Annotated in this window: 111 protein-coding genes, 3 tRNA genes and 2 riboswitches (2 of these 116 cut by a window edge); of the genes, 44 read left to right on the forward strand and 70 right to left on the reverse strand. The window is 56.4% G+C overall.

Annotated elements, in window-relative coordinates:
- The 4 genes in view from AC2FLA_RS05915 to AC2FLA_RS05930 are tightly spaced (each overlapping or abutting the next) and all read left to right on the forward strand, a layout consistent with a single transcriptional unit that may run on beyond the window.
- Positions 1–471, forward strand: partial view of a hypothetical protein gene (locus tag AC2FLA_RS05915; protein WP_496721235.1) — the 3' portion only. Its footprint begins 75 nt before the window's first position; only the last 471 of its 546 coding nucleotides appear in the window; the start codon falls outside the window, past its left edge; the stop codon is at positions 469–471.
- Positions 471–1694 carry an MFS transporter gene (locus AC2FLA_RS05920; protein WP_496721237.1) on the forward strand — a complete coding sequence of 408 codons (1224 nt, stop codon included), beginning with the start codon at positions 471–473 and terminating at the stop codon, positions 1692–1694. The genes AC2FLA_RS05915 and AC2FLA_RS05920 overlap by 1 nt, the downstream gene beginning before the upstream one ends.
- Positions 1691–2308 carry a DUF3833 domain-containing protein gene (locus AC2FLA_RS05925; protein ID WP_496721239.1) on the forward strand — a complete coding sequence of 206 codons (618 nt, stop codon included), beginning with the start codon at positions 1691–1693 and terminating at the stop codon, positions 2306–2308. Before AC2FLA_RS05920 ends, AC2FLA_RS05925 begins: the two co-directional genes overlap by 4 nt.
- Complete coding sequence (locus tag AC2FLA_RS05930) at positions 2305–2847, forward strand: DUF3833 family protein (protein WP_496721241.1); 543 nt, start codon at positions 2305–2307, stop codon at positions 2845–2847. The genes AC2FLA_RS05925 and AC2FLA_RS05930 overlap by 4 nt, the downstream gene beginning before the upstream one ends.
- A 61-nt stretch (positions 2848–2908) precedes the next feature.
- Here the strand turns inward: AC2FLA_RS05930 and AC2FLA_RS05935 are convergent, their stop codons facing one another.
- The 8 genes from AC2FLA_RS05935 to AC2FLA_RS05970 all read right to left on the reverse strand — a co-directional run bounded on the left by AC2FLA_RS05935 (position 2909) and on the right by AC2FLA_RS05970 (position 10889).
- The gene (locus tag AC2FLA_RS05935; RefSeq protein WP_496721243.1) at positions 2909–3934 is read right to left on the reverse strand and encodes a porin; all 1026 of its coding nucleotides are present in this window, start codon (positions 3932–3934) and stop codon (positions 2909–2911) included.
- 379 nt (positions 3935–4313) lie between these two features.
- Positions 4314–5450, reverse strand: a complete 1137-nt coding sequence (locus tag AC2FLA_RS05940) for an energy transducer TonB family protein (RefSeq protein ID WP_496721245.1) — start codon at positions 5448–5450, stop codon at positions 4314–4316.
- Entirely contained in the window at positions 5447–5827 is a 381-nt protein-coding gene (locus tag AC2FLA_RS05945; protein WP_496721247.1) for an ExbD/TolR family protein, read from the reverse strand. The genes AC2FLA_RS05940 and AC2FLA_RS05945 overlap by 4 nt, the downstream gene beginning before the upstream one ends.
- A complete protein-coding gene (locus AC2FLA_RS05950; protein ID WP_496721249.1) occupies positions 5824–6156 on the reverse strand; it encodes an ExbD/TolR family protein in 333 nt (110 codons plus the stop codon). The genes AC2FLA_RS05945 and AC2FLA_RS05950 overlap by 4 nt, the downstream gene beginning before the upstream one ends.
- A gap of 25 nt (positions 6157–6181) precedes the next feature.
- Complete coding sequence (locus AC2FLA_RS05955) at positions 6182–6847, reverse strand: MotA/TolQ/ExbB proton channel family protein (protein WP_496721250.1); 666 nt, start codon at positions 6845–6847, stop codon at positions 6182–6184.
- Positions 6844–7278: a hypothetical protein gene (locus AC2FLA_RS05960; protein ID WP_496721252.1), complete on the reverse strand. Its 435-nt coding sequence runs from the start codon at positions 7276–7278 to the stop codon at positions 6844–6846. Before AC2FLA_RS05960 ends, AC2FLA_RS05955 begins: the two co-directional genes overlap by 4 nt.
- Before the next feature lie 128 nt (positions 7279–7406).
- Positions 7407–7568, reverse strand: a complete 162-nt coding sequence (locus AC2FLA_RS05965; protein WP_496721253.1) for a hypothetical protein — start codon at positions 7566–7568, stop codon at positions 7407–7409.
- A gap of 444 nt (positions 7569–8012) precedes the next feature.
- The gene (locus tag AC2FLA_RS05970; protein WP_496721254.1) at positions 8013–10889 is read right to left on the reverse strand and encodes a class I SAM-dependent methyltransferase; all 2877 of its coding nucleotides are present in this window, start codon (positions 10887–10889) and stop codon (positions 8013–8015) included.
- On the opposite strand from AC2FLA_RS05970, the gene AC2FLA_RS05975 reads away from it, so the two are divergent.
- Positions 10872–11417 (forward strand): hypothetical protein, encoded by a 546-nt coding sequence (locus tag AC2FLA_RS05975; RefSeq protein WP_496721255.1) that lies wholly within the window; start codon positions 10872–10874, stop codon positions 11415–11417. The two genes, AC2FLA_RS05970 and AC2FLA_RS05975, sit on opposite strands and share 18 nt — an antisense overlap.
- Before the next feature lie 104 nt (positions 11418–11521).
- Here AC2FLA_RS05975 and AC2FLA_RS05980 read toward each other — a convergent pair whose 3' ends face one another.
- A complete protein-coding gene (locus tag AC2FLA_RS05980; protein WP_496721256.1) occupies positions 11522–12064 on the reverse strand; it encodes a CmcI family methyltransferase in 543 nt (180 codons plus the stop codon).
- A gap of 697 nt (positions 12065–12761) precedes the next feature.
- Between AC2FLA_RS05980 and AC2FLA_RS05985 the strand changes: the two genes are divergently transcribed.
- Entirely contained in the window at positions 12762–13415 is a 654-nt protein-coding gene (locus tag AC2FLA_RS05985) for a class I SAM-dependent methyltransferase (protein ID WP_496721257.1), read from the forward strand.
- 319 nt (positions 13416–13734) lie between these two features.
- Here AC2FLA_RS05985 and AC2FLA_RS05990 read toward each other — a convergent pair whose 3' ends face one another.
- Both AC2FLA_RS05990 and AC2FLA_RS05995 read right to left on the reverse strand, forming a co-directional pair.
- Positions 13735–18273, reverse strand: a complete 4539-nt coding sequence (locus AC2FLA_RS05990; RefSeq protein WP_496721258.1) for a glycosyltransferase — start codon at positions 18271–18273, stop codon at positions 13735–13737.
- 365 nt (positions 18274–18638) lie between these two features.
- Positions 18639–20438, reverse strand: a complete 1800-nt coding sequence (locus tag AC2FLA_RS05995) for an ABC transporter ATP-binding protein (protein ID WP_496721259.1) — start codon at positions 20436–20438, stop codon at positions 18639–18641.
- Between the two features lie 585 nt (positions 20439–21023).
- Here AC2FLA_RS05995 and AC2FLA_RS06000 point away from each other — a divergent pair.
- From AC2FLA_RS06000 to glf, 3 genes are read left to right on the forward strand one after another with little or no spacing between them, the layout of a single operon-like run.
- Positions 21024–21824 (forward strand): glycosyltransferase family 25 protein, encoded by an 801-nt coding sequence (locus tag AC2FLA_RS06000; RefSeq protein ID WP_496721260.1) that lies wholly within the window; start codon positions 21024–21026, stop codon positions 21822–21824.
- On the forward strand, positions 21821–22711 hold the full coding sequence (locus tag AC2FLA_RS06005; RefSeq protein ID WP_496721261.1) for a hypothetical protein: 891 nt from the start codon (positions 21821–21823) through the stop codon (positions 22709–22711). The genes AC2FLA_RS06000 and AC2FLA_RS06005 overlap by 4 nt, the downstream gene beginning before the upstream one ends.
- Before the next feature lies 1 nt (position 22712).
- Positions 22713–23861, forward strand: coding sequence for a UDP-galactopyranose mutase (gene glf / locus AC2FLA_RS06010; protein WP_496721262.1), 1149 nt, complete (start codon positions 22713–22715; stop codon positions 23859–23861).
- 134 nt (positions 23862–23995) lie between these two features.
- On the opposite strand, the gene rfbA is transcribed toward glf, so the two are convergent.
- Genes rfbA through rfbC form a run of 4 tightly spaced genes read right to left on the reverse strand, consistent with a single transcriptional unit; the run spans position 23996 to position 27350 of the window.
- Positions 23996–24865: a glucose-1-phosphate thymidylyltransferase RfbA gene (gene rfbA / locus AC2FLA_RS06015; protein ID WP_496721263.1), complete on the reverse strand. Its 870-nt coding sequence runs from the start codon at positions 24863–24865 to the stop codon at positions 23996–23998.
- Between the two features lie 3 nt (positions 24866–24868).
- The gene (gene rfbD, locus AC2FLA_RS06020) at positions 24869–25747 is read right to left on the reverse strand and encodes a dTDP-4-dehydrorhamnose reductase (RefSeq protein ID WP_496721264.1); all 879 of its coding nucleotides are present in this window, start codon (positions 25745–25747) and stop codon (positions 24869–24871) included.
- Positions 25744–26784, reverse strand: coding sequence for a dTDP-glucose 4,6-dehydratase (gene rfbB, locus AC2FLA_RS06025; protein WP_496721265.1), 1041 nt, complete (start codon positions 26782–26784; stop codon positions 25744–25746). The genes rfbD and rfbB overlap by 4 nt, the downstream gene beginning before the upstream one ends.
- Positions 26781–27350, reverse strand: a complete 570-nt coding sequence (rfbC, locus tag AC2FLA_RS06030) for a dTDP-4-dehydrorhamnose 3,5-epimerase (protein WP_496721266.1) — start codon at positions 27348–27350, stop codon at positions 26781–26783. Before rfbC ends, rfbB begins: the two co-directional genes overlap by 4 nt.
- A gap of 448 nt (positions 27351–27798) precedes the next feature.
- Between rfbC and AC2FLA_RS06035 the strand changes: the two genes are divergently transcribed.
- A complete protein-coding gene (locus AC2FLA_RS06035; protein WP_496721267.1) occupies positions 27799–29601 on the forward strand; it encodes a hypothetical protein in 1803 nt (600 codons plus the stop codon).
- 99 nt (positions 29602–29700) lie between these two features.
- A complete protein-coding gene (locus tag AC2FLA_RS06040; protein ID WP_496721268.1) occupies positions 29701–30372 on the forward strand; it encodes a hypothetical protein in 672 nt (223 codons plus the stop codon).
- A 41-nt stretch (positions 30373–30413) separates the two neighbouring features.
- Here AC2FLA_RS06040 and AC2FLA_RS06045 read toward each other — a convergent pair whose 3' ends face one another.
- From AC2FLA_RS06045 to AC2FLA_RS06065, 5 genes are all read right to left on the reverse strand, one after another.
- The gene (locus AC2FLA_RS06045; RefSeq protein ID WP_496721269.1) at positions 30414–32453 is read right to left on the reverse strand and encodes an HAD-IA family hydrolase; all 2040 of its coding nucleotides are present in this window, start codon (positions 32451–32453) and stop codon (positions 30414–30416) included.
- A 246-nt stretch (positions 32454–32699) separates the two neighbouring features.
- Entirely contained in the window at positions 32700–33722 is a 1023-nt protein-coding gene (gene arsB / locus AC2FLA_RS06050) for an ACR3 family arsenite efflux transporter (RefSeq protein ID WP_496721270.1), read from the reverse strand.
- Complete coding sequence (gene arsJ / locus AC2FLA_RS06055) at positions 33719–34984, reverse strand: organoarsenical effux MFS transporter ArsJ (protein ID WP_496721271.1); 1266 nt, start codon at positions 34982–34984, stop codon at positions 33719–33721. Before arsJ ends, arsB begins: the two co-directional genes overlap by 4 nt.
- Complete coding sequence (locus tag AC2FLA_RS06060; protein WP_496721272.1) at positions 34981–35979, reverse strand: ArsJ-associated glyceraldehyde-3-phosphate dehydrogenase; 999 nt, start codon at positions 35977–35979, stop codon at positions 34981–34983. The genes arsJ and AC2FLA_RS06060 overlap by 4 nt, the downstream gene beginning before the upstream one ends.
- A complete protein-coding gene (locus AC2FLA_RS06065) occupies positions 35976–36809 on the reverse strand; it encodes an arsenate reductase/protein-tyrosine-phosphatase family protein (RefSeq protein WP_496721273.1) in 834 nt (277 codons plus the stop codon). Before AC2FLA_RS06065 ends, AC2FLA_RS06060 begins: the two co-directional genes overlap by 4 nt.
- A 223-nt stretch (positions 36810–37032) precedes the next feature.
- Here AC2FLA_RS06065 and AC2FLA_RS06070 point away from each other — a divergent pair.
- Positions 37033–37108: transfer RNA gene (locus AC2FLA_RS06070), tRNA-Thr, on the forward strand.
- 358 nt (positions 37109–37466) lie between these two features.
- Entirely contained in the window at positions 37467–37952 is a 486-nt protein-coding gene (bfr, locus tag AC2FLA_RS06075; protein ID WP_496721274.1) for a bacterioferritin, read from the forward strand.
- A 78-nt stretch (positions 37953–38030) separates the two neighbouring features.
- On the opposite strand, the gene AC2FLA_RS06080 is transcribed toward bfr, so the two are convergent.
- The 7 genes from AC2FLA_RS06080 to AC2FLA_RS06110 form a co-directional block, all read right to left on the reverse strand.
- The gene (locus AC2FLA_RS06080; RefSeq protein WP_496721275.1) at positions 38031–38465 is read right to left on the reverse strand and encodes a hypothetical protein; all 435 of its coding nucleotides are present in this window, start codon (positions 38463–38465) and stop codon (positions 38031–38033) included.
- A 213-nt stretch (positions 38466–38678) separates the two neighbouring features.
- A complete protein-coding gene (gene dxs / locus AC2FLA_RS06085; RefSeq protein ID WP_496721276.1) occupies positions 38679–40607 on the reverse strand; it encodes a 1-deoxy-D-xylulose-5-phosphate synthase in 1929 nt (642 codons plus the stop codon).
- A 14-nt stretch (positions 40608–40621) separates the two neighbouring features.
- Positions 40622–41488, reverse strand: a complete 867-nt coding sequence (locus tag AC2FLA_RS06090; protein ID WP_496721277.1) for a polyprenyl synthetase family protein — start codon at positions 41486–41488, stop codon at positions 40622–40624.
- Positions 41489–41731 (reverse strand): exodeoxyribonuclease VII small subunit, encoded by a 243-nt coding sequence (locus AC2FLA_RS06095; RefSeq protein WP_058272726.1) that lies wholly within the window; start codon positions 41729–41731, stop codon positions 41489–41491.
- On the reverse strand, positions 41728–42654 hold the full coding sequence (locus tag AC2FLA_RS06100; protein ID WP_496721278.1) for a histone deacetylase family protein: 927 nt from the start codon (positions 42652–42654) through the stop codon (positions 41728–41730). The genes AC2FLA_RS06095 and AC2FLA_RS06100 overlap by 4 nt, the downstream gene beginning before the upstream one ends.
- Before the next feature lie 69 nt (positions 42655–42723).
- Positions 42724–43425: a response regulator gene (locus AC2FLA_RS06105; RefSeq protein WP_058272724.1), complete on the reverse strand. Its 702-nt coding sequence runs from the start codon at positions 43423–43425 to the stop codon at positions 42724–42726.
- Positions 43422–43934, reverse strand: coding sequence for a MarR family winged helix-turn-helix transcriptional regulator (locus tag AC2FLA_RS06110; RefSeq protein WP_113791046.1), 513 nt, complete (start codon positions 43932–43934; stop codon positions 43422–43424). Before AC2FLA_RS06110 ends, AC2FLA_RS06105 begins: the two co-directional genes overlap by 4 nt.
- Positions 43935–44092: 158 nt before the next feature.
- On the opposite strand from AC2FLA_RS06110, the gene AC2FLA_RS06115 reads away from it, so the two are divergent.
- The 4 genes from AC2FLA_RS06115 to AC2FLA_RS06130 all read left to right on the forward strand — a co-directional run bounded on the left by AC2FLA_RS06115 (position 44093) and on the right by AC2FLA_RS06130 (position 47084).
- On the forward strand, positions 44093–44959 hold the full coding sequence (locus AC2FLA_RS06115) for a branched-chain amino acid aminotransferase (protein ID WP_113791045.1): 867 nt from the start codon (positions 44093–44095) through the stop codon (positions 44957–44959).
- Positions 44960–45087: 128 nt separating this feature from the next.
- Positions 45088–46038, forward strand: a complete 951-nt coding sequence (locus tag AC2FLA_RS06120; RefSeq protein ID WP_496721383.1) for an AraC family transcriptional regulator — start codon at positions 45088–45090, stop codon at positions 46036–46038.
- Positions 46039–46147: 109 nt separating this feature from the next.
- Positions 46148–46513 carry an SPW repeat domain-containing protein gene (locus AC2FLA_RS06125; RefSeq protein WP_496721279.1) on the forward strand — a complete coding sequence of 122 codons (366 nt, stop codon included), beginning with the start codon at positions 46148–46150 and terminating at the stop codon, positions 46511–46513.
- Between the two features lie 373 nt (positions 46514–46886).
- Positions 46887–47084, forward strand: coding sequence for a hypothetical protein (locus AC2FLA_RS06130; RefSeq protein WP_496721280.1), 198 nt, complete (start codon positions 46887–46889; stop codon positions 47082–47084).
- A 34-nt stretch (positions 47085–47118) separates the two neighbouring features.
- Here AC2FLA_RS06130 and cobO read toward each other — a convergent pair whose 3' ends face one another.
- The 5 genes from cobO to AC2FLA_RS06155 form a co-directional block, all read right to left on the reverse strand.
- Positions 47119–47718, reverse strand: a complete 600-nt coding sequence (cobO, locus tag AC2FLA_RS06135) for a cob(I)yrinic acid a,c-diamide adenosyltransferase (RefSeq protein ID WP_496721281.1) — start codon at positions 47716–47718, stop codon at positions 47119–47121.
- A 57-nt stretch (positions 47719–47775) separates the two neighbouring features.
- Positions 47776–48711 (reverse strand): DMT family transporter, encoded by a 936-nt coding sequence (locus tag AC2FLA_RS06140; protein WP_496721282.1) that lies wholly within the window; start codon positions 48709–48711, stop codon positions 47776–47778.
- A gap of 44 nt (positions 48712–48755) precedes the next feature.
- Complete coding sequence (locus AC2FLA_RS06145; protein WP_496721283.1) at positions 48756–49418, reverse strand: HD domain-containing protein; 663 nt, start codon at positions 49416–49418, stop codon at positions 48756–48758.
- Entirely contained in the window at positions 49402–50502 is a 1101-nt protein-coding gene (gene aroC / locus AC2FLA_RS06150) for a chorismate synthase (protein WP_496721284.1), read from the reverse strand. Before aroC ends, AC2FLA_RS06145 begins: the two co-directional genes overlap by 17 nt.
- A gap of 94 nt (positions 50503–50596) precedes the next feature.
- The gene (locus AC2FLA_RS06155) at positions 50597–51037 is read right to left on the reverse strand and encodes a 6,7-dimethyl-8-ribityllumazine synthase (RefSeq protein ID WP_058272775.1); all 441 of its coding nucleotides are present in this window, start codon (positions 51035–51037) and stop codon (positions 50597–50599) included.
- 72 nt (positions 51038–51109) lie between these two features.
- Positions 51110–51257, reverse strand: a riboswitch (FMN riboswitch).
- Positions 51258–51310: 53 nt separating this feature from the next.
- Here AC2FLA_RS06155 and AC2FLA_RS06160 point away from each other — a divergent pair.
- Both AC2FLA_RS06160 and AC2FLA_RS06165 read left to right on the forward strand, forming a co-directional pair.
- On the forward strand, positions 51311–51922 hold the full coding sequence (locus tag AC2FLA_RS06160) for an FMN-binding negative transcriptional regulator (protein ID WP_496721285.1): 612 nt from the start codon (positions 51311–51313) through the stop codon (positions 51920–51922).
- 74 nt (positions 51923–51996) lie between these two features.
- Positions 51997–52605, forward strand: a complete 609-nt coding sequence (locus AC2FLA_RS06165) for a glutathione S-transferase (RefSeq protein WP_496721286.1) — start codon at positions 51997–51999, stop codon at positions 52603–52605.
- 52 nt (positions 52606–52657) lie between these two features.
- Here the strand turns inward: AC2FLA_RS06165 and AC2FLA_RS06170 are convergent, their stop codons facing one another.
- Positions 52658–53101 carry a c-type cytochrome gene (locus tag AC2FLA_RS06170; RefSeq protein ID WP_496721287.1) on the reverse strand — a complete coding sequence of 148 codons (444 nt, stop codon included), beginning with the start codon at positions 53099–53101 and terminating at the stop codon, positions 52658–52660.
- 488 nt (positions 53102–53589) lie between these two features.
- Between AC2FLA_RS06170 and petA the strand changes: the two genes are divergently transcribed.
- The 3 genes from petA to AC2FLA_RS06185 are packed head-to-tail and all read left to right on the forward strand — an operon-like array spanning position 53590 to position 56324.
- Positions 53590–54174, forward strand: coding sequence for a ubiquinol-cytochrome c reductase iron-sulfur subunit (gene petA / locus AC2FLA_RS06175; protein ID WP_058272711.1), 585 nt, complete (start codon positions 53590–53592; stop codon positions 54172–54174).
- A gap of 15 nt (positions 54175–54189) precedes the next feature.
- Positions 54190–55521 carry a cytochrome b gene (gene petB / locus AC2FLA_RS06180; RefSeq protein ID WP_108860628.1) on the forward strand — a complete coding sequence of 444 codons (1332 nt, stop codon included), beginning with the start codon at positions 54190–54192 and terminating at the stop codon, positions 55519–55521.
- Positions 55522–55538: 17 nt separating this feature from the next.
- A complete protein-coding gene (locus AC2FLA_RS06185) occupies positions 55539–56324 on the forward strand; it encodes a cytochrome c1 (protein ID WP_472722602.1) in 786 nt (261 codons plus the stop codon).
- Between the two features lie 139 nt (positions 56325–56463).
- Here the strand turns inward: AC2FLA_RS06185 and mtaB are convergent, their stop codons facing one another.
- Both mtaB and dapF read right to left on the reverse strand, forming a co-directional pair.
- On the reverse strand, positions 56464–57720 hold the full coding sequence (mtaB, locus tag AC2FLA_RS06190; protein ID WP_496721288.1) for a tRNA (N(6)-L-threonylcarbamoyladenosine(37)-C(2))-methylthiotransferase MtaB: 1257 nt from the start codon (positions 57718–57720) through the stop codon (positions 56464–56466).
- Positions 57717–58559 carry a diaminopimelate epimerase gene (gene dapF / locus AC2FLA_RS06195; protein ID WP_496721384.1) on the reverse strand — a complete coding sequence of 281 codons (843 nt, stop codon included), beginning with the start codon at positions 58557–58559 and terminating at the stop codon, positions 57717–57719. Before dapF ends, mtaB begins: the two co-directional genes overlap by 4 nt.
- Positions 58560–58770: 211 nt before the next feature.
- Between dapF and AC2FLA_RS06200 the strand changes: the two genes are divergently transcribed.
- Together AC2FLA_RS06200 and AC2FLA_RS06205 are read left to right on the forward strand one after the other, a co-directional pair.
- Positions 58771–58846: transfer RNA gene (locus AC2FLA_RS06200), tRNA-Lys, on the forward strand.
- 319 nt (positions 58847–59165) lie between these two features.
- Positions 59166–59327 (forward strand): hypothetical protein, encoded by a 162-nt coding sequence (locus tag AC2FLA_RS06205; protein WP_496721289.1) that lies wholly within the window; start codon positions 59166–59168, stop codon positions 59325–59327.
- A gap of 84 nt (positions 59328–59411) precedes the next feature.
- Here AC2FLA_RS06205 and AC2FLA_RS06210 read toward each other — a convergent pair whose 3' ends face one another.
- Positions 59412–59579 (reverse strand): hypothetical protein, encoded by a 168-nt coding sequence (locus tag AC2FLA_RS06210; RefSeq protein WP_496721290.1) that lies wholly within the window; start codon positions 59577–59579, stop codon positions 59412–59414.
- A 157-nt stretch (positions 59580–59736) separates the two neighbouring features.
- Positions 59737–59813, reverse strand: a tRNA-Arg gene (locus tag AC2FLA_RS06215).
- A gap of 114 nt (positions 59814–59927) precedes the next feature.
- Here AC2FLA_RS06215 and AC2FLA_RS06220 point away from each other — a divergent pair.
- On the forward strand, positions 59928–60953 hold the full coding sequence (locus tag AC2FLA_RS06220) for a LacI family DNA-binding transcriptional regulator (protein WP_496721291.1): 1026 nt from the start codon (positions 59928–59930) through the stop codon (positions 60951–60953).
- 4 nt (positions 60954–60957) lie between these two features.
- The gene (locus AC2FLA_RS06225) at positions 60958–62172 is read left to right on the forward strand and encodes a winged helix-turn-helix domain-containing protein (protein WP_496721292.1); all 1215 of its coding nucleotides are present in this window, start codon (positions 60958–60960) and stop codon (positions 62170–62172) included.
- A 9-nt stretch (positions 62173–62181) separates the two neighbouring features.
- On the opposite strand, the gene AC2FLA_RS06230 is transcribed toward AC2FLA_RS06225, so the two are convergent.
- Entirely contained in the window at positions 62182–62871 is a 690-nt protein-coding gene (locus AC2FLA_RS06230) for a fumarylacetoacetate hydrolase family protein (RefSeq protein WP_496721293.1), read from the reverse strand.
- Positions 62872–63359: 488 nt separating this feature from the next.
- Positions 63360–63794, reverse strand: coding sequence for a homoprotocatechuate degradation operon regulator HpaR (gene hpaR, locus AC2FLA_RS06235; RefSeq protein WP_496721294.1), 435 nt, complete (start codon positions 63792–63794; stop codon positions 63360–63362).
- Positions 63795–64034: 240 nt separating this feature from the next.
- Between hpaR and AC2FLA_RS06240 the strand changes: the two genes are divergently transcribed.
- Entirely contained in the window at positions 64035–65447 is a 1413-nt protein-coding gene (locus AC2FLA_RS06240) for a pyridoxal phosphate-dependent decarboxylase family protein (RefSeq protein WP_496721295.1), read from the forward strand.
- A gap of 15 nt (positions 65448–65462) precedes the next feature.
- Positions 65463–66233 carry an HpcH/HpaI aldolase family protein gene (locus AC2FLA_RS06245; RefSeq protein WP_496721296.1) on the forward strand — a complete coding sequence of 257 codons (771 nt, stop codon included), beginning with the start codon at positions 65463–65465 and terminating at the stop codon, positions 66231–66233.
- 4 nt (positions 66234–66237) lie between these two features.
- On the opposite strand, the gene AC2FLA_RS06250 is transcribed toward AC2FLA_RS06245, so the two are convergent.
- Positions 66238–67380, reverse strand: a complete 1143-nt coding sequence (locus AC2FLA_RS06250) for a DUF3095 domain-containing protein (protein WP_496721297.1) — start codon at positions 67378–67380, stop codon at positions 66238–66240.
- A gap of 139 nt (positions 67381–67519) precedes the next feature.
- On the opposite strand from AC2FLA_RS06250, the gene AC2FLA_RS06255 reads away from it, so the two are divergent.
- The 3 genes from AC2FLA_RS06255 (at position 67520) to AC2FLA_RS06265 (ending at position 70884) form a co-directional block, all read left to right on the forward strand.
- A complete protein-coding gene (locus tag AC2FLA_RS06255) occupies positions 67520–68692 on the forward strand; it encodes an MFS transporter (protein WP_496721298.1) in 1173 nt (390 codons plus the stop codon).
- Positions 68693–68715: 23 nt separating this feature from the next.
- Entirely contained in the window at positions 68716–69750 is a 1035-nt protein-coding gene (locus AC2FLA_RS06260) for a glycosyltransferase family 4 protein (protein ID WP_496721299.1), read from the forward strand.
- A 111-nt stretch (positions 69751–69861) separates the two neighbouring features.
- Positions 69862–70884, forward strand: coding sequence for an aspartate-semialdehyde dehydrogenase (locus tag AC2FLA_RS06265; RefSeq protein ID WP_058275078.1), 1023 nt, complete (start codon positions 69862–69864; stop codon positions 70882–70884).
- Positions 70885–71031: 147 nt separating this feature from the next.
- Here AC2FLA_RS06265 and AC2FLA_RS06270 read toward each other — a convergent pair whose 3' ends face one another.
- From AC2FLA_RS06270 to AC2FLA_RS06280, 3 genes are all read right to left on the reverse strand, one after another.
- A complete protein-coding gene (locus tag AC2FLA_RS06270; protein ID WP_496721385.1) occupies positions 71032–72177 on the reverse strand; it encodes a M24 family metallopeptidase in 1146 nt (381 codons plus the stop codon).
- A gap of 60 nt (positions 72178–72237) precedes the next feature.
- Positions 72238–72774, reverse strand: a complete 537-nt coding sequence (locus AC2FLA_RS06275; protein ID WP_496721300.1) for an SRPBCC family protein — start codon at positions 72772–72774, stop codon at positions 72238–72240.
- Between the two features lie 104 nt (positions 72775–72878).
- Positions 72879–73529, reverse strand: a complete 651-nt coding sequence (locus AC2FLA_RS06280) for a carbonic anhydrase (RefSeq protein WP_113791237.1) — start codon at positions 73527–73529, stop codon at positions 72879–72881.
- Positions 73530–73682: 153 nt separating this feature from the next.
- Here AC2FLA_RS06280 and AC2FLA_RS06285 point away from each other — a divergent pair, with 153 nt between their 5' ends.
- The 3 genes from AC2FLA_RS06285 (at position 73683) to AC2FLA_RS06295 (ending at position 76243) form a co-directional block, all read left to right on the forward strand.
- Positions 73683–74063 (forward strand): hypothetical protein, encoded by a 381-nt coding sequence (locus tag AC2FLA_RS06285; RefSeq protein ID WP_496721301.1) that lies wholly within the window; start codon positions 73683–73685, stop codon positions 74061–74063.
- Between the two features lie 63 nt (positions 74064–74126).
- Positions 74127–75509: a leucyl aminopeptidase family protein gene (locus AC2FLA_RS06290; RefSeq protein WP_496721302.1), complete on the forward strand. Its 1383-nt coding sequence runs from the start codon at positions 74127–74129 to the stop codon at positions 75507–75509.
- Positions 75506–76243 (forward strand): C40 family peptidase, encoded by a 738-nt coding sequence (locus AC2FLA_RS06295; protein ID WP_496721303.1) that lies wholly within the window; start codon positions 75506–75508, stop codon positions 76241–76243. Before AC2FLA_RS06290 ends, AC2FLA_RS06295 begins: the two co-directional genes overlap by 4 nt.
- Here the strand turns inward: AC2FLA_RS06295 and AC2FLA_RS06300 are convergent.
- From AC2FLA_RS06300 to AC2FLA_RS06345, 10 genes are all read right to left on the reverse strand, one after another.
- Positions 76240–76590 carry a DUF2794 domain-containing protein gene (locus AC2FLA_RS06300; RefSeq protein ID WP_058275250.1) on the reverse strand — a complete coding sequence of 117 codons (351 nt, stop codon included), beginning with the start codon at positions 76588–76590 and terminating at the stop codon, positions 76240–76242. The two genes, AC2FLA_RS06295 and AC2FLA_RS06300, sit on opposite strands and share 4 nt — an antisense overlap.
- 76 nt (positions 76591–76666) lie before the next feature.
- Complete coding sequence (locus AC2FLA_RS06305; RefSeq protein ID WP_496721304.1) at positions 76667–78331, reverse strand: ABC transporter permease; 1665 nt, start codon at positions 78329–78331, stop codon at positions 76667–76669.
- A gap of 119 nt (positions 78332–78450) precedes the next feature.
- Positions 78451–79668, reverse strand: a complete 1218-nt coding sequence (locus AC2FLA_RS06310) for a phenylacetate--CoA ligase family protein (RefSeq protein WP_496721386.1) — start codon at positions 79666–79668, stop codon at positions 78451–78453.
- A 19-nt stretch (positions 79669–79687) separates the two neighbouring features.
- Positions 79688–80521 carry an ABC transporter ATP-binding protein gene (locus AC2FLA_RS06315; protein WP_496721305.1) on the reverse strand — a complete coding sequence of 278 codons (834 nt, stop codon included), beginning with the start codon at positions 80519–80521 and terminating at the stop codon, positions 79688–79690.
- A gap of 72 nt (positions 80522–80593) precedes the next feature.
- On the reverse strand, positions 80594–81874 hold the full coding sequence (locus tag AC2FLA_RS06320; protein ID WP_496721306.1) for an ABC transporter substrate-binding protein: 1281 nt from the start codon (positions 81872–81874) through the stop codon (positions 80594–80596).
- Positions 81875–81949: 75 nt separating this feature from the next.
- Positions 81950–83026 (reverse strand): branched-chain amino acid ABC transporter permease, encoded by a 1077-nt coding sequence (locus AC2FLA_RS06325; protein WP_170411018.1) that lies wholly within the window; start codon positions 83024–83026, stop codon positions 81950–81952.
- Between the two features lie 3 nt (positions 83027–83029).
- Positions 83030–83287 (reverse strand): hypothetical protein, encoded by a 258-nt coding sequence (locus AC2FLA_RS06330; protein WP_058279215.1) that lies wholly within the window; start codon positions 83285–83287, stop codon positions 83030–83032.
- Between the two features lie 4 nt (positions 83288–83291).
- A complete protein-coding gene (locus tag AC2FLA_RS06335; protein WP_496721307.1) occupies positions 83292–84278 on the reverse strand; it encodes a branched-chain amino acid ABC transporter permease in 987 nt (328 codons plus the stop codon).
- Positions 84279–84307: 29 nt separating this feature from the next.
- A complete protein-coding gene (locus tag AC2FLA_RS06340; protein ID WP_058275088.1) occupies positions 84308–85126 on the reverse strand; it encodes an ABC transporter ATP-binding protein in 819 nt (272 codons plus the stop codon).
- Positions 85127–85204: 78 nt separating this feature from the next.
- On the reverse strand, positions 85205–87148 hold the full coding sequence (locus AC2FLA_RS06345) for an AMP-binding protein (RefSeq protein ID WP_496721387.1): 1944 nt from the start codon (positions 87146–87148) through the stop codon (positions 85205–85207).
- Positions 87149–87546: 398 nt separating this feature from the next.
- Between AC2FLA_RS06345 and AC2FLA_RS06350 the strand changes: the two genes are divergently transcribed.
- Entirely contained in the window at positions 87547–87993 is a 447-nt protein-coding gene (locus AC2FLA_RS06350; protein WP_496721308.1) for a hypothetical protein, read from the forward strand.
- A 72-nt stretch (positions 87994–88065) separates the two neighbouring features.
- Here AC2FLA_RS06350 and mutT read toward each other — a convergent pair whose 3' ends face one another.
- The 3 genes from mutT to AC2FLA_RS06365 are packed head-to-tail and all read right to left on the reverse strand — an operon-like array spanning position 88066 to position 90541.
- On the reverse strand, positions 88066–88464 hold the full coding sequence (mutT, locus tag AC2FLA_RS06355) for an 8-oxo-dGTP diphosphatase MutT (protein ID WP_496721309.1): 399 nt from the start codon (positions 88462–88464) through the stop codon (positions 88066–88068).
- Positions 88461–89687: a bifunctional glutamate N-acetyltransferase/amino-acid acetyltransferase ArgJ gene (gene argJ / locus AC2FLA_RS06360; RefSeq protein ID WP_496721310.1), complete on the reverse strand. Its 1227-nt coding sequence runs from the start codon at positions 89685–89687 to the stop codon at positions 88461–88463. Before argJ ends, mutT begins: the two co-directional genes overlap by 4 nt.
- Before the next feature lie 5 nt (positions 89688–89692).
- Positions 89693–90541, reverse strand: a complete 849-nt coding sequence (locus AC2FLA_RS06365) for a peptidylprolyl isomerase (protein WP_496721311.1) — start codon at positions 90539–90541, stop codon at positions 89693–89695.
- A gap of 176 nt (positions 90542–90717) precedes the next feature.
- Here AC2FLA_RS06365 and secA point away from each other — a divergent pair, with 176 nt between their 5' ends.
- The 3 genes from secA to AC2FLA_RS06380 all read left to right on the forward strand — a co-directional run bounded on the left by secA (position 90718) and on the right by AC2FLA_RS06380 (position 96043).
- Positions 90718–93435, forward strand: coding sequence for a preprotein translocase subunit SecA (gene secA, locus AC2FLA_RS06370; protein WP_496721312.1), 2718 nt, complete (start codon positions 90718–90720; stop codon positions 93433–93435).
- Positions 93436–93535: 100 nt separating this feature from the next.
- Positions 93536–94462, forward strand: coding sequence for a hypothetical protein (locus tag AC2FLA_RS06375; protein WP_496721313.1), 927 nt, complete (start codon positions 93536–93538; stop codon positions 94460–94462).
- Positions 94463–94486: 24 nt separating this feature from the next.
- Positions 94487–96043 (forward strand): phosphate ABC transporter substrate-binding/OmpA family protein, encoded by a 1557-nt coding sequence (locus AC2FLA_RS06380; RefSeq protein WP_496721314.1) that lies wholly within the window; start codon positions 94487–94489, stop codon positions 96041–96043.
- A 3-nt stretch (positions 96044–96046) separates the two neighbouring features.
- Here the strand turns inward: AC2FLA_RS06380 and radC are convergent, their stop codons facing one another.
- The 13 genes from radC to dnaK all read right to left on the reverse strand — a co-directional run bounded on the left by radC (position 96047) and on the right by dnaK (position 107616).
- Positions 96047–96802 (reverse strand): RadC family protein, encoded by a 756-nt coding sequence (gene radC, locus AC2FLA_RS06385; protein ID WP_282170623.1) that lies wholly within the window; start codon positions 96800–96802, stop codon positions 96047–96049.
- A gap of 35 nt (positions 96803–96837) precedes the next feature.
- A complete protein-coding gene (locus AC2FLA_RS06390; RefSeq protein WP_496721315.1) occupies positions 96838–97572 on the reverse strand; it encodes an ABC transporter permease in 735 nt (244 codons plus the stop codon).
- Positions 97569–98297, reverse strand: coding sequence for an ABC transporter ATP-binding protein (locus AC2FLA_RS06395; protein ID WP_496721316.1), 729 nt, complete (start codon positions 98295–98297; stop codon positions 97569–97571). The genes AC2FLA_RS06390 and AC2FLA_RS06395 overlap by 4 nt, the downstream gene beginning before the upstream one ends.
- A complete protein-coding gene (gene tenA / locus AC2FLA_RS06400) occupies positions 98294–98968 on the reverse strand; it encodes a thiaminase II (RefSeq protein ID WP_496721317.1) in 675 nt (224 codons plus the stop codon). The genes AC2FLA_RS06395 and tenA overlap by 4 nt, the downstream gene beginning before the upstream one ends.
- On the reverse strand, positions 98965–99900 hold the full coding sequence (locus AC2FLA_RS06405; protein ID WP_282153603.1) for an ABC transporter substrate-binding protein: 936 nt from the start codon (positions 99898–99900) through the stop codon (positions 98965–98967). The genes tenA and AC2FLA_RS06405 overlap by 4 nt, the downstream gene beginning before the upstream one ends.
- Before the next feature lie 20 nt (positions 99901–99920).
- Complete coding sequence (locus tag AC2FLA_RS06410) at positions 99921–100883, reverse strand: HesA/MoeB/ThiF family protein (protein WP_496721318.1); 963 nt, start codon at positions 100881–100883, stop codon at positions 99921–99923.
- On the reverse strand, positions 100880–101476 hold the full coding sequence (locus AC2FLA_RS06415; RefSeq protein WP_496721319.1) for a thiamine phosphate synthase: 597 nt from the start codon (positions 101474–101476) through the stop codon (positions 100880–100882). The genes AC2FLA_RS06410 and AC2FLA_RS06415 overlap by 4 nt, the downstream gene beginning before the upstream one ends.
- Positions 101473–102237, reverse strand: coding sequence for a thiazole synthase (locus AC2FLA_RS06420; protein WP_496721320.1), 765 nt, complete (start codon positions 102235–102237; stop codon positions 101473–101475). The genes AC2FLA_RS06415 and AC2FLA_RS06420 overlap by 4 nt, the downstream gene beginning before the upstream one ends.
- A gap of 3 nt (positions 102238–102240) precedes the next feature.
- Positions 102241–102435, reverse strand: coding sequence for a sulfur carrier protein ThiS (thiS, locus tag AC2FLA_RS06425; RefSeq protein WP_496721321.1), 195 nt, complete (start codon positions 102433–102435; stop codon positions 102241–102243).
- Positions 102419–103396 carry an FAD-dependent oxidoreductase gene (locus tag AC2FLA_RS06430; RefSeq protein ID WP_496721322.1) on the reverse strand — a complete coding sequence of 326 codons (978 nt, stop codon included), beginning with the start codon at positions 103394–103396 and terminating at the stop codon, positions 102419–102421. Before AC2FLA_RS06430 ends, thiS begins: the two co-directional genes overlap by 17 nt.
- Positions 103393–104196 carry a bifunctional hydroxymethylpyrimidine kinase/phosphomethylpyrimidine kinase gene (gene thiD, locus AC2FLA_RS06435; RefSeq protein WP_472722529.1) on the reverse strand — a complete coding sequence of 268 codons (804 nt, stop codon included), beginning with the start codon at positions 104194–104196 and terminating at the stop codon, positions 103393–103395. Before thiD ends, AC2FLA_RS06430 begins: the two co-directional genes overlap by 4 nt.
- 45 nt (positions 104197–104241) lie before the next feature.
- A riboswitch (TPP riboswitch) is annotated at positions 104242–104347 on the reverse strand.
- 129 nt (positions 104348–104476) lie between these two features.
- Positions 104477–105631 carry a molecular chaperone DnaJ gene (gene dnaJ / locus AC2FLA_RS06440; RefSeq protein ID WP_282119766.1) on the reverse strand — a complete coding sequence of 385 codons (1155 nt, stop codon included), beginning with the start codon at positions 105629–105631 and terminating at the stop codon, positions 104477–104479.
- A gap of 74 nt (positions 105632–105705) precedes the next feature.
- On the reverse strand, positions 105706–107616 hold the full coding sequence (dnaK, locus tag AC2FLA_RS06445) for a molecular chaperone DnaK (protein ID WP_058275103.1): 1911 nt from the start codon (positions 107614–107616) through the stop codon (positions 105706–105708).
- A gap of 212 nt (positions 107617–107828) precedes the next feature.
- Between dnaK and AC2FLA_RS06450 the strand changes: the two genes are divergently transcribed.
- Entirely contained in the window at positions 107829–108431 is a 603-nt protein-coding gene (locus AC2FLA_RS06450; RefSeq protein ID WP_496721323.1) for an alpha-ketoglutarate-dependent dioxygenase AlkB family protein, read from the forward strand.
- Here AC2FLA_RS06450 and AC2FLA_RS06455 read toward each other — a convergent pair.
- A complete protein-coding gene (locus AC2FLA_RS06455) occupies positions 108428–109249 on the reverse strand; it encodes an ABC transporter permease (protein ID WP_496721324.1) in 822 nt (273 codons plus the stop codon). The two genes, AC2FLA_RS06450 and AC2FLA_RS06455, sit on opposite strands and share 4 nt — an antisense overlap.
- Positions 109250–109372: 123 nt before the next feature.
- Between AC2FLA_RS06455 and cysQ the strand changes: the two genes are divergently transcribed.
- From cysQ to AC2FLA_RS06480, 5 genes are all read left to right on the forward strand, one after another.
- Entirely contained in the window at positions 109373–110170 is a 798-nt protein-coding gene (cysQ, locus tag AC2FLA_RS06460) for a 3'(2'),5'-bisphosphate nucleotidase CysQ (RefSeq protein WP_496721325.1), read from the forward strand.
- Positions 110170–110970: a 3-deoxy-manno-octulosonate cytidylyltransferase gene (locus AC2FLA_RS06465; protein ID WP_496721326.1), complete on the forward strand. Its 801-nt coding sequence runs from the start codon at positions 110170–110172 to the stop codon at positions 110968–110970. Before cysQ ends, AC2FLA_RS06465 begins: the two co-directional genes overlap by 1 nt.
- Before the next feature lie 68 nt (positions 110971–111038).
- The gene (gene galE, locus AC2FLA_RS06470; protein ID WP_496721327.1) at positions 111039–112022 is read left to right on the forward strand and encodes a UDP-glucose 4-epimerase GalE; all 984 of its coding nucleotides are present in this window, start codon (positions 111039–111041) and stop codon (positions 112020–112022) included.
- Positions 112023–112029: 7 nt separating this feature from the next.
- Positions 112030–113070: a glycosyltransferase family 2 protein gene (locus AC2FLA_RS06475; RefSeq protein WP_496721328.1), complete on the forward strand. Its 1041-nt coding sequence runs from the start codon at positions 112030–112032 to the stop codon at positions 113068–113070.
- A gap of 165 nt (positions 113071–113235) precedes the next feature.
- Positions 113236–113328, forward strand: partial view of a glycosyltransferase family 2 protein gene (locus AC2FLA_RS06480; protein WP_496721329.1) — the beginning only. The gene runs 894 nt beyond the window's last position; only the first 93 of its 987 coding nucleotides appear in the window; the start codon lies at positions 113236–113238; its stop codon lies off the right edge, out of view.

The following is a 113328-nucleotide window of genomic DNA, read 5'->3' on the forward strand; positions in this document are numbered from 1 at the left end:
CTGACCTTGCTGGCCCCAGTGGGGCTGGAAGCGTCAACCGTGTCGAACGAATTGCCGAACGCCGAACTGCGCGGGTCCGCCACGTTCCGTTACCTTGGCCTGCCGATCTATGACGCAAAGCTGTTCACGCCAGGCGGTGCCCCGTTCAGTTGGAGCGATGATTTCGGATTGCAGCTGACCTACCGCAAGAACCTCAAGCAGAAGACTCTGGTCGAATCCACGCTGGATGAGATGACACGGCAAGGAAACAGCGGGCCGACACAAGCCCAGCTCGAGCAGTGCTTTCAGGCTGTCAGCAAAGGCGACAGCTATCTGGCCATCTCGGAAGGGCCGAACAAGGTTGGTTTCTGGCGGAACGGGCGCAAAACCTGCACCCTGTCCGGGCCAGGCGTCAAAAAGACATTCATGACGATCTTTCTGGGAGACAATACCAGATCCGCAAGCTTTACGCGGCAATTGAAGGGCCAGTGATGCTGTATCCCCGGGTCAGCCTCTATGCGCTGATGCTCGCAGCGGCGGGTATTCCCCTCTATATCCACCTGCCGCGTTTTGCTGCGGTTAACCTTGGGATTAGCCTTGGGGTGATTGGAACGGTACTGCTGTTGATCCGACTTGTGGATCTTGTGCAAGACCCGCTGATAGGCTGGGCGATTGACCGATGGCCGAAGAGTCAGTTGGCGTTCGCCGCCATGGCCGCTGTTGGGCTGGCGGTCGGCTTTCCGCTTCTCTTTGCCTTGCCACAGGGCGCAAGCGTGACATCGCTGATCCTGATCCTGATCCTGCTGTTCTCGGCCTACAGCCTCGGGACCATCCTGCTTTACGGGCGCAGCGCAACCCTGGCCAAAACACCAGACGCAAAAGAGCTGATGACACTGGCAGCCTTCCGTGAAGGTGGACAATTGGCGGGGGTTGTCATTGCCGCGAGCGCGCCTGCACTGTTCGTCGCTTTAGGGGCCGGCGCGCAGGGATATCCCGCCTTTGGGCTGTTTCTGGGCGTCCTGTCGATCGTAACCATCGCGCTGACATTTCCAATGTGGCGGCGCACGCCGATTACTGGCGAGGGCCTGTCTTTCGCAGGGCTGGGTCAGGCCGGGGCATTGCGACTATTGGCGCTGGCGTTGGTAAACAGTTTGCCGGTAGCCATCACCTCAACCCTGTTTCTGTTCTTCGTCGAAGACAGGCTGCAATTGCCGGGCAAGGCGGGTCCCTTGTTGATCCTGTTTTTCCTCAGCGCGGGGGCCAGCGTTCCGCTTTGGGCCAAGCTCAGCAATCGCATTGGTCCAAAACAGACCCTAATCATTGCTATGCCGCTGTCTATTGCCAGCTTCATAGGTGCTGCGATGTTGCCGGCGGGTGAGCTTTTGGGCTTTGCTCTGATCTGCCTTGCCTCGGGTGCGGCACTTGGGGCCGATATGGTGGTCCTGCCGGCCATGTTCTCGGTCGTTTTGACCCGCGCCGGCCTGAACGCCTCAGCCGCGTTCGGCATCTGGTCCTTTGCGGGCAAGCTGAGCCTCGCGCTTGCCGCTTTCTTTACATTGCCCCTGCTGGAACGCAGCGGCTTTTCACCTGGCCAATCAAATTCCGCCCAAGCCCTGGAAACACTCAATCTGGCTTATGCGGTACTACCCTGCATCCTGAAACTTGGCGCGTTTGGCATGGTCCTGACGTTGCCCACGGAGGTCTCAGCCAAATGAAAACGCTTGTTGTTTTACTGTTCGCCGCTCTCGCTTTGTTTATTGCCAAGAACCGGTTCCTGAGCTTCCGGTCGCAAACACCGGCCGACTACAACGGCACTGGGCCTGCATTCAAAATGAAAGAGGTACTGAACGGAGAGATCCTGTCCGAGGGGCTGATCTATGGGCCGAACGGCAAGATGTCGAACAGCTTTGTCGCCCGTATGGTTGGGAACTGGGATGGCAACACCGGCACGTTGTCCGAGCATTTCACCTATTCCAATGGCAAACAGATGACACGTAAATGGTATCTGACGCTGGGCACCGGCAATACGTTCATCGCCACGGCGGATGACATCGTCGGTGAAGGTCATGGAACAATTTCAGGATCAACTGTCAAACTTACCTACCGCATTATTCTTCCTGAGGATGCCGGAGGGCACACTTTGGACGTCACCGACTGGATGTACCTGACCGAAAACGGTGTAATCATGAACCGGTCCGAGATGCGCAAGTTCGGCATCAAGGTCGCAGAGCTGATTGCCACGATGCGCCCCGCGCCCGAGGTTAAATCCGCACATGTCCCCAGTTCAAACGGCTATGATGCGGACGCAGAACAAAGGCCGCTGCAATGATCTCGCGTCGGGTCCTTGTTGCGGGCCTGGCAGTCGCCGGACTGGCCGTTCTGACTGCCTGTTCAGCCAAACCGCGCACTCCCAAGACCTTTCTATCTGATCGGCAATTGAACCTTGAAGAGTTTTTTGAGGGCAAGACCGTCGCCTATGGCCAATTTCAAGATGTTCTGGGCAATATCCCGCGCCGCTTTACGGTGGATATCGACGGAACGTGGGATGGTGAAATCCTGACCCTGGTTGAGGATTTCGTCTATGATGACGGCGCCACCGAGCAGCGTGTCTGGACGCTGACCAAAACGGGCGCGGACACCTGGACTGGCACCGCCCCCGGCGTTCTGGGCACCGCTACCGGGGTCGAACGCGGCGACACGTTCAACTGGACATACAAGATCGACCTGCCGGTCAAAGAGGGCACCATGCGGGTCAACTTTGACGACTGGATGTGGATGCTGGACGATGACCGTCTGCTGAACCGAGCCTATGTCTCGCGATATGGCGTCCGGCTGGGCGAGGTTATCCTGTTCTTTGAGAAGAAATAAGCTAGCAAAAGAAAAGGGCAGGTCCGGAGATCTGCCCTTAAACTTTGTAGTTCAGCTCAACTTAGAAGTTGAACTGAGCACCGAAGTCAGCGCGGATGCGCCCGTCTTCGTCACCCGTTTTGATTTCGCCGATACCACCACGCAGCGATGCACCGCCGCCCAGGTCGTAGATGGCGCCAATACCGATATTACGGGTATCGTTGTCAGCGGAACCGTCACCGTAAGCAAACTGCAGGGTGGTTGCAGCGCCGAGGTCGTATGCCAGCGACAGACCGTATGCGGTGCCGTTCTCGGCGTCATCAACAACGTCATCGTCCGCAACAAACAGAGTACCCGAGAAGTCACCGAATTCTGCGCCCAGGGTCAGAACGGTCAGCGACTGCTTTTCGCTCGCGCTATTCACGTTCGCCTTGGTCTGACCATAGGCCAGTGCAGCGGTGATGTTGTTGAAGGTGTAAGTTGCGCTGATGTCCCAGCGGTCTGCGTCCTGCGCAACACCGTCAAAAGCAATCGTTGCCTGGTCATATGACGCGCCGAATGCGAAATCGCCAACTGCGTACTGGAAGAACACAGCATTCGCGCCTGAACCGGTCGAGGTGTACTCCAGGAAGCTGTAGTTCACGCCCGAATACTGACCCAGAAACTCTTCCAGGCCCGGTTCGTTACCGAAGTAGTTTGCCAGGTTGTCAAAGGAACCTGCAACGTTGCCCGCGTCAACACGCAGACCACCGTAGATGACCGAGAAGCGTGCGCCGTTCAGGCCCGCGCTGTTCTGTTCGCCGTTGCCGGAATCATCATCAGCCTGCAGACGCACACGTGCCTGGAACTCAACGCCGCCATCGGTTTCTGCGGTGCCGTCGATGTTCAGGCGGAAACGCGAGACCAGGATGGTGTTGTCGGTGTCGACGTTCGCGGTGCCATCAGCGACGATGTCGCCGTTTGCGTCCGTGGTAAAGTTGTTAACAGTGCCGGTGCGATCTTCTTGGTAGCCAATACCAAAACGACCGTAGCCGCTGAATTTAACGTCGGCCGCTGCAACGCTTGCAGTTGCAATCAGAGCCGTCGATGCAATGAGAAGATTTTTCATGGTAAACCCACAAGTTTTGAGAGGAGTGCAGTCGCTATAGCGACTGCTGGCCTACTCGGACAAATTCCGAGCGTGCGCAATGGTTTCGCTGCATTTCATTCTGGGCAAGGTTGGTATTTGTTGCATCTTTGCAAATGCAGAATACCGCACGAAACCCAATTTCCTGAGTATTTACGTATGTTTCGCGATCAGCAGTGTTTCGTTACAAAAAGTTGATCAAAGAAATGCGACGATGCCCCTTTAAATGCCAAAAAACGTACATGTATGCAATTGAGACTTCCCGGGGTCTGACCCCACCTTCCGAAAATGGGCAGATTCGGGCAAAATCCCGCTCAAAACGGGTTCTGTGATGGGTAAATCGGATGATGAAACCCACCAATCAATTGCTGGTGTAGAAGAAAGACAGCTTGCGGCTGACCCCACCTGGCGGCAGCGGAAAGGGCGAAGCCGCCTGTACTTGCGCCCTTGCGGCCCGGTCAACATCGGACGACCCTGAACTGTCGATGACATCGACCCAGGCCAGCGTGCCATCGGGATTGATTTCGAAAAACACCTTGGCGAATCCCCGGGCAGCAACAAATACCGGGGGTGCGCGGTTCAGGTGGACCAAGACCTCACCCGCATAATTGGTAGTGTCCGAATTGCCGGGGCCACGCCCGCCCGAACGGCTGCCACTACTGCCAGACGTGAAGGCATCCAACCCTTCCCGCCGATAGGCGTAAAGGGGCGATTCAACCACCTCTGACGGAAACTGCAACTCGCTGAAGTCGCGCGCGCCGTTCAGGGTGCCCCGCCGTTCCGGCGTTGGTTGCCGGTCGGGGCGCTGCGGCCGGATCGAAGACGCCACGGCCAGTTCCGTCACGTCTTCATTTGCTTCCCGGTCGGTTGGATCAACCGGATTATCCGGCTCAATCGCCTCGGACTCCAATGGGACAACAGGGATCGCGGCCTCGGGCGACGGGGTGACCGGCAGCGTCGCCAGCTCTTGCGGTTGGGGCGTTACGGGCTGGACTTCGGTCGCGACCTCTGGCTCGACCGCGACTGCCTCGGGGATTCCTTCGGGCACATCGGTTGCTGTTTCCGCCTCAACCGGCGGGGTTTCGTTGACATCTTCGCTGGCGGCGGCATCGCTTTCGGATGTGTTTTCGGTCTCTGCCACATCAGGCTCAACCGGTTCCGTGGCAGTCGGCTGAACCACTTCGGCTTCGCCGATATCAGGCGCGTAAACCTCTTGCGGGTTTTCAGACGCCACAAGTGCCTCACTGACCGGGATTTCCGGTTCCTCAGGCAGCCTTTCAACCGGTGGCTCTGGTGCCTCGGCCGGTTCGGGTTCAATCGGTTCGGCGACAACCTCGGCAAGATCCTCGAATGTCGTGCTTAGCTCAATTGCTTCAGGTGCTTGGCCGCCTGGCGCGTCTTCTGCAAGCCGCTGCCCGGTCACACTTAACCCCATCACGTGCAAAAACAGCGACACCAGAATGGCTGCCGCCGCAATCATAACCGACCGGCGGATCATTCCAGCGCCTTCTCGGTCACAACAAAGACGGAAGACGCGCCCAGACGGCGTAGCGCGCCGGTCACCTCGATCAGACGCGGGCCCGGTGCGTTTCGGTCGGGGACGATGCGCACGGCCTCCTCGGCCCCTTGGCCACGCATATGCGTTTCGGGGTCGGTTGGAATTCCACGATAGCTCAGCGTGCCGTCGGCGTGCAGGAGCAGCGCATCGGGAGGCTCGCGCCCTTCAAGGTCTGCCGTATTCACCAGCTCGAGATCCGGATCAAGCGGCGGAGCCAGCGTGCCGGTGAGCAGGAAAAAGATCAGCATCAGGAAAACGACGTTGATCAGGGCAATCGTCGAGTCGCGTCTGCGTTTGGGGCGCCTGTACTTGATCATTCCAGCACCAGAACGCTTAACCCGTCACGCCCGCGCAGCCGGACCAGAACGTCGATGACGCGCTGCGCCGTTGTATCCGGGTCCAAACTGACCAGAACCTGCCCGGCCTCCAATTGCGTTTCCAGATCAATGAGAGAGACCGTTTGCCCGTTCAGCACCAGCCGCTCTGACCCCAACTGCAGGAACAACCGCTCGGTCGTTGTCGCCGAAGTCGCGCTGCCGCCCACCGCGTTGCTCAGCTCGATCTCGCCATATTTGGAAAAGGTCGAGGTCAACATGAAGAACAGCAACAGCAGGAAAATCACGTCGATGAGCGGAGTCATCGACATGGGACGCCGTACGAAGGGTGCGGTGTTACGCATGTCCGGGGGCGGTCGCCACAGCCCGCACATCGTCGGCCTGTGGAACGGCCTGCCCCGGCACCAGAATTGTGCGCAGCGCCTTGTCCGCAAAGACCCGTTCGAGCGCCGTGCGACTTTCGAACCAGGACAATAGCATCGAGGTCGGCATCGCCACGGCAAGCCCCACAGCCGTTGTCAGCAGGGCAACCCAGATACCTCCGGCAAGCAGGGATGGGTCGACAGACGACCCGGCGGATTGCAGGCTGCGAAACGCCTCAATCATCCCCAGGACCGTGCCAAACAGACCCAGCAGCGGCGCAAGCTGCGCCACGGTGTCCAGCAATCGGAAGCCGCGTTCAAGCCCGGCAAGCGCCAAACCGGCCTCGGCATCCAGCCGTTGGTCCAGACCCGGCGTATCTGAGGCATTCATCGCGACCCGTACCAGGGGGGCAAGGTAGCTGCGGCTTTTGTCCAGACGGGCGTGGGCGGTTTGCGGATCGCCTGCATCCCAGGCAGCCAACGCCTCGGACAACACCCGGTGACGCCCGACCCCGGATGCTGCGAATTGCCAGAGTTTGTAAAGTGTGACCGCAACGGTCACCACCGACATCGCGATCAGGATCGCAACAACTGGCCCGCCCAGATCAAGGATTTCGCGCAATGCATCAAAGGGGCTCATCCAATCAACTCCACATCTGTTCGGCTTTGCAGTTTCAGCCCGTCTTCACATATCGAACTGTCCGCCCCGGCCACCTTGCATGTGTTTGTGCCGTTGATCAGGGCTTTTCCGACCGAGCTGCAGGCCATGCCCGGCAAATCGAATTGGCGCACACGTGGTCGTTCCGTAGGTAAGTCGCGGAAGTTGAATAGAGAAAGTCTGACCACGCTGCCGAAGGCATCAAAGATCACTGTCTCAAAACTGGCTTCGTCAATGGCTGTCCCAGTTTGGTTTTCCACGACAAAGGTCAGTCGGCAGGCGTTTTCGACATCCTGAACCGTATTCAGCTCAATTTGCAGACCTTCCGAAGCGGCCACCTCGGACTGCGCTATCGCAACTGCAGGCAATGCACATACACAAAATGCGGCAAGTGCCGGACGGAGAAAGAACATTGGCGCGCTCCCGATTGTTCAAGGCAGACATCAAGGGCCGGCGACGCTCCGCTGGCGTTCAGCTACACATAGTCAATGCAAGGGGTTGGCGAAAGGGGGACTCTTTGGGTTTGTGATTAGGGATCACATCAGCGTTCCCGCGCGGTCGCAAGCGCGCAGGCGATCTGCCACTCAAGGGCGATTGATTTCATACCGTGTTCGGCTGAAATCACAATGCTTCGGCTTTCAGAAATCTGTGTATAAACAGGCCAGTCTTCCTGGTTCGTCGGGTAGATCGAACTGCCGACCATTCTGAGTTCCCACTCATGCACCGATCCGCTAGTTTCACCAAAACTGATCTGACCGGGAAAATACGGATAACGCTACGCGACCCATTGTCGACAAGGCTAGGAAGATTGTGCCTGTCTAGTTTGACGCCGCTTCTTTGATAGAGTTTATTGCAACAAAGAAGACTGACCATGGCCATGAAACGGAAGGGCAAGCAAGCCACATCGGGTTTGAATGTAATTCCACCAAAAAAGATATCGATTTATTACGACGAAAATTTGGAAATTTTGATGCAAGCTAATGATAGATTGAAATTCACCCCAATCTACCCTGGTCGCCAATTTATCCATCAAGTGAATCTAAGCATAGCACCTTCATAAATCATAATGGAGCTATTGTTCATGCCCCATCGACGCGGCACCGGTCCACCACAAACCGAATTTGCCAAATCGTCAAATCACAGGGCCTTAACCCCACGCTTCCGACAGTATCGCGCGGAATTCCTGTGCAATCCACTCTGCGGACGAGCGGCGGCGAACTGACTCCATTATTTCCATGGCATACTTCCACGAAGCAGACCCAAAATCGTCGTTTAGGTCGAAAAGGAAACGCTCAATCTCGTCCAGCTCGCTGCTGGGTACATAATACGGATAATCGTCGCCCAGATAAAACTGGTTGTCGCCGACGTTGCGCTCGCAAAGGATGACGGCACCGCATTTTGCGGCAACAAACCCTTTCGTGAACGGCTTGAAGCCATCGATTTTGCGAACGTTTCGGACCGCAAAGTGAGCGTTGTAGTTGGCCAATTTGGTTAACCAGCTGTCTTCCAGTTTGTTTGTCGTTATCTGGTTATAGTCAACGAGGTGCCCGAGGGTTTCGCTACCAACCGTATTTACCAGCTCGCCGAAACACCCAATCCTCAACTTGTCTTCCGGTGCTGCGGCGACGTCAATTCTGGGATCTGCATGGTGTGTCAACAGGTAGCTGGGCGTCGAAGGAGAGGTGCCTCTGATGTTCTCAAGACCCTTAAGCGATGCCGCGATGATCATATCATAATGCGATGCTTTCTCAGGCGATGCCACAGCGTCTACAGGGTCAGCTGCAATCGCCACGTTTCGCATTCTAAGATCGTGTATCCGGCTGTCACTGATCCGGTCCATAAGGTGCTTTCCAACCACGACAAAACTATCCTCCACTGAGGCAAGGTTGGTCGTGCATGAAACGTCAACCGTATCCTGCAACTGTTCTTTCAGCAGCGCTGCCAACTGATTGGATCGCATAAATGTAGACCCAAATGAGCGGCTTTCTTCATCAAACAGAAATGCCACCTTTGGCCGCTGCTTCGGTTTCGTCAGCTTTCTTTGAACGCGCGGTTGGTGCGGCACTTGGGAAAACAACACGTTATTGTGGGAGTCTCCCAGAGAATTGGGCAGGGCAAGCGGCTTCGGCCCTTTTTTGTGTACCAAGTGATAAAAACTGATCTGGTCGCGGCAAGACTGCGTGGATACTTCCTGCCACCAAGCTTCCATCAAGTCTTTGATTTCGGAGCTATGGTGCTTGCGCCAGATAAAGGAGCATTCGTAAAGGCCGGCATTGCGTGGAAAACCCTCCGCTTCATACTTTGCCATTTGGCGGCTGATAGTTTCTGGATCATCTTTTTTCATCAGGATGATCGCTTCGGCCTCATCGACGATATCATCCCGGTTTGGATTCCTCCACATGACAAAGTCATGCGCCTGCAGCCATCTGGCTACAAAAGTGTCCAAGCGCCCCTTGAAGAGGGTGTTCGCATCCACAAACAATGAGTATTCCCGATCGGGAAAAACCTTGTGTGGCATTAGCTTGAAATACTTAGCCGCAAGGTTGGAGCTTGTGTGCGACGGCTCTCGGCGTTCTATAGTCCACCCAGGCGCAGAGATATCTTGGTCGGTGAAGCAAATAAAGTCTATGCCGTCGAGTTCCGTGCACACAGGCGGTAGTTGGTCGTAGTTCCCAAACAAGGAAGTGTAAACAACCAACCCTTCCGGGGCCTTAGGGCTCCTGACGAAATTCGACGGCTGAACTACTGGTCCATTTCGGGATTTACTGCCAGAGTTGGCCAAAAAGCTGGGAAGCATCGAAGATGCTTCGCTATGGCCTGCAGTTTCGATCTCGTTGCTCAGTTTGGCAAATTTATCCAGAGTGCGAGCAAAGCCAACGCGACGCTCGGTCAAAATTGCATCCAATGCGGCGGAATAGGCAGCCGAAATTTTTAGCCGTCTCTCTGGCCGAACAAATGCATTCCGGTTGTGAACGACGTGAGTTTCAAGCGCGGCAAGTTCGCCATTCAAACTGCGTTTCGGATCTCGTTTCGCCATGCTATTCCAAATACGCTGACGTGTTTTGGCGTGTAACGGCAATCGGCTTTTGGTCAACCTCTTGAGAACACTATAGCGTAGGCGGTCTTTCAACAGTTTCGAAGGGCGCGATCGTGCGGAAGCGAGATTTTCCCGGAGTTCGCGGCTTCCGGTGGCCAGACGAGCCATAACATCCCAAGCTGCCTCCAAGTCTTTAGTATATTCGTTGCTTACCGTATTGGTTTGTTTTGCAAACTCCGTCTGGAGTTCTTTGATGGCTTTTGAACTGGCAGCAAATTGGCTTTCCAGCTTTTCTAGCTTACTTCTCCATGAAAGATCGTTGCTCTGAGCGTAGAACAGGGCGTAGATGGCATCACGTCCAACCTCAGAAGACGCTAACTGCCTGAGCTTGGCAATTTCCGGTGTTGCATCGCCGCCAAAAAACAAAACTCCAAGCCCGTGTTGGAACGGAAAATTTATTGTCTCGTATTGGCTCTCGAGCTCAGCCCAATACTCGATTACTCCGAAGTCGTCACGTCGAACTTCCGTGTCGTGAAACAAGACAATCGCATTCTTAGACAGCTTCGGAATCCAGCTTTCAAAATCCTCCTTAACATCTGAGTAGCGATGCCGGCCATCGACATGTAAAAGATCGACAGTTCCATCTTGGATATCATCTAGCGCTTCGACGAAGGTCTTTCTAAGCAGCGTGCTAAAGTCGTGATATTTCGCGTTCTCCACCTCAACCGCTTCAAATACTTCGTCACCGTAAAATCCTGCGTGTTCGTCGCCCTGCCAGGTGTCGATTGCAAAGCAGCGTGTCGGCAGGTCATTTTCTTTCACAGCCTGGCAGAACGAAAAATAGGAAAACCCATGATGGGAGCCAAGTTCGACAATCGTCGACGGGCGCATAGCCTTGACCAACCAAGAGGCGAAGTGCCCGTGACGGAGCCAGGCTGTAATTGGAACATACGAAGGCATTGACGCTGCTTGACCAAGAAATTTCATAAGATTTCTACTGACTTTCGCTTTGTTCATGACAATTTACGACGCCTCGTTATTCTAGCTGTGGAGCAAAAACAACTGTGTCATCCGAAATTCCACAGCCTGTTCTTCGCGGATACAGGTTTTGCCTTATTTGCAGAGTCCAACCGTATGCGTTCAGTGGCGTTCAATGCGGTTTCAATACGGGGATCCCAAGTTTCCGCTGCGATTAGATTTTCAAGGTGGATTTCTGCCTCGAATATCAAATTGATTAATGATATCGGGTGGATGAATAGGATGCTCTGTTCGATCTCTATATTTCTGCAACGGTTTTGCGGACCAAACGCCATTGAATTTCCCTGTCAAAATATGTCCGCCATTCATCCTCCTCAGGAAACATGCCTGGCCAGTTCGACGGGCGAACCGGATCGCCAGCTTGGCGGGAATCCGTCTGCAAGTTCGCGTTCTGGAAAATCAGAAAACGGGCCGCCCGATTCTGATCCGGCGGGAAGTTCGACACGGATGCGCTGGTTTCCGCAGCCCATCAACTGATGCACTATTGATGCCGGTGCAGAAACACAAAGGGCGGCGGCGAACCGATCAGATTCGAAGCAAGCCCGTAAAGCTCGAGCCTGTACAGGCCAGGCGCGGCTGGATCACTCGATGCCGTTCATCGGGCCAGTAATCGGGGCTTGACGGTGGCCCTGAGGTCTCCGCTCGAAGGCGACAACGCTGTCATAGCAGGCAATGTAGTCCGTCGATCGGGTGAATTCAGTCTGCGGAAGCGCACCACGCGTATGGACTGCATTTATTTCGTCAAGTTTTGATTTGACGAATTCCATAAAGCTGCCTTCTACGCACAAGCCGCCTTGATACTCGGGCCAGTAGCATGTGTGTGTATCTTCTACGATATAACAACCATTTTTGGTCAGACGATGATAAAGCAGTTCAAACGACGCGATCATGTGCGGCATCTTGTGGCTCCCATCGTCGAGAACAACGTCAATTTCAGGGTACTTGTTCAGGATCTCTTCAATAAGTTCGGGATCGTCCTGACTACCAATGAAAATTTCGATGTCCGTATCTTCGTGCTCTTTGCATTCCGGGTTGATGTCGATTCCAATAATCTTGCACCCTGGCCCAAGATATTCCTTCCACATCTGTAAGGACCCGCCTCCAAAGACACCAATTTCCAGCATGACAGGCGACTTGTTTCTGAAACGCTCCAAGTGGCGCTCGTAAATGTCGAAATAGTGGACCCATTTGTGTAGGCGTTTATTGGCGTTGTTCAAAAAGTACCGGTGAAGAGAACCTGTGGACATTTCTTCGTGCTCCGCTTTGCATCTTCTGACAGCGACTAAGCCAGTTTCCGGCGGCTATCAACAAGCTGGGCCGAAATTTTGGATAGTGCAAATGAGAGCGACCTTGCTTAGACCGTTGTCACCAGATTTTGTGCTGATCGTCTGGGATTGCGAATCTCTGAACGAAGCAAGACCATGGTTTGCGTTGGTTTCGAGAATTTGGGCTGCTGAAAGTCTGGGACCGCCAAGTCGTTCCAGCCCCATACCTGCTTGACCTTCCGGTGATTTTCATCCATGTGCCAATTATGTGCGACACTGTTCGAAAGTTCACAACTAGACCAAGGTAGATGTGGCTCTCCCGCCTTGTTGTTTGGCGTTTGCGAGCGGGTCCGCCAATTTATCTTGAACTTGATCGCGAAGGTGTTCACCCTTCGGGCAAAGAAAAGTATGAACGCGAAAAATTAATTTGGGGAATAAGCATCCAATGAAGTGCAACTGTTGCGGTTCGGAAGACTGGAGAGACATGGGGTCCAGAAAAGGGGTCCGGTGTGGGCAGTGTAATTCACTGGAGCGAACACGGTTCGTTAAACTCCTTATGGACAAATACGAACTTCCTCGCCCCGGTATGCGCGTGTTGCATTTGGCACCGGAAAAATCGCTTGCTGATATACTGGGTCGCGAAAACGTCGATTACGATCCCGTTGACATCGAACCCAAGAATTTTCCCTTCTGTTCTGTGCGAAAATTCGACCTGTGCGAGGATGCCGCAGACCTCCCGTCGAACCATTACGATTTGATTATTCATTCACATGTGATGGAGCACATACCGTGTAATGTTACGGCGGTCCTTTTTCATCTTCACCGAGCCCTAAAGCCTGATGGAGTACATTTCGTGTGCGTGCCGTTCATGGGCGGGACATCTGCCGAAGACCTAGGTGAAATCAGCAAAGAGGATGCCATTGCCTGGTTTGGGCAAAATGATCACGTACGGCGGTTTGGATCGGCTGATGTTCACCGGAATTTGGGCATGATCTTTAAAATTCCGTCAACCTACTCGATGCTCAATTATGCTACGGTCGGGGAACTGGACCAAGCCAACATACCGGAAAGAGAGCGCAACGGGTTCACCGGCTCATCAGTATTCCCACTGAAGAAAGACGATCTTCTACTACAGGCGTCTAAGCCGCAGAAACAACTGCAATCGCAAGATAACCCAAAACTTCTCTCAAAGATTTTTGGCCGGGCATAGCGTCAGTTGCTCCTGGTTACCTGGAATCCGCTCTAAGATTATTCCCGCTTGGATTGTGACTGAAGCGAAGCTCCGATTTGACATGATTATCGGAGTCAGTTCAGATAGTTTTGAAATATGCGTTATCAAAAGCGCGTTCATATGTGCATAAGGCGTTGCGCCGTCGCTAAAATGGCGCAATTTTTCTTTGGCCTTATTCGTGCTCCAATGTCTTGGTGTTCAAAACATAGGCAAACGTATGGCTGTATTTCGAAGAACTGTCCCGTAAGCGAGTTACGTCGAATTTTTGCGCAGCCTAAGTCAATCTTGTGCAATACTTCTAAGTTTCAAACAGAGCACTTCGCTGTTTATCATATAGCCGTTCAACACTGCGTTCATTGTAGCAATAGTTCAGTGCGGAATCCCGTATAGATTCGAGTTTTGCTCGATCTTCAAAAAGGTCACTTAGCGCGTTGACCCAACCTGACTGTGTGTTTTTGACTAGAACTCCGCATCCATGAGCTTCGATCGTCGAGCGATAAGACACGACATTCGATACCACCGGCGCAATCCCTAGCGCACCGTAGTCCAGCAATTTCAGATCGGACTTTGCGGAATTGAACGCGCTGTCTTCCAGCGGAGCCAACCCAATGGCGAATTGTCCCTGCTCTCGCAGCCAGCGAACAAAACGCGGGTAAGAACCCTGTGACGAATCCGGCGATACAACATTCAGCCAAGGACGCTGGGGGGCGTTGGAGGTCACTCCAATCAACGTGAGAGAAAAATCGTAGCGCGAAGCCAACGAATCTAACGCGCCAAAAATCAGCGCAAAATCGGACTCGTGCGTACGTGTCCCCGCATAGACAAGTCTCAACGGTCCCGTTCCCAACGCAAAGTTGCTCCGATAGTTTCGCCAGAGCCTTGGGTCGATGCAGTTTTCCAATACGGTAGGATTGAACTCTTCGTAACGCTGCCTCAAAATAACCGTCGAAACCCAAACCTGCTCAGCGGCGTTCATCACCGTTTCAAAGGCCGCTACCTTTGGCTGGTAGAACTCAAATTCTGGGTGGCGTTCGTCGATCAATCGAAAATCATCATCGTTGTCCATTATCAGCCGCGTGCCCGACGATTTGCACGAACGGATAAAGTCGTCGGCCTGCTGCTCAGTGTCGAACGCGGTACGTTGAACGATGGCAACATCGCCAGCCGCTTCCGCCTCACGTGCAGGGATGAGGTCGAATTCAACCTCTTCAAAAGCGCTTTCGCTCGTCAACGGGCAATACAGCCGGATAAAGGCACTGCTTTGAGGATAGGCGCCGTCCTGCCGGATAATACCGCTTACCTTGAGCATACGCTTTCGCAGAACAGCCGGCGCTGGATTGCGCACATAAGAATGTTGCCGCAAAGTGGACACATCACCAAGAATGACTTGGGCACGCTTGTCGAAACTGTAATCGTTCCTAACCAGTTCCGAAAGTTCATTAGTATTCGTCGCCGGTTTAGAAACTGCTTCTTTAAGGTCTTCGGGGCCTGTGACCTGCCGAATGCCAGACCCCAGCGTATAGGATACCGCAGGAATTTCGTCCGAGATCAGCTGCCCGCCGCAAGCCAAAACATCAAAGATACGGTTGGAAATAAAACCGAATTCCCGCATGGATTGCCAATGATCGTTCAAGACCACCGCGGCGCCTTTGTAGAATGACGGCAGTTCCGCGTTGCTTATGTTTTCGCCCTTGATCATGTCGGCTGGTAGGAATTGATCCCAAAGCGTCCCGTAAACACTGACATCGATGCCTGCTTCTACCGCCCAACGCACGATCGGTCTGTATTCGTTGCGCGAGTTTCCAACGAACAGGACATTGGAACCATTGGTTGCAGCTTTGACCGAATCGCTGAACCGATCTGTATCCGTTGCCTGAAGTAATGGTTTGACAGTTGTCCGAACAATGGGTCGCAGGAAGTTCGCGTAACTAAGAGATGCCACATAAACGAGATCGTATTGTTCCATCTCTTCGAACGAGACCTGATCAGGATGGCTTATTACCCAAAGGACATTCAACTGGTCAGGGGACGGCTCAAATCGGCTTAACCCTCGAATGCAAAGGTTTACGTCATCGCCTGTGCGCTTGTTTCCCCACTCCTCTAGGAAGTCGATCGAAACTTCGCTGCCAAGTTGACGACAGGATTTTGCTAGTGCCTCGGCGTAGTGGTAATCTCCCCATTGTTGTTTTTTTTGCTCTGGTGCGGGAATCTTGATCGAGATCTGTGCAGCTTTGCTGTGCTCTTCGATAGGCAGAAACATCCCCATGCCCTCGGCGATACGGTCTAGTGTTTCGTGCATAGGCTCTAAGCTACCAGCGGTGACATTCGCAATTTTGACCCGGCGGTTGTCGGAATCCACCAAGCCAACTTTTGACGCCGGACCAGACATAAACGACAAGCCGATTGCCCTTTCCAGCGCCAGCTCTACTTGACCGTTATTTGCGGCGTGATCGTGGAATACAGGTGTTTCGAACAGGTACCCCGAAATCTCGGCCAGAAGGCTCGGTCGAACCCAGAACATGGACCCAGCAAAAAACCCCCAAGGCTGCGAGACGTTATCGGAAATCTTCAGGCCCCCGATCAGTTCCTGCAACAACCTTGTCGTTTGACCCATAGTTGCGGTTTCCCACATCTTGTAGGTTTCCTTGGGTCCCACCGCTTGAACCGACGGGTCATCGAAGGATGACAGGATTGAACGTACCAGTTCCTCAGAAGCAAGTATGCCATCCCTCATGGTATCCCGCCAGGCGCTGCCCCAGGGATCTACGTCGCGCTTGGTGTGAAGCTTGCAAACCAGATCGTAGTTGAGCAGTGTTGGAATTATGTCCAGGAACGGGCCGATATCTTGGCCAACTTCCGGATAGTATTGGATAACTGAGTCTGGATGCTGGGATTTGATCCGAGCAATTCCCTGACTGCCTTCCTGCAGTGATGTGGTCACGATCAGATCGAATGGTTCCGGGATATTCAACAGCTGACCCAAAAATTCATCAATGTACTCCGGGTCGTGCACGTGAAACACGACCGCGATACGCCCTTGCTTGTCGCTCTCAGTATTTCTACGAACTTCATACAAACGCTGAATCGCTGAGCGCTGAATACCACGGGCCAGGTTTTCGTAATCCGTGTTGTGCGCATACTCACTTTTTGAAATTCTATCCGTGCGTGAGTCGTTGCTGTAGTCCACTCCTATGTACGGGGCACCAAGTATCGGCGTTTTCGAGGCCACCCTAAGAATGAAATCCCAATCGACCAACCTGCGAATGGACTCATCATATCTAAGCTTCGCATACATACGGTGCATGCAAAACGCGTTTTGGTCGATATAGTTACCCTTGATGCACGTCGTCAGGCTAAAGTTCTGGTATAGGTAACGAACCGGGGATTCTTCCCCTTCGTGCAGTGAGATGCCGCAATATGCCGATTTCAGATCATGCTTGCGCAGAAAGCGCAGCATGGTCTCCAAGTATTCCGAACGCCAGACGTTGTCCGAGTCGAGAAAGAACACCCAATCGTTTCGAACGTGTTCAAGCCCTGTATTCCGTGCTGCTGAAACACCACCGCGTACAAGCTTTTTGACATAACGAATTCTGCTGTCGTTTATAGACTCAACGATTTCTGACGTATTGTCATCGCCGCCGTCGTCAACAATGATCAGTTCCCAATTCGCATGACTTTGGTCCAGCACAGAATTGATCGCAGTGGTTATCAGTTTGGCGCGGTTATATGTCGGCATTATCACGGAAACGGTCATCTCGGCGACCGAAGGTACTGTTTCCCGCAATCTGTTCAGGAATTTCGCTTCTTCCTCAAAATCCCAGTTTTCGTGAATAGTCTTTTTGATTCTACGGCAGTGATGAGATTGACTTACTTCGATCTCGATCCGTCTTGGATCACGTTTTCGAGCAGAGTTTAAAAATCTGTCGCGGCGACGCTGCGAAAAAATCACATCCTTTTTCGACAACGAATACAGCAAACGTGATACCACTTTTCGCTTGAACTGTTTCAACGGATTTTTTCGTGCGTCTATCAATCCTTGATGCAGAGCATCTCGATTATTTTGAAGGTGATTGTGAGAAACCTGCAATGAATGGTTCTGTCTGCGCAACATGCGGTTTTCCGTGTCACGCGAGGCCATCTCTTCGTCTAGACGGGTAAGTTTCTCACTTGCTTCATCAAGTTTTCGGTCCGCAGTCATGAGGCTGTCGATCGAGGCAAACAGCGATAATATTGAATCGTTTTTCGCTTCATTTATTGCGGTTTCACGAAGATCGGTCAGTCCTTCTGCGGCTTCAGTGCCCCAAAAAAGGACGCCCAAGCCGCCACCATGTGTGAAGTTCAATGAAGCCCGACCATCGCTGATTTCGGGCCAGAAACGATTGCTTCCAGCGTCCAGACCGGGATCTTCTGTTCCGTGAATCAGGATCATTGCAGACGACGAAAGCTTCGGAGCCCAAACTTCAAGACTGTGCCTGATAACTTCGTACGAGTGTCGCCCGCCAAAATGAAGCAAATCCACACTGCCATCTTCAAAATCTTCTAGCGCGCCTTCAATGGTCTTGCCCAGTAAACGGCTGAAGGAGGCGTATTTTTGATTTTCCTCGAAAATCTTACCAGCGTCCTCGCCCCATGTGTTGATGGCAAAGCACTCCGTGGCAAGGTTCGATTCACGGGCCGCCTCGCAAATTGCGAAGTAAAAATAACCGGAATTTCCAAGCTCGACGATGCGCTTTGGCTTCATCGCCCGGGTAAGCCACATTAAAAATGGGCCGTGTTCACACCCAGAAGCTTCGGGAACGGAACTCGGAAAAGTGATTTTATGATTGAGAAAATTCAAGACGCCTCGTCCGGCTTAGTTTGTTATTTTTGGCTTGCTTAAGTACGACGACCTGCATCTATGCATTTCAGTTTGAATTCCAGCTATTCGTGCGTTGCTTACTATTCGAACGTCAAGCATTGGTGCGCCTACCTTTGCCGCATTTAAAGCCCATTGCAGTTGGATGACCAGTTTAAATCGTAACCAAGTTCGAAAAAAAACGGAGGCAATGTGTTGCCTGCTGGCGGGCGTTGGCAGAACTGTTGCTGAGTGGCTTGGAGCAACTGATCGGGCCGTGTTGCGGGGATTAGATTCAATCTATCAGCCGGCAGGCAGACGAAAACAACTACTCTCTCATGTCTCAAGTTGCCCGTGTGTTTCCCTTCCTACTGAGACTGGTCTGCGATTTCAGCCACGGCCTTCGGTTCGCTTTTCCTGAATTGCTGATCGAAAAGGTTGCGGAAATTTCCGTTCATTTTCATCAGTTCCTCCAGGTTGCCTTGTTCCACTATGGCACCGTCCTGAACAACCATGATTTTGTCTGCCTCAAGAATGGTCGAAAGGCGATGCGCAATAACGATCACCGTCATATTCTGGGTCAGAGCATCCAACCCTTTCTGCACCAAAAATTCGGACTCTGAATCCAACGCACTTGTGGCTTCGTCCAGAAGCAAAATCTCAGCGTTGCGCAAAATGGCGCGAGCGATGGCAATGCGTTGCTTTTGACCGCCGGATAGGAAGGTTCCATTCTCACCGACAGGTGTGTCATAGCCGTTAGACAATTCGCAGATGAAGTCGTGTGCGTGCGCAGCCTTTGCTGCTTCGATAACTTCTTCGTCTGTCGCGTCAGGCGCCGAACATCGCAGGTTTTCCATTACGGACGCAGAGAACAGGAAAGTGTCCTGCCCTACATACGATATCTTTTGCCTCAGCGACGAGTAACGGGCGTCCTGGATATTCTGGCCGTCAATTTCGACACTACCTTCATCGGGGTCGTAAAACCGCATGATCAGACCGAATATCGTTGATTTTCCGCCCCCTGACTGACCGACCAACGCGGTGGTCTTCTGGGCTTTGAAAGTTACATTCATGTCTTCGATGACAGGCATTGATCCGTGATAACCGAAGGTGACGTTGCGCAGAGCGATTTCTCCCGGACCTTCAAGCAGGTCGCGCGCTTCGGGGCTTTCCGGCATGGTGTCTTGCTGATCCAGCAAGCCAAACAACATGCCAACGCCGACCATGGCAGTCTCGATCTGAACACGCATTCTCGACAGACGTTTTGCAGGTTCATAGGCCATAAGCAGTGCGGTGATAAAGGACATCAGCTGGCCCGCAGTGGGTTGTTCACTACCCGCAATACCCATAGTGCTGATGATCAGGACACCGGCAACGGCCAAGCCGGCTAGAAATTCCATCAATGGGCTGGCGATAGATTGAAGGCGCGCAATATCGTTCGCACGATCTTCGACTTTCCGGATAGCCGTGTCCATACGGGTGATCATCCGATCTTCCAGTGAAAACACTTTGATCACCCTGATCCCCGCCGATGTTTCCTGCAGGACGCGAATGATTTCAGCCAAAGATTTGAATTCGGCCTGCATAATCGCACGCACGCTTTTCAAGAGTTGCCGGACACCGAACAGAGCCACGGGACCGACGATGAAGAACATGATCGAAAGTACGGGTTGTTGATACACCATGACGATCACAAGGCCCACCAGTGTCAACGCGTCACGAACGAAACCGGTGACAAGAACATCGATGAGCCGACGCGCGGCCTGCGCACCATTCGTTGTACGCATGAGCAGATCTGAGGATTCGTTTTCGGCGAAGAATGATACGCCGTGCCGAAGCAGCTTGCGATAAACGCGGTCTTGTTGCATCGCGACGATCCGGTTGCCCGCACGCGCAAGGTAGATGGACTGCACATAGGAGGCCACCGCTTTCGTCAGAAACAAGAGAACGACACCCAAGGCGATCATAGCTGCCCAATCGCGCATCTCAGGACTGGTCATCGCATCAACGATGTATTCCATCATGAATGCCGAGCCAGCGGTGGTTGCTGCAACGGCGATCATTGCAACGATGGCAACGGCATAAAGGGGACCTTGGGCAAAAAAACTCTCGCCAATGAGGCGGCCCATATAGCCTGATCGCCATTCGGTCCAGGCACGCTTAATCATTGCTTTCTCCAGATCGTGAAATCATGCGCTCGCTCAGATAACCTATAATCGTTCTCGCCTAAAGGGCAGATCAAATGGCGCGACAGAGTTGCCCTATCAAACGGTTGCGCAGGGGCTCGGTCAAGTAAGGGTTGGCGTTGCGATATGCAAGGTTTTGATGTTCCCTTTTGACAAGGTGACGCAATGTATTATGAGCTTTCTCGCACCGACCACTAAGTGGCGTTTTCAGGTCAAAGCCCGAAGTTGCCAGCACAACTTTATAGCGTCTTGTATATACCTCTTGCCACTAGAGATTCCTGAACTCCAACGAATAGATTGAGGTGCCGGCAAATTCTCGCGTTACCTCGAGTGATTAGGTCAAACGATTTTCTTTTTGGTTTCATTGTGATATGTATATGCTTGAAAAAATGGAAGCTCTGATATTGCGGGGCAGACTACTGTAGCGTGAAAGTAACGATTGAAATTCGGCGGCTCTTTGCCGCACGAAGTCCTTGACGTGCAGGGGGAAAAGAATAGACCTTTTACCCTTGTGCTGGGTCAATACGGCCCATAGTAACGCGATGCTAAAGTATTGGTAATGGAAAAGTGTCGATTAAGGCCGTCATTCTGAGTTTGCCGAAAGACGTTGATCGGCGACGTTTCTGCGAAAGCGAATTTGCCCGCTTTGGCTTGAATCATGAATTTTGCGACGCCATTGCCGGAGATCAGCTAGACAACTCCGAGTTGCATCATCTGTATGACGCAGACATGAACCGGATTAAATTCAAGCGCCCGCTCAGCCGCAACGAGGTCGCCTGCACCCTTGGACATCGTCAGATATGGCAGGAAATTGCTGACTCTTCCGACTGCGTCAGCCTTGTTTTGGAAGATGACGCAACGTTCGTGCAGGATCCCAGACCGTTTTTTAATGAATTGGCTGCATGTGGCGAATGTTTCGAAGACGTCATGATCAAGATCGACGGCGTGTCGGGAAATAACGGGCAGGTTATTAAATCCGTTGCAGATCAGGATCTTGTCTTGTCGGACCGTCTGCCACCCAGAACCACGGGCTATATCATCGGCCGACGTGCTGCCGCTCGGCTTTTGGCGATTGAGGCCCCGATTGCGCGCCCCATCGACATCGACCTGAAGTTCTATTGGGAACACAACGTGCCCATCCTCACACTTGCCGAGCAGATGGTCGCAGAGCGCAAAGAGATAGACAGCACGATTGACCACTGCCGCAGTAAAATGAAACCCGGCTCGCCCATGGCCAGATTCGTTCGAAACCTAATGTACCAGACAAAGTACACGTACGGACGGTTGAGCCATCCGTTGAACCCAGACATGATCGAGGGGCTCGGCCCCCTGATGCAGGCCGGTAATCGGGTTCGGAACCGCGCATGAAAAATAGCCTTGTGGTTGTCCGTGCGGGCAACAATTCATTGCACCATCGGTGGCAAGAAATCCCCTATGAAGATCGTACCTACGATCTTCTGATCAGCTATTTCTCGGACGAGGCCTTTGCGGCATTCAAACCTGAACCCGGTGTCGAGGCTGTGCTGGTAAAAGGTGGTAAATGGGACGGGTTGTTCAAGACCCTCGCCGACCGTGACCTTGATAAGTATGACTACTATTGGCTGCCAGATGACGATCTGGACATCAGCGCTACGGATGTAAACGCGCTGTTTGATGCTATGCAGGTTCACGGATTGCGTATTGCACAACCGTCGCTGACCCCCGAAAGCTATTTCTCGCATTTTGTGTTCAGCCAATGCCCGGGCTTCGTGCTGCGGTACACAAACTATATTGAGATCATGGCCCCGTGCCTGCACAAGGATATCCTGCAGAAAGCACTGCCGCTGTTTCAGGGCACCATGAGCGGCTATGGTCTGGACTACATCTGGTGCCGATGGGCCGAGGCTGGCGCGTTTCGAACCGCCATTCTGGACGAGATCGCGATGCACCACACGCGGCCGATCGGAAAAAACCTGAAAGCTGCGATGGCCGAGTCGAATAACCTCAGCTCTGAAGAAGAAGAGGCCGTTTTAAAGCAGATGTTTGATCTGTCGCGGCGTACCGTTCCGGTCGTCTTTGCCGCGATCCTGCAAGGTGGCCAACCCATTTCGGGTCGTTTGCAGTTGGGATGGCACATGTGCCGGGCATGGATGTCGGTTCTGCCGAAGTTCCGCAGCGCCAGCGAGGCGCGGTCGGGTATTTTCAAGATTGCCCGCCGTCAGCTGATCAAACCCCTCGACATGACGACAATTTCGATGAAACAGGAAAGCCCCTGATATGCAGTTTTTGATGGTTGGGGCCGGATTGTCTGGGGCTGTGATCGGTCGGGAACTTGCGGAACAAGGGCATGATGTCACCGTGGTGGACAGCCGTGACCATATTGGTGGAAACTGCCACACAGAACGGGATGCCGATACCGACGTGATGGTCCATGTGTACGGGCCACATATCTTCCATACGGATGACGAAGAGGTTTGGCAGTATGTGAACCAATACGCCAACTTCTTGCCTTATAAGAACCGGGTCAAAACCACCTCGCGCGGGCAGGTCTATTCGCTGCCGGTGAACTTGCATACAATCAACCAGTTCTTTGGCAAGACCATGCACCCGGACGAAGCCCGCGCGTTTATCACCGAAGAACAGGCTGATACATCCATCACCGACCCGCAGAGTTTCGAGGAACAGGCGATGCGGTTCGTCGGTCGTGATCTGTATGAGGCGTTTTTCAAGGGCTACACGATCAAACAGTGGGGATGTCACCCATCCGAGCTGCCGGCGTCGATCCTGAAACGCTTGCCGGTGCGGTTCAACTACGACGACAATTACTTTTTCCATAAATTCCAGGGCATGCCCGAGAACGGGTATACCGACATGATTGGTGGCATCCTTGATCACCCTGGTATCACTGTTAAGCTGAATACCACTTTCGATCGCAACATGGCGGATGGCTTCGATCACGTGTTCTATTCTGGCCCGCTGGATGGCTATTTCGACTATGAGCTTGGCCGCCTGGGTTATCGCACCCTTGATTTCGAACGGTTCACCTATGACGGTGACTATCAAGGTTGCGCGGTGATGAACTATGGCGAGGAAGAGGTGCCCTTTACCCGGATTACCGAGCACAAACACTTTGCCCCTTGGGAAACACACGGCGGCTCGGTCTGTTATCGCGAGTTTTCCCGCGCGGCGGGTCCGGATGACATTCCCTATTACCCGATCCGTCAGGTAAGGGAAAAAGCGCTGCTGAGTGAGTATGTTGCGCTGGCCGAAGACACCCAAAACGTCACGTTCGTTGGCCGTCTGGGCACCTATCGGTATCTGGATATGGATGTCACGATCCGCGAAGCCCTTGACACTGCGCGCGCTTCTTCAGCCGCGATCGCGGCGAAACAAATCCTGAAACCGTTTTACGTTGCGCCAGTTTAGGCGCACGCTGGACCGTTTCGGTCCAGCTCTTACCCGATTATTTTTTAGCTGATCGGATGGATCCGTCTGTGTTCCGGAACAAGCTTGGATCAAAACCTTACTGGATTTTCAGGCGCGCTTTTGTGGTGTTAGCCTTAATCGCTCAGCAGCGAATGAAGGTAGGCGCCATAGGTTGATTTTGTGAATAATTTTGCGCGCTCTTCAAGAGCGGCATCATCGATCCACCCATTGCTCCAGGCGATCTCGTCTAGGCTACCGGTCTGCATTCCCTGACGTTCTGTCAGCGTTCGCACGAAACTTCCCGCCTCCAACAAAGTGCCGTGCGTCCCTGTATCCAGCCAGGCGAATCCCCGACCCATAGTTTGAACATCAAGCAGGTTTTCGTCCAAGTACATTTGCAAAAGCGATGTAATCTCAAGCTCGCCGCGTTCAGACGGTTGGATTTCTTTAGCCCGCGCAGGTGCATCACCATCAAGAAAGTAAAGGCCGGTGACCGCGTAGTTTGACGGCGGGTTTTGTGGTTTTTCAATAATCTGGCGAACCTTTTGGTCCTCAAAAGCAACAACGCCATACCGCTCTGGGTCGGCGACGCGATATGCAAAAACTGTACCGCCATGCTTGTTGGCATCTGCCTGGGCCAGCAGGCTTGGAAGACCGTGGCCGAAGAAGATATTGTCACCCAAGATCAATGCCGAAGGAGCGCCGGCGAGGAAATCTTCCGCCAGTGTATAAGCTTGCGCCAACCCGTCAGGAGAGTCTTGTACGATCCACGTCAGTGACAGCCCATATTGACTGCCATCACCAAACAGGCGAATGAACTGTTCCTGGTCCTGTGGTGTTGTGATGATCGCAACTTCGCGGATCTGCGCCAACATCAATACACTGAGCGGGTAGAAAATCATTGGCTTATCGTAAACCGGTAGCAGCTGTTTGGACACGGCCATCGTAATCGGGTAAAGCCGCGTTCCCGAACCTCCGGCAAGAATAATTCCCTTACGTTTCATGCGCTAACCTTTCGAAGACGGGTTTTTGACCTGATCTGACTGCGCCAGCACGTCCGCAAGGCTTGCTTTCCAGTCAGGGCGTGAAAGCCCATAGGCCTTTTCCAGCCGCGAGCAATCCAGCCGCGAGTTTAGAGGGCGCGCAGCGGGGGTCGGGTACGCGCTGGTCGGGATATTCTCAACTGAGGTCGCAAGCCCCGCCTGCTGAAAAATCTCACGCGCGAAATCTGCCCAGCTGGTATCCGGCGCGCCGGTATAGTGGAACAGGCCGCCATCGACCTTTGATCCCTTCGTGGCCATGGTCAATAGTGTGGCGGCGATATCCGCTGCGGACGTGGGACCGCCAATCTGATCTGCCACAATGCCCAATTGATCACGGCTTTCAGCCAGTCTCAGCATCGTCTTCACAAAATTGCTTCCGTGCGCCGAGAAAACCCAACTCGTACGTAGGATTCCATGCCACCCACCGGCCGCAGTCACCTGTCTTTCGCCGTCCAGCTTAGTGCTTCCATATACGCCAAGCGGACCTGTCTGATCTTCTGTCGATCTCGGGGTGTCACCAAACCCGTCAAAGACATAGTCGGTTGAGATGTGGAGAAATGGAATACCGCGCACTGCCGCCGCGCGCGCCATTGCTCCTGGTGCGTCGGCGTTTACCAGTTGGGCAATATCGCGTTCATTCTCCGCCTTATCGACAGCAGTATAGGCTGCGGCGTTAATCACAACATCCGCATCCGTATCGCGTATACGTTCGGCGCACATTGCCGGATTGGTCAGATCGGCTTCCGATCGCCCCAGCGCTTCCACCACAATACCACGTCCGGGCGCTTGCCTTTGCAGTTCCGTGGCGACCTGCCCATTGCGGCCAAAGACAAGAACTTTCATTTGGCCACACCAAGTCGTTCGCCGACACCGTCGCGGGCAAAAAGCGCGTTCAGCCACGCTTCGTTGTCCAGGTACCACTGAACCGTCTGCTCCAACCCGGTCTCTGGCGTATAAGCCGGATGCCAACCAAGGTCTTCGACGATCCGCGTCGGGTCAATTGCATAGCGACGGTCGTGACCGGGGCGATCCGTGACGAAAGTTATTTGTTCAGCATAGGGTGTTCTGGCCGGACGAAGTCGATCTAGGATGCCGCACAGCATTTTGACCAACTCAAGATTTGTCATCTCATTTTCGCCGCCGATGTTGTAACTTGAGCCGGATGAGGCTTTTTCGAGCACCAGCAACAGTGCTTCTGCGTGATCTTCAACATGCAGCCAGTCGCGAATATTATCGCCCTGCCCATATATCGGAATCGGCTGCCCCGAAAGCGCTTTTAGGATCACGACCGGGATCAGTTTCTCAGGAAACTGGAACGGGCCGTAGTTGTTTGAACAATTTGTCAGAACAATCGGAAGCCCATAAGTCTCGTGCCACGCGCGGACAAGGTGATCCGAACTCGCCTTCGATGCCGAATAGGGTGAGTTTGGCTGATACGGGCTGTCTTCGGTGAAAAACCCGGTTTCTCCCAGAGACCCAAAGACTTCATCGGTCGAAATATGGTGAAAGCGAAAGTCAGTTGGCTTGCCAGTTTCGGTCCAATAGGCACGCGCGGCTTCCAACAAAACATAAGTGCCTGTCACATTGGTATCGATAAATGCGGCAGGGCCATCGATTGACCGGTCAACATGGCTTTCGGCCGCAAGGTGCATGATCGCATCGGGCTGATGAGTCCTAAAAACGGCCGTCATCGCCTCAGCATCGCGAATGTCGGCGTGTTCAAAGGCATAGCCCGGCGTTTCCGCGACCATTGCGACGTTGTCGAGGCAGGCCGCATAGGTCAGAGCATCCACATTGACAACCGAGTGGCCCAGAGCAATTGCTCGGCGAACAACGGCGGACCCAATGAAACCGGCGCCTCCGGTTACAAGAAGTTTCATTTGGCATCCTCAAAAGTGAAGGGAGATTCTTGGCCCGATAACGGCATCGCCACGGCATCCTTTTCCGATAGCTTTACCTCGGTCGGTTTCAGAGGCCATTCGATGCTGATGTCAGGGTCGTCCCAGCGTATGGCACCTTCGGTTTCGGGGGCGTAAGTATCAGAGCATTTGTATACGATTTCGGTGTCAGGCTCTAACGTCATGAACCCATGGGCGAAACCTGCAGGAACCAGCAGCATGCGCCCATTTTCAAAGCTCAGCTCTTCGCCTACCCACTGACCAAAGGTCGGAGATCCCGAGCGAATGTCGACGGCGACATCGAACAGCCTTCCCCGTCCGCAACGCACCAGCTTGGCCTGCGCCTTCGGCGGTGCCTGGAAGTGCAGGCCACGGATTGTTCCGACGTCACTGGACAAGGAGTGATTGTCTTGGACAAAATTCGTCTCGATCCCGGCGGTTGAAAACTGAACGCTATTGTATGTTTCTTCAAAAAAGCCGCGGTGATCGCCAAACCGCCTTGGCGTAATCAGCATAACCTCTGGTATGGCGAGGGATTTGAATTCCATAGTAAACAGTACCTATCAGTGCCAGATTACTGCGTAAGCAGAGTCCAGAATGGGCTAACGCAAACGCCAGCATTCGACAACATCCAAATTCCGTGATCGCGGATCAGGATTGTGCCACGTTCGCCATCGCAAGGGCACCACATCATACGGCAAAACTGAGACCTTGCGAAGGTTCTACCGGCAGTGTTCAGAGCAGGAAGCTTGTTAGTACGTTTTTTTTTGCCGGGCACGATTTGGTTTCTCCACAGCGATGGCTAATGCAAACCTTTTCAAACGGTTGATCGCAGGTTATCTTGATCGCCTGACGCAGTTTCATGTGGCCTTGGCCAAGCTCGCTTCGGACTATCAGGTGCATACGGCAGTACTTTCGGATAGATCGCTAGTAGGCACCCATGAGCCTTGGTATTAAGGGCGTCGAATTTGACATTCACCTCATGCTGGAGGGTACATGCCTTCGCTGGAACGAAACAAGGCCGAGGTCGTTCGAAGGACAGGGCGCGCGTTTTCGACAATATCGAATCTAATTGATAGTCATGATGTCATCTCGTTCGATGTGTTCGGCACGCTGCTGGCGCGCTATGTTCCAAGTCCACGCGATGTTTTTCGGTACATGGGTCAATCGCTAGAAATCGACGACTTTTGTGCCGCCAGATTGAAAGCAGAACAGCTTGCGCGGCGTCGGTTCGGAACGGAAAACAGTCCTGAAATCAGCCTGGACGAAATTTATGAGGTTCTTTCGGTCCTCCTGCCGGGCCACGGCGTCAAACCGGATGACGAACGGGTGTATGAGAAGGGCCTCGCCTATGCAGATCAAGCCTTTAAAATGGTTGCAGAAACCGCCCGGCGAAAAGGTAAGCGGGTAATCGGCATCAGCGACACCTATCTGAACAAGTCAGAAGTTTCGGGGCAGCTTGAAGCAAGCAGGATTGTACTGGATGAGGTGTACACTTCTTGCGAAAGCCGCCGAGATGGGCTTGGAAAATTTAACGGGCGCTTGTTTTCCCGCGTGGTCGATAAGGAAGGGGTCGCGCCGCAACGCATTCTTCATTTTGGCGAAAGCATGATCACGGATGTAGCAAACGCGCTGGCCCGCGGCATTACGGCAATTCACGTCCAGCCACATCTTGAGTGCCTGGAACAGGATGAAGCCCCCTTCATTGATCGGGGCAGCGAAGACGGTTCATTTACTGCAGATTTGATTTTGGGTCAGATCGCAGCCCGCCTACCGCATGTAGACCCGGAAGAATCCGACCTTTACGGTTTTGGTTTCAACATGTGCGGGCCCTTGCTGTTTGGGTTTTGTGACTACATCGCAGAGCGTTCAAAGCGAGATGAAGTTGATCATCTTCTTTTGCCGGCTGACCAAAGTCTCATCATCGAGCACGCGCTGAACATATTGCAACTATCTGTCCCGGGTTGCTCGATTGTCGACGTGAAATACGTTCTTTCCGGTGGTCTTCCGGAATCTCCCAAAGCCGAAGGCGAGCTTCTGAAGCGCAAACTTGAGAAACTTATCAGACAAAGCGCACAAAATGTCGCCATCGTTGATATTGGCTGCAACCTTCCACCTGTCGGCGCGCTTGACGCAGTGGGCCGGTCGCGCTTGCATTGGTACTGCTTGGGACTGCAAAAAGACTCAGGCGACAGGGAAGGACTTTCAGCCTATTTGTTTGACGGTTTGAACGCAGCGGATTTCGATGTGGCGGCGACGAACGGCGTCGAGCTTTTCAAGTTACTGTTTTCGAATCCGGATACGGAACCCAAATCCTCAGGTGACAAGAACGGCGCGACCATCCGGATTAGAAGCCTCGCTGTGCAAGATATCCATCGAGGGGCTCTGGATTTTCTTCGTAAGATTGCCCCCCTGAAAGACGCGTTGGATCGCCGGGAACTGACAGACTACAATCGACTTTGCTTTTTGCGCCTGATTTCGAACCCAACAGAACTGGAATACTGCGCGCTCGCAGACGTGCCGTATTTCTTGTATCAAGACCAAGATAGCTGGACATTCATCGGTTCTGTCTGGAAGTTCAGGCCTGTGCCGTCTCGGCCTTTGCCGACCGTGCAAAATCTGGCGAACGAGCGGCAGTTGGAAAACTATGATCTATTGCTTCCGACTGCCATTAAGGAGTTGTCCGTGCGCGATGACATTGGGCAAATGAACTGGCGGCGAATTATGTATCGTCACCCTCTGAAAATATCTTACTGGAATTCGATTCGGCGCTATTTGCGGCGCTCCGGGAACAACTGAGGCCAGATCATGAACACCGGAGTTAAAGACCCACTAAGGATTTTTGTTCCGTTTGTGAGCGAGACGATGGCCACGGATCTGTTCACCAGAAACCCGAACTTGTCGGGTCAGGATATTCACCTAATCGATAATCGCGATAGGTCCGCAGGTTTGCCGGAGCTTTATAATGAAATCATAGAAAAACACCTTGATGAAGACGCATGGCTGTTCTTTGTCCACGAGGATTTTGAAGTTCAGGGGGATTTGTTTGATACAAAAAACTTGGCGATCGAGGCGGTGTACGGCACTTTCGGTGTAAAGATGGAAGGGCATGCCCCGATCGGATTCGGTCAACATAAATGCAGCGAGAAAGATGGCTCATCAGTGCTGCAGGTTGGCTTACCGGTGACTTCGCCGATGTGGGTCGAAACGTTGGATTGCGTGGCGATCCTGCTTCATACCCGGCTTTTGAGAGATCGCCCAGGATTGCGATTTGATGAGGCCCTGACGTTCGACCTGTATGCCGAAGACCTCTGCATCAATGCGCAGGAGAATTTCGGCATCCCGGTTCTGGTCGTTCCGCTTGAGTTTCAACATTACTCAAAAGGATATGTCACCGAGCGCTATTGGCGCGGTATCCGGCATCTGGGCGAAAAATACCCAAATGTTGCTTTGCCGGGAAGCTGCTCTTTTATTGGGGGAAAGGCCGCTGATCTTGAAGCCAACTTTACCTATGATATCCCAGCCAATACCAAAAAGCGGCGTGATCTCAGGAACAAATCCGCGTCCTGATCGCTCGGCTGCTGCAAACTCGGTGCGCCGCGGCTGGGCTGCTATAACTTTATCTTCTTTCGTTTGCGTAGCACAAACTTTAACCAAGCGTAGGAGACCGGGTTTAGTTGAGCGCCGTACGCGGCCCGCCAACGGCTGCTCTTTGCATTACGATAATGTGTATTGAGCTCCCCAATTCGCGTCAAACTTTCGCCCGTGGTGTCGCCGACACCTGCAAAAACCCTGACGTTCTTGAACCGCAGAGCGTCCCGACGATGCGGCTTGCTCAGGAATTGCCGCATGTCCTCCTCATCCTTTGGGTCGGCGTACTTGGCCAAAATGTCTACTGATATCGCTTGCAAAACAGATTCGATCGCTTGCAGGGCCGCATCCTGAATTATCTTCGCCCGCCGAAGGTTGGCCGCCTCCAACTCGCTGACTTCCGCGATGTCCCACGACATGTCACCAGCATCATCTTCGAGAATTCGCAGCACACTCCCATGGTCTGCCGAGCAGAGAAATTCGACAATATCCCGAAAGTCATTGACCCACGGCTGCATGACCACAGGCATTCCATTTGAAATGGTGTAGCTCTCATATTCCAAGCCGCTACGTCTGAGGATCGAAGTTGCTTGCCAACCTGTTCCGAAATACAGGCCCAACACATCCGCTTCGGGGTCCACGATCTCACAAATGGATCGCTGCAGGCTTCCGCGCCAACCTACGTCAAAAACCGCAGTTGTCGTGCCTGCAGGGAAGGCCGTGCGATAGTACTTTGTCAGCACGGCCCGCTCATGTTCGAAGGATCGGAAAAAGGTGTCAGGGTTGTCCTTCAGAAGGCCCAGGATCTTTTTTCTTGTTTTGCGCTCAAGCGGTTCGGTACCTTTGACACCATGGTCGTCGAACAACTTCTTCAGTTTTGGCCCGCCGGAGATCTTGGACAAAAAGTCGTCCAGCGTTTCGGAGCCCTCAAGCGTGGCGTGGAGCATTCCACCAATGGTCTCGGGTTCCAGAACCGTAAACGGCAAAGTGAGCAACCGCCGGGATGCGCCTACATACTGGGTGTCAAACCCTTCAGGCCACAACAGCTCGAATGCCGCTTTGGGAAACATGCCATCACGCGCAAGAAATGCGATGCGCGAAATGTTTCTGCTTTCCATCTCCTGCTTCATCCAGATCATCAGGGACGTGATCAATGGCGCGACCAGCACTGCGCCGAAGGCTTCGAAATATTGGTCTTCGGATAATGTGCGAAAGTCCAGTTTCTCAGAGTCGTAGTGATGCGTTTCCAGGAAATTCGCGGCAAAAATCTGCGATATCGGACGTTTTCCAGCCAATAGATTAGAATGGCGCTTTGGCTTTGGAGATCTTGCAGGCACGTCCTTACTGGCCAAAACAACGTGAGAGCGCATACCGGCGTTGATGGCCATTTTGCCATCTGCATGTCGATTGTCGCCAATGTGAAGAATTTGGTCATTCGGCACACCAAAGTGCGCGGCTACGTCGTCGAATAGACTACCTGTATGTTTGGTTTTTCCTTGCTCGTTTGAGACGAAAACGCGTTCCCAGCCCGTTATGCCTTTCGCCTGCAGAACTTTCTCGAGATAGTCCTGCGGCAGGTACATATCCGATGTGATGACGAGACGCTTTTTAGTTTTCTGTAAATGTGCAACCAGTTGACGGCCAAAACTGGTTGCGTGAAGCAAGTCCATTTCAGTTTCAAGTTCAAGCTGTTTGATTTGCTCAGCTTGTTGCTGACTGCAGTTCGTCAACTGTTCAAAACAAAGGTAAATCTCGTCCAGCGAGACATCTTCCAAATCTCGCTTTTCGGCATCTTCGCGCGCCAACAGTTCAGCAGCTTCGCGGTAGTCCTTGAAATACTCGGTTACTTGTTTTGTTTGCTCCCGCGTGGACATGAAATCAAAGACGTCGATGGGAGATTTGCAATGGCGAAACAGCAACGTATCAAAAACATCCACTGACAGGAAATCGTGCGTTTCGATCTGCTCAAAAACCTTACCGCTGGGCGAGACGACGTTTTTTTTGTCAACTTCGCTTGTAGATGGCAATGATGCCTCACGCTGTTTAGTTTTGTCTGCCATGGTGCTCGTTTCAGAAATCGCCGTAATCTCGTAACAATTGTGGGGACGTACCTCGTTCAACGGATCAAAATTTACAAGGTGAAACTTGATTAGAACCACCCTTGTCTTCAGACATTGTCACACCCACGTTACCGGCTGCTCGTACTAAAATACCCTGTGGCGAAGTGTGGCGCACCACGCTAGGTTACGGCGCGGGTAACTTTCGTAATTGCAATCGATAGCGGATCGGAGCGAAACAGTCACTTTCTAGATCGTTTCCTTTTCCGGGAACCGCGCGCGTGTGCGGTTTGCAAAGGCAACCAGCGACAGCATCACCGGGACCTCAACCAGAACGCCTACAACCGTCACCAGCGCCGCGCCCGAGTTCAGTCCGAACAGGCTGATGGCCACAGCGACAGCCAGTTCAAAGAAGTTTGACGTGCCGATCATCGCGCAAGGTGCGGCGATCCGGTGTGGCACCTTCAGGGCATAGGCTGCACCATAAGCCAGGGCAAAGATGCCGTAGCTCTGGATCAGGATGGGTACTGCGATCAGGACGATCACCAGCGGTTTGGCCAGAATAGTCTGTCCCTGCAAGCCGAACAGAATGACGACAGTGGCGATCAGGCCGATGACCGACCAGGGTTTGACTCGTGCGGAAAACGCGTCGATGGCCTGGGGCGATCCCAATGTACGGCGCGTTATCAGGCCGGCGATCAGCGGCAAAACGACGTACAGCACAGTTGCCAGAACCAGAGTCTGCCATGGCACCTGGATATCGGTCACCCCCAGCAGAAAGGCCACGATCGGGGCGAATGCCACCACCATGATCAAGTCGTTCACTGACACCTGTACCAGCGTATAGGTCGCATCGCCCCTGGTCAGCTGAGACCAGACGAACACCATTGCGGTGCACGGTGCAGCACCTAGCAGGATCAGCCCGGCGGTGTATTGAGACGCGTCTTCAGGTTCGATCCATGGTGCGAAGACATGCTCAAAGAACAGCACTGCCAAAAAGGCCATGGTGAATGGTTTGATCAGCCAGTTGACGACGAGCGTTACGATCAACCCGCGCGGCTGGCGTGCAACGCCTGCCACCGCACCGAAATCGACGCCGACCATCATGGGGTAGACCATTGCCCAGATCAGCAAGGCCACAACCAGATTGACGCTAGCCACTTCGGCCGAGGCGATCAGTTGAACCAGCCCGGGTGCAATCAGTCCGATCAATACGCCGCCGACCATTGCCAGCGCGACCCAGACGGTCAGGTAGCGTTCGAAGATGCTCATGAATATGCCTCGGTTGTCTGGTCGGTTAGTTTGCCGGATGTCAGGGCGGCCAGCGCGACCATAGCAGCAGCGGTGCCCAGAACCAGTGAAAGCCCGCCAATCTGATAGGTAAGTCCCGATAGGACAGTGCCGACCAGGCGGCCAGTCGCGTTGGCCATGTAGTAAAAACCCACATCCATCGTCACACGCTCGGACTTGGTGAAAGCCAGGATAAGGTATGAGTGCAGCGCCGAATTGACGGCGAAGATTGCCCCAAATGCCAATAGGCCCACAACCAGCGTAACGGTCAGCCATGTCTCGGGGCCGGATGAGAGAAGAACCGCGATGGTCAGGGTGGCAGGCACGCAGAACAGCGCCGCGGCCCAATTCTTGGCAGCGTGAATCAGATCTCCTTCCGAGCGTTCCTTTGCACGCAGGATTTTCGGCGCGCTGGCCTGAACAGCGCCGTAAAGTATGACCCAAACGGCCATGAATGTACCGATCATGAAAAATGCGGCACGGTTGCCATCCTCAGTTCCATCCGACAGCACCGCGTAGAAATAGATCGGGATGCCGACTACAAACCACACATCCCGCGCGCCAAACAAGAAGACACGAGCGGCGGACAGCCAATTCACGTTGGCGGATTTCGAAAAGACCTCAGAGAATTTGGCGCTTTTGCGCCCTTTGGGCAGGCCGGTCGGCATGAACAGGATGACGGCGACGAGGAATGCGGCAAGTATGATCGCCATTGCCAGAACGGCCCACATAAAGCCCACTGTCGCCAACAGTGCCGCCCCAAGTAGAAACCCAAACCCTTTCACAGCGTTCTTGGAGCCAGTCAAAATCGCGACCCAGCGAAACAACCCTCCGCCTTCGGTCGGGGCCAGTAGTTTGACGGCGGATTTTGAGGACATCTTGGCCAGGTCCTTTGCAACCCCGCTGGCCCCTTGCACGATCATCACAAAGACAACTTTCGCCGGAATCGCCCAATTAGGGTCTAATTGTGTAAGAACCAGCAGCGCTCCAATCTGCAGTGCCAGCCCCGCATAAAGCGTCGAGGTCAGCCCGAACCGCGCCGCGATCCAACCTGCGGCAAGGTTCGTGCCCATGCCGGCGATCTCATACAGAACAAACAGATACGCCAACTGAACCGGCGAGAATCCCATGCTATGAAAGTGCAACAGCACCAGCATACGAAGGGCCCCGTCGGTCAGCATAAAAGCCCAATAGGCTGCCGTGACCGTGATATAGGCCGACATACCTTCGGGCCTTTGGGTCACAGCGAGGCACCAACCATCAGGGCCACGTCGACAAGACGATGGGCGTAACCCATTTCGTTGTCGTACCACGCATAGATCTTCACCTGCGTCCCGTTCACCACCATGGTCGAGGGCGCATCCACAATCGAGGACCGTTCGTCGTTGGTGTAATCGGTCGAAACCAGCGGTCGCGTCTCATAGCCGAGAATGCCTTTCAACTCACTTTCTGCTGCGGCCTTGAAAAGCGCGTTGACCTCTTCGACGGTGGTTTCACGCCCAACCTCGAAGACGCAATCCGTCAGCGAGGCGTTTAGCAACGGAACCCGCACGGCGTGACCATTCAGCCGCCCCTTGAGTTCCGGGTAGATCAGCGTGATTGCAGTAGCCGACCCGGTGGTGGTCGGGATCAGAGAATTCAAAGCAGACCGCGCCCGGCGCAGATCTTTGGCGGGGCGGTCCACGATGGTTTGCGTGTTGGTCACGTCGTGAATTGTGGTCATCGACCCGTGGCGAATACCAAGGTTTTCGTGGATGACCTTGACCACTGGGGCCAAACAATTGGTCGTGCAGGATGCCGCCGTCACGATGCTGTGGACATCCGGATCATAAGTGGCCTCGTTCACGCCCATAACGATGTTGGCGGTCGGGCCATCCTTGACCGGGGCCGAGACAACAACCTTCTTAACGCCCGCCTCAAAATAGGGGGCCAGCTTGGCCTCGGTCTTGAAGATACCGGTGCAGTCGATCACCACATCGACACCGTCCAGCGGCAGGTCAGCCAAATCCCTGGTGCCGAAAAAGGGCAGGCGCGTGCCGTTGATCGTAACGCTGTCGGCATCATGCGCGAACGTGGCATCCCAGCGCCCATGAACCGTGTCAAACTCCAGCAGGTGCGCGTGCATCTCGGGGTCACCCACCGCATCATTGATCCAGGCGATCTTTGCGCCTTTGTCGAGCAGCGGTTTCAAGGCCAGCTTTCCCATCCGGCCCAACCCATTCACAGCATAAGTCGTCATTTCATGTCCTCAGTGGGCGTTCTGCCGATGTCATCAACAGCAGTTTGCAGTGCGATCCGGTCGAGGCTTTCGACCGGCAAAGACGTAAAGGCTTCAATCCGGCGCTTGAGCGCGCCATATGCATGTTGAAATGCAAGGCTTCTTTCGGCATCCGTGCCCTCGGCCCTGACCGGGTCCGGCATGCCCCAATGGCCACTGATTGGCTGGCCTTCCCAGGCCGGACATTCCTCATTTGCGGCCTGATTGCAGACCGTGAAGACGAAATCCATCTCGGGCGCGCCGGGAGATGCAAATTCGGACATGTTCTTGGACCGAAGGATGGATGTGTCATGCCCTTTGTCGTCCAGAACTTGCACGGCCATCGGATTGAGCTCGGATGTGGGTTGCGTGCCGGCCGAGAAAACGTTGAACCGGTCACCTCCCAGCGTGCGCAGCAGGGATTCCGCAAAAATTGACCGGGCAGAATTGCCCACACACAAAAACAAGACGTTGAATTTCCGATCCGTCGTCGCCTTATTTCCCTGAGCAAATGGCATGCAGATATCAGGGCGACCGCGACAGCAATCGACGATCAGGTAATCAAGCATCTGCTGCACGTTTTTCATTTCAATCGAATAGAGCAGGGACGTCCCTGAACGTTCCTGCGTGACCAGCTCCGAACGCTGAAGCGCGTTCAGATAGTTCGACAAGGTGCTGGCCTTCACGTCGAGCTCCGCCGCCAGCTCGCCCGCCGGAACACTGTCAGGAAAACGTCGCATGAGCATGCGAAACACAAGGATACGCTGCGGATGACCCAGGATGGCCAATTGATTTGTTATTTTTTTTTTCATATTTCATGAATTATTAAAGTAAGATAGCCCAGTCAACCGAAAATACATGGCCATCGAAGGTGAGCGTAAGCGTTGGAACAGGCGTGATATTCTGGCTGGAGCGTGGTGATGGAATGGGCTTCAAGCGATCTGAGCTGCGGGAATCACCATCACACACCGGTAGGCGTCCGAGGATATCGAGACTTGCACGCATCTGCCCGAGGGTTTAAAGGAACCGTCGCTTGCCTCAATAGCTCAGCTGGTAGAGCAGGTCCTTCGTAAGGACAAGGTCGGGGGTTCGAGTCCCTCTTGAGGCACCACGTTCCCCTTTATAGATATGTTAAACTAGCGGCCTACCTCGTATCTCACTTTTGGTTCGATCCCGCAGGCTATCATCGGATGCTAGCGCAGCTCAATCTCCGGAGCTGTTTGCCCGCGTGATTTTGATCCGCAAGGGCCATGCTTCCGATCGGTAAGCAGGTATCAGGGAATCGTATGTGCGGTGGAAAAACGCTTTCAGGTGACGGGTTCTGATTCAAACGAGAATCGTCAGGAAATTTGCAAATACCTGGTTCAAAATAGATATTTGAAGGTTTTGGGTTAAACCGCGCTGGTGGTAGCATTCAGCTTAGAAAGTTGTTTTCTTACCAGTTTTTGACACAGCCAAGGAGTTTCATCATGAAAGGTGACAAAAAGGTAATCGAATACCTGAACAAAGCTCTGCGCCACGAACTAACGGCCGTCAGCCAATACTGGTTGCACTACCGCCTGCAAGACGATTGGGGTCTTGGCAGCATGGCCAAGAAAAGCCGTGAAGAATCCATTGAAGAGATGGAACACGCCGACAAACTGATCGAGCGGATCATTTTCCTGGAAGGTCATCCCAACCTGCAAAAACTTGATCCCCTGCGGATCGGCGAAAACCCCCGGGAAACGCTGGAATGCGATCTTGCGGCGGAACAAAGCGCGCGCGCGCTTTATAAAGAGGCGCGGGATGTCTGCAAAGAGGCCGGAGACTATGTCTCGATGGGATTGTTCGAAAGCCTGATGTCGGACGAGGAAAGCCATATTGACTTTCTGGAGACTCAGATCGAACTGTATGATCGCGTCGGGCCCGAGCTTTTCGCGCAACTCAATGCAACCAAAATGGAAGACGCCGAATAGCCGGTCGTGTTGGCGACGATGACCGCGGGCATTGGGGTTCCTATCAGCGGGAGGCTGTAGGATTAGGGTGTCGTTGTCCTAAACACATTCCTGCACGCCGAGACCTATCAGGTACTCACCGGTCACGAACAAAAGCTCATTTGGTCCGGCGAACCGCGCTTTGGACATGAACCAGTTTCTGACCGGGTTTGGGTAGTAGCTGGACAGTGACGCGCTTTTCCTGTTGAACTCATCTGCCGTCATTTTCTTTCGGTTCGGGCGATGGGGGCCATGAAAGCCAAAGATCGTCTCGGGCGAAACGCAAACTTCGTCCGCACCCAGCAGCATGGTGCAGCTAGAGTGGCAAAAATCTCCGATGATTTGAAACTGCGCGTTTGTCCGGTTGGCGATTTCAATCTGAACCATGCGATCCACAATCCGCCCACCCGGATCATTGCCAACCTGAATCTCTTTTGAACTTGCCGGCATGCTCATCAGAACGAGCGTCGCCAACGCTGCTATCGTGTTTCTCATCCGCCCGCCTGCTCAAGGGTGGAGTTTTCGTTTTTCTTACCATTATCAGAAAAGCGGGCGTGCAGGAACGGCGCGCCGGGACGCTAGTGGTTTCTGTGTTCTCAAGGACTCACCCGAAACCGGATGAATTCGACGGCTTTCCGAAAATTACGCCAAAATCGGTACTTACGGATTTTCAAAAAACGGTGAAATTCAGTTGCCTGGCGTCATGCCTCAGGCACGTTTTTCACCGATGGTTGCAACACCCAGTACGGACAGCACTTCGGCCTCGATTTGCTCGGCATTCAGACCCGCGACCGCGTACATATCCGCAGGGTTGGCCTGATCTATGAAGGTGTCGGGCAAAACCATCGAGCGATATTTGAGACCCTGGTCAAAGACGCCTTCATTGGCCAAAAGCTGGGCAACATGGCTGCCAAAGCCGCCAATAGCGCCTTCTTCAATGGTGATCAGTGCTTCGTGGTTGGCGGCCAGATCTAAAATCAAGTCGCGGTCCAAGGGCTTGGCAAATCGAGCATCAGCGATAGTCGGTGTGATCCCACGCCCGGCCAGAGCTTCGGCAGATTTCTGCACTTCGGCCAGCCGTGTCCCGAAGGACAGCAGCGCGACCCGTGCGCCTTCTTGGATAATCCGGCCTTTGCCGATTTCCAGAACTTCGCCTTTTTCCGGCAAGTCGACGCCGGCGCCTTCGCCTCGGGGATAGCGGAAGGCAATCGGGCCTTCGTCATGCGCAACGGCGGTGGCCACCATATGCACCAGCTCGGCCTCATCCGCTGCGGCCATAACCACGATGCCGGGCAGGTTTGACAAATAGGCGATATCGAACGACCCCGCATGAGTCGCGCCATCCGCGCCCACCAACCCTGCACGGTCGATCGCAAATCGAACAGGCAGGCGCTGAATGGCCACATCATGCACGACCTGATCGTACCCGCGCTGCAAAAAGGTGGAATAAATTGCACAGAAGGGCTTCATCCCGCCGGCGGCCAGAGCTGCGGCGAAGGTCACGCCGTGCTGTTCGGCAATCGCCACATCGAAACAGCGTGACGGGTAGCGTTCCGCAAACAGGTTCAGCCCAGTGCCGTCGGGCATCGCCGCGGTGACCGCAACGATTTTGTCATCGCGTGCGGCCTCTTCCACCAGAGTTTTGCCAAAGACCGACGTGTAAGACGGTGCGTTTGAAGGTGCTTTCTTCTGCTCGCCCGTGACGACGTCGAACTTCGCTGTCGCATGGCCTTTGTCGCGGGCCTGCTCGGCTGGGGCATACCCCTTGCCCTTCTTTGTCAGCACATGAATCAGGATCGGACCCGTGGCGCGGGCCTTGACCGTGCGCAGGACAGGCAGAAGTTGATCCATATCGTGCCCGTCGATCGGACCGAGATAGGAAAAGCCTAGCTCCTCAAACAATGTGCCGCCCACGGCCATGCCCTTGAGCATCTCCTTGGCGCGCTTGGCGCCCTCGCGGAAGGGTTCCGGCAACAAAGACACTGCACCTTTGGCGGCGGCTTTCAGATCATGGAACGGCTCTTCTGCGTAAATGCGCGACAGGTAATTGGACAGCGCGCCGACGGGCGGTGCGATACTCATTTCATTGTCATTGAGAATGACGATCAGGCGTTTCTTCAGGTGTCCGGCGTTGTTCATCGCCTCAAAGGCCATGCCTGCAGACATTGAGCCGTCACCGATCACGGCAATCGCGTCACCCAATCCCTCGGGCGTCACACCGCCCAGATCGCGCGCAACGGCAAACCCCAGCGCGGCACTGATCGAGGTTGAGCTGTGTGCTGCGCCAAACGGGTCATAGGGGCTTTCGCTGCGCTTGGTGAAGCCGCTCAGCCCGTCCTTCATGCGAAGGGTACGGATACGGTCGCGCCGTTCCGTCAGGATTTTGTGCGGATAGCACTGATGACCAACGTCCCAGATGATCTTGTCGCGCGGCGTGTCGAACACGGCGTGCAGGGCGGTCGTCAATTCGACCACGCCCAGACCCGCGCCCAGATGCCCACCGGTGACGGACACGGCCGAGATCGTCTCGGTCCGCAATTCCTGCGCCAACTGATGCAACTGTGCGTCCGAAAACTGCTTGAGATCCGCAGGGCGGTTCACAAGGTCCAGCAGGGGCGTATTCGGGCGGTCAGACATGTGGCGTTCCTGGCTTAGCTGTCCCGGGCAATAACGAAGCGTGCCGCGTCCTTCAAGGTTTCAGCCATGGCACCGTATCCATCCAGCGCGGCGCAGGCCTGATCCACCAGTTCTGCGGCGCGGGATTTCGCGGCGTTCAGGCCCAAAAGCGAAACAAACGTGGCTTTGCCCGCCTCGGCGTCCTTTTGCAATCGTTTGCCGGCCTTCTCGGCATCACCTTCAATATCCAGAATGTCATCAGCGATCTGAAAAGCAAGGCCAAGCGCCCGGGCATATTGGCGCAAGGGTTCGGGATCTGCCTGGGCCAAACGCGCACCGGCGCAGGCGGACCATTCAATCAGAGCACCGGTTTTGCCAGCCTGAAGCGTGGTGATCTGCTCCAGTGTCAGGGGCGCGGCTGCTGTTTCAGCCGCCATATCCAGCGCTTGCCCCAGCACCATTCCCTGCGCACCGCTTGCTTTGGCCATGGTTAGAGCCAATTCAGCACGAACCTCTGCATTTCCGACCTCGGGCCGGGTACACAGCTCAAAGGCCAATGTCTGCAGGGCATCACCGGCCAGAACGGCGGTGCCTTCGTCCCACTTTACGTGCACAGTCGGACGTCCACGTCGCAGATCGTCATCGTCCATGCAGGGAAGGTCATCATGGACCAGCGAATAGGCGTGCAGGGCTTCGATTCCTGTCGCAGGCCAGATTGCCTGAGTTGTGTCGATGCCATGCATCCGCGCGCTTTCCATCACCAGAAACCCACGCAATCGCTTGCCGCCCTGCGTGGTGTAGGCCATCGCCCGCGTAACATCCAATTTGTCCAGCGCGCTCAGGACCAGATCGAACTGAGCCTGAATCCGCGCGGCATCCTGCGCCAGAATTTCCTTGAACATTTACTGACCTTCGACAGGCGTCGTCCCGGTTGGCTGCCCATTGGCATCCAACGTGATTGCCGCGACCTTTTCTTCGGCTCGCTTCAATTCGTCTTCGCAGCGTTTCTTCAACGCGGCACCGCGCTCATACAGCGCAATGGACTGATCCAGCGCCACGTCCCCACGCTCCAGCTGGCCGACAACGGCCTCAAGCTCTTTCATCGCTTGTTCGAATGTCATCTGATCAACAGGAGTATCGGTCATCGGGCTGCCTTCATCAGTTCTTCCACATGGGCACGAGTGGCCTCGGCAAGGGCGTTCAGATCATACCCGCCCTCCAAAGTCGAGACGATACGGCCATCACACAGCTCATCGGCGATCTTGCACAGCTCAGTCGTAACCCAGGCAAAATCGCCTGTGGACCAGTTCAAGTTGGCCAGCGGATCGTCCTGATGCGCATCGAAACCTGCCGAAATGATGATCAGCTCCGGCTTGAATGCGCGCAGTCTGGGGAAGGCTTGCGTTTCGTAAGCTGTCCGCATCTCGGCCCCGCCAGAGCCGGGGGCCAGAGGGATATTCAGAACCGTCTCAAAGGCACCGGTCTCATCCGGACGACCCGATCCGGGCCACAAAGGCATCTGCTGGCTGGTGATCACCAGCGCGCGGGCCTCGTCCCACAGCAAATCCTGCGTTCCGTTTCCATGGTGAACGTCGAAATCCACGACAGCCACACGCTTCAATCCGTGATGATCCAATGCGTGCTTGGCCGCCAGCGCTGCATTGCCAAACAGGCAGAAGCCCATCGCTGTTTCGGTTTCGGCATGGTGACCGGGCGGGCGGATCGCGCAAAAGGCATTCTGTGCGTCGCCGCCTAAGACCATGTCTACTGCACGCACAACCGCACCAGCGGCCCGATAAGCCGCATCCACCGATCCCGAGGACATGAACGTGTCCCCGTCAATCTGTTTGAACCCGTCGGCAGGTCTTGCGTCACGGATATTGCGGATATGGCTTTCAGGGTGCACACGCAGCAGGTCGTCATCTGCGGCCATAGGGGCCGTCATGCGGTTCAGGTCCAGCCCTTCCAGCGCATGCAGAATATGCTCCAACCGCGCCACCCTCTCGGGGTGACCTTGCGGTGTCACGTGATCAAGGCAATCGGCGTGGGTCAAAAGGGCGGTTGTCATCGGGATCCCATCTTCATCTGGCCAAAAGTATCCTCGCCGAAGGCAAGAAAGCGCCGCGCAGCGGCTAAATCAATCCGGCGCTAACATATATCCGGCGCCGCGTACGGTCTGCAGATAACGCGGCTGCTTTGGGTCCTGTTCGATCTTGCGGCGCAGACGGGTGATCTGAACGTCCACCGCGCGTTCCTGCGCCTGACCCTTGTCGCGACCCAGATCCTCGACCAGTTTGGTGCGGCTGATCGGCTCTCCGGGCTGGGCCGAGAAAATCTTCATCAACTGGCTTTCGGTCGCCGTCAAACGTACCGGGTCTTCTCCCTGCCACATCTCGCCCCGTTCGATATCGTACCGGATCGGTCCAAGGTGCAGTATCTTCGCCGTCGCGTCCTGCGCAGGTGTTTCCGGCATCCGCCGCAAGATCGCATTGATCCGCAGCAACAGCTCTTTCGGCTCGAACGGTTTGGCCAGGTAATCATCCGCACCAGCCTCAAGCCCGGCAATGCGATGCTCGGTTTCACCGCGGGCGGTCAACAGCAGGATCGGAGTGGTATGGGTTTCGCGCAGCGCTTTGGTCAGGCTGACCCCATCCTCGCCGGGCATCATCACATCCAGCACGATCATGTCGAAATCCAACCCCGAAAGCACCCGCCGCGCATGTGCGGCATCCCGTGCAGCCGTGACCAGAAATCCGTTCCGCATCAGAAACTTCTTCAACAGATCACGAATGCGCTCGTCATCGTCGACGATCAGCAGATGGGCATCCATTTCGTTCATGAGGTGGTATCCCGCAGTTTCGTATAGGCATGACGCATATCAGCATCCATCATCGCTTCAAGCACTTTACGAAACCCCGTCACAGCCTCGGGTCCCGCCTTTTTGTAAGCCGCACGCATTCGGACGCGCTGGGCCTCAGATAGTTTGGCCTCTAACGCCTTGCCCTGTTCTGTCAGAAATAGGTGTCTTTCGCGTTTGTCCACTGATCCGACCCGGCTTTCGACCAGACCGTCGTCGATCAACGTCCGCAAAACCCTATTCAGAGACTGTTTTGTTACGCCCAGAATGGCCAGAAGGTTGTTGACCGTCGTGCCGGGCGCGCGGTTGATGAAGTGGATTGCCCGGTGGTGCGCCCGTCCATAGGCCATTTCGGTCAGGATGCGATCAGGATCTGCGGTAAAGCCGCGATAGGCGAAAAACATCGCCTCGATCCCCTGCCGCAACTGCTCGTCGGTCAAAAATAACAGGCTCTCGCCACCAAAGGCTGGGGCGGGGCGGGTATCCGACATAGTATGCCTCATTCGTTACTCGACCCGAGTTTATGTCAGCGTTATTGACATTCCAAGAGTGGACGGGTATCGAATCGCAGTTTTTGCGCAACTTTATGTCCGATGTGGACTTAATTTACGCAATAATCGGAAATTGATCCCATGTCAGGAGGTTTCGCATGGCGGGGTATGATGATCGTGATGGCGTCATCTGGTTGGACGGCAAACTGGTGCCCTGGCGCGAAGCCAATGTGCATATCCTGTCCCACGCGATGCACTATGCGTCTTCGGTGTTCGAAGGTGAACGTGCTTATAACGGCAAGATTTTCAAAAGTCGCGAACATTCTGAGCGTTTGATTGCCTCGGCCGAAGCGCTGGACATGCCGATGCCCTATTCGGTGGACGACATCGAGGCCGCCAAGGAAGAAGCGCTGAAAGCCAGCGGTCTGCAGGACGCCTATGTCCGTGCGCTGGTCTGGCGTGGCTCGGGGGAAGACATGGGTGTGGCATCGGCCAAGAACCCGGTCCGGATGGCCGTCGCCGTGTGGCCTTGGGGTGCCTACTATGGTGACGCCAAGATGCAGGGCGCCAAGCTGGATATCGCGGAATGGAAACGCCCCAGCCCGGAAACTATCCCGGTGCACGCCAAGGCGGCGGGTCTGTACATGATCTGCACCATCTCGAAACATAAGGCCGAGGCCAAGGGCTGCTCGGACGCGCTGTTCATGGACTGGCGCGGTTACGTGGCCGAGGCGACCGGTGCGAATGTGTTCTTCGTAAAAGATGGTGAGGTTCATACGCCTCTGGCCGATTGCTTCCTGAACGGGATCACCCGTCAGACCGTCATTCAGATGCTGAAAGACAAAGGTATCACCGTCCACGAGCGCCGCATCAAGCCCGAGGAAATGGCGGATTTCGAACAATGCTGGCTGACCGGCACTGCAGCCGAGGTGACCCCAGTGGGTCAGATCGGCGATTATACGTTTGAGGTCGGAGACCTGACCCGCGAGATCGCCGCCGATTATGAGGCACTTGTGCGCGCCTAATAACACTCAGATGCATTGACAGAAGCCCTCGCGCTATCGCGGGGGCTTTTTCATTGCCGCTTGTTCATAAAGACTTGCAGATCGTCCGCATGGCTGGACGAACGCGCAGCCGCGCCTATCTTAAACCAATGTTGGATCTGCTTAGCGATATTCTCACCCGCCTGTCCTTGAAGGGCACGTTTTACTTTCGAACCTCTTTCACGCCGCCCTTTGGTATACAGGTGCCGGCCTATCAAAATGTGGCCAGATTTCACTTTGTACAGCGCGGAGAGCTGAAATTATTCGTCTCTAACACAGGACAAACCTTGCGATTGAAGCAAGGGGACCTGATCGTGATCCCGCACGGATCCGCCCATGCGTTATTGTGCAATGAGGTTCAACCGCTGGATGCCCTGCCGCTTGAACAGGTTTTGGAAGAGGCCGGGTACAAGGGCGACGGGGTTCTGATTTATGGCGGCGAAGACAAAAGCCGCGATACGCAGTTAATCTGCGGTCATTTCTCTTTCACCGGACCGCCGGGGCGACAGGGAACAGGGCATATGCTGATTGATCGGCTTCCCCCATACATCCTGATCGAAAACTATGGCGAGGAAGCCGGGGCCTGGATCGAAGCCACCCTGCGCATGATCGGGTCCGAGATCAACGGCGCGCGGATCGGTGGTGACCTCATAGCTTTGAAACTGTCCGAGGTCCTGTTCGCGCAGGCCATCCGCGCCCATCTTGAACATCAAAGCCCCAGCGAAACCGCGCTTGCCGGGTTTGCCGATTCCCGCATTTCGCGTGCATTGACTGCGTTTCATCATTCGCCCGCGCAAGAGTGGAGCGTCGAGTCTCTGGCACGTGAGGCCGGAATGTCTCGCACTGCGTTCGCACAGCTATTCGCAGACAAGATGGGGACAACGCCCATGCAGTATCTAACCGATTGGCGGATGCAGATTGCGTGTCACGGATTGACTGAGGCCCGCTGGAACGTGGCCGATGCAGCGGCCGAGGTCGGCTATGCTTCGGAAGCCGCCTTTTCACGGGTGTTCAAAAAGCAGGTTGGCGTATCGCCAGCCGCCTATCGATCAATGCACTGATCGAATTGAAACTCTGGACGATCTGCAACGTTTCACGAACGATCCAGAATTAAACGTTCCGACTTACTTTCCTAGCTTGAGGTTGTCTCATATCAGGAAAGGAACTCTCATGTCTCTCCGCTTTGTCACCCGCAATATTCACGCCTATCTGGATTACCCTGTTGCCTTTGCGCTGATGGGGCTGCCCTTTTTGCTTGGACTGGGGCAATCCAACCCGATGGCGTTGTGGCTGTCGGTGGTCACTGGCGTCGCGGCGTTTGTCCTGACGGTGTTGACGGATCACCATTTGGGGATCTGGCGCGTTCTTCCCTACAACTTTCACTTGGCGGTCGATCTTCTGGTCGGCGTCGTTTTCCTGGCCGCGCCCAGCCTGTTTGGGTTTTCGGGAATGGATGCGGTCTTTTACTGGCTGAACGGGGCAGCGGTGGTCGCCGTCATCTCGCTTAGCGCGCCAGAGCAGGGTGTTACTGCTTGAACCTGACGCAGATTGGGCTCACCGCAACAACATGAATTTCCAAAATCCCAGAGCCGCTTGTCTCACTGACAGGCGGCTTTCTAGTCTGTGTATTGCGCCGTGTCCCAGCACATATGGCCCTAAAAAGGGAGATTTCAGGAAATTGGTTTTCTCAAAACGCCTGAAAAAATTTCGTTCACCGCCGATCAACTGCGGGGTTATCCAGGAAGTGTTTTTTTGATCTTGCAAATTCCGACAAAAATAATCAGATAAAGATCAAGGCCAGATGTGTTAGCATCCAGCACGGGGTTTCGAGGCGGTCTGCGGGCTTAGCGTATAGCCTGGTGAGAGCGCGCCACCGCCTCGGAAACGACACGCGCAACAGGAAATGACGATGGGTGACCCACTTGATGAAATCATGGCACGGCACGAAGCGGCCACCGCTTGCGGATGTTGCTGTGACGACGATTACTGCGCCTATGTCGACAAGCCCAAGGCAGCCCAGGGCGACAAGGCTGGAGAACCGCTGCCAGACAGCGCCGCCTGCCGACGCGGATCGGTCAGGTTTCTCAACGAAAACCCGCCAGCGTAGCAGCCCCTGAGAGGGGCTGTTTAGATTCTGATCCTCAGAAATCCACGCCGCGCTGGGCTTTGATTCCGGCTTGAAACGGATGCTTTTCCTCGGTCATCTCGGTGACCAGATCGGCATAGTCCCGCAACGCCTGCGGTGCGTCCCGACCCGTTAGAAACACGCTGGTCTTGTCAGACCGTTCTTTCAGCCCATCGATCACCTGTTCAACCGACAGGTATTCGTACCGAAGCGCGATGTTGATCTCGTCCAGTACGACCAGATCGTAGTCACCGCTGGACATCAGGGCGCGTGCCTTGTCAAAGGCGGCGTTTGCGGCGGCAATGTCGCGTTCGCGGTCCTGAGTATCCCAGGTGAAGCCTTCACCCATCGTGTGCCAGGTCACCAGATCGCGTTCTTCGAAAAAGCGACGTTCGCCGGTTTTCCACTTGCCTTTGATGAATTGAACAACGCCGACCTTTTGACCCCAACCCAGCGCACGGATCACGACCCCGAACGCGGCCGAGGACTTACCCTTACCCTTGCCAGTGTTGATCAGCACCAGCCCGCGGTCCGGATCAACTGCCTCGGACACTTTCTTGCGGTGCTGGGCCTGCACCTTTTGCATCTTTTCCTTGTGATCCTGTGCGTCGCTCATGGGAAACCCTCATCTTGTGTTGGGCACACCCTAGGGGAAGTTCTGCAAAGGTAAAGGTCAGGCTTTGGGATCGGTGACGGCACGAGCCTTGCCACGCTCTAAGCCCAGTTGATGTTCGCGCCAGATCACCACGACGTTACCGACAATCACCAGTGCGGCTCCGGCCAGCATGACCAGCGTTGGCAGTTCACTGAACCAGACATAGCCAATGACGATGGCAAACAGCATCGAGGTGTAATCGTAGGGCGCCAGCATCGAAGCCTGCCCAAATCGATAGGATGAGGTCACCAGAATCTGCGCAACACCTCCGATCAGACCAGCCAGAATCAAAAAGCCTGCCTGTTCCCATGTCGGCATGACCCATCCCCAAAAGATGGTCAGCCCGGACAGGATGGTCGCTGTCATCGAGAAATAGAAGACAATGGCCGCAGGATGGTCGACCTGCACCAGCTGCCGGATGTGTATCTGCACAAAAGCCCGGGCAACGGTTGCGCCCAGAATGCACAATGCGCCGAAGGTGGCAGCAGCTTCCATGTTGTTGCCACCCAGTCTGGGCCAGATCATGATCAGGACACCCAAAAGCCCGATGGACACGGCGGCGATCCTGATCTTTCGGATGCGTTCACCTAGCATCACAGCGGCAAGGATCAGGGTGAAAATCGGGGTGGCATAGCCAATCGCTGTCGCTTCAGGCAGCGGGATCAAGCCAAGACCGGTGAAGGTCAGCCCCATCGCCGTGGTGCCCAGCACGCCGCGCCAAAAATGGCCCGAAGGTTTACGGACTTTGAACCCTTGCGCCAATTCTCCGCGCGCCATCAGCCAGATGACAATCACCGGAATGGCAAAGAGGGATCGGAAAAACACCATCTCGCCCGGCGGGAAGTGATCGGACTGCGCTTTGATAATCGCCGCCATGACCGTGAACAAAAACACCGCGCTCGTTTTCAGAGCGACGGCCAGCAAAGGTCGATGCGATGTTAAGGGTTTTGCCATCGGCGCGAACCTGCGCTTTTAGCGGGGAAAGATCAACGCGTCGTTTACAGATTCGTCCAATCGGTTGGCAGAGGGCTGCCGATCTCTTGCGCGAACTCTTCCAGAAAGCGGATCATGCGTGTGATTCTGCGCTGCGCGATCTCTTTGCCACCCTCGGTCAGCATATCGCCGGGAAGGCCCAGTAGTTTGACCTTCCAGTGGTCGATTGAAAAATGCAGGTCTTCCAGCGGGCGGTTGGCGGCAAAGGGATCTGCCGGATCATAAAGCGACCGTCCCAAAGCGCCGGAGACTGAGAAATTCCGGGCGACTCCAATAGCCCCCAGCGCGTCCAGCCTGTCAGCATCACGCAGGATGCAGGCTTCGGGCGTTTCCGGCGTGATGTTGGCCGAAAAACTATGTGCCTCGATAGCATGTTTGATTGCGTGGATCTGACCTGCAGAATAGCCCAAGTTCACCAAAATAGACTCTGATTCTTCGGCCGATCGGCGCGATGCCAAATGGCGGTCTGGGTCGTCCTTGGACAAATTTACCAGATCATGCAGATAAGCGGCGGCCAGCAGCACCGGCATGTCAGTCTGGTCGTTGGCAATGGCCTGCGCGTTTACCCAGACCCGGTCCAGATGGGCCAGATCATGCGCCGGGTCGGTTTCCATACGCTGCGCAACAACGGCGCGCAGGCGCGTGCGCAGATCAGCCGATCCGTCCACGGTTCTCTCCGATCTGGCCGCGATGCAGCAGCAGGTGGTCGAGGATCACGCAAGCCATCATCGCCTCACCCACGGGTACGGCGCGGATGCCAACGCAGGGGTCATGGCGGCCTTTAGTGATGATCTCGGTCTCTTCACCCGATTTGGTGATGGTTTTGCGTGTGGTCAGAATGGATGAGGTAGGCTTGACAGCAAAACGCACCACAATGTCCTGCCCGGTTGAAATCCCGCCCAAGATGCCGCCCGCGTGGTTCGAGCTGTATTGCGGGCCATTCTGACCCATGAAAATCTCGTCCGCATTGGCCTCGCCCGTCAGTTCGGCGGCAGCCATGCCTTCGCCGATCTCGACGCCTTTAACGGCGTTAATCGACATCATCGCAGAAGCCAAATCAGTGTCTAACTTGGCGTAAACCGGCGCACCGATACCTGCCGGGATGCCTCGGGCTACAACCTCGACAATCGCACCAACCGAGTTCCCGGATTTGCGCAATTCGTCCAGATAGTTGGCCCAGTCTTCGGCGGCTTGTGCGTCCGGGGTCCAGAACGGGTTCTGTTCGATCTGAGACCAGTCGAAATTGCCCCGGTCAATCTTGTGCGGGCCGATCTGGGTCATGTATCCGGTAATCTGTACATTGGGCGCGATTTGCTTGATCGCTTCACGCGCCAGTCCGCCCGCTGCCACACGCGATGCGGTTTCCCGGGCCGAACTGCGCCCGCCGCCGCGATAGTCGCGGATGCCGTACTTCTGCCAGTAGGTGATATCAGCGTGCCCGGGACGGAACTTGTCCATGATATCGCCGTAGTCCTTGGAGCGCTGATCCGTGTTCTCGATCATCAGCTGCACCGGTGTGCCCGTGGTCTGGCCTTCGAATACACCGGACAGGATTTTCACCTGATCGGGTTCGCGCCGCTGGGTGGTGAACTTGTTCTGACCCGGTTTGCGCTTGTCCAGCCATTGCTGAATCATCGCCTCGTCGATCGTAACACCCGGAGGGCAGCCATCGACGGTCGCACCCAATGCGGGCCCGTGGCTTTCACCCCAGGTGGTGACGCGGAAAAGGTGGCCAAAACTGTTCATCGACATGGGGCATGCTCCTTTGCGCGTCGTGATTAGCGGGCGAGGCCCTTGGCCTCAAGCGGATTTGCGGTTGGGGCAGGGGAACCCCAACCAGCTGTGCCTATGCGGCACGCGTCAACGACGCACGCGTTTGGGTGATCTTCAGGGCCGCCTGCGCAGCCTCGCGACCCTTTTCGACAAAATGCGCGCGGTAGATGGCATTGTGGTGATCGGTTTCCTGATACTGGTGCGGCGTCAGCGAGACTGACAATACCGGAACACCGGTGTCCATACTGGCGCGCATCAACCCATCGACTACGGCTTGCGCGACGAAATCGTGCCGGTATATGCCGCCATCCACGACAAACGCCGCGCAGGCGACCGCGGCATAGCGCCCGGTTTGGGCCAGATCGCGGGCCAGCAGCGGCATTTCGAATGCGCCGGGGACGTCGAAAACGTCAACCTGTTCGGCGGGGACAAGCTCCAGAAACCCTTCGAGAGCCTGGTCAACGATATCGGAATGCCAGTTGGCTTTCACAAAAGCATAGCGGGTGTGTGTCATCATGATCTCCTTTCGCAACAGACACGTCACCCAAGGCGATCACGGGCAGGCGCAAGCCAGGGCCGACGCGCTGCACGTTCTCTTTCATCCGGACTATAACCGTCGGCTCTGGCATCTCACCAGATCTGCTGACACCCCGCACACCGGGGCCGCTCGCGGGCTTACGGGTCATCGCCCGCATACCGCCGGTGGGGAATTTCACCCCGCCCTGAGAACAGCGGGACCTTGCCAAGGTGCGGCCGGTTCTGCAAGAGATTTTGCAGGAGGATAGCCATGCACCCCAATCCAGCCTTCCGCGCAGAAGAGACAGAGCGCAATGTTACCTTTGCGCGTGACCGCGCGTTCGGGGTTCTTGCGGTGTCGACGGATGAAGCGCCGTTGATTAGCCACGTGCCGTTTCTGCTGTCTGAGGATGGCGCGCTGGCCGAGCTGCATCTTGTCAGATCCAACCCGATCGTCCGCATGCTGAAAGAGCCTAAACCAGCGAGAATCGCCATCACAGGACCAGACGGATATGTATCTCCGGATTGGTACGGGATCGCCGATCAGGTTCCGACATGGAATTATGTCGCTGTGCATCTGATCGGTCAGTTAGAACAGCGGCCGCACGCGGAGTTGCTGGACCTGTTAAATCGCCAGTCCGCCTTTTATGAGGCGCACTTGCTGCCCAAGCCCCCTTGGACCACCGGCAAGATGAGCCAGGACGCGTTGGATAAGATGATGCGTATGATTGTGCCGTTCCGGTTTCGCATTGACGACATTCAAGGCACCTGGAAGCTAAACCAGAACAAGCCCGATGCAGTCCGCCTGAGCGCGGCAGATCACGTCGCAAACGACGGGATCGGGTCCGAGCTTGGTGCTCTGCAAGAGTTGATGAGAGGGTGAGGTTGGCGCACCAATTGACGGGTTTTGTTTTGCATGGGGTGCTGTAGAGTTCCGGCAATTCAGGGAGATCGCTAATGAAACTCTACTTCAGCCCCACTTCGCCCTATGTCCGCAAAGTCATGGTTTTGTTGCATGAAACAGACCAGTTGCAGGATGTCGAGCTGCTGAATGTTGCAACAACGCCAATGTCCCCGGCCGAGCCCCTATTGGCCAAGGCTCCGCTGACAAAGGTGCCCGCGTTAGAGCGCCCCGATGGGCCGACCCTGTTCGACAGCCGTGTTATCTGTGCGTTTCTGGACGCGCGCGCGCAGGCTGGTCTTTATCAGGACGGTGCCCGGCATTGGGACGTGCTGACGCTTGAGGCGCTGGCGGATGGTATTCTGGATGCTGCGTTGCTGATCACCTATGAGGCTCGGATGCGGCCCGAAGACAAGCAATGGGATGATTGGGCCGATGCGCAGTGGGACAAGATAGAACGCGCCTGCGCCGCGCTGAACCAGCGGTGGATGGCGCATCTGTCCGGACCGTTGGATATGGGGCAGGTCGCAGTGGCCTGCGCGCTGGGCTATGTCGATTTCCGTCACGATGCGCGCGGGTGGCGCAAGGGAAGTGACGCGCTGGCCGCATGGTACGAGAAGTTTGCCGAACGTCCCAGTATGGTCGCAACGCAACCGCCGGCTTAAATCGCGCCTGAAACGCTGGTCGCCCTGATGTCAGAACGACCAGCGACCGTCATCACTCGCTGAAGGTCGCGAGATAAGCCGCGATGTCATCAGCACCTTTTTTCAGTTTGACGCTCATGTTGGGGCGCGCCGTCTCATCGTCCAGATATTCCTTGATGAATGCGATCGGGTCTTTGGAGTAGGTGGCGATATTCTCTTGCGTCCAGACCAGCCCCTCCTGACCGGCGCGGATCATGTCGTCGGTGAACATTCCGATGGGCAAACGTTCGCTTCCGTTCAGGTAATCTGACTCGGTTCCTGCGACGCGACCGACGACACCGTACAGATTCGGGCCGGTGATACCGCCTTTGACCAGAACTTGGCCATCTTTGATGATTGCGTGGCAAGAAGAGCAGCGATTGTAGAGTTTTTCGCCTTTCGCCGGATCACCAGCCGCGGCGGCCTGAGATGAAAGGGTCAGCACGAATGTCAGTACGGGTGCATAGAGCTTTGACATAGAGAACGTCCTAAAGTGGTTCGGATATCTTCAGGGCCATCGTCGATTCCCGCCAAAAGTGCAATCGAAAACAAGCAAGTCTAGGTCATTGTAAAATATGTATTTTCTACTCAATTTACCCGCCGTTGCGGACCTGCTGGACAATAAGGCCTGAGTGGCAAAACAAGATCAGGATTTCGCAAATCTGCACCCGATGAACCGTCTGGGACAGGAACAGATCGACAGATCTTAGGCATGCGTACCCCGAGCGAATCACATTGGAACTGATCAGGGACGGTTGGCAGATTTCTTCGCATAAATGCGCCGGCAACTTGAAAATTCAGCCCTTCGTTGTGACATGAAAGCCCAGATACGGCGCACTGCGCGCCTATGACCGCTGGACGAACCGATTTCTCCCGGCTAGATAGCCGCGATGAGACGCCGCTTTGATGCGGTGCTGATGCATGTTTGCCCGGCTGACCCCGGGCGCCGGAATCGGAGAAAACCTCGTGTCCCACGCAGAAGACCACGAAGGCACCCGCAGAGATTTCCTCTACTACGTCGCAGGCGGCGCAGGTGTCGTCGCGACGGGTGCAGCCGTATGGCCCCTGATCAATCAAATGAACCCATCGGCAGACGTTCAGGCGCTGTCCTCGATCCGCGTGGATGTGAGCGGCGTTGAACCCGGTACGCAGCTGACTGTGAAATGGCTGGGTAAACCTGTGTTTGTCCGCCACCGCACCGGTGCCGAAATTCAAGAAGCGCAGGAACAGGACGCCGAAGGCGTTGATGCACTGCCTGATCCGCTAGCCCGCAACTCCAACCTGAACGCGGATGCTCCGGCAACCGACGCCAACCGCGTGATGCCGTCGCCCGAGGGCGAAGCGCCGGGCGCGTGGATTGTTCAGATGGGCGTATGTACGCACCTTGGCTGTGTGCCGCTGGGCGATGCTGGCGACTTTGGCGGCTGGTTCTGCCCCTGCCACGGATCGCACTACGATCTGGCCGGACGTATCCGCAAGGGTCCCGCACCTGAAAACCTGCCCGTTCCGCCCGCTGAGTGGACCGACGCCAGCACCATCAAACTCGGCTAAGGGAGACCCAAACTTATGTCCGGAATTCCCCACGATCATTACGAGCCGAAGACAAACGGCGAGAAGTGGCTGAACAGCCGCTTGCCCATCGTCGGCCTGATTTACGACACCATCATGATCCCCACCCCCAAGAACCTGAACTGGTGGTGGATCTGGGGCATCGTCCTGGCGTTCTGCCTGGCGTTGCAAATCGTCACCGGTATCGTTCTGGTGATGCACTACACACCGCATGTCGATCTGGCCTTCGCCAGCATCGAGCACATCATGCGCAACGTGAATGGCGGCTATATGCTGCGCTACATTCACATGAACGGCGCGTCGCTGTTCTTTGTTGCGGTCTACATCCACATCTTCCGTGGCCTGTTCTACGGCTCATACAAAGCCCCGCGTGAGATCACGTGGATCATCGGTATGCTTATCTATCTGATGATGATGGGTACTGCCTTCATGGGCTATGTTCTGCCTTGGGGTCAGATGTCCTTCTGGGGTGCGACCGTGATCACCGGCCTGTTTGGCGCGATCCCGTTTGTGGGTGACGCGATCCAGACCTGGCTGCTGGGCGGACCCGCGGTGGACAATGCCACACTGAACCGCTTCTTCTCGCTGCACTATCTGCTGCCGTTTGTTATTGCGGCTCTGGTCATCGTGCATATCTGGGCCTTCCACACCACCGGCAACAACAACCCCACAGGTGTTGAAGTTCGCCGCACGTCGAAAGCCGATGCCGAGAAAGACACCCTGCCGTTCTGGCCGTACTTCGTGATCAAGGACCTGTTCGCACTGGCCGTGATCCTGGTCGTGTTCTGGGCCATCGTCGGCTACATGCCGAACTATCTGGGTCACCCGGACAACTACATCGAAGCCAACCCGCTGGTAACGCCTGCACACATCGTGCCAGAATGGTACTTCCTGCCATTCTACGCGATCTTGCGCGCCTTCACCGGTGAGGTCTGGGTTGTACAATTTGCCAGCTTCATCACCGGTGGCATCGTCGACGCCAAGTTCTTTGGTGTGATTGCGATGTTTGGTGCGATCCTGGCCATGGCGCTGGCGCCCTGGCTGGACACGTCGACCGTGCGTTCGGGCAAATACCGCCCGATGTTCAAATGGTGGTTCTACCTGCTGATCATCGACTTCTTTGCCCTGATGTGGCTGGGTGCGATGCCCGCAGAAGAGCCCTATGCGACCTTCTCACTGATCGCATCGGCCTACTGGTTCGCTTATTTCTTCGTGATCCTGCCGATCCTGGGTGTCATTGAAAAACCGCTGCCACAGCCAGAGACCATCGAAGAAGACTTCAACGCGCATTATGGCAAGGCTGACGCCGACGCCACGCCGGCCGAGTAAGAAGAGGGACCGGAAACATGTTCAAGAAACTTGCAATCGGTGCCGCGTTTGCTTTGGCCCTTACCCCTGCTGCGTCATTCGCAGCAGGTGGTGGCGAGCAGCACATCGAAGACTTCCACTTCTCGTTTGAAGGCCCCTTTGGCACCTGGGATCAAAACCAGCTGCAGCGTGGCCTTCAGATCTATACCGAGGTTTGCGCAGCCTGCCACGGCCTGCGCTATGTGCCTCTGCGTGATCTCGAAGCGCTGGGCTATTCGGAAGAAGAAGTTATTGCCTATTCGGCAGAAAACTTCGAAGTGTTCGATCCGGAGCTGGACGATTTCCGTCCGGCAATCCCGACCGACCACTTCCCGGTCAATGACGGTGTTGGCGCACCGGACCTGAGCCTGATGGCCAAGGCCCGCGCCGGGTTCCACGGGCCTTATGGTCTGGGGATCAACCAGTTCTTCAAGGGCATGGGTGGCGCGGAATACATCGCCTCGCTTCTGGACGGCTATACCGGTGAAGAAAAAGAAGAAGCAGGCACCATCCTGTATGAGAACAAGGCCTTCCCCGGAGGCTGGATCTCGATGGCGCCGCCGCTGTCCGAAGATCAGGTTGAATTCGCCGATGGCCACCCGGCCACTGTCGAAGCCTTGTCCGAAGACATCGCTGCCTTCCTGATGTGGACGGCAGAGCCGAAGATGATGGAGCGCAAATACTCGGGCTTCGTTGGCGTGCTGTTCTTGTCACTGTTGTCGGTGCTGCTGTACCTTGTGAACAAGCGCCTGTGGGCAGGTGTCAAAGGCAAGAAACGAGGCTGAGTTTCACAGCCCCGCAATGTTTGAACCCCCGCGCCACCGGCTGCGGGGGTTTTTTTGTTGCAATCGGGTAGGGGGCCAGCCCCCTCTTGGCCTTCGGCCAATTCACCCCTGGGATATTTTTGGCCAGATGAAGGGTGGATCAGGCTTGTAGCTGCGTGCCAGTGGCGTTTGTGATTGTTGCCGTCACGATTTGCCCCTCGGGCTGTGGTGCCTCAAAAGCGACCTCGGTGAATTGTTCGGTGCGGCCCATATGCGGGTTTTCCATCAGGATGTGATGAGTTTTGCCGATCTGGGCTTGCAAATGCTGTGTGACCTGCGCCTCGCCTGCCGCGCGCAGGCGGGCGGCGCGGTCCTTGATGATGTTCCCATTCACCTGCTGCGGAATGCGGGCGGCCGGGGTGCCTTCGCGCTTGGAATAGGGAAAAACGTGCAACCAGGTCAGATCGCAATCTGTCACCAGTTTCAGCGAGTTTTTGAAATGATCATCCGTTTCGGACGGGAAGCCAGCTATGATATCGGCGCCAAAGGTCATTTCGGTGCGCAGCTTGCGGGCTTCTTCGGTGAACCGGATGGCGTCATCGCGCAGATGGCGGCGTTTCATCCGTTTCAGGATCAGATCGTCGCCATGTTGCAGGGACAGGTGCAAATGCGGCATCAGGCGCGGTTCGGTCGCGATGGCCTGCATCAGGTTCTCATCCACTTCGATCGAGTCGATCGAACTGATCCGCAGGCGTGGCAGGTCGGTCACCAGTTTCAGAATCCGCATGACCAGATCGCCCAGCTTGGGTTGCGCAGGCAGGTCGGCGCCCCATGAGGTCAGGTCAACGCCGGTCAGTACGACTTCGTTATAGCCCCGATCCACCAACCGCTTGATTTGATCCACAACAACGCCTGCAGGGACACTGCGCGAGTTCCCACGGCCATAGGGGATAATGCAGAAAGTGCAGCGATGGTCACAGCCGTTCTGAACCTGAACATAGGCGCGTGAGCGGGTGCCAAAACCGTCGATCAGGTGGCCTGCGGTTTCGGTAACGGACATGATGTCGTCGACCTGCACGGCCTCGGTCTGGCCGATAAAGTCCGCTGCCATGCCTTTCCAGGTCTCGGGCTGCATTTTTTCGGTATTGCCAATGACCGCGTCGACCTCATCCATTTGGACAAAGGTGTCAGGCTCGGTCTGGGCCGCGCAGCCTGTCACGATCAGCCGCGCGTAAGGGTTTTCCCGCCGCAGCTTGCGAATCTCTTGCCGGGCTTTGCGCACGGCTTCCGCCGTGACGGCACAGGTGTTCACGATCACCGCGTCGGTGAGCCCGGCCTGCGCAGACAGCTCTTTCATCGCCTCGGTCTCATAGGCGTTCAGGCGGCAGCCCAGGGTGGTGAACTTCGGCGCGCTCATTCCAGTGATTCCAGAAATTCCGGTGTCAGTGTGCCCGAGAAGACGTGGCGGGTTGGTCCGGTCATCCAGACGCCATCGTCGCGCCAGTCGATCCAGATCGTCCCGCCATCCAGTTCAATTTGCACTTTGCGCCCGGTCAGGCCGCGACGCGCAGCAGCAACGGCTGTGGCGCATGAGGATGATCCCGAAGCCAGGGTGATGCCCACGCCACGCTCCCACACGCGCATGCGGATGTGGTCCGGTCCAATGATTTGTGCCACTTGGACATTCGTACTCTCAGGATAGAGTGGATGGTGCTCGTAACGCGAACCGAACTCGGTCAGAGGGATAGCCTCGGCATCATCAACAAAAAAGGTGCAATGCGGATTGCCCATCCCGGTGGCCGTCGGCGCTCCCTCGATGGGCAGTTCCAGCGTGTCGACCTCCTCAGACAACGGAACCTCGTTCCAGTTCAGTTGGGGGTGCCCCATATTGACTGAGGTCAGGCCGTCTCCGGCGTCCTTGGCGTAAAGAGTGCCGCGTTCGGTCGTCAGTGTCAGGTCGGATCTATCCGATTCCTGCATCAGGAAACGGGCGATGCAACGGGTGGCATTTCCACATGCTGCCGAGGTAGATCCATCTGAATTGTAGAACACCAGATGTGCATCCGACCTGCCGTTTTCGATCACGGCAAGCTGATCGAAACCTACGCCGAATTGACGATGCCCGATTCCCCGCGCAAGTGCCGGGCTAATCCGCGTCGCAGACGCGCGCGCGTCCACAACGACAAAGTCATTGCCCAGCCCGTGCATCTTCATGAAGGGCAAACCAGTGTTCTGTAATCCTTGCATGGCGCGCATATAACCCTGCGCCTGAAAGGAATCCACCCTGCGACGCAGATTCCTTTAAAAAGGGGGTTGACCCCCCAGCGCCACCTGCCTAATTAGGCCGCCTATCGGGTCGCCGGAAACACTGATTACTTTGGCGAAACGAGGTGCAAATAAGGTCTTGAACCCGGTCGGGAAAATGACTTAAAGAGCGCCACGGATCGACAAGATCCAACAAAAGAGTGGGCCGTTAGCTCAGTTGGTAGAGCAACTGACTTTTAATCAGTGGGTCGCAGGTTCGAATCCTGCACGGCTCACCACTTTTTTCAAAGGGTTAGCAAGAATAGGCGAGAATTTCTCACGCCTACAGCAACCACCTAGCAACCACGCGGCATAGATTGACGTAGAAACGTGTAGAAAACCGTTTCGTTGAAGGTAAGGGTTTTCTGTTTTGATGATCTTGTAAAGTATTGTTATTTTGATGCTTTTTGAAAATATGAAGAGTTTTTGGTACACTTACTATGTACAGAGCGGCAGTTAACTGTCGCGTGCAACTTCCAAAAGAGCACAGAAAGCGAAGCTGTGCCTGCCTGTACGTCATCACAACAATCAAAATCTCAAAAAGCACAGGAGCTTTCCATGACGGACAGCAAAATCTCTTTGCATGTCAAATTGACCGCCGACATGTCTTCCACTCAGAAGAACCAAGTATTAAACGATCACTTCCGAAAAACTGGGGAAGGCGGCGTTGTCATGATCTCCATGGGGATCCGTCGCGTCCGGCGTCCGGCTCGGTACTGAACCAGATAGGTCTTTTTGCCGGACGGATAGACCCGAAACCCGAAACCGCGCATGTCCCGGTCCCAGACAAGATATTCCTTGGCGTCAAGTTGCCCGCAATTCTAGTGCTCGAACCTTACTAACTTCCAAATCACGCAGCTTACGCGCAGTCGCTTTGTGCCGAACACCGCCAAGGTTCTTAATGATGTTCCACCCGAACGGTTTTCCGGTTTCTGGATCGATAGTTCCACGCAGTATTTTGGGCGTCGACATGCGAAACCGCCACGCCGTACCGGGTCCACGTGGTTGCTCTAGATTTCTGTCGTTGCTCACAACCAGCCTCAAGGTAGTTCAAAATTGTGTTAAAAACTCAACGCATTTGCAACACCACAATCGATAAAGCGTCAATAAAGCAACGACTTTCACGAATTGGCGACCCCGGCAGGATTCGAACCTGCAACCTGCCCCTTAGGAGGGGGCTGCTCTATCCAGTTGAGCCACGGGGCCGCGCGACGCTCTCTTTAGCCGGGTTTTTCAACCTTGTCATGGCCTTTGCGCGACGGTTGTAAAGCTTGCGCTGTTCACGCTACCATCAGGCAAAACAACATCGCAGGTGCCCCAGTGACAACAGAAACCAAACGCCCGCTAACCCTTCGTGATGTTTCGGAAGCGTCCGGAGTGTCGGAAATGACGGTCAGTCGGGTTCTACGGAACAGGGGCGATGTTTCGGACGCCACGCGCACCCGCGTCTTGGCCGCCGCGAAAGAGCTGGGGTATGTGCCCAACAAAATCGCGGGCGCATTGGCCTCGAGCCGGGTGAATTTGGTGGCGGTGATCATCCCCTCGCTATCGAACATGGTCTTCCCTGAGGTTCTGACGGGCATCAATCAGGTGCTGGAAGACACCGAGCTGCAACCGGTTGTGGGCGTCACCGACTATATGCCGGAAAAAGAAGAAAAAGTGCTTTATGAGATGCTCTCGTGGCGGCCATCCGGGGTCATCATTGCCGGCCTGGAACATACGGAAGCCGCGCGGGCGATGCTGGATTCAGCTGGTATTCCGGTGGTCGAGATCATGGATACCGACGGCAAACCGGTGGACGCGATGGTTGGGATATCCCATCGTCGTGCCGGGCGCGAAATGGCGCAGGCGATACTGAAGGCAGGCTATAAGCATATCGGGTTCATGGGCACCAAAATGCCGCTGGATCACAGGGCGCGCAAACGGTTCGAAGGCTTCACCGAAGTTCTGGGCAAACACGGGGTCGAGATCGAGGATCGCGAATTCTACTCTGGTGGATCGGCTCTGGCCAAAGGGCGTGAGATGACTCAAACCATGCTGGAACGGTCGCCCGATCTGGATTTCCTCTATTACTCCAACGACATGATCGGTGCGGGTGGGCTGTTGTATCTGCTGGATCAGGGTATTGATGTTCCGGGGCAGATCGGCCTGGCCGGGTTCAATAACGTCGAGCTTTTGCAGGGTCTGCCGCGCAAGCTGGCCACAATGGACGCCTGCAGGTTGGAGATCGGACGCACAGCCGCAGAGATCATCGCGGCGCAATTGGCTGATCCCAATGCCGAGGTCGACACGCGTGTGACCCTGACCCCCAAGATCAGCTTTGGCGACACCCTAAAGCGGCGCTGAACACGTGGCGCTGCAACGGCTGGACAACCGAACAGCTCGCGCGCTGTTCATGGATCGTCATGCATTGGCCGAGCCGCCATCGGGCGGCGCAAAAGGCGCGGAATTGCTGGACCTGATCCATCGTCTTGGCTTTGTACAATTGGACAGCATCAACACGGTTGCGCGCGCCCATGACATGATCCTGTTTTCGCGGCGCCCATCCTATCGCGCAGGCAATCTCAAACGCTTGTACGAAAGCGACAAGGCGCTGTTTGAACACTGGACCCATGACGCCGCTGTCATTCCGATGGCGTTTTATCCGCACTGGCATTTGCGGTTTCAGCGCGATGCAGATCTGCTGAAGTCCCGATGGAAAAACTGGCGCCGCGACGGGTTCGAGCAGCGATTTGAAACCGTTCTGCAGCATATCCGGGATCACGGGCCAGTATCCTCGTCCGATGTTGGCAAAGACGAGAAAAAGGGGTCCGGCGGCTGGTGGGACTGGCATCCGTCAAAAACGGCGCTGGAGTTTCTTTGGCGCTCGGGCGCACTGACGGTCATAGGGCGGCAAGGATTTCAAAAGCGCTATGATCTGACAGAACGGGTGATTGAAACGCATCTTTGCCCGGGCAATATGTCCTGTGATGCCGAGGAGACAGTGGATTGGTTGTGCAACGCGGCGCTTGACCGGCTGGGGTTCGCGACGTCTGGCGAACTGGCCGCATTTTGGGACACTGTCACAACAAGCGAGGCAAAGTCCTGGTATGAACAGGGTCTAATGCAGGGGAACTTGGAAGAAATCGAGGTGACCTGCGCCGACGGCAAGCTGCGCAAAGTGATCACCCGACCAACCGTTTCCGAGGATGCAGAGGCAGCACCCCGTCCCCCAGGCCGCATTCGGGTCCTTAGCCCATTTGATCCCATGCTGCGCGACCGTAACCGTGCCGAACGGTTGTTCGGCTTTCACTATCGCATCGAGGTTTTTGTACCTGCCCCAAAGCGCACTTACGGTTACTATGTGTTCCCGTTGCTTGAGGGCGACCGATTGATCGGGCGGATTGACATGAAAGCCAACCGGGATTGCGGGGCGCTGCAAATCAGCGCCTTATGGCCGGAACGATCCGTGCGCTGGTCCGATGCCAGAACCAAAAGGTTGCAGTCAGAGCTCGACCGAGTCCGACGATTTGCCGGGCTGGACAACGTAGAATTCGCCCGTGATTGGTTAAAAGACCCTAAATAGGGTCATTTGTCAGATCAGATTCAGGCTGATAGGCTGTAACCCGTCAATCCCGCCTTCCAGGACATCGCCCGCCAACACCGGGCCAACCCCAGCCGGTGTACCAGTCAGGATCAGATCACCGGGCCGCAGGTGATAGTATCCGGACAAATGGCAGATGACCTCATCTATCTTCCAGATCAGCTCATCCAGCGTCGCGTCCTGCCGCGTTTCTCCGTTCACGTTCAGATAAATGCGTTTATTGTCGTCCGGGGACCAATCTGCCGCGCGGGTCAAAGCGGCCAACACAGTGCCGTTTTCCAGATCCTTGCCCAGATCCCACGGGCGCTGTTTATTCCGTTCGCGGATTTGCAGGTCACGACGCGTCATGTCCAGCGCACAACCATAGCCATAAACCGCGTCCAGCGCCTCGGCCCGCGTCGCACGAAAAACGGGTCTGCCGATCGCGACCGCCAACTCCATCTCGTGGTGAAAATTCTCAGTTCCCGGCGGATAAGGCACGGCTGCACCCGACAGAACCGCGTTCGGGGCAGATTTTGTAAAGTAGAACGGCGCCTCACGATCGACCTCATTTCCCATTTCGGCCGCATGGGCCGCATAATTGCGGCCAACACAGAAAATGCGTCCCACGGGATACGTCGACAATTCACCCTCAACCGGGATCGAAATCGGGTCGGGTAAGGAAAACAGATTGTCCGGCATCAAAGCCCCCTAACTGTAACTGGCAGCTTGTTTCTAAGTTGGCAGGACCAGTTGAACAAGCCATGCAGGGTCGCGCCTAGCATCACCATCACGCGAACTAGCCCCGTCGCTGGCTGTTCACAATTCAAAGTTTCGCCTTGGAAAGCCTTGGGTGCGCGCTACCTTTGGTTGTATCATGGATCACGCCACCATCGTTTTGACACTCATTCCCTGGCGATATCCGAAATCCACCCGTCGCTGATCAGGTGATTTGCCTGTAGGCGGGTGCAACTGAATCAGAGAGCGACGGCCAAAGACCTGTACCCCCACACGGTCTTTGCGTCCGGATGTCCGCCTATTTTCAGGTGGCTGTTTCTCTGAGGTGTGAGCCGGATAAATCCATCCGGCCACAGGCCAGACACGCAGTCCAGTCAAAGTCTGGCCACCCCGCCGGAGGATACCCATACTTCTCTGGCGGGGGCAAAAGCCTTTGCATGCCCGACGTGCGATCAGGTCTTCAAATCATGCAGATCGTTCAGCAGGTCCAGCAGCGCTTCGTGCCGATCCGGGCCCAGCTGGGTCTTGATCTCTTCAGCCAGACGAAGTGTCACCTGCATGTTGTCTTGGATGATCTTTTCGCCCTTGGCCGTGATATCGATTATCTGACGACGCTTATCCTCGGGATGGACCCGACGCCGGATCAAATCCTTGGCTTCCAGTTTTTGCAGAATGCGCGTCAGACTGGGCAACAAAAGGCACGATCGATCCGCGATATGCGTTGGCTCTTGAGGGCCTTCTTCTTTCAGAACACGCAGAACGCGCCATTGCTGTTCCGTAACACCCGCATCAGCCAGCATATGTCGAATGGGCCCCATGACCCTTTCGCGCGCCCGCAACAGTGCAATCGGCAATGAGCGGGACGTATTAGGCAAGTCGCTGGTCATAGTGGAATTTTTGCCCAAATTGGATCAAACTGCAACTGGTCAAGCATTTTACCCATGATATCAGGAACTTGACTGTGTAATATACGACCCTTTTAGGCGCGGTGCTGCATCGAGACGCATGTCAAAATTAGTAAACAAAGCAATTAATATTGACGTTTTCTTCAGAATGACGATCACTGGACGCACAAAGAAACTAAGTCCCGGTCCAATCCCGGGGTTGGCAGAAATCTGAGGGTTGCGATGAAGTGGGACGAGTTTTCGGATTGGGGCAAACGAATTGCCGAGTGGACGCAGGATTACCACCTGACTGTAGGCGACAAACCCGTCCGCGCCCGGACTGAGCCGGGGGATATCCTCAACGCCCTACCCGCGCTGCCACCCGAGCACGCACAGCCACTGGAGGACGTGTTTCAGGATTTCGAACAGATCGTGATGCCGGGGATAACCCATTGGCAACATCCAAGGTTCTTTGCCTATTTCAATTCGAACGCCTCTGCCCCGTCGGTCCTAGCCGAGTTTCTGGCCAGCGCCATCGCACCGCAATGTATGTTGTGGCAGACCTCACCAGCCGCGACCGAATTGGAAACGCGGATGATGGACTGGTTGCGCCACGCGCTGGATCTGCCCAAGGGTTTCGCTGGCGTTATTCAGGACTCCGCCTCATCCGCGACTCTGGCTGCCGTGCTAACGATGCGCGAAAAGGCGTTGAAATGGCAGGGAAATCAACAGGGTCTTTTTGGGCAGAAACCCCTGCGCGTCTATTGCTCGGCCGAAGTGCACACCTCGGTCGATCGTGCCATTTGGGTTGCGGGGATCGGGCAAGACAATCTGGTGCGGATTCCGATCAAGGGAGATTGGCGCGGGATGGATCCCGCAGCACTGGAAGCAGCGATTCAGGCCGATTTAGACTCTGGTTTGCATCCGGCAGGCGTCATCCTTTGCATTGGTGGCACGGGAACGGGGGCCACCGATCCCGTTGATGAATGCCTGAAGATCGCCCAGAAATACGGGCTTTATTCCCACGTAGATGCGGCCTGGGCCGGATCGGCTATGATTTGCCCGGAATACCGCCACTACTGGCCTGGCGTGGATCAAGCCGACAGCATCGTGTTCAACCCGCATAAATGGCTGGGCGTGCAGTTCGATTGCTGCGCGCATTTCCTGAAAGACCCCGATGATCTGGTGCAGACGCTGGCGATCAGCCCGGAATACCTCAAAACTCACGGCAAGGATGGGATCATCAACTATTCGGAATGGTCGGTGCCTCTGGGTCGCCGGTTCCGGGCGCTCAAGCTGTGGTTTGTAATACGGGCCTATGGTCTGGAAGGGCTGCGCGCGCGGCTGCGCAATCACGTGAACTGGTCCGTGGCGCTGCATGATCGACTGGCTGCCGAGGCGGATTTCCAAATCGTGACCCAGCCCATGTGGTCGCTTTGGACGTTCCGCTATGCACCCACGGGCCAAACAGATCTGGACGATTTGAACCTGCGCCTGGTGAACGCCATCAATGACGACGGCCGCATCTATTTGACGCAAACCCGCGTGGATGGCGACCTGGTGATCCGGTTCCAGGCCGGTCAGTTCGAAACCACCGAAGACGATGTTCGAATGGCCTATGACGTCATAACCGAAATCGCCCGCTCACTTACATAAACAGGAGGTCCGGCCATGCCAGTCCAGAAAAACAGCTTCAAACAGGCTCTAAGAAGGGGAGATCGACAGATCGGCTGCTGGATGAGTTTTGCCGAATCCATCACTGCCGAAATTATGGGCACCGCCGGGTTCGACTGGCTGGTCATTGATGGTGAACATGCGCCGAACGATATCCGATCAATACGTGATCAGCTTATGGCGTTGGCGGCCTGCGCCTCGCATCCGGTGGTGCGGGTTCCGGTTGGCGACACCGCTTTGATCAAGATGGTGCTGGATGCCGGGGCGCAAACCGTTCTGGTACCTATGGTCGAAACCGCCGATCAGGCGCGACAGTTGGTTCGGGACTGCCACTATCCGCCGTCAGGTGTGCGCGGCGTTGGGGCCGGTGCGGCCCGGGCGACAATGTACGGCTCGATCCCCGAGTACATTCAAACTGCAGACGACCAAATCTGCCTTCTGGTGCAAGTGGAAAACCGCGCCGGAATTGCCGCGCTGGATGATATCCTGAAGGTCGACGGCATCGACGGGGTGTTCATTGGCCCAGCGGACCTGTCCACGGACATGGGGTTTCAGGGAAACAGCGCAGCACCCGAAGTGCGCGCTGTCATTGCGGATGCCATAGCGCGTATCAAGGCCGCCGGCAAAGCGCCCGGCATTCTGGGCACCAATGACGAGGCCAGTCAAGCATATTATGAAATGGGTGCACAGTTTCTTGCGGTCGGCATTGATGTGATGTTGCTGGCGCAGGCATCCCGGACGTTGGCGGCAAAATGGAAAGCTAAATAGCGCGTCAGGCGTACATGGTGGCAGCGGCCTGCGCATAACCACCCGAAGCCCCATCCACAAAGTGAACATGATCGTCGCGCGTCGCCGAGGGGACGATACAGGTCATCATCGCCTCGTCCTGCGCATGCAGCCCATAGCGGATCTTTCCCTGTCCGCGCGCCTGTTCAAGCATCATCCGGATTTGCGTCAACGTGGCGGCGTCACAATCCAGCGTCATTTTCAGCCCGTCATCGAATTTACGGTAATCGGCGTTACGGCTGACCATACGCTTGTAGTGCCCGGGTTCGAAGTTGCCCAACCGTTTACCCGATACGAACAACAGGGCGATCAAAAAGTTCTGGCCCAGCAATTTGATCCGCTGCAGCAACAAATTGTTCCCGGCTCGTGATACGCGGGCATCCAGGCCAACATCCGGCGGCGGCCAGCTGATCGGCGGGCCATCTTCTGGTACTGGATGACCCGAACGCTCCAACCCCTCCGAAGCTGACAGAACCGAGCGGGCCAAATCCGCAAAGTCACTCTCGGTCGCATTTGCTGTGGGCTGAACGACGACCGAGACGATCTGACCATTGCGTGCCTTGCTGTTGGACCAACGGCAGGACAAACCGGTTAGGTCGGGCTGTGCACCAGGTTTGGCAGGCGGCACCGTAAAGGTACCAGCCTTCATCTGTGCCTCGGCCCAGGCTAACCCGCCGCCTGAGAACATGGCGTAATCTACCCCGTCGGACGGCGCATAGCGCGCGACCCGCAGGTCTTTTCCTGCCTTACGAATTTCGGCCACCGGAATCAACGCCGCGCGTAGCGAGATCGAGAATTCTTCTTCCGCCCAGCGCCTGAGGTCCGCCAAAACCGCTTTGGCGGTGTCGATCTCACTTGCGGGCACGGCGAATCCGGCGCCGTCGCCGCCAAAAACATAAGGGAACTCCTTGCCGTGGAGCGCGTTGATCATAGCCGAGATCACCGCCGCGCCGACCATATTCACCGTCTTGTATCGCCCTTTTGCGATCTCACCGGTGGAGTCAACGATATCAGCCACGCCCAACGCCCAATCGCCCGGAACAGCAGAGAAACGCGCCGGATCCACCAAACGGGTAAAGTCCCGCAACAGGGGAAGACTGTCATAGAACGCGGCCTGGGCGTCTTTCATTGGCACCTCGGATAATCGGTAAGAACAAGGATAGCCCGAATATGATCACTGTCCGGTGAAATCGGTATAGCACACGCGCTTGTGTGTGGCACCGTGACGTGCCAAGCATTTCTTCGCCGGTTTGGGGGAGAGGGTTTTCATGAAGGCAGGTCTGGTGGTGTTGTGCCTGGGCTATGTGCTCAGCCAGTTCTTTCGCGCCTTTCTCGCAGTTCTCAGCGTTGATCTGGGGCGCGATATCGGGGCCACGCCCGAGGATCTGGCCTTTGCGTCAGGTCTTTGGTTTCTGATCTTTGCCGCCATGCAGTTGCCCGTAGGCTGGGCATTGGACCGAGTTGGACCGCGCCTGACGGCGGCGGTCTTGCTGCTGGTCGGTGGTGCCGGCGGAGCGGCATTGTTTGCCCTATCCAGCACTCCCTTTCACATCGCCATCGCCATGGGGCTGATCGGGGTCGGCTGCTCACCCGTTTTGATGGCGTCTTACTATATCTTCGCCCGCGAATTCCCACCTGCCCGCTTCGCCACTTTGGCGGCTGTCATGCTGGGAGTTGGATCGGTTGGTAATCTTGTCGCATCGTACCCTACTGCGCTGGCGGTCGAGCTGATGGGATGGCGCGCCACGATGGGGACGCTGGCCGTTTTTTCCGCCGCGATCGCGTTGGGCATCTGGTTCAGCGTGCATGATCCCAAACGTGTCGAGACCGAACACAGGGGATCGGTGCTGGACCTGCTGAAAGAGCCCGCCCTGTGGGCGATCTTGCCGCTGATGCTGGTGGCCTATGCCCCGTCGGCGGCAACGCGCGGCCTTTGGGCCGGGCCATACCTCAGCGATATCTTCGGCCTTAGCACCACCCAGATCGGGACAGCGACCTTGATCATGGGGGCCGCGATGATTGCAGGTACATTTGCGTATGGGCCGCTCGATCGAATGCTGGGCACCCGAAAATGGGTGATCTTTGGCGGCAACGCGCTGGGCACAGTGGGGCTGGTTCTGATGTGCCTTTGGGTCGACAACGCGGTTTGGCTGTCGGTAGTTCTGATGGCAGCGATCGGGTTTCTGGGGGCCAGCTTTCCGGTCATCATGGCTCATGGACGGGCCTTTGTGCCGCCGCATCTGGTTGGGCGCGGCATGACCTTGCTGAACCTCTTCGGCATTGGCGGTGTAGGACTCGCGCAATTCGTCACCGGCCGCATCCATGCCGCCACGGTGGACATCAGCCCAACCGCGCCCTACACAGCGATATTCGGCTTTTTTGCGGTCACGCTGGCCATTGGCTGTGTGATCTATCTGTTCAGCCGAGACAGCGTCGACTGACGCTGGAACTGCCAGGAGTGTCCATGTCCGACCCGCGCGTCATTGCCCCCAACCTCAAACGCAGGCTTTCAGGTGTGACCGCGACGATTGCCCGATTGGTGCCGTTGCAAGTGCAGTGGATCGACATCGCCGCTACCGGGCCGGGTCTGCCGGATGACGTCCCACATATCCCGCTGGGCCGACTGCCCTTTCTGTCGCGCAAAACGCTGCGTGTCTGGCACGCGCGCCGCAATACCGAGATGCTGCTGGGTCTGATCCTGCGCAACGTGCTGCGGCTGCGGTTGAAGTTGCTGTTCACCAGCGCCTCGCAACGCGCGCATTCGGGTTACACCAAATGGCTGATCGACAAAATGGATGCGGTCGTCGCGACTTCGCGCAAAACCGCCGGGTATCTGGAGAGAGATGCGCAAGTCATCATGCATGGCATCAACTTGCAGGATTTCACACCGCCCGAAGACAAAGCCGCAGTTCGCGCGCGGCTGGGTTTGCCAGATGGTCTATTGCTGGGCTGCTACGGCCGCATTCGTCACCAGAAGGGCACCGATGCCTTTGTCGACGCAATGATCGACCTGTGCGACCGCTTCGACGACGTCCATGGCATCGTCATGGGCCGCGCCACGGAAAAGCACACCAGCTTCCTGACCGAACTGAAGGACAAGGTCGCCAAGGCGGGCCTGTCCGACCGCATTCTGTTCATGCCCGAGGTGACCGTCGATCAGATCGCCGAATGGTATCAGGTGCTGGACCTGTTCATTGCCCCGCAACGGTGGGAAGGGTTCGGCCTGACGCCGCTGGAAGCAATGGCTTGCGGCGTGCCGGTTGTTGCCACGGATGTAGGCGCGTTCTCCGAAATCGTCACCGACCCGTCGCTGGGCCGAGTGGTCGAACCTGGTGATATCCCCGCGCTGGCCAACGCCGCCGCCCAGTTGTTGTCCGACCGCGATTCCCTTGCGCGTTCTGGAGCCGTCGCCCGCGCCCATATCGAGCAGAATTTCGACATCAATGGTGAGGCAAAGACGCTTGTCGCGCTCTATGAACGTCTTTTGACCGACACCTGAGGCGATGCGCCACGTCAAATCGGTGTCATTGCGCGAAATAAACCCCGAAAACTCTTTTTTATTTGCTGCAACGCGGCTATGAACGCGCGTCCTTAACATTGGAGACATGAAATGGGCTATCGCGTCGTAGTCGTCGGCGCCACGGGTAACGTGGGCCGCGAAATGCTGAACATTCTGGCTGAACGCCAGTTCCCCGTCGATGAACTTGCTGTTCTGGCAAGCCGTCGTTCGCTGGGCACCGAAGTAAGCTTTGGCGACACGACACTCACTACCAAGGATCTGGACACGTTCGATTTCACCGGCTGGGACATGGCGCTGTTTGCCGTAGGGTCCGAGGCGACCAAGGTCTACGCCCCCAAGGCGGCCAAAGCTGGCTGCGTGGTGATCGATAACTCGTCGCTCTATCGTTATGACCCGGACATTCCGCTGATCGTACCGGAATGTAACCCGCAGGCGATCCACGACTACAAAAACAAGAATATCATCGCCAACCCCAACTGCTCGACCGCGCAGATGGTTGTCGCGCTGAAGCCGCTGCATGACCGCGCGCGCATCAAGCGCGTCGTCGTGTCGACCTATCAGTCGGTGTCTGGCGCCGGTAAGGAAGGCATGGACGAGCTGTGGGATCAGACCAAAGCGATCTATAATCCCACTACGGACGTGCCGCCGAACAAGTTCCAGAAACAGATCGCCTTCAACGTCATTCCCCAGATCGACGTCTTCATGGAAGACGGCTCGACCAAGGAAGAGTGGAAGATGGTTGTTGAGACCAAAAAGATCGTCGATCCGTCGATCAAGGTCACAGCCACCTGCGTCCGCGTTCCAGTCTTTGTTGGCCACTCTGAGGCCGTGAACATCGAGTTCGAGGAATTCCTGGACGAAGATGAGGCCCGTGACATCCTTCGCGAGGCTCCGGGCATCATGGTGATCGACAAGCGCGAACCCGGCGGCTACGTCTCGCCGATCGAATGCGCGGGCGATTTTGCCACGTTCATCAGCCGGATCCGTCAGGACTCGACCGTTGAAAATGGTATCAACTTGTGGTGCGTATCTGACAACCTGCGCAAAGGTGCTGCTCTGAACGCAGTACAGATTGCGGAACTGCTGGGCCGTGAGGTTCTGAAAAAGGGCTGATCATACACCCCAAAGACGTTAAGTCAGAAGAACCCGCCGACCCGGCGGGTTCTTTTTTGCGTATAGCCAATTCGCGGCCACCAGCTTCGGACAAAGGGATGGAAGACGGCAGGCGTTTTGAACCTGTGAAGAGTACGATCAAAGTCTTCAGAGAATGACAGCATCCAACGACTTTGGATGTTCGGTTACAGCTTCCCAGCCATCTTCCGTAACAATGAAACTGTCGCCTACCTGCGCACGAAACGTATCCACTGTTACCGACCCATCTACGGCAAAAATCATTCCAGGCTGCAAGACGGTCTTGTCGCCAGTAACCAACTGCGGTTTCTCTAAATAGCTAAATCCCGTCGCACGTCCACATCGAAACGGATACTCATACCCCGCGCTCTGAATGGCCTCTGCATAGGCAGCATGTACGCTTTCGGCGGTCACGCCCGGACGCAGAGCATCTAACGCTGCCGCTTGGCTGGCAACAGCAACTTCGTAGATGCGTTCTTGTTCCTTATCCACGATCTCGCCGATCCAGAAAGTGCGGTCGAAGCCCAGTTTGAAACGGTGGAAATTGGTCATTCCGCAGAAACAAAGAAATACCGGCTCGCCTCGTCTCATGATCCGGGTGGTCGCGCGATGATGGGTTTTGGTGATGGTGTCTCCCGAGGCCATGATTTGCAGAAAATGAGTGTTGGGAGACATATCTGCCGCATCGTAATGCGCAGCTAGAAGCTCTGCAGCCTTTCGTGTGCCCGCCTGAGACGTCGCGAGCGCGACTTCAAATTCCGGTACTCCATCTCCAATGGTTTTGCGTCCGGCCTCCATCATCGCCATGGCCACCTGTCCCGCATGGCGGGCCAACTTGAGTTCATCGACGGACTTAATCATGCGCATCTCAGCGAGTATTGGCGTGACGCTGACTATCCGTTCTGCAGGAACAAGTTTCTCCACAAAGGCGCGAACAACCGGTGGCATAAGATCGGGTTCAACCCCGACACTTAATGCGCCCTTTACTGCGGTGGGAAGTTCGGCTCTCCACTCGTCGCCCATTCCGTCGTTCCACGCGGCGATACGCCCGACTTTTGCCAAAGAGAGGGCTGCGTTCAGATCAATGGTGGGCGTGATCAACAGGCATTCGCCATCGCTGTGCACGACCAGGATCGTTGGTCTGCCGAACTCCATGTGAAGGTAGTCGTAGTAACCGGTCAAATAGTAGACGTTGTCGTCGTCCGTAACGAGGGCAACGTCGATTCCGGATTCACACATATGGCTCTGGAACTTTTGCATCCTCTTAGCAAACATCAACGGCTCCCTCCTGAGGTTGTAGGGCGAGCATTTTATGAGATTTCAGGCATTTGCCGCTCACCCTTGCTGCTCAACCAATGCCTTGAGGTTTGTCAGACCGCGCTCGTAATCTCCGCCGACCCACTTATCCATCATCAGGCCCATCCAGCGAGACATGGGGTTCATGCCTAGATCGGATTCGAACCCCCAGGTCACCTGAGTCTGTTCACCCTCCGGCGTCAGATCGAAGGAGGCCGATGCGGACCCCATCGGACCGAAATCAAGCGCCGTTTTGACGGTTTGATCCGGAACGCTTTCTACGATTTCCTGTGACCCAGTACCAACCTGCGGGTGTTCTGATGCCCAATTCAAGGTGTTGCCAACGCCCGCCTCAGGTCCGCTGTAGGACAGCTGGGTTTCGGGATCGCGCGTCAACCAAGGTGACCATTTTTCAGTTTCCTGCATCGAATTCACGTAAGGAAAGATCGCGCTGGCGGGCGCGTTGATCGTGATGCTGCGGGACAGTTCGGCCTTGCCGGGCAAAAGGTATGACACGCCAACCAGAACCAGGATAAGAACAAGCAGAGTGATGAGAATACGTTTAATGAATCGCATGACGCGCTCCTGATCGAAAGAGTTTGGTTTCGATCATAACAAAAAATGGCGCGAAATCAGAGACCTGATCCACGCCATTCGAAAATTCTCAGATGCCGGCCCGTTTAGACAACCACGAATTTTTTCTCGGCCGGGTCATAGCATTGCAGGCCACCTTCACCGATGTCGGTCCACAGCCCATGCAAGCTCAGCGAGCCGTCATCTACCGCAGAGGACACGAAGGGAAAGGTCATCAGGTTCTCCAGCGACGCGACGACTGCCTGCCGTTCAAACTGACGCGCTTGATCGACGCTGTCTTCAACATCGGCAACCAGTTCATATTTCGGTTTCAGGATATCCATCCAGCGACCAACGAAGCTTTCTTTTGCTTCCAGTTGAGGGGCGTTACCCTTGCACATGTCGATGCAGCCTTGAACGCCACCGCATTGCGAATGGCCCAGCACAATCAAATGCGCGACTTTCAGCGCCGTAACCGCGTATTCGATGGCCGCGCTGGTGCCGTGGTGATCTCCATCGGGGGCATAAGGCGGTACAAGATTGGCGATGTTGCGATGAATAAAGAACTCGCCCTGATCGGCACCGAAGATCGATGTGACGTGAACCCGGCTGTCACAGCACGAAATCACCATCGCACGCGGGCGCTGCCCTTCGGTGGCCAGACGGCGATACCAGACCTGGTTCTCCGAATAGGTGGTGGCTTTCCATCCGTGGTACCGCTTGACCAGATAGGTCGGCAGAGGTTTGGCTAAGTCCATTCTCATGTCCCCGTTCTTTTGTCTGTCGGCTGCTGTAACCTGAATTCGCAGAAAATTCGACCCATTTTCCAGCATCGACGCAAGGTTTTGCAAAGGATTCTACCGCCAATGTCCACCTATGCCGTGGGGGCGTAGAGAATTGGGGTAGATGTGGTGGATAAAATAGTCACGCTTGAACAAAAGGAAACCGTTCGGCTGGATACAGACCGCTTGAACGGGCTGTATCGCCAATTGGGCGACAAGAACGCATTGGATGTATTGTGCCGCACGGTCGAGGAATTGGCCGTGCGCCTGTCAAACTGCGAGCGGTTTTGGCGTCAGCGCGACTGGGCCGGGCTGCGGAAATGCGCGCGGTCACTGGTGGCCATTGCCGAACAGATTGGCATGACCGCGTTGGCCCGTGTCGCCGGTGATGTGGCGCAATCTGTGGATGCCGGGGATGCGGTCGCGACGGGGGCCACCCTGTCGCGCCTGATCCGTGTAGGTGAGAAATCGCTGACCGTGATCTGGGATCAGCAGGATCTTTCCCTCTGACGGGGCTTGCGGACGGATCGTGGGCAGCTAGGCTGGGCACAAATCGAACCAGCCGAGATGTCCATGACCCTGTCCTTCGCTTCGCCGTCCGAACCCTCTGTGCCGCTGCATATCATTTCGCAACCCGATCTCGACAGTTGGCTGAAAGACCAGCCAAGCCACATCGCATCGTGGGTCGAGGCCAGCGGATTCACCGGGGCCATGGGACAGGCTCTGCTGATCCCTCAATCGGATGGTGTGCCCCTAATGGCTTTGGCGGGTTACGGAAAAGGCAGCAAGCGCGCGCGCAAACGGTTCCCGCTGGCAGCGGCGGCCCAAGCCTTGCGGAAGGGAACTTATCACATCGCGTCCGGTGTGCCCGCAGATGCGCTAAGCAACGAGTGCCTGGGTTGGCTGCTCACAGGATATGCCTTTGACCGTTACGCCAATCAATCACCTGCCAAGGCACGACTCGTTGCACCCGAAGGTGTCGATGCCGCGCGGATCGAGGCGCTGGCCAGTGCCGAGGCGCTGACCCGCGATTTGGTCAACACACCGGCCTCGGACATGGGGCCGGATCAACTGCAGGCCGCAGCCGAGGATTTGGCGCAGGAATTTGGCGCGACATGCACTACGGTTCAAGGCGACGCCCTGCTGGATCAGAATTTCCCGCTGATTCACACGGTCGGACGCGCCGCCGCGCAAGCGCCGCGCCTGATCGAGATGACATGGGGCGACACCGGGCCCAAACTGACCCTTGTCGGCAAGGGTGTGTGCTTTGACACTGGCGGGCTGAATCTGAAACCAGGGAATTCGATGTCCCTGATGAAAAAGGACATGGGCGGCGCGGCCAATGTGCTGGGTTTGGCGGGGATGATCATGGCAACAAAGCTGCCTGTGCAACTGCGCGTGCTGATCCCGGCGGTCGAAAACTCGGTCGCCGGTAACGCATTTCGTCCGGGTGATATCCTGACCTCGCGCAAGGGTCTGACGGTTGAGATCAACAACACCGACGCCGAAGGGCGGTTGGTTCTGGCCGACGCATTGGCGCTGGCGGATGAGGGTGAACCTGACCTGATTATCTCGATGGCGACCCTTACCGGCGCGGCACGGGTAGCGGTTGGCCCCGATCTGGCGCCCTTTTACACTGATGACGATGGCGCGGCAGACGCGCTGGCCAACGCTGGTCGGCAATCGGCCGACCCGGTCTGGCGGATGCCTTTCCATGAACCCTATGAGGCGATGATCGAACCCGGAATCGCCGATCTGGACAACGCGCCTTCCGGCGGATTTGCTGGCTCGATAACCGCAGCCCTGTTCCTGCGCCGCTTTGTCGGTGACAGCCGCTATATGCATTTCGACATCTATTCCTGGCAGCCCAGCAAGGCCCCCGGGCGCAGCAGAGGGGGGCTGGGCCAAGGGCCGCGTGCCGTTCTGACCGCCCTGCCCGAGATTCTGAACCTATGACCCGCCTGCGCGTCATAAAGCCGGTTGTCGACCTTTTGCGCAGCCCAAAGGGTCCCAGGGACCGGCAGCTGTTGTTTGGCGACCCGGTAGATGTTGTTGAGGAAACTGATGGGTGGAGTCGGATCACCTCGGACAAGGACGGCTATCCCGGTTGGGTCAGGTTCGATCAGCTGGGACCTGAGGCGCAACAGACCCACTGGGTCACCGCGCCCGCGACACATGCCTATCAACAGCCCGACATGAAAAGCCCGGACCGCGTATCGCTGAGTTTCGGCAGCAAATTATGCGTGCTGTCGGAACAAAATAGGTTTCTGGAAACAGAACTGGGGTTCATTCCGGCGATTCACGCCAAACTCAGCGCAACGCACCTGACCGATCCCGTAGCGGTGGCCGAGCTGTTTCTGGGCACACCCTATCTTTGGGGGGGAAACAGTCGCTTCGGTATTGATTGTTCCGGGTTGGTTCAGGCCGGCTTGCTGGCCTGCGGCATACCCTGCCCCGGTGATAGCAGCGATCAGGAACGCGAACTGGGTACGGCGCTGCCCGCCGGAGCGCCAGTCAAACGCGGGGATCTGTTGTTCTGGAAAGGCCACGTGGCATGGGTCTATGGCGAGAACATGCTGCTACATGCCAACGCCTACCACATGGACGTGACGTTCGAGCCAATGGATCAGGCGATCACACGGATTCTGGAGCAGGGTGACGGGCCCGTAACAGCCCACAAAAGGCTCTAATCAAGGTCAACCGACCGGATCAGCTTGCGTTCCAACACGCGCAGCACGGTGCGCAGGTCATGGCCTCGCTTCAAGATACGCCCGTCCATGCCGATCACTGAATACATCCCCTGTTTGGACCGCAGACGAGGGTGTTTTTCGACCCGGTAGATCGGATGCTCTGCCGTGCGTCTGAAAATGGAAAAAACCGCCATATCGCGCAGGTTGGAAATGCCATAGTCACGCCATTCTCCGGCGGCGACCATCTTGCCATAGACAGACAGTATATGTGACATCTCGCGCCGGTCGAACGCGACGGGCATCTGGGCCGAGTTTGCAGAAAACCGGCTGGGAGGCTGCATGTTCATACCCTCAGCCTTGCCGGAAAACGCATTTGAATCAAGTCCGGTGCCAACAGGTGTGGTAATTTTGAATCGTTTCGTCCTACCGCCGCCCAACTTGGCGACAGATCAGAATCACCGGCAAAAGCCCAACTGCCAGGATCACAAGCGAGGGAACCGCTGCCCCCTCCAACCGTTCGTCCGAGGCCAGACGATAGGCCTGGACCGCAAGCGTATCAAAGTTGAATGGGCGCATGATCAAGGTCGCGGGCAGCTCTTTCATCACATCCACAAATACGATCAGCAAGGCTGTCAGCAGCGAGGGTGTCAAGATAGGTAGATGCACACGGCGCAAGGTGCCCAGAGGTGATTGGCCCAAAGACCGGGACGCAGCATCCATATTGGCGTGCACTGTGCTCTGCCCGCCTTCGTAAGCGCTGAGCGCTGCCGCCAGAAAGCGCACCATATAAGCTGCTACCAGCAACCAAATCGAACCCGTCACCAGCAGACCAGTCGAGACGTCGAAAGTCTGGCGCATCCACGAATCCAGCGCGTTGTCGAATCTGGCGAAGGGTACCATCAGGCCAACGGCGATTACGCCGCCGGGCACCGCATAGCCCAACCGCGCCAGATAGCCTGTGGTCGATGATCCCCGACCCGGGCGAAGGCGCTGAAAGAACCCAACGCAGATCGCAGCGCAAACCGTGACCACGGCGGCCACTCCCGCAAGTGTCAGCGAGTTTTGAATGAACCCGAGATATCGCCGCGACAGTAGGTTTTGTTCCGAGGTCAGGCCCATCTGGATCAGGATAAATACCGGCAGCAAGAACCCCAGCACCACTGGAATAGCGCACAAGGTTATGGCAGCTGCGGATTGCCAGCCCTTAAGTTGCGCCGAAGGCAGCGAGGCATGGCTTTTGCCTGCCTGATAGTACTTTGCCTTGCCGCGCTGCGTCCGCTCGGCCACGGCCATGACCAGCGCAAAGCCCAGCAGGCACAAGGCCAACTGCGCCGCACCCGCCCGGTCGCCGATCGAGAACCAGCTTGTGTAGATGCCCGTGGCAAAGGTCTGAACGCCAAAATAGGCGACGGTTCCAAAATCGGCGATGGTTTCCATGATGGCCAGCAGGACACCACCGGCAATGGCCGGGCGGGCCATCGGCAAAGACACGTGCCAGAATGCCAACCACGGGCTTTTGCCCAGCGCACGGGCGGCCAGAAAAGCGGTGGCGCTCTGCTGCAGAAACGCGGCCCGCGCCAGCAGGTAGACATAGGGGTAGAGCACAAGGATCAGCATCACCGCCGCGCCCTCGGTCGAGCGGATTTCCGGGAACCAATAGTCGCGCGGCCCCCAACCTGTCACGTCGCGCAGCGTGGTCTGCACGATACCGGGGTGATCCAGAATGAACGTATAGGCATAAGCCAGAACATAGGCCGGAAAAGCCAACGGCAGGACCAGTGCAATTTCCAGAAAGCGCACACCGGGAAAGCGTGTCATCGTCACCAGCCACGCCGCGCCAACCCCAATAGAGAACGTGCCGACAGCCACCAAAACGACAAGGATCACGGTTGTCAGCGCATACCCGGGTAAAACCGTCTCGAACAGATGTGAGACCGTATCCGTACCCCCCGTCACCGCCGCCAGAACAACCGCAACCATCGGCAGAAGACAAGCCGCTGCCACCAAATAGGCCACAGTGGCCACCAACCGGGTGCCCAACGCGCCGCGATTGCGTTTCCCGTGTTCTGAATACTCGATTTCGGCCATGGACCCGGATTGTAACTGGCGTTGGCTATTGATCAGCCTTTAATCGACTAAAATGCTAAGAAACACCAGTGCAGGAAAAACAAATCTGCGGCACATACTGCCGCAGACATGGCTCGGGGCTATTCGTAAACGCGCTGATCCTCGATCACCAACCCGTCCTTCGGCAGTGATCCGGGGGTTACAACCTCGATTGCGCCTTTCAGTTTCAGCACTTCGACTACGGATTTGGCATAGGCCATGTCGTCGCCTCCCGCGCTTTCGATCTGAACGGTCATGGTGTCCATCTCACCCTGACGGGCGGCTATGACGCGGGCTTTGACTATTTCCTCGTGCTTATCGACCAATGCTGCCACCTGTTCAGGGCGCACAAACATGCCCTTGATCTTGGTGGTCTGATCTGCGCGACCCATCCAGCCTTTAATACGCAGATTGGTCCGCCCACAGGGCGACACGCCCGGCATGATCGCGGACAGATCACCAGTGGCAAAGCGGATCAGCGGGTAGTCAGGGTTCAAAGAGGTCACGACAACCTCACCCACCTCACCTGGCTCTACCGGTGTTCCGGTGCCTGGGGTGACAACCTCGATAAGGACATGTTCGTCAATGATCATCCCTTCCATCGCGGCGCTTTCGTAGGCGATGTTGCCCAGATCGGCCGTGGCATAGCATTGCAGGCAGGAAATACCCCGATCGGCATAGTCCTGACGCAAAGATGGGAACAGCGCGCCGCCGCCCACAACAGCCTTAGAGAATTTCAGGGCCACACCCATCTCATCCGCCTTGTCCAGAATGACCTTCAGGTAGTCCGGCGTGCCTGCATAAGACGTGCAGCCCACATCGCGTGCCGCGGTCACCTGCAATTCGGTTTGACCGGTACCCGCTGGCAGCACAGCGGCCCCTACCGCGCGCGCGCCGCTCTCAAAAATCATACCAGCTGGCGTGAGATGATAGCCGAAACAGTTTTGCACGATATCTCCGGGTCCGACGCCGGCGGCGTTCAGGAAACGCCCCATGCGCCACCAATCATGATCCGTGCTGCCGGGCTCATAAATCGGACCGGGCGACTGGAACACATGATGGAAATGCCGCGCTGGCTTGACGGTAAACCCGCCGAATGGCGGGCGCGACGCCTGCGCCGCTGCCAAGTCCGATTTCCGCAATACCGGCAGTTTCACCAGATCGTCGGCTGAAATCACTGCGCTGGTATCCGCATCCGCCAGATGCGCGGCAAAGCCCGGAGCGGACAGGGCGCGGTCAATCTGAGTACGCAGCGCCTGCGCCTGATCAGCGGAGCGTTCATCGGCTGATCGGGTTTCGAGAGCGTCGTAATAGGTCATCGCCAGATCCTCCATTCGCTTACAACCACCTCTTGCGGCGGCGGTAAGATCGCACGTCACGGAAGCTTTTGCGGCCCTCGTCGGACATGCCCAGATAGAATTCCTTCACGTCTGGATTTTCACGCAGATCGGCGGCAGGGCCGTCCATCACGACGCGCCCGGATTCCAAAATATAGCCGTAATGCGCAAACCTTAGAGCCACATTGGTGTTCTGTTCGGCCAACAGGAAAGAAACACCTTCTTTCTCGTTCAGGTCCTTCACGATACCGAAAATCTCTTCAACCAGCTGCGGCGCAAGTCCCATCGAGGGTTCGTCCAGCAGGATCGTTTCGGGTCGGGACATCAAAGCCCGGCCCATTGCAACCATCTGTTGCTCACCACCCGAAGTGTAACCTGCCTGCGACCGGCGGCGTTCTTTCAGACGGGGAAAATATGTGTAGACCAGTTCAAGGTCCTGCTGGATGGCAACCTTGCCATCCTTGCGGGTATAGGCGCCCGTCAGCAAGTTTTCCTCGACCGTCAGGTGTTCGAAACAATGGCGGCCTTCCATCACCTGGATGACGCCCTTTTCCACCAGATCGGCGGGATCGCTTTCATGCACGCTGGTGCCGCGATATTCGATCGTTCCCTTGGTGACTTCACCGCGCTCGGAATGCAGCAGGTTCGACACAGCCTTGAGCGTCGTCGTTTTTCCTGCACCGTTGCCGCCCAGCAGGGCCGTGATACCGCCCTTGGGCACAGTCAGGCTGACGCCTTTCAGAACGAGGATCACGTGATTGTAGATCACCTCGATATTGTTGACCTCAAGCAGGGTTTCCGACTTGGTGTCAGTGGTTTGTGCCGCATCCAGCATCTGCGCGTGTCCTTAAGCGAGTGTGGGGTTCGGGACGGCGGTCTGCCGCCCCGGTTTGTTCAAAGCGCTGTATCAGCAACGCCCTTCAATGTTGTTTTCTGCTGCATAGGCCGCAGAATCTTCATCGATCAGCGCGCCGATCACTTCACCATCGGTCTGCTTGAAGTCCGAGATCAGCGTCCAGGTCTTGTTTGCTGCATCCCACTGCGTCACACCCACAAGGGCGTCACCGCCGTGGTTTTCGCATGAGACCGAGAAGGTCGGACCAAAGTTCGCAAGGCCCAGTTCGGCCATCTTCTCTTCGGTCATCTCCAACGCTTCCATGCCAGCGCGCATCTCGGCCGGAGTGATTTCCGCATTGCCCGAGATTTCCTGAGCTTTCTTGATGGCTTCAGCAGCAAGGACGGCTGCGTATAGACCACGGTTATACAGAACCGTGCCAACTTGATCGCCCGCACCAGCCGCCTTACCTGCGTCGACCACGTGTGTCTGCAGGTCGTCAAAGACCGGGAAGTCCGTGCCCACGTTGTGGAAGGTCAGCGCCTTGTAGCCATTGGCGGCTTCGCCCGCTGGCAGCACATCGTTTTCAGAACCGGACCACCAGATGCCGATGAAGTTCTCCATCGGGAACCGGATGTTTGCAGCCTCTTGCACTGCAACCTGATTCATCACGCCCCAGCCCCACATCAAGACATAGTCAGGACGATCACGACGGATTTGCAGCCACTGTGACTTCTGCTCCTGACCCGGATGATCGACCGGCAGGGCGACCAGTTCAAAGCTGTGCTTCTTGGACAGCTCTTCCAAGGTGCGGATCGGTTCCTTGCCATAGGCAGAGTTGTGATAGACCAGCGCGATTTTCTTGCCGCTCAGATCGCCACCGTTTTCCTCAAGCAGGTAATTGACCGCGCCCGAGGCCCCGTCCCAATAGTTGGCCGGATAGTTGAAGGTATGGCTGAACACGTCGCCGTTCTTGGCCGAGGTCCGGCCATAACCCATCGTGTGCAGCGGAATGTCGTCTGCGGTGACTTTTGGGATCAGCTGATAGGTGATGCCAGTCGACAGCGGCTGATACACCAAAGCGCCTTCGCCCTTGGTGGACTCATAGCATTCCACGCCCTTTTCGGTGTTGTAGCCGGTTTCGCATTCGACCATCCGGATCGGAACACCGCCGATGCCGCCATCGCGCTCATTCAGCAGGGTGAAATAGTCGTTATAGCCATCCGAGAACGGAATGCCGCCAGCGGCGTAAGGCCCGGTACGATAGCTCAGATCGGGGATCACAAGATCCGCCAGAGCGGGTCCTGCAGCCATCAGGGCGCTTAGCGCCGCGGTTGCCAATTTCAATTTCATCGGGTGTCTCCTCCCTTGGTTAGTCCGATGTTGCATTCAGGCTTGTGCCGCCCGTTTTTTCATTGGGCCGATCCCTTAGTGTGGGAACGGCCATAGTCTGAGTTTTTCTTTCGCCACACGCCACAGCTGCGCCAGCCCGTGCGGTTCCAGGATCAGGAACATGATGATCAGCGCGCCCACGATCACCAGCTGTAGATGCGCCACGATATCCGTGGGCCAGCCCAGAACGTCGACGCCCACCACTTTCAGGACCACCGGCAGCAAAACAAGGAAAGCTGCACCGGCGAACGATCCGAAAATAGACCCCAACCCGCCAATAATGATCATGAACAGGACCAGGAACGATTTCTGGATACCAAAGACTTCGCCAACCTCGACCGCGCCGAGATAGACCGCGAAGAACAGCGCGCCCGCGATACCGATGAAGAACGAGCTGACGGCAAAGGCGCTCATCTTGGCCTTCAATGGGTTTACCCCGATGATCTCGGCTGCGATATCCATGTCTCGGATTGCCATCCATGTCCGGCCCGTGGTGCCGCGCGTCAGGTTGCGTGCGATCAGGGCGCTGACGGCCAGGAAAATCAGGCAGAACATATAGGTGGCCCAGGCAGGGGCATTCGGACCAGTGATGATGATGCCGAACACATCCCGTTCCGGCGCGTTGATCTGACCCGAGGCCGAATAGTTGTAGAACCACGGCACACGGTTAAACAGCCACACAAGGAAGAACTGCGCCGCCAGCGTGGCCACCGCCAGATAAAACCCCTTGATCCGCAGACTTGGCAGGCCGAACAGCACACCGACAATGGCCGTTATGCCGCCAGCCAGAATAACATGGATGAACATGCTGACATCAGGGAATGAGGTCATCAGCTTGTAACAGGCATAGGCGCCCACAGCCATGAAACCACCGGTACCCAAGGATACCTGCCCGCAATAGCCCACAAGGATGTTCAACCCGATTGCCGCAATGGCGTAAATCAGGAACGGCAACAGTAGCGCATTGGCCCAGTAGTCATTGATGACGAAGGGAATGATCCCGAAAGCCACCGCCAACACTACATAATACCGATACCGGTCGAACTTGATCGGAAAGGTCTGGCTGTCATCTGTGTAGGAGGTTTTGAAATCCCCGGCCTCACGATAAAACATGTCTTACTTTCCCCATTCTTCCTGCGCCCGGTTGCGGGCCTCGGCGTTCAGCTGCTTGGAGCCTTTTGCATATCCGCTCGCCTCTGAGGCGCGCACCAGTTTCATGTAGGCCAGGATGCCCATGGCGAGCCCGGCAAAAGCCAGAATTGCTGCAATCACCAACTGGCCTTCGGTCAAATCGTCCGAGGTGAGCGCGATGTAGCCAAAAGCCCAGAACCCGGCCCATGCGATCACGTTGATGATGGCGATCAACTTGGTCATGTCGCTAGACCCTCTCGATGATCTTCTCACCGAACAGACCTTGCGGCCGGAACACGAGGAAGATCAGCGCCAGAACATAAGCAAACCAGTTTTCGGTCGCGCCCCCGACCAACGGACCAATGGCGAACTCGAACAGTTTCTCACCGACACCGATGATCAAACCACCCACGATGGCACCAGGGATCGAGGTGAATCCACCCAGCATAAGCACCGGCAGCGCCTTGAGCGCGATCAGTGACAGTGAGAACTGCACGCCCGATTTGGTGCCCCACATGATGCCTGCAACCAGTGCGACAAAACCCGCAACCGACCACACCATAATCCAGATGAAGTTCAGCGAGATGCCGACCGACAGAGCCGCCTGGTGGTCATCCGCCACCGCGCGCATCGCCCGGCCCTGCTTGGTATATTGGCTGAATGCGACCAGTGCGGTCACCAGAAGCGCGGCAATCACCGTCGCCACAATGTCCAGATTGTCGATAAAGAAGCCGTAACCGAAGATGTTGAACGTGGTCTCGTCGATCCAAAGGTTGATACCCTGCGGCAGACCGACATCCAGTTTCTTGATTTCAGATCCCCACATCAGGTCAGCCACGCCCTCAAGGAAATAGGCCAGACCGATGGTCGCCATGAACAGGATGATTGGCTCTTGCCCGACCAAATGCCGCATCACAAAGCGCTGCACCGCCCAGGCCAACAGAACCATGACCCCCATAGTCAGGATAATCGCCAGAAACGCTGGCACATTCCATCCGAACTTGTGGATATGAGTCCCGAATGTCGCGTTGATCAGATGGGCAAACGGGACCTGCCCGTTCATGATCCCGACCAGCGTCATGGCGGCAAACAGGGCCATAACCCCTTGAGCATAATTGAAAATCCCAGATGCTTTGTAGATCAGAACAAAGCCCAGCGCGACCAGAGCGTACAGCACACCCGCCATAAGACCGTTGAGGAAAACCTCCATCGCGAAAATCAGCTGATCAGGCATGTGCGCCCCCTCTCATGTCTGTCAGTTGCTCAGTCATGGCTCACCCCCAGATAGGCGTCGATGACTTCCTGATTGCTGCGCACCTCATCCGGGGTGCCGTCGCCGATCTTCTTGCCGTAATCCATTACGACCACGCGGTCGCTCAGGTCCATCACCACGCCCATGTCATGCTCGATCAGGGCGATGGTGGTGCCGAACTCGTCATTCACGTCGAGGATAAAGCGGCTCATGTCCTCTTTCTCTTCAACGTTCATGCCGGCCATTGGTTCGTCCAGTAGCAACAGCTTAGGCTCGGCCGCCAAAGCGCGGGCTAACTCGACCCGCTTTTTCAACCCGTACGGCAGGCGGGAAACCGGCGTCTTACGGATGTGCTGAATTTCGAGAAAATCGATGATTTTCTCGACCGCTTCGCGGTTTTCAACCTCTTCTGCCTCAGCCTTGCCCTTCCACATGGCCTGCTGAAAGAGGTTGGTTTTCATATAGTTCAGCCGCCCGGTCATGACGTTGTCCAGCACGCTCATGCCTTCGAAAAGGGCAATGTTCTGGAACGTCCGGGCAATACCTTGCCGCGCAACTTCATAAGGGCGCATCTGCGGACGCTTGGCCCCATGGAACCAGACCTCGCCCTCCTGCGGGATATAGAACCCTGAAATCACGTTCAGCATTGAGGATTTACCGGCCCCGTTCGGGCCGATGATGGCGCGGATCTCGCCCTCACGGATATCGAACGAGATATCCTTGATCGCCACCACACCGCCAAAGCGCAGGGTGATGTTCTTCATCTCCATCACCACGCCGCCGATCTTGCGGCCGTCTTCGGTGACATATCCTTCGGAGTTATCCAACATCAATCACTCCCTGACTTGCGGAAAAACGGGACGGCGGGCGGGGCGATGACCGCAGGTCGAGCGGCGCATGACCGGCCCTCATTCCGCCGCCACCTTGTGCTGAGCAACCGGCACGACCGGCGCATCGATAATCTCAAGCGTTGCGCTGATCGAACCCTTTCGCCCGTCCTCATAAGTCACTTCGGTCGTGGTCGAGACCTGCTTGGACCCGTCATAAAGCGCATCGATGATGTCGCTGAACTTGTCCTCGACAAATCCGCGGCGCACTTTCCGGGTGCGGGTCATCTCACCATCATCCGCGTCCAGTTCTTTGTGCAGAACCACAAAGCGATGCACCTGACAGCCCGACAACATCTCATCAGCGGCTACAGACTTGTTCACCTCTTCGACATGGCTTCGAATCGTCTCTAACACTCGGGGATTCGCTGTCAGCTCCTGATAGGATGCATAGGCCACGTTGTTGCGTTCGGCCCAGTTCCCAACAGCCGTCAGGTCGATATTGATAAACGCAACGCAGCGGTCCTTGCCGTTTCCGAACAGGACAACCTCGAGGATATCAGGATAGAATTTCAGCTTGTTCTCGACATATTTCGGCGCAAACATCGAACCATCGGCCATTTTGCCGACGTCCTTGGCGCGGTCGATGATCCGCAGATGGCCCGAGCTTTCTTCGATGAACCCGGCATCCCCGGTTGCAACCCAACCCTCGGCATCTTTGGTCGAGGCCGTGGAATCCGGGTTGTTGTAATACTCGACGAACACACCGGGTGAGCGATAGTGAATCTCACCCTTGTCGTCGATCTTCAGTTCCACATCGGGCGCAGGCACACCAACGGTGTCGGCGCGCACCTCACCATCCGGCTGAACCGTGATGAAAACTGTCGCTTCGGTCTGACCGTAAAGTTGTTTCAGGTTGATGCCGAGCGAGCGGTAGAAATCAAAAATCTCCGGCCCGATCGCCTCACCCGCCGTATAGCCCACACGAAAGCGGCCATAACCCAGCGTATCCTTGAGCGGCCCGTAGACCAACATATTGCCCAGCGCGTATATCACGCGGTCGCCGAACCCCACCGGCTTACCGTCCAGCAGCAGCCCGCCAACTTTCTTGGCATGCGCCATGAAGTGATGGAACATACGCTGCTTCAACTTGCCTGCGTCCTCCATCCGGATCATCACATTGGTCAGCTGAGTTTCAAACACTCGTGGTGGGGCGAAGAAATAAGTCGGCCCGATTTCGCGCAGATCGGTCATCATCGTGTCGGCGCTTTCGGGGCAGTTTACGCAAAAGCCGCACCAATAGGCCTGACCGATTGAAAAGATGAAATCGCCTACCCAAGCCATCGGCAGGTAAGACAGGATGTCTTCGTTCCGGTTCAAATGATCGAACTCGGCGGAGTTCTTGGCGCTTTCGATCACATTCCGGTTCGACAGCACCACGCCTTTGGGTTTGCCCGTGGTGCCCGACGTATACAACATGACGCAGGTGCCGTCGTATTCGATCTCGGCAATCCGACGATCCAATTCCGCGTCAAAGCGCGCGTGCCCGGCGCTGCCTTCGGCCATCAGATCGTCCAATGCGTTCATCTGGCTGTGATCGTATTTCCGCATCCCCCGCTTGTCGGTGTAGAGGATGTGTTTGACCTGATGCAGGTTCTCCTGAATCTCGATGACCTTGTCGACCTGCTCCTGATCACCACAGACGACGTATTTCGCACCGCAATGATCCAGCACATAGGCCATCTCTTCGGCGACTGCGTCCTGATAAAGCGGCACCGGCACGGCACCCACCATCTGAGCCGCAACCATCGACCAGTAATGCGCCGGACGATTGCGCCCGATCACTGCGATGTGGTCGCCTTTTGCGATGCCAAGTTCCAGAAAGCCCAGAGCAATCGAACGGATTTCTCTGGCCGTTTCGGCCCAGGTCCAGCATTGCCAGATTCCGAATTCCTTTTCCCGGTAGGCCGGGGCGTCCCCGAACCGGGTCGCATTGCGGTGTAGCAGCGCCGGAAGAGAGTGCATCCCTTCAGCGCCCAACTGCGTCTGAGCCAATCTCTTTCTCCTCCCCATCCGACCCCTCCTCCGGGCCGGAAATGGCAAACCCGAGGATCAACCCCGGACGCCAACGCCCCGATAAGGGACGCAGGAAAGATCAGCGTCAACTTTTTCCTGATGTTTTCTCAATTCTTACGAATTGTAACAGGGGTAGAGACGTAATCTTCCGGTTTGTACAAGTTGCACAAACTGCAAAGTTAGGTGCTTCAAAAAGCTAGCTTGAGTTTGCGCTCCACTTATTCGCCAAAAGGCTGCTGAGTTTGAGAATATGGCCATGGGTATGCGGCGTGCATGAAGGGCATCTTCAAGCCCAAATGGACAGTTTCAAAACAAACACATACGTTGATCTAGTAAGCTGTGTTGCAATGCGTGGACAAATGCCAGTTCGACTTTTTCAAACTGTGTCAGTTACATTTATGCTTTTTTTGGCAGGACTTGCTTGTTCTCCGGCAATTGGGGAGCAAAGCAATCAATCCGAAATCGTAATAAGCTGCACTCTCAAGAGTACAGAAGGAGAAAAAGTAGAGGTCATTCTCACAGAAAAAGAAGGAGAACTCAATTTAAACGTTAATGACTTGGATTTAATCGGCGTAGTTCCACTTCGAGGCCACAGTCATTCACCGACCATTGCTGTCGCCAGCAACATGGACGATCGAGGTGTGTATACCCTGGCCATCCATAGAGCCTTTTTTCGGCCTTTTCCTCTCGGATTTGACCCGAACAATCCCCCGGCCACGCTGACTGTGCAACAAGCTGATTACGACGTTGTCCCGACAATCTTAGTGTTCCAAGGAAATTGCAATTTCGACTAAATCTGAGGCATCTGCTTTGTCCGAATACACTATATCCGGACTTATCAACTCGAATGCCTTTGTCGTTTTCCGCTATAACCAATCCCGCAAAATCGGAATCAGCGGCACATCCGCCGCAGGCATCGAATAGTTCCGCAACTCATTCGCACGCGCCCATTTCAACGCCTGACCTTCTTTCGACTGAGGAATGCCTTCCCACTTTCGGCAAGCAAACAGCGGCATCAGCAGGTGAAAATCGTCATAGCTGTGGCTGGCAAAGGTCAGCGGGGCGAGGCATGAGGCCCAGGTGTCGATGCCCAGTTCTTCGTGCAATTCGCGGATCAGGGCGGCCTCGGGGGTTTCGCCGGGTTCGATTTTTCCACCGGGGAATTCCCAGAGACCGGCCATAGGTTTGCCCTCGGGTCGTTGGGCCAGTAGCACCCGGCCCTCAATGTCGATCAGGGCGACAGCGGACACTAGTAAGGTCTTCACGAGCGATAATCCGCGTTGATTTCGATATAGCCGTGGGTCAGGTCGCAGGTCCAAACGGTGGACTTGCCTTCGCCCAGTCCCAGATCGACCGCGATCACCAGATCCTGACCTTTCATATAGGCGGCGGCGGCGTCCTCACGGTAATCCGGGCTGACCCAGCCCTTTTCGGCAACCAGAATATCACCGAAGGAAATGCTCAGCAGGTCGCGGTCGGCGGCGGCACCGGACTTTCCGATGGCCATGACGATCCGGCCCCAGTTCGGGTCTTCGCCCGCAATCGCTGTTTTCACCAAAGGTGAGTTCGCAATCGCCAGTCCGTGCACCTTGGCGTCCGCGTCCGAGGCGGCACCGGTTACACGAATTTCCACAAATTTCGTAGCACCTTCACCGTCGCGCACGACCTGCTGCGCCAAGTCAAGCATCACGCCCTCCAGCGCCTCGGCAAACGCCGAATTGCCGGTTGCGTCCACGCCTGAGGCCCCGGTTGCACAAAGCAACAAGCTGTCCGAGGTCGAGGTGTCGCTGTCGACGGTGATGCAGTTGAACGTCCGGTCGGTCTGCGCGCCCAACATCGCCTGCAGCGCGGACTGTTCGACCTGTGCATCGGTAAAGATGTAGACCAGCATCGTCGCCATATCCGGCGCGATCATGCCTGACCCCTTGGCAATCCCTGCAATAGAGACTGTTATTCCGTCAATCTCGACCTGCGCACTGGACCCTTTTGGAAAAGTATCCGTGGTCATGATCGCCCGCGCCGCATCCTCGATGGCATGACGGCTGAGGCCCATCTTCAACGCCTCAAGCTGCGCCACGATGCGGTCATGGGGCAGCGGCTCACCAATCACGCCGGTGGATGAGGTGAAGACGCGTTCGACAGGAACGCCGGTCGCTGTGGACACAGCCTGTGTGACCTCGGCCACCGAGGTCTGGCCGTAGTGGCCGGTAAAGGCATTGGCATTGCCCGAGTTCACCAAAATCGCCGCAGGCCCATCGCTGGACCCGCCGATCTTGCCCTGACAGTCCAGCACGGGGGCTGCGCGGGTGGCCGATCGGGTGAACACCCCGGCCACAGATGTGCCCGGATCCAGAACCGCCAACATCACGTCGGTACGGCCCTGATAACGCACGCCAGCCTCGACAGTGGCAAAACGCACACCGTCGATGGCAGGCAGATCGGGAAAACCCGCTGGCGCGAGCGGCGAAACCTTGGTGATCGTGGCCACAGGGGTTACTCCTGAATCAGGTCGATCTGACGGATGACTTCCGGGCCAACACCGTCCAAAGCGGGGCGTTCGATCTGCGATTGCTGCGTCAACTCGTCGATCTTGGCTTGAATCGCGTCCTGCTGAAGGGTCTGGGCCAGCTGTTCCCGTACGGCATCAAGCCCCGGCGCTTCGGATTTTCGCATGTCGTTGAGAATGATCAGGTGCCAGCCGAACTGTGTTTGCACCGGATCCGAGATCTGACCCTTTTCCAACGCGACAACGGCGTTTTCGAATTCCGGCACCATCTGACCCTTGCCAAACCATCCCAATGACCCGCCATTCGGGCCCGATGGGCCGGTCGACTTTTCCTTGGCCATTTCGGCAAAATCGCCGCCGTCATCCAGCAGGGTTTTGATTTCCTTGGCTTCTTCTTCGGTCGCTACAAGAATATGGCTGGCGTCGAACTCATCTTCGCCTTCGAAGTTGCCGAATTCCGCGTCATAGGCTGCCTGAATTGACTCTTCGGTCACGACGTCGCCCAGCAACGCATTTACTGTCTGCACCGCCCGCATGGACCGGCCTTCGTTTTCCAGCCCCAACTGGTTCAGCCGGTTCAGATCGTCCTGCTGCTGCGCCAGCAATTGCTGCTGGATCAATTGCTCTATGACAAATTCGTACAGAACGTCATCTTCAATCTCGGCGTAATTCGGGGGCAGGGCTGCAACGGATGCGATAACGTGACCCAATGTGATTTCATCCCCGTTCACATTGGCGACAACCGTATCCGCGCCCGGCTTGGTTTCGGCGGCAAGTGGCATCGCCATCACGGCAGCCAGAGCCAGCGATGGCAAAAAAGTGAGGCCTTTGGGCATGGAATCATCCTATTTCTTTGCCGCGACGGGGCGTGGCGTTGACACTCTGGGACCTGCCGCTTACATCGCTTTGAAGCCTTGGACAGGGCCGCCTTTCATCCCCCGTATCTATGGGTTGCAAGCAAGGTGGGCAAGCCTGTCGCAACCAAGACAAGAACAGATCCGCTGGAGTGAACATGCTGGGACTCGGAACGCTCGCCAAAAAGGTGTTCGGAACACCGAACGACCGCAAGATCAAGGCGACCCGCCCGCTGGTCGAAAAGATCAATGCGCTGGAACCTGAGTTCGAAAAGCTGTCCGATGAGGGCCTGATCGAAAAGACCGCCGAACTGCGCAAACGCGCGCTGGATGGTGAGGCGCTGGACGACTTGCTGCCAGAAGCCTTTGCCAACGTTCGCGAAGGCGCCAGACGCGCGCTGGGTCTGCGCGCCTTTGACGTACAGCTGATGGGCGGTGCGTTCCTGCATCAGGGCAACATCTCGGAAATGAAAACAGGTGAGGGCAAGACGCTGGTTGCGACCTTCCCCGCCTACCTGAACGCATTGACCGGCAAGGGCGTGCACGTGGTTACGGTAAACGAATACCTGGCCAAGCGTGACGCCGAATGGATGGGCAAGGTGTTTGGTGCCCTTGGCATGACCACCGGCGTGATCTGGTCGGGTCAGCCAGACGCCGAGAAAAAAGCTGCCTATGCCTGTGACGTCACCTATGCCACCAACAACGAGCTGGGCTTTGACTATCTGCGCGATAACATGAAGGCGGAGCTGGATCAGATTTACCAAAAGTACCACAATTTCGCGATTGTGGACGAGGTCGACTCGATCCTGATTGACGAGGCGCGGACGCCATTGATCATCTCGGGCCCGTCCGAGGACCGCTCGGATCTGTACACCACCATCGACGCCCTGATCCCGTCGCTGAGCGATGATCACTTTACGCTGGACGAAAAGTCCCGGAGCGTGACCTTCACCGATGAGGGCAACGAGTTCTTGGAACAACAGCTGAACGCCAACGGTCTGATCCCGGAAGGCCATTCGCTGTATGATCCGGAAAGCACCACAGTTGTGCACCACGTCAACCAGGGTCTGCGCGCGCACAAGCTGTTTACGCGTGACAAGGACTACATCGTCCGTGACGGCAACGTCATTTTGATTGACGAATTCACTGGCCGAATGATGCCCGGGCGTCGCCTGTCCGAAGGCCTGCATCAGGCCATCGAAGCCAAGGAGAACGTCCAGATTCAGCCTGAAAACGTGACGCTGGCCAGTGTGACTTTCCAGAACTACTTCCGCCTGTATGACAAGCTGGGCGGCATGACCGGCACCGCGCTGACCGAGGCCGAAGAATTCGCCGAAATCTACGGTCTGGGCGTGGTCGAGGTTCCGACCAACAGGCCGATTGCCCGTCTTGACGAAGACGATCAGGTCTATCGCACCGCCGGTGAGAAATACGGCGCGATGATCAATGAGACCAAAGAAGCGCAGGAAAAGGGCCAGCCGGTTCTTTTGGGCACAACCTCGATCGAGAAATCCGAACTGCTAAGCCAGCTGCTGCAAAAGGAAGGCATCAAACACAACGTTCTGAACGCCCGCCAGCACGAGCAAGAGGCACAGATCGTGGCCGATGCCGGCCGGTATGGTGCGGTGACCATTGCCACCAACATGGCTGGCCGTGGCACCGACATTCAGCTGGGCGGCAATGTCGAGATGAATGTGCTGCAGGCGCTGGCCGAAAACCCCGAGGCCGATCCGGCCGAGCTGCGCGCCAAGGAAGAGGCCCGCCACGCCGAGGAAAAGGAAAAGGTGCTGGCGGCCGGTGGTCTTTACGTCATGGCATCCGAACGTCACGAAAGCCGTCGGATCGACAACCAGCTGCGCGGTCGTTCGGGCCGTCAGGGCGACCCGGGCCGTACCGTGTTCTACCTGAGCCTCGAAGACGACCTGATGCGCATCTTTGGATCAGAGCGGCTGGACAAGGTTCTGACCACGCTGGGCATGAAAGAGGGCGAGGCAATTGTTCATCCTTGGGTGAACAAGTCGCTGGAACGCGCACAGTCCAAGGTCGAAGGCCGAAACTTTGACATGCGTAAGAACGTTCTGAAATTTGACGACGTGATGAATGACCAACGTAAAGTGGTGTTCAGCCAGCGGCGCGAGATCATGTCGACCGATGACCTGTCCGAGATCGTCTCGGACATGCGCGAACAGGTGATCGACGATCTGATCGACGAATACATGCCGCCGAAAACATATGCAGATCAGTGGGACACGGACGGTCTGCATGACGCGATCAAGGAAAAGCTGACCATTGACGCACCCGTACAGGACTGGGCCGCCGAGGAAGGCGTCGATGATGAACAGGTGCGCGAGCGTTTGGTCAATGCCGCTGATGAGATGATGGCACAGAAAGCCGCGGCTTTTGGTCCCGAGAATATGCGCAACATCGAAAAGCAGGTTCTGCTGCAGACCATCGACGGCAAATGGCGCGAGCATCTGCTGACGCTGGAGCATCTGCGCTCGGTTGTTGGATTCCGCGGTTACGCCCAGCGCGACCCGCTGAATGAATACAAGAACGAGAGCTTCCAGCTGTTTGAATCCATGCTCGACAGTCTGCGCGAAACCGTGACTCAGCAATTGTCGCGCGTCCGTCCGCTGACCGAAGAGGAACAGCGCGAAATGCTGGCTCAGATGCAGGCACAGCAAGCACAGGCACAACAGGCGGTGGATCAAGCCACCGACAAGGCCGAAGCACTGGCCGAAGCCCAGGCATCGGGCGATGCACGCCCCGGCTTTGTCGAAGACGATCCCTCGACTTGGGGGAACCCGTCGCGCAACGATCTCTGCCCGTGTGGATCGGGCAAGAAATTCAAACATTGCCACGGCCGACTGACCTGACGTCACCTTGATCAAAACACATTGAGTCCGTTTCACGGCCACATATTGGCCGTGATTCAACTTCAGGATGCGACTCGCTCCTTCAACTGGGGAGGGTGTTTTGTTTGTAATAAAGAATTACGTGACCACTGGCGGCACCGTCGCTTGTGCCTTGGCCATTGGTTACCTGATGCAAAATGGATCGCCAGCGCAATCGGATGGTGCGCAGGCTCCTGAAACTGTGGCAGCCGCCAATCAGTCCTCGGTGATTGCCGGGCTGGAAGGAATTGTTCTAACCTCCTCGCTTCCGGCCGCTGATGCAACCACCGACATCAAGACATCGCGACGCGCCCTGCAACCCACTCGATCGACCCCCTCTGATCAGGAAAGCTGCACTCTCAGTGCCCGCGCCAAAGCCGTTCCCGGCGCTGCGGCGCGCCTAACCGTCAAAGCCCCCTGCCACGGCAATGAACGGATCGAAATCCATCACAGCGGACTAACAGTTACCCAACGAACGGACAAAAACGGCGCTTTGGATCTGACGATCCCGGCCCTGTCGGAATATGCGATCTTTCTGATCTCGGTAGATGATCAGACCGGGACCGTAGCCACCACTCACATCCCCGACCTGGCCAACTACAACCGCATCGCCCTGCAATGGCAGGGCGAGACAGACCTGCAAATCCATGCGCTGGAATTTGGGGCCAGCTATGGCACAGCGGGACATGTATCGTCGAACCCTGACGCGAAAGGCGCGGGCAAAGTCGTGCATTTAGGCCAACAGGCATTCGGCGACGCGCAGAATATCGAAATCTATTCTTTCCCTGCAGGCGAAGCCAGTCAGACCGGTTCGATCGAATTAACGGTCGAAGCTGAGGTGACCGAAGCAAATTGCGGCCGGGATTTGGCCGTTCAATCACTCGAGCTGCGTGGCGATCGCCGCCTGCGGTCGCGCGATTTGACGCTGCCCATGCCGGATTGCACGCAGGCCGGTGATTTTCTGGTGTTGAATAATCTGCTCCAAGACCTGACAATCGCGGCAAATTAAACCGCAGGCAGGCTCGACTTTCTTATGACATTTTTTCGTGTGGCAGTGGCCACACTGATTTCGGTGACTCTGGCGTCATATGTGCACGCACAGGATATCACGCTGACCTCGCAAGACGGCAAGGTCGAGGTCACAGGCAACCTGCTGAGCTTTGATGGCGAGTTCTATCGCGTGGATACGCAGTTCGGTGAGCTGACAGTGGATGGGTCGGGTGTTACCTGCGAAGGACCCGCCTGCCCCAACCTTACGGATTTCGTGGCCGAGGTTCGGTTCTCTGGTTCCTCCGTCATGGCGGAAAAGGTACTGCCGGCCCTGATCGTTGGTTTCGCCCAGCAAGAGGGGATGTCGGCGACGCCGCAGCGTTTGGATTCGGGCGCATTCACCTATGAGCTTCACCAGACCGGGCGCGATGCTCCTTTGGGACGGTTCTATTTCGCCCCCAACAACACAGGTAGCGGCTTTGCGGATCTGATCGCCGATGAGACCGATATCGTCATGGCACTGCGTGAAATTCGCCCATCGGAACAAGAGGCTGTGCAGACCGCTGGTCTGGGTGATTTGGCAGATGCAAGGCGTTCCCGGGTCATCGCGCTGGACGCGCTGGTCCCAATTGTGGCCCGGGAAAACCCGGCGCGGCAAATTTCGCCCGCGGAACTGATGAGCGTGTTTTCCGGCGAGATCCAAAACTGGTCTGAATTAGGAGGACCCGATGCGCCCGTTTCCCTGCACTTACCAGACGCCGGTTCAGGTTTGGCGCAAGGGGTTGAGGATCGGTTGCTGGCCCCCGCTCAATCCACGCTGGCCGAGGGAATCGTCCGTCACACCCGTAGCAGCGATCTGGTTCGCGCTGTTGCTGATGACCCTTTTGCCATCGGTATCGCCAGCCATGCCGAGGTCGGGCCTGCCCGGGGCCTGCCTTTGACCGGCGGTTGCGGTCACGCGCTGACCGCCACGCGGCAATCCATCAAGACCGAAGACTATCCGCTGACATCGCCGATGTTCCTGTATCTGCCGGAAATCCGCCTGCCCCGCATCGCACGGCAATTCCTGGCCTATTCGCAAAGCGCCGAGGCACAGATGGCGATCCGCGATGCCGGATTTGTGGATCAAGAACCCGAAACCATGCGGATCGGGTTGCAAGGGGATCGTCTGGCCAACGCAGTGGTTTCAGGTGGTGCCGAGGTCGGGTTGGAAGAGTTGCAGCGCATGATCGACACGCTGCGCCCGCAATCGCGCCTGTCGCTGTCGTTCCGGTTCGAGGCAGGTTCCTCAAGACCCGATGCGCAGTCACGCTCAAACATCCGGCAATTGGCCCATGCCCTTGAAACCGGAGCCATCGACGCGCGCAAACTGACCTTTGTCGGTTTCAGTGATGGTGACGGCGCGGCCTCATCCAATGCCAGAATCGCATTGCTGCGGGCAAAAACCGTGCGCAACGCGGTGCTATCGGCGGTAGAAACAGCCATTCCGGATAGCGTCGAGATCGCCGTGGACGCATTTGGCGAGGCGATGCCTATGGCCTGTGACGACACGGACTGGGGTCGCAAAGTCAATCGTAGGGTCGAGGTCTGGGTTCAGTAACCCTTACAAATAGCCCTCGGACCGAAAGCTCAACTCATTCGATTTGCCAATAATCAGATGGTCATGCAGCGTCAGGCCCAGCGCGACGCAGGCATCCTGAATTCGGTTGGTCATATCGATATCCGATTGCGAAGGTGTCGGATCGCCCGATGGGTGATTGTGTACCAAGATTAGCGCCGAGGCATTCAGCTCCAGCGCGCGTTTGGCTACCTCACGCGGATAGACGGGAACGTGGTCGACAGTGCCTTTGGCCTGTTCTTCATCCGCGATAAGTACGTTCTTGCGGTCAAGGTAGAACACGCGAAACTGCTCAGTCTCCCGATGCGCCATCGTCGTATGGCAATAATCCAGCAGCGCGTCCCAGCCTGATACGACGTGCCGTTGCATGACCCGCGCGCGGGTCATCCGATGGGCACACGCTTCAAGGATTTTCAGGTCGGTGATCACCGTATCGCCTACGCCTTTGATTTGCCGCAGCCGTTCTTCGGGTGCGGTCAGCACGCGGTTAAAGTCGCCAAACGTATCCATCAGCGCACAGGCCAGGGGTTTGACATCCTGCCGGGGGATTGAGCGGAACAGGGCAAGTTCCAACAATTCGTAATCCGGCATTGCCGCCGACCCACCAGACATGAACCGTTCGCGCAATCGTTTGCGGTGATCTTTGATATACGACGGCAAGCGACCAGACGGCAGCGGTTGCACCGGGGCTTCGTCGGTTTCAAACAGCATCGGGGCTTCGGCAAAGGCGTCCTGAGTCATGGGACCACCGTGCCGCAGAATCGGTTTCTGAATGGTTAACGCATCTCACCCGCAATGCCTGCAGTTGCCCGTCGGACAACCATGTGCAACAGGATCGAAAACACCCCCAGAGTCAGCATCGCCGCAAACATCAAATCGGTTTTGGCCCGCCCATTGGCTAGCAGCATTAGGTACCCCAATCCTTGCGACGACCCGACCCATTCGCCGATCACCGCTCCGATCGGGGCATAGACGGCCGCCAGCCGCATGCCCGAAGCCAATGAGGGCAAAGCTGCGGGGATACGAATGTGCCACAACACGGCGCGCCGGCTGGCCTGCATGGTCCGCGCCAGATCAAGATATCCGGGCGGCGTGCGCATCAACCCGTCGAAAAAGGAAGAGGTGATCGGGAAATAGATGATCAGCACTGCCATCGCGACCTTGGACCACAGTCCATAGCCCAGCCAAAGCGTCAGCAACGGCGCCAGCGCGAAGACCGGCAACGCCTGCGTGAACACCAGCATCGGCTGCACCAGCACCCGCGCGGCGCGGGAATTGGCCAATTGCAATGCTGTCAAAACGCCAAGAACCGTTCCACAAGCCAAGCCGATAACGACCTCGACCGCCGTAACCCATGTGTGTTCCGCGATAACCCAGCCGTTCTGCCACCAGGTCTCGGCCACCAAAGCCGGGCCGGGAAGAATGAATTTCGGCAGGCCGGTCAAGGAAACGATCCCCTGCCAGATCGCCAATGCAAATACTGTCGCCGCAAGGGCTGATAAAAGCTTCATGCCGCTTCGTCACGTAGCAGACGCAGCAATGCGCCCTGCGCCTCAAGCGTCTCCAGATCATCGACGCTGCGTGGGGCCGGTGCATGCGGGGGTTGGCAGGACGTTATACCATTCTGCGTCATGACCACGATGGATTGACCCAACCGTGCAGCCTCGCCCGGATCATGGGTGACCAGCAGAACGGTTCGGCCCTGTAACGCTTCGGCCGCAAGATCCTGCATATCGGCGCGGGTGCGGGCGTCGATGGCCGAAAACGGCTCATCCAACAAAACGATGGGCCGATCCTCCATCAACGTGCGAGCCAAGGCCACGCGTTGACGTTGCCCACCAGAGAGTTCGCCAGGCTTCTTGGCCATATGATCCTGCAGGCGCATCCGTTCGATCAGCTGATCACGGCGGCGCAAATCTGGCTTTTCTCCGCGCAACCGCGCGCCCAGCAGGACGTTCTGCGCCACAGTCGCCCAAGGCAACAACAGATCGTCCTGCGCCATGTAGGCTACCCGCTCCCGCACAGATTGCCCGTCACTGGCGGTAATCTGACCGGTGAACTCTGCGCCAGTGTCCAAGCCAGCAATCAGGCGCAGAATGGTGGTTTTGCCGACCCCCGATCCACCCAGCAGACACGTCCACCGCCCTGCTGCAAGCGTCAGGGTCAACGGCGCGAACAATAACGCGTCGCCAATCGCAGCCGAACCACGGACGGTCAGATCGGGGGCCGGGGTCATGGGGTCAGGCCCATTTGCCAGAAATTAACCTCTAACTCGGTCGCGGTACGGAAGGTGTGGCACAGACGAGTCCAACGCGGGGATGCTTCGAAATTCTCACCAATACGCCTCGTTAGAGCCATATCTAACAATTCCCCAACCGCCACGCAGGCATCTTGGTAGTCATCGCTGGCATAGGTGGCGATCCAATCGCGATAGGTGTCAGACGTCGCCTCGGTCGCCAGTCTTGTGCCAATCTCACCGTACCCCATCACACAAGGCGCTAGCGCCGCCAGCAGGTTCAGCAAATCGCCGCTGTACCCCGCCTCAAGCACGAACCGCGTATAGGCGAGGTTCTCGGCACGTTCCGGCGTGGCAAACAGCTGGTCCTGGGGGATGCCTTCGGCCTCGCAGATCCCGATATGCAGCTTCATCTCTTCGCTGATCAGCCCATTCACGGTGCGCGAGGCTGCCAACATTTCCGCATGTGTTTCCGATTTCACGACTGCCAGCGCCCAGGCGCGCGAGAAATGAATCAGGAACACATAATCTTGCCGCAAATAATGCAGAAACGCCGCACGCGGCAGCGAGCCGTCCTTCATCCCTTCGACAAAAGCGTGGCAGGTGTAATCCTGCCACGGCCCCTGCGCCGCCTCACGCATCAGCGCGAATGCTTTGCCATAGTCGCTCATTGCACGGTCACATCTACTGAGATGTCGCTGACCGGATTGATGCTATCGATCATACCGCTGTCTTTGAGGAAGGCCTCGAAACGGGCATAGCGACCTGCATCAAAACCCGCCGGGCGCAGCGCGAAACGGGGCAGTGTATCCACCCAAGCGCGCGCGTTCAGTTCATCCTGCAGTTCGGGTGAGGTGGCGGCGAAGATTTCCCAGCTTTTTTCCGGGTTGTTGACGATGAACTGGGTCGCTTTTTCGGTCGCAGCCAGGAAGCGGGCGACCTTGTCTGCATCCATCGTGTCGGGGTTGGCGACATAGATCAACTCATCATAAGACGGCACGCCTTCTTCCTCGATGTAGAAACAGCGGCCCGCGACGCCTTCGATATCCATCTGGTTCAGTTCAAAGTTCCGGAAGGCCCCGATCACCGCATCCACCTGCCCCGTCATCAGCGAGGGCGACAGCGAGAAGTTGACGTTGACCATCTCAATATCGTCCAGCGCGACATCATGGGCGTTCAGCATGGCGCCCAGCACCGCCTCTTCCACACCCGCGACCGAGAAGCCGATTTTTTTGCCCTTGAGGTCGGCGAGCGTTTTGATCGGACCGTCCTGTAGCACCAGCAGGCAGTTCAAGGGCGTCGCGACCAAGGTGCCGACGCGCTTCAGCGGCAGGCCTTCATGGATTTGCAGGTGAAGTTGCGGCTGGTAGGACACCGCCAGATCAGCTTGCCCGGCGGCAACCAGACGCGGAGGGGCCGATGGATCCGCGGGTGGCACAATCTCAATCTCCAGCCCCTCGTCGGCAAAGTATCCGTTCTCTTGCGCCACGATGATGGGCCCGTGGTCGGGGTTAACGAACCAGTCCAGCAGAACGGTCATCTTGTCTTCGGCCCAGGCCGGCGCGGCGGCCAGCAGGGCAATTGCTGTCATCAGCTTTTTCATATCTCGCGTATCCTTTTCGTTCACGAGGTTGAGGCCGCGACGAGAACGATCTCGCCCGGCCAATCCGGTTGCAATTTTTCGGCAGCACGCCACGCACGCAGGCCGGCGGAACAACAAAGTGCCAGCCTTTTGCTTTTGTTAGGCTCTCGTTTTACCAATTCAGAAGACCCGCGGAGCGCGTTAGGATGAATGGGTTCAGGGACCTCATCCGGGCTGCGCAACTCGATGATCAGATCATCCGTGGTCAGTTGGCAGGCCGACACAAACGGGAAGTGATGGTTGGGCTCAGGCGCATCGTCAAAGCGGAACGTGCTGCTTCGCATCGTCTGGGCATCGAACTGTACCATCTGCCCCAAGGGCGAAGGGTCCAGCCCGAGAATAACGCTCAGCGCCATTTGCGCCTTCATTGCGCCAATCATTCCGACGACGGGACCCAACACACCGGCGGTGGCACAGCTTGCACCACTGCCCGGCGCGTCGGGAAAAACCGCGCGCAAAGATGGAGCGCCGCCGCAGAAACCGCCAACATAGCCGGACAACCCCAGGACCGAGGCGCTTATCAGCGGTTTGCCCAGCGCGCGACACGTATCCGACAACGTATAGCTTGCAGCATAACTGTCTGCGCAATCGAGAATGACGTCGGCTTGTGAGACAAAGCGTTGCGAATTTAAGCTAGTTAGAGCCTGATTTTTTGTGGAGATCGTAATTTCAGAGTTTAAGGCCTGACACCGCTCAGCCGCGACTTCGGTTTTGGGACGGCCACAGTCCCCCTCGCCAAACAAGGTCTGGCGATGGAGGTTCGACAGGGCGACTTCATCCGGGTCTATGATGGTCAAATGTCCGACCCCAGCACCTGCCAGCAAAGGCAAAACCGGCGCTGCCAGCCCCCCGGCCCCCACCACAAGAACCCGCGCGCCGGATAGGCGGGCCTGTCCACGGGCGCCGACCTCCGGCAGGATCATCTGACGGGCGTAGCGGCTCATGTGGTGACCTCGATCCACGCACGTACGCGGGCTTCTGGGTCTGCATTCAAGGTGATGTCTGTCACGACTGAGACAATGTCCGCCCCGGCCTGCAACACCCCCGGCGCGCGCTCGACACTCATCCCGCCAATACCGACCAAAGGGACTTCCCCCACGCGCGCTTTCCATTCAGTGACACGCGGCAGGCCTTGTTGTTCCCATTTCATCTTTTTCAGGATCGTTGGGTAGACGGGACCAAGCGCGACATAATCGGGGGTCATGGCCAGAACACGCTCAAGCTCGTCATCGTCATGGGTCGAGACACCTAGTTTCAGCCCTGCGCGTCGGATCGCCTTCAGATCTGCGTCATCCAGATCCTCTTGTCCCAAATGAATCCAGTCGCAGCCTGCGTCGATGGCAACCTGCCAATGGTCATTCACCACCAGAACAGCCCCATGCGCACGGCACAGATCCCGCGAAACCACGATCTGTTCACGCACGACCGCATCCGCTTGGTCCTTGATCCGCAACTGCACCAGTTTCACGCCCAAGGGCAGCATCCGGCGCAGCCAGTCGGAATGGTCGAAGATTGGATAAAACCGGTCGAGGTTCATGATAAAAACGCCTTTCCAATAACAGGGGTCGAGGGTTCGGCCATATCGCGCGCTTCGATCGGGTCGGCCTGATAGGCCAATCGCCCGGCCTCGATGGCCAGCTTCATCGCCTTGGCCATTGCGGCGGGATCGCCGGCCCGTGCCACCGCGGTGTTCAGCAGAACGGCATCATACCCAAGCTCCATCGCATGTGCGGCGTGGCTGGGCAGGCCGATACCAGCGTCAATCACCAGTGGTATTTCGGGAAACTCAGCGCGCATTGCGCGCAGGGCGTATTCGTTGTTCAGACCGCGGCCCGAACCAATCGGGGCCCCCCAAGGCATCAGAACTTCACACCCCGCCGCCAAAAGGCGCTCACCCACGATCAGGTCGTCCGTGGTGTACGGAAACACCTCGAACCCGTCTTCGCTCAGAATGCGCGCGGCCTCGACCAATTGGAACACGTCGGGCTGCAGGCTGTCGGTATGCCCGATCAGTTCCAGCTTGATCCATTTGGTGTCAAACACCTCACGTGCCATATGGGCGGTGGTCACAGCCTCTTTCACCGTATGGCAACCTGCTGTGTTGGGCAGGATAAGAACGCTCAGATCGCGGATCATCTGCCAAAAGGTTTGTCCTGCGCCTGCTTCGCGTCGCAAAGATACGGTGGCCACCCCGGCCCCGCTGTCCCGAAATGCCTGTTCCAAGATTGCAGGGCTTGGATATTGCGCGGTGCCCAGCATCAGCGGGTTCGGCAGTGATGTGCCGTAGACGGTCTTCATCGCTCACCCCCCCTGCATCGGGGCGACGACTTCGATCCGATCGCCATCCTTGATTTTACGGGCCTTGCGCAGGCTCGAAGGCACAAAACCCTCGTTCACAGCCGTCGCCACCCGGCCCGAAAACCCGCATTCCTGCAAAAGGCCGGAAAGAGTTTCGGCCTGCACGTCGCGCATCTCGCCGTTAAGTACGATCTTCATCGACCATCTCCGAATGTTTGTTGTCCAACGCTAGGTCAGCCACGCCCTTGGCCAGTGCAGGGGCCAGCAAGTAGCCGTGGCGATAGAGGCCATTGGCGTAGATTGTCGGTCCCAGTCGCCGAATACGCGGCAGGTTGTCGGGGAAAGCGGGACGCAGATCGACGCCGATTTCCAACACTTCAGCCTCGCCAAAGGCGGGGTTCAGGGCGTAGGCTGCGCTCAGCAACTCAAGCATCGAGCGTGCGGTAATTCGGCTGCTATCCTCGGATTCGATCATTGTCGCGCCCAGCATGTAGACGCCGTCGCCGCGTGGAACGATATACAGCGGCACGCGTGGATGAAGCAGGCGTATAGGCCGGGTCAGTGTCACGTCTGGGCACCGTATCACCAGCATCTCACCCTTCACGCCGCGCAAGTCCTGCAGATATTCGCGCGCGTGCAGACCTCGGCAATCAATGGCGTTGTCCAATCCCGTCGGAGCGCGCGCATGATGGAATTCAACACCGTGATCCTGAAGCTGGTGTGACAGATCCAACAAGGCTTGACGCGGGTTCAAATAGGCCTCGGCATCAAAGTAGAGACCCTTTCCGAAACCGTGAAGATAAGGCTCTAATTCGGCGATTTCGCCGGTATCAACTTCGGAAAACCCCTCAGTTCTGCGGGCGAAACGACGCAGATCCGGCAGGTCCCGTGGGTTAGCAACAACCAGTGTGCCGCGCCTGTGGACCTGAGTTCGCTTGGCCCACCAGTCGATTGCCAATTGCCCCAGACGCAGGACAGGTTCCTCCGCGTTTTCATACTCGCACCACGGTGCCAACATTCCGCCCGCCCACCAGGAGCAGCCATGCGGCCCTGGTCCACCGCCGGGATCAAACACCTGAACCTTGGCCCCGCGCGCGACAAGTTCGGACGCGACGGCCAACCCGGCCACACCTGCCCCTATGATCGACCAGACGGTCACGCGGGCCAAACCTGATGGAAGTGATGAACAGGTCCGTGACCTTGCCCGATGTTTAAAGCATCGGCCTGAGCGATGGCGCCCTGCAGATAGTCATGTGCTTGCGCCACGGCTTGGGTTAGCGAAAGGCCCTTAGCCAACCCGGCCGCTATGGATGAGGACAGGGTGCATCCGGTTCCGTGGGTGTTGCGGGTCTGTCGGCGCGGCGCTTGAAACTGAGCAATCACGCCCGAATGTGAGATCAATATGTCATGGCAGATGTCACCCTTGCCGTGACCGCCCTTCATCAGAACCGCACCAGCGCCAAGTGCACACAGATCTTGCCCTTGTGCGATCATCTGTTCGAGGCTGTCCGCAGACTCAGAGCCCAGCAGGCAGGCTGCTTCGGGCAGGTTTGGCGTTAACACGGTCGCGCGCGGCAACAATACGTCGCGCAGGGTTTGCACCGCCTCTTCTGCCAACAACGCATCGCCGGATTTCGCAATCATGACCGGATCCAAAACTACCGGCCCGTCAAATTCGGCGATACTGTCTGCGACACATTGGATGATCTGAGGGGTCGCCAGCATTCCAATCTTGATCGCGCCAACATCCAGGTCGGTCAGAACAGCCTCGATCTGGGCTGCAATGACGTCCACAGGGATGCCATGCACCGCCGTAACTGCGCGAGTATTCTGCGCCGTCACTGCGGTAATCACACTGGCACCGTAGACGCCAAGCGCCGACATGGCCTTGAGGTCTGCCTGAATTCCAGCCCCTCCGCCGCTGTCAGATCCTGCGATTGTTAAGGCAATGGGTGCCATGTCGTTGCTCCAGTTCAAAATGGGCAACGGGCATGGAAAACGTCTAAGCACTATAAGACCGTTCCCTACGCCGGTATTGCCCGGATCAGGTTCGATGGGTTAGCGCATTCACGCCTCTCAGCCCCCAAACAGGGCACCCCAACGGTTGGGGCGACACTCTCAGGGGATGGCGGGGGAATCAAGGGCCAATTTTGGTGCAGATTACGGTCAAACTGGACTTATAAAATGCAAAAGCCGGCCTCAATGGACCGGCTTTTGTTTGATGTTCAGGTGTTCAGGTTCAGCCCTTCATACCGTCCCAAAATGACTTGACGGACGAGAAAAAGCTTTTTGATTCCGGATGGTTATCTTCGCCCAGATCGTCGAACTCACGCAGCAGCTCTTTTTGACGGCTGGTCAGATTGACCGGGGTTTCGACGGCCAGTTCGATGAACATATCGCCAACGCCACCGCCGCGAAGGGCGGGCATGCCTTTGCTGCGCAAGCGCATCTGACGTCCTGACTGGCTGCCAGCCGGAATTTGCACGCGACCCCGGCCACCGTCGATAGTGGGCACTTCGATCGAACCGCCCAGCGCTGCCTTGGCCATGCTGACCGGAACGCGGCAATACAGGTTTACGCTGTCGCGCTCGAACAGCTTGTGGTCCGAAACTTCGACAAAAATATACAGGTCGCCCGGAGGACCACCGCGCATCCCGGCCTCACCTTCGCCCGCAAGACGGATGCGTGTGCCGGTTTCGACACCAGCCGGAATGTTGACCGACAGAGCGCGTTCTTTTTCGACGCGCCCGGCGCCGCCGCATGATTTACAGGGGTTCTTGATAATTTGACCCAAACCCGAACAGGTCGGACACGACCGTTCAACTGTGAAAAAGCCCTGTTGCGCCCGCACTTTTCCCATGCCCGAACAGGTCGGGCAGGTTGTGGGCTCAACCCCGCCTTCCGCACCCGAGCCGTCACAGGCCGAGCAGGCCACGGCAGCAGGCACGTTGATCGTCTTTTGCAGACCAGAGAATGCTTCTTCCAGGCTTACACGCAGGTTGTAACGCAGGTCTGACCCTCGCGCGGCCCGACGACCACCCCCGGTAGCACCGCGCTGACCACCCATAAAATCGCCGAACAGGTCATCGAACACGTCCGAGAAGGCGCTGGAGAAATCGCCCTGCCCGCCAAATCCGCCGCCGGGGCGGCCACCGCCGCCCATACCGTTTTCAAACGCGGCATGACCAAAACGGTCATACGCGGCCTTTTTTTCGGCATCGCGCAAGACGTCGTAAGCTTCGTTCGCTTCTTTGAACTGAGCCTCGGAATCCGGGTTGTCCTTGTTACGGTCGGGATGCAATTCCTTGGCTTTCGTGCGAAAACCTTTCTTGATCTCGTCCGCTGATGCGCCCTTGGACACGCCGAGCACATCATAGTAGTCGCGTTTTGACATCAGTATTTCCTTCTGCCGCAACGTAATCGGGCCGGCCCGGTGACCGGACCGGCCCGAATTGGCCCGGTTTCCCGTTACTTACGCTTTTCGTCGTCAAGATCTTCGAATTCGGCATCGACGATATCGTCTTCACCAGCCGGAGCAGCATCCGCCGCCGCAGGCTCATCCTCGGTCTCTTCAGACTGCGCCTTGTAGATGGCTTCGCCCAGCTTCATGGCGGCTTCGGTCACGTTCTGAATGCCTGACTTGATCTTGTCGGCATTCTCGGTTTCCAGCTCGTCCTTCAGCGCGACAATCGCCAGCTCGATGGCTTCGATGGTGGTCGGGTCGACCTTGTCGGCATGCTCTTCCATCGACTTCTCGGTCGAGTGGATGAGGCTTTCCGCCTGGTTCTTTGCCTCGATCAGCTCGCGGCGTTCCTTGTCCGCCTCGGCGTTCTCTTCGGCGTCCTTGACCATCTTGTCGATATCTTCGTCCGACAGACCACCCGATGCCTGGATGGTGATCTTCTGCTCTTTGCCGGTGCCTTTGTCCTTGGCCGAAACCGAGACAATGCCGTTGGCGTCGATGTCAAAAGTCACCTCGATCTGAGGCATGCCGCGCGGTGCGGGCGGGATATCTTCAAGGTTGAACTGACCGAGGATCTTGTTATCCGCAGCCATTTCGCGCTCACCCTGGAAACAGCGGATGGTCACAGCGTTCTGGTTGTCTTCGGCGGTCGAGAAGACCTGAGATTTTTTCGTCGGGATCGTGGTGTTACGGTCGATAAGACGAGTGAACACGCCACCAAGCGTCTCGATACCCAGCGAAAGCGGGGTTACGTCCAGCAGAACCACGTCTTTGACGTCACCCTGCAGAACACCGGCCTGAATGGCGGCGCCCATGGCAACAACTTCGTCCGGGTTCACACCCTTGTGCGGTTCTTTGCCAAAGAATTTGGTGACCTCTTCGATCACCTTCGGCATGCGGGTCATACCACCGACCAGAACAACCTCATCAATGTCGCCTGCCGACAGACCCGCGTCTTTCAATGCGGCCTGACAGGGTTTCATCGACTTCTTGATCAGATCGCCGACCAGCGATTCCAGCTTGGCACGGGTCAGTTTCATGACCATGTGCAGCGGCTGACCGTTGGCGCCCATCGAGATGAACGGCTGGTTGATCTCAGTCTGCGAGGTCGAAGACAGTTCGATCTTGGCTTTTTCAGCGGCTTCTTTCAGACGCTGCAGGGCCATCTTGTCGCTGGACAGATCGACACCGTGTTCCTTTTTGAACTCATCCGCCAGGTAGTTGACGATGCGCATGTCAAAGTCTTCACCACCCAGGAAGGTGTCACCGTTGGTCGATTTGACCTCGAACAGGCCGTCGTCGATTTCCAGAATGGTCACGTCGAAAGTACCGCCACCAAGGTCATAGACCGCGATGGTTTGGGTTTCTTCTTTGTCCAGGCCATAGGCCAGCGCAGCCGCTGTCGGTTCGTTGATGATCCGCAGCACTTCCAGACCGGCGATTTTGCCTGCGTCTTTGGTGGCCTGACGCTGGGCGTCATTGAAATACGCGGGAACGGTGATGACCGCCTGCGTGACTTCTTCACCCAGATAGCTCTCGGCGGTTTCCTTCATCTTGCCCAGAGTGAAGGCCGAAATCTGGCTTGGGGAGTATTTTTCACCGCGGGCTTCCACCCACGCGTCACCGTTGCCGCCATCCACGATGGCGTACGGCACCATTTTCTTGTCCTTCTGGACTTCTGCATCATCCACACGACGACCGATCAGGCGCTTGACGCCAAAGATCGTGTTGTCGGGGTTGGTGACCGCCTGACGTTTTGCAGGCTGACCGACCAGACGCTCATCTTCGGTGAAGGCGACGATCGAGGGCGTGGTCCGCGCCCCTTCTGCGTTTTCAATGACCTTTGGCTGAGAGCCGTCCATGATGGCCACACACGAGTTGGTGGTGCCGAGGTCAATACCGATTACTTTTCCCATATGTTCAATCCCTTTCTCTTCAAGGCGATGTCTCGAGGTCCGGACCCGTTATGGCATCCGGTCCCGATCTGGTTTGCGCAACAGCACTACACCATCGCGCGTCCCGGCGTATATAAGGGCGAGATCAGAGGCCTGCAAGCGGTGTAAAAGGCAGGTTTTCGGGAATCTGCGGCCTTTTTGACAAGGTTTTGGCAAGGATTGGGGAATCTTCAATGGCGCGGCTGCTCTTGCGCGGATTTGACATCAGAAAAGCCTATCTGGACGTTGCGGCACAAACGCAACTGATTGAGGCGTTGCGCCCGATTCTGAAATCGGCGCCGCTGTTCCGGCCGGTTACGCCCTCGGGCAAGGAAATGTCGGTGCGCATGACCTCAGCCGGAGCGTTTGGTTGGGTCACTGACAAAGGGGGCTACCGATATCAGGCGCAGCACCCTAAAGGAACGGTGTGGCCCGACATTCCCGATACGATACTGAGCATCTGGCGCAAGCTTGCCAGCACCCAACGCGATCCGGATTGCTGTCTGATCAACTATTACGGCGAAGGTGCGCGCATGGGGCTGCATCAAGACAAGGACGAGGCCGATTTCTCCTGGCCAGTTCTGTCGATATCGCTGGGCGACGATGCCCTTTTCCGCATCGGAAACGAAACACGGGGCGGCAAGACCGAGTCGATCTGGTTGAACTCCGGCGACGTCGTGGTCATGGGCGGCCCGGCCCGCCTGACATATCACGGGGTAGACCGAATTCGTTTCGGTTCATCCAAGCTGTTGCCCAAAGGCGGACGGATCAACCTGACCTTACGGGTCGCAAACTAGCGGCGCGCGCCCCAACTGGCCGACACATGCTGACGGGTGAAAAAGATACCGAGCAACCCAATCATCAACAAGGCCAGTCCAACCCAAATCGCATATTCCCAACTGGTGTTTCGCGGAAAGTAATTGCGAAAAACAAAGCCTCGGCACTGGTCGATTATGTGAAACAACGGGTTCCAGGCAAAGAAACTTAGCATGAAGCCGCCCAGCGCATTCCCTACAACCATTTTGCCAGAAAAAATCATGTTCAGACGTCGATAGATTGTACTGAGAATTCCCGTGGTGGTGGGAAACCATGGCGAGATTGCCATAAACACGACGCCCACCGCGCATCCGGTAAACCAAGCCAATATCAACATGTAGAACGCGCCACCCGGTTCTTGGATCTCCAGCGGCTCAACCATAACGCTGTAGGCGAAGAGGATCACAAGGATCGAGACCAATTGCGTATAAAGCGATCCGAAGGCAGTCGCCAACAGTGCGACCATCATGTTCATCGGAGAGTGCAGCATCATCGGGTTGTTTCCTGTTGCCACGCCAGCGACGGACGAGACGGCTTTGATATGGGTCAGGAATAGAAAGACACCTGACAACAGAAACAGGATAAAGTTTCCCCTGATCTTGGCGACCCGTGTGCCCAGCATCGACATGATCAGATAAAACACGGTCACAAGTGCGAGAATTTGTAAGATATTCACAATGATCGCGATCACAGCATTCGAGTGTTTGGATCGTATTCCATGCGCCACCGCATGGAAGACAAGCTCGGAAGTCGTGAAAGCGCCGCCCAGAAGCGTCTGATTCCGCTTAAAATAAAACACTCAGTACACTCTTTCCCGCTGAACTGCCTGTAAACTGCCACGAAATTCTTGCCGTTCCGTAACCGGCACAGCATAAGGCCCACAAGGATTTCGATCAACAAACTACGGCAACGGAGCATTTTTGTGACCTACGACGCCCTTATTCCCGTAATCAGACGTCTGGCGCTGGAAGCCGGGGACACGATCATGCAGATTTACGAGGCGGATGATTTCGACGTCAAAGTCAAATCCGACGCCAGCCCGGTGACCGAGGCGGATGAGGCAGCCGATGCCCTGATCTCGGCGGGCTTGCGCGCGGCATTCCCGGATATTCTGCTGGTGACCGAAGAACAGGCCGCCTCCCATTCCGAAAAAGGCGACACATTTCTGATCGTCGATCCGCTGGACGGCACCAAGGAATTCATCAACCGACGCGGTGATTTCACGGTGAACATCGCACTGGTCGAAAACGGAGTGCCAACCCGCGGCGTTGTGTATGCACCGGCCAAGGGGCGCATGTTCTACACGCAAGCAGACGGTCAATCAGTTGAGGAAACCGGCGCGCTGAACAAAGCGCAGGCCGGCGACGTGACCCCGATTTCGGTGTCTGAACCGGACAATTCGGCACTTTTGATCGTCGCGTCAAAATCGCACCGCGATCAGGCGACCGAGGATTACATCAACAAATATCAGGTCAAGGACAGCAAAAGCGCAGGCTCGTCCCTGAAGTTCTGTCTGGTCGCTACCGGAGAAGCGGATTTGTATCCCCGCGTTGGCCGCACAATGGAATGGGACACCGCCGCAGGTCATGCCGTGTTGGCTGGCGCGGGCGGCAAGGTTGTTCGTTTCGATGATCACTCGTCATTGACCTATGGCAAGGACGGCTATGCAAACCCGTTCTTTATCGCCTACGCTCCGGGCGTTGACTTGAAGGAGGCCTGATGTCCGTATTGATTGCCATCCCCGCCCGCTATGCCTCGACCCGCTACCCCGGCAAGCCGCTGGTTCCGCTGACCGGGGCAAGCGGCAATGCGATGACCCTGATCGAACGATCCTGGCGCGCCGCCTGTTCCGTATCGGGCGTGGACAAGGTTGTTGTCGCCACCGACGACGACCGCATCCGCGACGTGGCCGAAGGGTTCGGGGCCGAGGTGGTGATGACATCCGAGACCTGCGGCAATGGCACCGAGCGCTGCGCCGAGGCCCATACAGCTTTGGGCGCGGGCTATGAGATCGTGGTGAACCTGCAAGGGGATGCACCACTGACACCACATTGGTTTGTCGAAGACCTGATCGCCGGTCTGCGCGCCGCACCCGAGGCAGGTGTCGCCACGCCGGTTCTGCGTTGTGACGGAGATGCTTTGAACAGCCTGCTGAACGATCGTGAAAACGGCCGGGTCGGCGGCACAACAGCCGTATTTGCGACTGATCACAGCGCAATGTATTTCTCGAAAGAGGTCGTGCCTTTTACCGCCGAAACTTTTGCCGGCACCAAACCGACGCCGGTGTTTCACCATGTCGGCGTCTACGCCTATCGTCCCGATGCGCTGTCAGCCTATCCAACCTGGCCAGTGGGACCCTTGGAGCAATTGGAAGGGCTGGAACAGCTGCGCTTCATGGAAAACGGTCGCAAGGTTCTGTGCGTTGAGGTTGAGGCCAAGGGCCGCCAATTCTGGGAATTGAACAATCCGCAAGATGTGCCGAAGCTCGAAGAGATGATGGCCGCTATGGGGTTGGATTGACCCATTTTCACCTGAACTCCTGTCAAGACGTCATCTAACCGGGCGTGGCACCACAATTTGGAACGAATATGAAAAACATTCTTGTCACTGGCGGCGCCGGGTACATTGGATCTCATGCCTGTAAGGCGCTTTCTCAGGCTGGTTATACGCCTGTAACCTTCGACAATCTGGTCACCGGCTGGCAGGACGCGGTGAAGTTTGGCCCGTTCGAACAGGGCGATCTGTTGGATCGTGCCCGGCTGGATGAGGTTTTCGCCAAATACGAACCCTTGGCCGTGATGCATTTTGCCGCCCTCAGCCAAGTGGGTGAGGCCATGTCCGAGCCTGGCAAATACTGGTCCAACAACGTGACCGGTTCACTAAATTTGATCGAAGCCGCCGTGGCCGCCGGATGTGAGAACTTTGTATTCTCGTCCACCTGCGCCACCTATGGCGAGCATGACAATGTGGTGCTGGACGAAGATACGCCGCAACTCCCGCTGAACGCATACGGTGCCTCAAAACGTGCCATCGAAGATATCCTGCGCGATTTCGAGGCCGCGCACGGGCTGAACCACGTGATCTTCCGGTATTTCAACGTGGCCGGTGCCGACCCTGATGGCGAAGTGGGTGAGTTCCACCGCCCGGAAACCCACCTTGTGCCACTGATGCTGGACGCCATCGACGGCAAGCGCGACGGATTGACTGTTTTCGGGACCGACTACGACACACCAGACGGCACCTGCATCCGCGATTATGTACATGTTTGCGATCTGGTCGATGCCCACGTTTTGGGATTGAACTGGTTGGAACAAGGCAAAGACAGCCGCGTCTTCAACCTGGGCACCGGATCGGGGTTTTCGGTGATGGAGGTGATCAGCCACTCCAACGCCGTCACCAACCGCGACGTACCCTATGCAATCGGACCGCGCCGGGCTGGGGATTGCACAAAGTTGGTTTCTGGTTCTGTGCGCGCTGGCGAGGAACTTGGCTGGTCGCCCAAAAGGTCCACATTAGAGACGATGATTGCCGATGCGTGGCGCTGGCATCAGAACGGCCATTACGAAAAATGAGCCTATTGTGACTGGTACAGGGGAAGATACGCTTCCGCCCATCTCATGGGTGCAAATGTACAAGTTGCGGCTAAAACGGCAGCGGTTGTTGTGGCGGTCCTTTCGCAGCCGCCATCAATTGTCTTGCCTGAACGACCGCACGGCGAACATCAATCCCGGTGGCATTCTGGCCTTCACCACGCTGCGCAATGAAATCACCCGCCTGCCCTGGTTCCTGCGCCATTATCGTGCATTGGGGGTTGATCACTTTCTGATCGTCGACAACGACAGCGACGATGGCTCGGTACCCTTTCTCAAGGAACAGCCGGACGTATCGTTGTGGCAGACCCGGGACAGCTATCGCACGTCGCGCTATGGGCTGGATTGGCTGACTTGGTTGCAAATGCGCTATGGGCACAACCACTGGACCCTGATGGTCGACGCGGATGAGTTGTTGATTTACCCCGATTATGACGCCCGGCCTCTGCGCGATCTGACTGACTGGCTGGATGATAAGGGACGGGTGGCGTTTGGCGCGCTGATGCTGGATCTATACCCCAAAGGCCCGCTGGGGGAACAAGGCTATGATCCTGAAACCGACCCGACCGAGGTGGTGAGTTGGTTTGATGCCGCCCCCTACCGGGCACAACGGCAAAGCCCGCTGGGCAACCTTTGGGTGCAGGGCGGCGCGCGCGAGCGTATGTTCTTTGCCGACGCCCCACGCCGATCCCCGACGCTTAACAAAATCCCGTTGGTCCGGTGGTCGCGGCGCTACGCCTATGTGAATTCGTGCCATTCCGCATTGCCACGCCTTCTGAACGCCAGTTACGGAGGGCCCGGCAACACAGCGCCTTCCGGTGTATTGTTGCACACCAAATTCCTGCCCGAAGTTGTGGAAAAATCAAAGATCGAGAAAGAGCGCCGGCAACACTTTCACGATCCCGAGCAGTTTGCAGATTACTATGACGGCGTAGTGGATCGCCCGGTCATGTGGACGCCAGAGTCCAAGCCATACGACGGTTGGGAATCTTTGCAGCAACTGGGTTTGATGGGAACAATCGACTGGTAAAGTCACAACTCGAACTAACGGTTTTTAAAGTCGTTGCTTCGAAAGATGGAAAAATGGCATAAAACGGCAATTGTCCGGCACCACTCTGGCTTGTACAGCCTCCGGGCACGCTCGCGTAAATAACAAAGGTTGGGCAGTCGCGTGGGCCTATTGGATTCATACCGAATGAGATTGCGGCGCAAGCGCCGTATATTGCGTTGCCTTCGAAAGCGGCGCGACCTTGTTCCCGTTTCCGTAAATACAAATTCGATAGCACGG

It is taken from the genome of Ruegeria sp. CDSA033 (assembly GCF_059612305.1).

What these genes read in the sequence shown, in the direction of transcription:
- AC2FLA_RS05920 (WP_496721237.1), top strand. Translation starts at nt 471, where the DNA reads ATGCTGTATCCCCGGGTCAGCCTCTATGCGCTGATGCTCGCAGCGGCG.
- AC2FLA_RS05925 (WP_496721239.1), top strand. Translation starts at nt 1,691, where the DNA reads ATGAAAACGCTTGTTGTTTTACTGTTCGCCGCTCTCGCTTTGTTTATT.
- AC2FLA_RS05930 (WP_496721241.1), top strand. Translation starts at nt 2,305, where the DNA reads ATGATCTCGCGTCGGGTCCTTGTTGCGGGCCTGGCAGTCGCCGGACTG.
- AC2FLA_RS05935 (WP_496721243.1), bottom strand. Translation starts at nt 3,934, where the DNA reads ATGAAAAATCTTCTCATTGCATCGACGGCTCTGATTGCAACTGCAAGC.
- AC2FLA_RS05940 (WP_496721245.1), bottom strand. Translation starts at nt 5,450, where the DNA reads ATGATCCGCCGGTCGGTTATGATTGCGGCGGCAGCCATTCTGGTGTCG.
- AC2FLA_RS05945 (WP_496721247.1), bottom strand. Translation starts at nt 5,827, where the DNA reads ATGATCAAGTACAGGCGCCCCAAACGCAGACGCGACTCGACGATTGCC.
- AC2FLA_RS05950 (WP_496721249.1), bottom strand. Translation starts at nt 6,156, where the DNA reads ATGTCGATGACTCCGCTCATCGACGTGATTTTCCTGCTGTTGCTGTTC.
- AC2FLA_RS05955 (WP_496721250.1), bottom strand. Translation starts at nt 6,847, where the DNA reads ATGAGCCCCTTTGATGCATTGCGCGAAATCCTTGATCTGGGCGGGCCA.
- AC2FLA_RS05960 (WP_496721252.1), bottom strand. Translation starts at nt 7,278, where the DNA reads ATGTTCTTTCTCCGTCCGGCACTTGCCGCATTTTGTGTATGTGCATTG.
- AC2FLA_RS05965 (WP_496721253.1), bottom strand. Translation starts at nt 7,568, where the DNA reads ATGGTCGGCAGTTCGATCTACCCGACGAACCAGGAAGACTGGCCTGTT.
- AC2FLA_RS05970 (WP_496721254.1), bottom strand. Translation starts at nt 10,889, where the DNA reads ATGAAATTTCTTGGTCAAGCAGCGTCAATGCCTTCGTATGTTCCAATT.
- AC2FLA_RS05980 (WP_496721256.1), bottom strand. Translation starts at nt 12,064, where the DNA reads ATGCTGGAAATTGGTGTCTTTGGAGGCGGGTCCTTACAGATGTGGAAG.
- AC2FLA_RS05985 (WP_496721257.1), top strand. Translation starts at nt 12,762, where the DNA reads ATGGACAAATACGAACTTCCTCGCCCCGGTATGCGCGTGTTGCATTTG.
- AC2FLA_RS05995 (WP_496721259.1), bottom strand. Translation starts at nt 20,438, where the DNA reads ATGATTAAGCGTGCCTGGACCGAATGGCGATCAGGCTATATGGGCCGC.
- AC2FLA_RS06005 (WP_496721261.1), top strand. Translation starts at nt 21,821, where the DNA reads ATGAAAAATAGCCTTGTGGTTGTCCGTGCGGGCAACAATTCATTGCAC.
- glf (WP_496721262.1), top strand. Translation starts at nt 22,713, where the DNA reads ATGCAGTTTTTGATGGTTGGGGCCGGATTGTCTGGGGCTGTGATCGGT.
- rfbA (WP_496721263.1), bottom strand. Translation starts at nt 24,865, where the DNA reads ATGAAACGTAAGGGAATTATTCTTGCCGGAGGTTCGGGAACGCGGCTT.
- rfbD (WP_496721264.1), bottom strand. Translation starts at nt 25,747, where the DNA reads ATGAAAGTTCTTGTCTTTGGCCGCAATGGGCAGGTCGCCACGGAACTG.
- rfbB (WP_496721265.1), bottom strand. Translation starts at nt 26,784, where the DNA reads ATGAAACTTCTTGTAACCGGAGGCGCCGGTTTCATTGGGTCCGCCGTT.
- rfbC (WP_496721266.1), bottom strand. Translation starts at nt 27,350, where the DNA reads ATGGAATTCAAATCCCTCGCCATACCAGAGGTTATGCTGATTACGCCA.
- AC2FLA_RS06035 (WP_496721267.1), top strand. Translation starts at nt 27,799, where the DNA reads ATGCCTTCGCTGGAACGAAACAAGGCCGAGGTCGTTCGAAGGACAGGG.
- AC2FLA_RS06045 (WP_496721269.1), bottom strand. Translation starts at nt 32,453, where the DNA reads ATGGCAGACAAAACTAAACAGCGTGAGGCATCATTGCCATCTACAAGC.
- arsB (WP_496721270.1), bottom strand. Translation starts at nt 33,722, where the DNA reads ATGAGCATCTTCGAACGCTACCTGACCGTCTGGGTCGCGCTGGCAATG.
- AC2FLA_RS06060 (WP_496721272.1), bottom strand. Translation starts at nt 35,979, where the DNA reads ATGACGACTTATGCTGTGAATGGGTTGGGCCGGATGGGAAAGCTGGCC.
- AC2FLA_RS06065 (WP_496721273.1), bottom strand. Translation starts at nt 36,809, where the DNA reads ATGAAAAAAAAAATAACAAATCAATTGGCCATCCTGGGTCATCCGCAG.
- bfr (WP_496721274.1), top strand. Translation starts at nt 37,467, where the DNA reads ATGAAAGGTGACAAAAAGGTAATCGAATACCTGAACAAAGCTCTGCGC.
- AC2FLA_RS06080 (WP_496721275.1), bottom strand. Translation starts at nt 38,465, where the DNA reads ATGAGAAACACGATAGCAGCGTTGGCGACGCTCGTTCTGATGAGCATG.
- dxs (WP_496721276.1), bottom strand. Translation starts at nt 40,607, where the DNA reads ATGTCTGACCGCCCGAATACGCCCCTGCTGGACCTTGTGAACCGCCCT.
- AC2FLA_RS06090 (WP_496721277.1), bottom strand. Translation starts at nt 41,488, where the DNA reads ATGTTCAAGGAAATTCTGGCGCAGGATGCCGCGCGGATTCAGGCTCAG.
- AC2FLA_RS06095 (WP_058272726.1), bottom strand. Translation starts at nt 41,731, where the DNA reads ATGACCGATACTCCTGTTGATCAGATGACATTCGAACAAGCGATGAAA.
- AC2FLA_RS06100 (WP_496721278.1), bottom strand. Translation starts at nt 42,654, where the DNA reads ATGACAACCGCCCTTTTGACCCACGCCGATTGCCTTGATCACGTGACA.
- AC2FLA_RS06105 (WP_058272724.1), bottom strand. Translation starts at nt 43,425, where the DNA reads ATGAACGAAATGGATGCCCATCTGCTGATCGTCGACGATGACGAGCGC.
- AC2FLA_RS06110 (WP_113791046.1), bottom strand. Translation starts at nt 43,934, where the DNA reads ATGTCGGATACCCGCCCCGCCCCAGCCTTTGGTGGCGAGAGCCTGTTA.
- AC2FLA_RS06115 (WP_113791045.1), top strand. Translation starts at nt 44,093, where the DNA reads ATGGCGGGGTATGATGATCGTGATGGCGTCATCTGGTTGGACGGCAAA.
- AC2FLA_RS06120 (WP_496721383.1), top strand. Translation starts at nt 45,088, where the DNA reads ATGTTGGATCTGCTTAGCGATATTCTCACCCGCCTGTCCTTGAAGGGC.
- AC2FLA_RS06125 (WP_496721279.1), top strand. Translation starts at nt 46,148, where the DNA reads ATGTCTCTCCGCTTTGTCACCCGCAATATTCACGCCTATCTGGATTAC.
- AC2FLA_RS06130 (WP_496721280.1), top strand. Translation starts at nt 46,887, where the DNA reads ATGGGTGACCCACTTGATGAAATCATGGCACGGCACGAAGCGGCCACC.
- cobO (WP_496721281.1), bottom strand. Translation starts at nt 47,718, where the DNA reads ATGAGCGACGCACAGGATCACAAGGAAAAGATGCAAAAGGTGCAGGCC.
- AC2FLA_RS06140 (WP_496721282.1), bottom strand. Translation starts at nt 48,711, where the DNA reads ATGGCAAAACCCTTAACATCGCATCGACCTTTGCTGGCCGTCGCTCTG.
- aroC (WP_496721284.1), bottom strand. Translation starts at nt 50,502, where the DNA reads ATGTCGATGAACAGTTTTGGCCACCTTTTCCGCGTCACCACCTGGGGT.
- AC2FLA_RS06155 (WP_058272775.1), bottom strand. Translation starts at nt 51,037, where the DNA reads ATGACACACACCCGCTATGCTTTTGTGAAAGCCAACTGGCATTCCGAT.
- AC2FLA_RS06160 (WP_496721285.1), top strand. Translation starts at nt 51,311, where the DNA reads ATGCACCCCAATCCAGCCTTCCGCGCAGAAGAGACAGAGCGCAATGTT.
- AC2FLA_RS06165 (WP_496721286.1), top strand. Translation starts at nt 51,997, where the DNA reads ATGAAACTCTACTTCAGCCCCACTTCGCCCTATGTCCGCAAAGTCATG.
- AC2FLA_RS06170 (WP_496721287.1), bottom strand. Translation starts at nt 53,101, where the DNA reads ATGTCAAAGCTCTATGCACCCGTACTGACATTCGTGCTGACCCTTTCA.
- petB (WP_108860628.1), top strand. Translation starts at nt 54,190, where the DNA reads ATGTCCGGAATTCCCCACGATCATTACGAGCCGAAGACAAACGGCGAG.
- AC2FLA_RS06185 (WP_472722602.1), top strand. Translation starts at nt 55,539, where the DNA reads ATGTTCAAGAAACTTGCAATCGGTGCCGCGTTTGCTTTGGCCCTTACC.
- mtaB (WP_496721288.1), bottom strand. Translation starts at nt 57,720, where the DNA reads ATGAGCGCGCCGAAGTTCACCACCCTGGGCTGCCGCCTGAACGCCTAT.
- dapF (WP_496721384.1), bottom strand. Translation starts at nt 58,559, where the DNA reads ATGCGCGCCATGCAAGGATTACAGAACACTGGTTTGCCCTTCATGAAG.
- AC2FLA_RS06205 (WP_496721289.1), top strand. Translation starts at nt 59,166, where the DNA reads ATGACGGACAGCAAAATCTCTTTGCATGTCAAATTGACCGCCGACATG.
- AC2FLA_RS06210 (WP_496721290.1), bottom strand. Translation starts at nt 59,579, where the DNA reads ATGTCGACGCCCAAAATACTGCGTGGAACTATCGATCCAGAAACCGGA.
- AC2FLA_RS06230 (WP_496721293.1), bottom strand. Translation starts at nt 62,871, where the DNA reads ATGCCGGACAATCTGTTTTCCTTACCCGACCCGATTTCGATCCCGGTT.
- hpaR (WP_496721294.1), bottom strand. Translation starts at nt 63,794, where the DNA reads ATGACCAGCGACTTGCCTAATACGTCCCGCTCATTGCCGATTGCACTG.
- AC2FLA_RS06240 (WP_496721295.1), top strand. Translation starts at nt 64,035, where the DNA reads ATGAAGTGGGACGAGTTTTCGGATTGGGGCAAACGAATTGCCGAGTGG.
- AC2FLA_RS06245 (WP_496721296.1), top strand. Translation starts at nt 65,463, where the DNA reads ATGCCAGTCCAGAAAAACAGCTTCAAACAGGCTCTAAGAAGGGGAGAT.
- AC2FLA_RS06250 (WP_496721297.1), bottom strand. Translation starts at nt 67,380, where the DNA reads ATGAAAGACGCCCAGGCCGCGTTCTATGACAGTCTTCCCCTGTTGCGG.
- AC2FLA_RS06255 (WP_496721298.1), top strand. Translation starts at nt 67,520, where the DNA reads ATGAAGGCAGGTCTGGTGGTGTTGTGCCTGGGCTATGTGCTCAGCCAG.
- AC2FLA_RS06260 (WP_496721299.1), top strand. Translation starts at nt 68,716, where the DNA reads ATGTCCGACCCGCGCGTCATTGCCCCCAACCTCAAACGCAGGCTTTCA.
- AC2FLA_RS06265 (WP_058275078.1), top strand. Translation starts at nt 69,862, where the DNA reads ATGGGCTATCGCGTCGTAGTCGTCGGCGCCACGGGTAACGTGGGCCGC.
- AC2FLA_RS06270 (WP_496721385.1), bottom strand. Translation starts at nt 72,177, where the DNA reads ATGTTTGCTAAGAGGATGCAAAAGTTCCAGAGCCATATGTGTGAATCC.
- AC2FLA_RS06275 (WP_496721300.1), bottom strand. Translation starts at nt 72,774, where the DNA reads ATGCGATTCATTAAACGTATTCTCATCACTCTGCTTGTTCTTATCCTG.
- AC2FLA_RS06280 (WP_113791237.1), bottom strand. Translation starts at nt 73,529, where the DNA reads ATGGACTTAGCCAAACCTCTGCCGACCTATCTGGTCAAGCGGTACCAC.
- AC2FLA_RS06290 (WP_496721302.1), top strand. Translation starts at nt 74,127, where the DNA reads ATGACCCTGTCCTTCGCTTCGCCGTCCGAACCCTCTGTGCCGCTGCAT.
- AC2FLA_RS06295 (WP_496721303.1), top strand. Translation starts at nt 75,506, where the DNA reads ATGACCCGCCTGCGCGTCATAAAGCCGGTTGTCGACCTTTTGCGCAGC.
- AC2FLA_RS06300 (WP_058275250.1), bottom strand. Translation starts at nt 76,590, where the DNA reads ATGAACATGCAGCCTCCCAGCCGGTTTTCTGCAAACTCGGCCCAGATG.
- AC2FLA_RS06305 (WP_496721304.1), bottom strand. Translation starts at nt 78,331, where the DNA reads ATGGCCGAAATCGAGTATTCAGAACACGGGAAACGCAATCGCGGCGCG.
- AC2FLA_RS06310 (WP_496721386.1), bottom strand. Translation starts at nt 79,668, where the DNA reads ATGACCTATTACGACGCTCTCGAAACCCGATCAGCCGATGAACGCTCC.
- AC2FLA_RS06315 (WP_496721305.1), bottom strand. Translation starts at nt 80,521, where the DNA reads ATGCTGGATGCGGCACAAACCACTGACACCAAGTCGGAAACCCTGCTT.
- AC2FLA_RS06320 (WP_496721306.1), bottom strand. Translation starts at nt 81,874, where the DNA reads ATGAAATTGAAATTGGCAACCGCGGCGCTAAGCGCCCTGATGGCTGCA.
- AC2FLA_RS06325 (WP_170411018.1), bottom strand. Translation starts at nt 83,026, where the DNA reads ATGTTTTATCGTGAGGCCGGGGATTTCAAAACCTCCTACACAGATGAC.
- AC2FLA_RS06330 (WP_058279215.1), bottom strand. Translation starts at nt 83,287, where the DNA reads ATGACCAAGTTGATCGCCATCATCAACGTGATCGCATGGGCCGGGTTC.
- AC2FLA_RS06335 (WP_496721307.1), bottom strand. Translation starts at nt 84,278, where the DNA reads ATGCCTGATCAGCTGATTTTCGCGATGGAGGTTTTCCTCAACGGTCTT.
- AC2FLA_RS06340 (WP_058275088.1), bottom strand. Translation starts at nt 85,126, where the DNA reads ATGTTGGATAACTCCGAAGGATATGTCACCGAAGACGGCCGCAAGATC.
- AC2FLA_RS06345 (WP_496721387.1), bottom strand. Translation starts at nt 87,148, where the DNA reads ATGCACTCTCTTCCGGCGCTGCTACACCGCAATGCGACCCGGTTCGGG.
- AC2FLA_RS06350 (WP_496721308.1), top strand. Translation starts at nt 87,547, where the DNA reads ATGCGTGGACAAATGCCAGTTCGACTTTTTCAAACTGTGTCAGTTACA.
- AC2FLA_RS06365 (WP_496721311.1), bottom strand. Translation starts at nt 90,541, where the DNA reads ATGCCCAAAGGCCTCACTTTTTTGCCATCGCTGGCTCTGGCTGCCGTG.
- secA (WP_496721312.1), top strand. Translation starts at nt 90,718, where the DNA reads ATGCTGGGACTCGGAACGCTCGCCAAAAAGGTGTTCGGAACACCGAAC.
- AC2FLA_RS06380 (WP_496721314.1), top strand. Translation starts at nt 94,487, where the DNA reads ATGACATTTTTTCGTGTGGCAGTGGCCACACTGATTTCGGTGACTCTG.
- radC (WP_282170623.1), bottom strand. Translation starts at nt 96,802, where the DNA reads ATGACTCAGGACGCCTTTGCCGAAGCCCCGATGCTGTTTGAAACCGAC.
- AC2FLA_RS06390 (WP_496721315.1), bottom strand. Translation starts at nt 97,572, where the DNA reads ATGAAGCTTTTATCAGCCCTTGCGGCGACAGTATTTGCATTGGCGATC.
- AC2FLA_RS06395 (WP_496721316.1), bottom strand. Translation starts at nt 98,297, where the DNA reads ATGACCCCGGCCCCCGATCTGACCGTCCGTGGTTCGGCTGCGATTGGC.
- tenA (WP_496721317.1), bottom strand. Translation starts at nt 98,968, where the DNA reads ATGAGCGACTATGGCAAAGCATTCGCGCTGATGCGTGAGGCGGCGCAG.
- AC2FLA_RS06405 (WP_282153603.1), bottom strand. Translation starts at nt 99,900, where the DNA reads ATGAAAAAGCTGATGACAGCAATTGCCCTGCTGGCCGCCGCGCCGGCC.
- AC2FLA_RS06410 (WP_496721318.1), bottom strand. Translation starts at nt 100,883, where the DNA reads ATGAGCCGCTACGCCCGTCAGATGATCCTGCCGGAGGTCGGCGCCCGT.
- AC2FLA_RS06415 (WP_496721319.1), bottom strand. Translation starts at nt 101,476, where the DNA reads ATGAACCTCGACCGGTTTTATCCAATCTTCGACCATTCCGACTGGCTG.
- AC2FLA_RS06420 (WP_496721320.1), bottom strand. Translation starts at nt 102,237, where the DNA reads ATGAAGACCGTCTACGGCACATCACTGCCGAACCCGCTGATGCTGGGC.
- thiS (WP_496721321.1), bottom strand. Translation starts at nt 102,435, where the DNA reads ATGAAGATCGTACTTAACGGCGAGATGCGCGACGTGCAGGCCGAAACT.
- thiD (WP_472722529.1), bottom strand. Translation starts at nt 104,196, where the DNA reads ATGGCACCCATTGCCTTAACAATCGCAGGATCTGACAGCGGCGGAGGG.
- dnaJ (WP_282119766.1), bottom strand. Translation starts at nt 105,631, where the DNA reads ATGTCAAAACGCGACTACTATGATGTGCTCGGCGTGTCCAAGGGCGCA.
- dnaK (WP_058275103.1), bottom strand. Translation starts at nt 107,616, where the DNA reads ATGGGAAAAGTAATCGGTATTGACCTCGGCACCACCAACTCGTGTGTG.
- AC2FLA_RS06450 (WP_496721323.1), top strand. Translation starts at nt 107,829, where the DNA reads ATGGCGCGGCTGCTCTTGCGCGGATTTGACATCAGAAAAGCCTATCTG.
- AC2FLA_RS06465 (WP_496721326.1), top strand. Translation starts at nt 110,170, where the DNA reads ATGTCCGTATTGATTGCCATCCCCGCCCGCTATGCCTCGACCCGCTAC.
- galE (WP_496721327.1), top strand. Translation starts at nt 111,039, where the DNA reads ATGAAAAACATTCTTGTCACTGGCGGCGCCGGGTACATTGGATCTCAT.